At 50.8% G+C, this 114,927-nt stretch carries 104 protein-coding genes and 1 pseudogene; 65 read left to right on the top strand and 40 right to left on the bottom strand.

What is annotated here, in order from left to right:
• Nucleotides 1–122: 122 nt before the first annotated feature.
• The 13 genes from rnb to puuA form a co-directional block, all read right to left on the bottom strand.
• Nucleotides 123–2,057 carry an exoribonuclease II gene (gene rnb, locus E0D98_RS00520; protein ID WP_000484982.1) on the bottom strand — a complete coding sequence of 645 codons (1,935 nt, stop codon included), beginning with the start codon at nt 2,055–2,057 and terminating at the stop codon, nt 123–125.
• A 67-nt stretch (nt 2,058–2,124) separates the two neighbouring features.
• Nucleotides 2,125–3,252 (bottom strand): CMD domain-containing protein, encoded by a 1,128-nt coding sequence (locus tag E0D98_RS00515; RefSeq protein ID WP_050877148.1) that lies wholly within the window; start codon nt 3,250–3,252, stop codon nt 2,125–2,127.
• A 144-nt stretch (nt 3,253–3,396) separates the two neighbouring features.
• Entirely contained in the window at nt 3,397–4,185 is a 789-nt protein-coding gene (fabI, locus tag E0D98_RS00510) for an enoyl-ACP reductase FabI (RefSeq protein ID WP_000506490.1), read from the bottom strand.
• A 369-nt stretch (nt 4,186–4,554) separates the two neighbouring features.
• The gene (locus tag E0D98_RS00505) at nt 4,555–4,908 is read right to left on the bottom strand and encodes a DUF559 domain-containing protein (protein WP_000968850.1); all 354 of its coding nucleotides are present in this window, start codon (nt 4,906–4,908) and stop codon (nt 4,555–4,557) included.
• Nucleotides 4,909–4,975: 67 nt separating this feature from the next.
• Complete coding sequence (gene sapF / locus E0D98_RS00500; protein ID WP_001460831.1) at nt 4,976–5,782, bottom strand: peptide ABC transporter ATP-binding protein SapF; 807 nt, start codon at nt 5,780–5,782, stop codon at nt 4,976–4,978.
• 1 nt (nt 5,783) lies between these two features.
• A complete protein-coding gene (sapD, locus tag E0D98_RS00495; protein WP_001128858.1) occupies nt 5,784–6,776 on the bottom strand; it encodes a peptide ABC transporter ATP-binding protein SapD in 993 nt (330 codons plus the stop codon).
• Nucleotides 6,776–7,666, bottom strand: coding sequence for a peptide ABC transporter permease SapC (gene sapC / locus E0D98_RS00490; RefSeq protein ID WP_001146163.1), 891 nt, complete (start codon nt 7,664–7,666; stop codon nt 6,776–6,778). The genes sapD and sapC overlap by 1 nt, the downstream gene beginning before the upstream one ends.
• Nucleotides 7,653–8,618, bottom strand: coding sequence for a putrescine export ABC transporter permease SapB (gene sapB / locus E0D98_RS00485; RefSeq protein ID WP_000583277.1), 966 nt, complete (start codon nt 8,616–8,618; stop codon nt 7,653–7,655). Before sapB ends, sapC begins: the two co-directional genes overlap by 14 nt.
• Entirely contained in the window at nt 8,615–10,258 is a 1,644-nt protein-coding gene (gene sapA, locus E0D98_RS00480; RefSeq protein WP_001250213.1) for an ABC transporter substrate-binding protein SapA, read from the bottom strand. The genes sapB and sapA overlap by 4 nt, the downstream gene beginning before the upstream one ends.
• 312 nt (nt 10,259–10,570) lie before the next feature.
• A complete protein-coding gene (locus E0D98_RS00475) occupies nt 10,571–10,816 on the bottom strand; it encodes a DUF2543 family protein (protein ID WP_001015099.1) in 246 nt (81 codons plus the stop codon).
• Between the two features lie 133 nt (nt 10,817–10,949).
• Nucleotides 10,950–12,335, bottom strand: coding sequence for a putrescine/proton symporter PuuP (puuP, locus tag E0D98_RS00470; RefSeq protein ID WP_000996861.1), 1,386 nt, complete (start codon nt 12,333–12,335; stop codon nt 10,950–10,952).
• Nucleotides 12,325–12,489: a hypothetical protein gene (locus E0D98_RS00465; protein WP_122985272.1), complete on the bottom strand. Its 165-nt coding sequence runs from the start codon at nt 12,487–12,489 to the stop codon at nt 12,325–12,327. The genes puuP and E0D98_RS00465 overlap by 11 nt, the downstream gene beginning before the upstream one ends.
• 148 nt (nt 12,490–12,637) lie before the next feature.
• The gene (gene puuA / locus E0D98_RS00460; protein ID WP_001296746.1) at nt 12,638–14,056 is read right to left on the bottom strand and encodes a glutamate-putrescine ligase; all 1,419 of its coding nucleotides are present in this window, start codon (nt 14,054–14,056) and stop codon (nt 12,638–12,640) included.
• A 211-nt stretch (nt 14,057–14,267) separates the two neighbouring features.
• Between puuA and puuD the strand changes: the two genes are divergently transcribed.
• The 5 genes from puuD (at nt 14,268) to puuE (ending at nt 19,838) form a co-directional block, all read left to right on the top strand.
• Nucleotides 14,268–15,032, top strand: a complete 765-nt coding sequence (gene puuD, locus E0D98_RS00455; RefSeq protein WP_001307158.1) for a gamma-glutamyl-gamma-aminobutyrate hydrolase — start codon at nt 14,268–14,270, stop codon at nt 15,030–15,032.
• 26 nt (nt 15,033–15,058) lie between these two features.
• Nucleotides 15,059–15,616: an HTH-type transcriptional regulator PuuR gene (gene puuR, locus E0D98_RS00450; RefSeq protein ID WP_001278727.1), complete on the top strand. Its 558-nt coding sequence runs from the start codon at nt 15,059–15,061 to the stop codon at nt 15,614–15,616.
• A gap of 149 nt (nt 15,617–15,765) precedes the next feature.
• Nucleotides 15,766–17,253: an aldehyde dehydrogenase PuuC gene (puuC, locus tag E0D98_RS00445; protein ID WP_001009140.1), complete on the top strand. Its 1,488-nt coding sequence runs from the start codon at nt 15,766–15,768 to the stop codon at nt 17,251–17,253.
• A gap of 1 nt (nt 17,254) precedes the next feature.
• Nucleotides 17,255–18,535, top strand: a complete 1,281-nt coding sequence (puuB, locus tag E0D98_RS00440; protein ID WP_000134826.1) for a gamma-glutamylputrescine oxidase — start codon at nt 17,255–17,257, stop codon at nt 18,533–18,535.
• A 37-nt stretch (nt 18,536–18,572) separates the two neighbouring features.
• On the top strand, nt 18,573–19,838 hold the full coding sequence (puuE, locus tag E0D98_RS00435) for a 4-aminobutyrate transaminase (RefSeq protein ID WP_000069226.1): 1,266 nt from the start codon (nt 18,573–18,575) through the stop codon (nt 19,836–19,838).
• 119 nt (nt 19,839–19,957) lie between these two features.
• Here puuE and pspF read toward each other — a convergent pair whose 3' ends face one another.
• Nucleotides 19,958–20,935: a phage shock protein operon transcriptional activator gene (gene pspF, locus E0D98_RS00430; protein WP_001326311.1), complete on the bottom strand. Its 978-nt coding sequence runs from the start codon at nt 20,933–20,935 to the stop codon at nt 19,958–19,960.
• A gap of 166 nt (nt 20,936–21,101) precedes the next feature.
• Between pspF and pspA the strand changes: the two genes are divergently transcribed.
• The 16 genes from pspA (at nt 21,102) to ompG (ending at nt 35,876) form a co-directional block, all read left to right on the top strand.
• A complete protein-coding gene (pspA, locus tag E0D98_RS00425) occupies nt 21,102–21,770 on the top strand; it encodes a phage shock protein PspA (protein ID WP_000511025.1) in 669 nt (222 codons plus the stop codon).
• A 53-nt stretch (nt 21,771–21,823) separates the two neighbouring features.
• The gene (gene pspB / locus E0D98_RS00420; protein WP_001274963.1) at nt 21,824–22,048 is read left to right on the top strand and encodes an envelope stress response membrane protein PspB; all 225 of its coding nucleotides are present in this window, start codon (nt 21,824–21,826) and stop codon (nt 22,046–22,048) included.
• Nucleotides 22,048–22,407, top strand: coding sequence for an envelope stress response membrane protein PspC (gene pspC, locus E0D98_RS00415; RefSeq protein WP_000907382.1), 360 nt, complete (start codon nt 22,048–22,050; stop codon nt 22,405–22,407). The genes pspB and pspC overlap by 1 nt, the downstream gene beginning before the upstream one ends.
• 8 nt (nt 22,408–22,415) lie before the next feature.
• Nucleotides 22,416–22,637 (top strand): phage shock protein PspD, encoded by a 222-nt coding sequence (gene pspD, locus E0D98_RS00410; RefSeq protein WP_001295585.1) that lies wholly within the window; start codon nt 22,416–22,418, stop codon nt 22,635–22,637.
• A 74-nt stretch (nt 22,638–22,711) separates the two neighbouring features.
• Complete coding sequence (gene pspE, locus E0D98_RS00405) at nt 22,712–23,026, top strand: thiosulfate sulfurtransferase PspE (RefSeq protein WP_000473109.1); 315 nt, start codon at nt 22,712–22,714, stop codon at nt 23,024–23,026.
• 211 nt (nt 23,027–23,237) lie between these two features.
• Nucleotides 23,238–24,917 carry a glucosylglycerate phosphorylase gene (ycjM, locus tag E0D98_RS00400; protein ID WP_000810500.1) on the top strand — a complete coding sequence of 560 codons (1,680 nt, stop codon included), beginning with the start codon at nt 23,238–23,240 and terminating at the stop codon, nt 24,915–24,917.
• Nucleotides 24,918–24,930: 13 nt separating this feature from the next.
• Nucleotides 24,931–26,223, top strand: a complete 1,293-nt coding sequence (locus E0D98_RS00395) for an ABC transporter substrate-binding protein (RefSeq protein ID WP_000597458.1) — start codon at nt 24,931–24,933, stop codon at nt 26,221–26,223.
• Nucleotides 26,224–26,243: 20 nt separating this feature from the next.
• Nucleotides 26,244–27,125: a sugar ABC transporter permease gene (locus E0D98_RS00390; RefSeq protein ID WP_001080790.1), complete on the top strand. Its 882-nt coding sequence runs from the start codon at nt 26,244–26,246 to the stop codon at nt 27,123–27,125.
• Nucleotides 27,112–27,954 (top strand): carbohydrate ABC transporter permease, encoded by an 843-nt coding sequence (locus E0D98_RS00385; RefSeq protein ID WP_000224659.1) that lies wholly within the window; start codon nt 27,112–27,114, stop codon nt 27,952–27,954. Before E0D98_RS00390 ends, E0D98_RS00385 begins: the two co-directional genes overlap by 14 nt.
• A 30-nt stretch (nt 27,955–27,984) precedes the next feature.
• A complete protein-coding gene (locus E0D98_RS00380) occupies nt 27,985–29,037 on the top strand; it encodes a zinc-binding alcohol dehydrogenase (protein WP_000737347.1) in 1,053 nt (350 codons plus the stop codon).
• 19 nt (nt 29,038–29,056) lie between these two features.
• Entirely contained in the window at nt 29,057–29,845 is a 789-nt protein-coding gene (locus E0D98_RS00375; protein ID WP_001315450.1) for a sugar phosphate isomerase/epimerase, read from the top strand.
• A 9-nt stretch (nt 29,846–29,854) separates the two neighbouring features.
• Complete coding sequence (locus tag E0D98_RS00370) at nt 29,855–30,910, top strand: Gfo/Idh/MocA family oxidoreductase (RefSeq protein WP_000833563.1); 1,056 nt, start codon at nt 29,855–29,857, stop codon at nt 30,908–30,910.
• A complete protein-coding gene (gene ycjT / locus E0D98_RS00365; RefSeq protein ID WP_000198014.1) occupies nt 30,907–33,174 on the top strand; it encodes a kojibiose phosphorylase in 2,268 nt (755 codons plus the stop codon). Before E0D98_RS00370 ends, ycjT begins: the two co-directional genes overlap by 4 nt.
• Nucleotides 33,171–33,830, top strand: coding sequence for a beta-phosphoglucomutase (gene pgmB, locus E0D98_RS00360; RefSeq protein WP_000775787.1), 660 nt, complete (start codon nt 33,171–33,173; stop codon nt 33,828–33,830). Before ycjT ends, pgmB begins: the two co-directional genes overlap by 4 nt.
• A 13-nt stretch (nt 33,831–33,843) precedes the next feature.
• Nucleotides 33,844–34,926, top strand: coding sequence for an ABC transporter ATP-binding protein (locus E0D98_RS00355; protein WP_047086934.1), 1,083 nt, complete (start codon nt 33,844–33,846; stop codon nt 34,924–34,926).
• 44 nt (nt 34,927–34,970) lie between these two features.
• Nucleotides 34,971–35,876, top strand: a complete 906-nt coding sequence (ompG, locus tag E0D98_RS00350) for a monomeric porin OmpG (protein WP_000735236.1) — start codon at nt 34,971–34,973, stop codon at nt 35,874–35,876.
• Between the two features lie 110 nt (nt 35,877–35,986).
• Here ompG and E0D98_RS00345 read toward each other — a convergent pair whose 3' ends face one another.
• Entirely contained in the window at nt 35,987–36,985 is a 999-nt protein-coding gene (locus tag E0D98_RS00345; protein WP_000075377.1) for a LacI family DNA-binding transcriptional regulator, read from the bottom strand.
• A 154-nt stretch (nt 36,986–37,139) separates the two neighbouring features.
• Between E0D98_RS00345 and E0D98_RS00340 the strand changes: the two genes are divergently transcribed.
• The 3 genes from E0D98_RS00340 to tyrR all read left to right on the top strand — a co-directional run bounded on the left by E0D98_RS00340 (nt 37,140) and on the right by tyrR (nt 41,284).
• Nucleotides 37,140–38,537, top strand: coding sequence for a YcjX family protein (locus E0D98_RS00340; RefSeq protein WP_000825784.1), 1,398 nt, complete (start codon nt 37,140–37,142; stop codon nt 38,535–38,537).
• Nucleotides 38,534–39,595: a YcjF family protein gene (locus E0D98_RS00335; RefSeq protein ID WP_000138717.1), complete on the top strand. Its 1,062-nt coding sequence runs from the start codon at nt 38,534–38,536 to the stop codon at nt 39,593–39,595. The genes E0D98_RS00340 and E0D98_RS00335 overlap by 4 nt, the downstream gene beginning before the upstream one ends.
• A 147-nt stretch (nt 39,596–39,742) precedes the next feature.
• Nucleotides 39,743–41,284 (top strand): transcriptional regulator TyrR, encoded by a 1,542-nt coding sequence (gene tyrR / locus E0D98_RS00330; protein WP_001296763.1) that lies wholly within the window; start codon nt 39,743–39,745, stop codon nt 41,282–41,284.
• A gap of 43 nt (nt 41,285–41,327) precedes the next feature.
• On the opposite strand, the gene tpx is transcribed toward tyrR, so the two are convergent.
• Nucleotides 41,328–41,834 carry a thiol peroxidase gene (gene tpx, locus E0D98_RS00325; protein WP_000084387.1) on the bottom strand — a complete coding sequence of 169 codons (507 nt, stop codon included), beginning with the start codon at nt 41,832–41,834 and terminating at the stop codon, nt 41,328–41,330.
• A 118-nt stretch (nt 41,835–41,952) separates the two neighbouring features.
• On the opposite strand from tpx, the gene ycjG reads away from it, so the two are divergent.
• A complete protein-coding gene (gene ycjG, locus E0D98_RS00320) occupies nt 41,953–42,918 on the top strand; it encodes an L-Ala-D/L-Glu epimerase (protein WP_001296738.1) in 966 nt (321 codons plus the stop codon).
• Here the strand turns inward: ycjG and mpaA are convergent.
• The 3 genes and pseudogenes from mpaA to E0D98_RS00300 all read right to left on the bottom strand — a co-directional run bounded on the left by mpaA (nt 42,893) and on the right by E0D98_RS00300 (nt 44,876).
• Nucleotides 42,893–43,621 (bottom strand): murein tripeptide amidase MpaA, encoded by a 729-nt coding sequence (gene mpaA, locus E0D98_RS00315; protein ID WP_000217817.1) that lies wholly within the window; start codon nt 43,619–43,621, stop codon nt 42,893–42,895. The two genes, ycjG and mpaA, sit on opposite strands and share 26 nt — an antisense overlap.
• A 126-nt stretch (nt 43,622–43,747) precedes the next feature.
• Nucleotides 43,748–43,885: pseudogene (locus tag E0D98_RS00310) on the bottom strand (NAD-dependent dehydratase); the annotation flags it as partial.
• 70 nt (nt 43,886–43,955) lie between these two features.
• The gene (locus E0D98_RS00300; protein WP_001296755.1) at nt 43,956–44,876 is read right to left on the bottom strand and encodes an alpha/beta hydrolase; all 921 of its coding nucleotides are present in this window, start codon (nt 44,874–44,876) and stop codon (nt 43,956–43,958) included.
• A 137-nt stretch (nt 44,877–45,013) separates the two neighbouring features.
• On the opposite strand from E0D98_RS00300, the gene pgrR reads away from it, so the two are divergent.
• Complete coding sequence (gene pgrR, locus E0D98_RS00295) at nt 45,014–45,913, top strand: DNA-binding transcriptional regulator PgrR (RefSeq protein ID WP_000817693.1); 900 nt, start codon at nt 45,014–45,016, stop codon at nt 45,911–45,913.
• Between the two features lie 335 nt (nt 45,914–46,248).
• On the top strand, nt 46,249–47,862 hold the full coding sequence (gene mppA / locus E0D98_RS00290) for a murein tripeptide ABC transporter substrate-binding protein MppA (protein WP_000683008.1): 1,614 nt from the start codon (nt 46,249–46,251) through the stop codon (nt 47,860–47,862).
• Between the two features lie 50 nt (nt 47,863–47,912).
• Here the strand turns inward: mppA and ynaI are convergent, their stop codons facing one another.
• Complete coding sequence (gene ynaI / locus E0D98_RS00285; RefSeq protein WP_000559894.1) at nt 47,913–48,944, bottom strand: low conductance mechanosensitive channel YnaI; 1,032 nt, start codon at nt 48,942–48,944, stop codon at nt 47,913–47,915.
• A 243-nt stretch (nt 48,945–49,187) separates the two neighbouring features.
• On the opposite strand from ynaI, the gene E0D98_RS00280 reads away from it, so the two are divergent.
• Nucleotides 49,188–49,445 carry a DUF2534 family protein gene (locus tag E0D98_RS00280; protein ID WP_000605090.1) on the top strand — a complete coding sequence of 86 codons (258 nt, stop codon included), beginning with the start codon at nt 49,188–49,190 and terminating at the stop codon, nt 49,443–49,445.
• A 49-nt stretch (nt 49,446–49,494) separates the two neighbouring features.
• Here E0D98_RS00280 and uspE read toward each other — a convergent pair whose 3' ends face one another.
• The 6 genes from uspE to abgA all read right to left on the bottom strand — a co-directional run bounded on the left by uspE (nt 49,495) and on the right by abgA (nt 56,388).
• On the bottom strand, nt 49,495–50,445 hold the full coding sequence (gene uspE, locus E0D98_RS00275) for a universal stress protein UspE (RefSeq protein WP_001262123.1): 951 nt from the start codon (nt 50,443–50,445) through the stop codon (nt 49,495–49,497).
• A gap of 151 nt (nt 50,446–50,596) precedes the next feature.
• Nucleotides 50,597–51,349 (bottom strand): fumarate/nitrate reduction transcriptional regulator Fnr, encoded by a 753-nt coding sequence (fnr, locus tag E0D98_RS00270; protein WP_000611911.1) that lies wholly within the window; start codon nt 51,347–51,349, stop codon nt 50,597–50,599.
• 194 nt (nt 51,350–51,543) lie between these two features.
• Nucleotides 51,544–52,059 carry a methylated-DNA--[protein]-cysteine S-methyltransferase gene (gene ogt, locus E0D98_RS00265; RefSeq protein WP_000945007.1) on the bottom strand — a complete coding sequence of 172 codons (516 nt, stop codon included), beginning with the start codon at nt 52,057–52,059 and terminating at the stop codon, nt 51,544–51,546.
• 10 nt (nt 52,060–52,069) lie between these two features.
• Nucleotides 52,070–53,596: a p-aminobenzoyl-glutamate transporter gene (abgT, locus tag E0D98_RS00260; protein WP_000062967.1), complete on the bottom strand. Its 1,527-nt coding sequence runs from the start codon at nt 53,594–53,596 to the stop codon at nt 52,070–52,072.
• Nucleotides 53,597–53,632: 36 nt separating this feature from the next.
• The gene (gene abgB / locus E0D98_RS00255) at nt 53,633–55,078 is read right to left on the bottom strand and encodes a p-aminobenzoyl-glutamate hydrolase subunit AbgB (protein WP_001156446.1); all 1,446 of its coding nucleotides are present in this window, start codon (nt 55,076–55,078) and stop codon (nt 53,633–53,635) included.
• Entirely contained in the window at nt 55,078–56,388 is a 1,311-nt protein-coding gene (gene abgA / locus E0D98_RS00250; RefSeq protein WP_000444949.1) for a p-aminobenzoyl-glutamate hydrolase subunit AbgA, read from the bottom strand. Before abgA ends, abgB begins: the two co-directional genes overlap by 1 nt.
• Before the next feature lie 175 nt (nt 56,389–56,563).
• Between abgA and E0D98_RS00245 the strand changes: the two genes are divergently transcribed.
• Nucleotides 56,564–57,472, top strand: coding sequence for a LysR family transcriptional regulator (locus E0D98_RS00245; protein WP_047086933.1), 909 nt, complete (start codon nt 56,564–56,566; stop codon nt 57,470–57,472).
• Nucleotides 57,473–57,801: 329 nt separating this feature from the next.
• The gene (smrA, locus tag E0D98_RS00240; RefSeq protein WP_001046821.1) at nt 57,802–58,365 is read left to right on the top strand and encodes a DNA endonuclease SmrA; all 564 of its coding nucleotides are present in this window, start codon (nt 57,802–57,804) and stop codon (nt 58,363–58,365) included.
• Between the two features lie 20 nt (nt 58,366–58,385).
• Here smrA and dgcM read toward each other — a convergent pair whose 3' ends face one another.
• Nucleotides 58,386–59,618: a diguanylate cyclase DgcM gene (gene dgcM, locus E0D98_RS00235; RefSeq protein ID WP_001307164.1), complete on the bottom strand. Its 1,233-nt coding sequence runs from the start codon at nt 59,616–59,618 to the stop codon at nt 58,386–58,388.
• 193 nt (nt 59,619–59,811) lie between these two features.
• Between dgcM and ydaN the strand changes: the two genes are divergently transcribed.
• The 4 genes from ydaN to dbpA all read left to right on the top strand — a co-directional run bounded on the left by ydaN (nt 59,812) and on the right by dbpA (nt 62,707).
• The gene (gene ydaN, locus E0D98_RS27785) at nt 59,812–59,859 is read left to right on the top strand and encodes a protein YnaN (protein WP_211180494.1); all 48 of its coding nucleotides are present in this window, start codon (nt 59,812–59,814) and stop codon (nt 59,857–59,859) included.
• 13 nt (nt 59,860–59,872) lie between these two features.
• Nucleotides 59,873–60,856 carry a zinc transporter ZntB gene (zntB, locus tag E0D98_RS00230; protein ID WP_000387388.1) on the top strand — a complete coding sequence of 328 codons (984 nt, stop codon included), beginning with the start codon at nt 59,873–59,875 and terminating at the stop codon, nt 60,854–60,856.
• A 274-nt stretch (nt 60,857–61,130) separates the two neighbouring features.
• A complete protein-coding gene (gene ynaL / locus E0D98_RS28380) occupies nt 61,131–61,304 on the top strand; it encodes a protein YnaL (protein ID WP_001296046.1) in 174 nt (57 codons plus the stop codon).
• Between the two features lie 29 nt (nt 61,305–61,333).
• Nucleotides 61,334–62,707, top strand: coding sequence for an ATP-dependent RNA helicase DbpA (dbpA, locus tag E0D98_RS00225; RefSeq protein ID WP_000123739.1), 1,374 nt, complete (start codon nt 61,334–61,336; stop codon nt 62,705–62,707).
• A 128-nt stretch (nt 62,708–62,835) separates the two neighbouring features.
• Here dbpA and ttcA read toward each other — a convergent pair whose 3' ends face one another.
• The 4 genes from ttcA to nifJ all read right to left on the bottom strand — a co-directional run bounded on the left by ttcA (nt 62,836) and on the right by nifJ (nt 69,546).
• Nucleotides 62,836–63,771: a tRNA 2-thiocytidine(32) synthetase TtcA gene (gene ttcA / locus E0D98_RS00220; RefSeq protein ID WP_000081418.1), complete on the bottom strand. Its 936-nt coding sequence runs from the start codon at nt 63,769–63,771 to the stop codon at nt 62,836–62,838.
• A gap of 175 nt (nt 63,772–63,946) precedes the next feature.
• Complete coding sequence (gene uspF, locus E0D98_RS00215) at nt 63,947–64,381, bottom strand: universal stress protein UspF (protein ID WP_001082294.1); 435 nt, start codon at nt 64,379–64,381, stop codon at nt 63,947–63,949.
• 140 nt (nt 64,382–64,521) lie between these two features.
• Complete coding sequence (ompN, locus tag E0D98_RS00210; RefSeq protein WP_000837909.1) at nt 64,522–65,655, bottom strand: porin OmpN; 1,134 nt, start codon at nt 65,653–65,655, stop codon at nt 64,522–64,524.
• A gap of 366 nt (nt 65,656–66,021) precedes the next feature.
• A complete protein-coding gene (gene nifJ / locus E0D98_RS00205) occupies nt 66,022–69,546 on the bottom strand; it encodes a pyruvate:ferredoxin (flavodoxin) oxidoreductase (RefSeq protein WP_131890454.1) in 3,525 nt (1,174 codons plus the stop codon).
• 273 nt (nt 69,547–69,819) lie between these two features.
• Between nifJ and E0D98_RS00200 the strand changes: the two genes are divergently transcribed.
• Entirely contained in the window at nt 69,820–70,086 is a 267-nt protein-coding gene (locus E0D98_RS00200; protein WP_001295715.1) for a DUF333 domain-containing protein, read from the top strand.
• Here E0D98_RS00200 and hslJ read toward each other — a convergent pair.
• Complete coding sequence (hslJ, locus tag E0D98_RS00195; RefSeq protein ID WP_001299385.1) at nt 70,083–70,505, bottom strand: heat shock protein HslJ; 423 nt, start codon at nt 70,503–70,505, stop codon at nt 70,083–70,085. The two genes, E0D98_RS00200 and hslJ, sit on opposite strands and share 4 nt — an antisense overlap.
• 110 nt (nt 70,506–70,615) lie before the next feature.
• A complete protein-coding gene (gene ldhA / locus E0D98_RS00190; protein ID WP_000762229.1) occupies nt 70,616–71,605 on the bottom strand; it encodes a D-lactate dehydrogenase in 990 nt (329 codons plus the stop codon).
• A 207-nt stretch (nt 71,606–71,812) separates the two neighbouring features.
• Here ldhA and E0D98_RS00185 point away from each other — a divergent pair, with 207 nt between their 5' ends.
• Genes E0D98_RS00185 through E0D98_RS00175 form a run of 3 tightly spaced genes read left to right on the top strand, consistent with a single transcriptional unit; the run spans nt 71,813 to nt 74,968 of the window.
• Entirely contained in the window at nt 71,813–74,452 is a 2,640-nt protein-coding gene (locus E0D98_RS00185; RefSeq protein ID WP_050877151.1) for a YdbH family protein, read from the top strand.
• The gene (locus E0D98_RS00180) at nt 74,449–74,634 is read left to right on the top strand and encodes a YnbE family lipoprotein (RefSeq protein WP_000698141.1); all 186 of its coding nucleotides are present in this window, start codon (nt 74,449–74,451) and stop codon (nt 74,632–74,634) included. Before E0D98_RS00185 ends, E0D98_RS00180 begins: the two co-directional genes overlap by 4 nt.
• A 4-nt stretch (nt 74,635–74,638) precedes the next feature.
• Nucleotides 74,639–74,968, top strand: coding sequence for a YdbL family protein (locus E0D98_RS00175; protein WP_001325798.1), 330 nt, complete (start codon nt 74,639–74,641; stop codon nt 74,966–74,968).
• Nucleotides 74,969–75,139: 171 nt separating this feature from the next.
• Here the strand turns inward: E0D98_RS00175 and feaR are convergent, their stop codons facing one another.
• A complete protein-coding gene (gene feaR / locus E0D98_RS00170) occupies nt 75,140–76,045 on the bottom strand; it encodes a transcriptional regulator FeaR (protein ID WP_001067519.1) in 906 nt (301 codons plus the stop codon).
• 235 nt (nt 76,046–76,280) lie between these two features.
• On the opposite strand from feaR, the gene feaB reads away from it, so the two are divergent.
• A complete protein-coding gene (gene feaB / locus E0D98_RS00165; RefSeq protein ID WP_000138615.1) occupies nt 76,281–77,780 on the top strand; it encodes a phenylacetaldehyde dehydrogenase in 1,500 nt (499 codons plus the stop codon).
• Between the two features lie 57 nt (nt 77,781–77,837).
• Here feaB and tynA read toward each other — a convergent pair whose 3' ends face one another.
• Nucleotides 77,838–80,111 (bottom strand): primary-amine oxidase, encoded by a 2,274-nt coding sequence (gene tynA, locus E0D98_RS00160; protein ID WP_000535440.1) that lies wholly within the window; start codon nt 80,109–80,111, stop codon nt 77,838–77,840.
• A 247-nt stretch (nt 80,112–80,358) separates the two neighbouring features.
• Nucleotides 80,359–82,404, bottom strand: coding sequence for a phenylacetic acid degradation bifunctional protein PaaZ (paaZ, locus tag E0D98_RS00155; protein ID WP_001186491.1), 2,046 nt, complete (start codon nt 82,402–82,404; stop codon nt 80,359–80,361).
• 284 nt (nt 82,405–82,688) lie between these two features.
• Here paaZ and paaA point away from each other — a divergent pair, with 284 nt between their 5' ends.
• The 19 genes from paaA (at nt 82,689) to E0D98_RS00060 (ending at nt 102,036) form a co-directional block, all read left to right on the top strand.
• Entirely contained in the window at nt 82,689–83,618 is a 930-nt protein-coding gene (paaA, locus tag E0D98_RS00150; RefSeq protein ID WP_000191067.1) for a 1,2-phenylacetyl-CoA epoxidase subunit PaaA, read from the top strand.
• 11 nt (nt 83,619–83,629) lie between these two features.
• On the top strand, nt 83,630–83,917 hold the full coding sequence (gene paaB / locus E0D98_RS00145; RefSeq protein ID WP_047086932.1) for a 1,2-phenylacetyl-CoA epoxidase subunit PaaB: 288 nt from the start codon (nt 83,630–83,632) through the stop codon (nt 83,915–83,917).
• An 8-nt stretch (nt 83,918–83,925) separates the two neighbouring features.
• Entirely contained in the window at nt 83,926–84,672 is a 747-nt protein-coding gene (paaC, locus tag E0D98_RS00140) for a 1,2-phenylacetyl-CoA epoxidase subunit PaaC (protein ID WP_001072831.1), read from the top strand.
• Nucleotides 84,673–84,686: 14 nt separating this feature from the next.
• Complete coding sequence (gene paaD, locus E0D98_RS00135; RefSeq protein ID WP_001189197.1) at nt 84,687–85,184, top strand: 1,2-phenylacetyl-CoA epoxidase subunit PaaD; 498 nt, start codon at nt 84,687–84,689, stop codon at nt 85,182–85,184.
• Between the two features lie 7 nt (nt 85,185–85,191).
• Complete coding sequence (gene paaE / locus E0D98_RS00130) at nt 85,192–86,262, top strand: 1,2-phenylacetyl-CoA epoxidase subunit PaaE (protein ID WP_000206364.1); 1,071 nt, start codon at nt 85,192–85,194, stop codon at nt 86,260–86,262.
• Complete coding sequence (gene paaF, locus E0D98_RS00125; RefSeq protein ID WP_001292341.1) at nt 86,259–87,026, top strand: 2,3-dehydroadipyl-CoA hydratase PaaF; 768 nt, start codon at nt 86,259–86,261, stop codon at nt 87,024–87,026. The genes paaE and paaF overlap by 4 nt, the downstream gene beginning before the upstream one ends.
• On the top strand, nt 87,026–87,814 hold the full coding sequence (paaG, locus tag E0D98_RS00120; RefSeq protein ID WP_000969780.1) for a 2-(1,2-epoxy-1,2-dihydrophenyl)acetyl-CoA isomerase PaaG: 789 nt from the start codon (nt 87,026–87,028) through the stop codon (nt 87,812–87,814). The genes paaF and paaG overlap by 1 nt, the downstream gene beginning before the upstream one ends.
• 1 nt (nt 87,815) lies before the next feature.
• Nucleotides 87,816–89,243, top strand: coding sequence for a 3-hydroxyacyl-CoA dehydrogenase PaaH (paaH, locus tag E0D98_RS00115; RefSeq protein ID WP_000973371.1), 1,428 nt, complete (start codon nt 87,816–87,818; stop codon nt 89,241–89,243).
• A complete protein-coding gene (paaI, locus tag E0D98_RS00110; protein WP_000018413.1) occupies nt 89,233–89,655 on the top strand; it encodes a hydroxyphenylacetyl-CoA thioesterase PaaI in 423 nt (140 codons plus the stop codon). The genes paaH and paaI overlap by 11 nt, the downstream gene beginning before the upstream one ends.
• Nucleotides 89,655–90,860, top strand: coding sequence for a bifunctional 3-oxoadipyl-CoA/3-oxo-5,6-dehydrosuberyl-CoA thiolase (paaJ, locus tag E0D98_RS00105; protein WP_001206190.1), 1,206 nt, complete (start codon nt 89,655–89,657; stop codon nt 90,858–90,860). The genes paaI and paaJ overlap by 1 nt, the downstream gene beginning before the upstream one ends.
• 26 nt (nt 90,861–90,886) lie before the next feature.
• Nucleotides 90,887–92,200: a phenylacetate--CoA ligase PaaK gene (paaK, locus tag E0D98_RS00100; RefSeq protein WP_000632286.1), complete on the top strand. Its 1,314-nt coding sequence runs from the start codon at nt 90,887–90,889 to the stop codon at nt 92,198–92,200.
• 100 nt (nt 92,201–92,300) lie between these two features.
• The gene (gene paaX / locus E0D98_RS00095; protein ID WP_000039892.1) at nt 92,301–93,251 is read left to right on the top strand and encodes a phenylacetic acid degradation operon negative regulatory protein PaaX; all 951 of its coding nucleotides are present in this window, start codon (nt 92,301–92,303) and stop codon (nt 93,249–93,251) included.
• Nucleotides 93,233–93,823, top strand: a complete 591-nt coding sequence (paaY, locus tag E0D98_RS00090; protein ID WP_001123457.1) for a phenylacetic acid degradation protein PaaY — start codon at nt 93,233–93,235, stop codon at nt 93,821–93,823. Before paaX ends, paaY begins: the two co-directional genes overlap by 19 nt.
• A 231-nt stretch (nt 93,824–94,054) precedes the next feature.
• Entirely contained in the window at nt 94,055–94,915 is an 861-nt protein-coding gene (pdxI, locus tag E0D98_RS00085; RefSeq protein WP_000097794.1) for a pyridoxine 4-dehydrogenase, read from the top strand.
• A 63-nt stretch (nt 94,916–94,978) separates the two neighbouring features.
• Nucleotides 94,979–97,285, top strand: a complete 2,307-nt coding sequence (locus tag E0D98_RS00080) for a DUF2773 domain-containing bactofilin (protein ID WP_000471500.1) — start codon at nt 94,979–94,981, stop codon at nt 97,283–97,285.
• Nucleotides 97,286–97,455: 170 nt separating this feature from the next.
• Nucleotides 97,456–98,061 (top strand): CDP-alcohol phosphatidyltransferase family protein, encoded by a 606-nt coding sequence (locus tag E0D98_RS00075; RefSeq protein WP_000177535.1) that lies wholly within the window; start codon nt 97,456–97,458, stop codon nt 98,059–98,061.
• Nucleotides 98,061–98,957, top strand: coding sequence for a phosphatidate cytidylyltransferase (locus E0D98_RS00070; RefSeq protein ID WP_131890451.1), 897 nt, complete (start codon nt 98,061–98,063; stop codon nt 98,955–98,957). Before E0D98_RS00075 ends, E0D98_RS00070 begins: the two co-directional genes overlap by 1 nt.
• 15 nt (nt 98,958–98,972) lie before the next feature.
• On the top strand, nt 98,973–100,730 hold the full coding sequence (locus tag E0D98_RS00065; protein ID WP_000431899.1) for a bifunctional alpha/beta hydrolase/class I SAM-dependent methyltransferase: 1,758 nt from the start codon (nt 98,973–98,975) through the stop codon (nt 100,728–100,730).
• A complete protein-coding gene (locus tag E0D98_RS00060; RefSeq protein WP_000627367.1) occupies nt 100,720–102,036 on the top strand; it encodes a phosphatase PAP2/dual specificity phosphatase family protein in 1,317 nt (438 codons plus the stop codon). Before E0D98_RS00065 ends, E0D98_RS00060 begins: the two co-directional genes overlap by 11 nt.
• Before the next feature lie 50 nt (nt 102,037–102,086).
• On the opposite strand, the gene azoR is transcribed toward E0D98_RS00060, so the two are convergent.
• Nucleotides 102,087–102,692 carry an FMN-dependent NADH-azoreductase gene (azoR, locus tag E0D98_RS00055; protein ID WP_000048948.1) on the bottom strand — a complete coding sequence of 202 codons (606 nt, stop codon included), beginning with the start codon at nt 102,690–102,692 and terminating at the stop codon, nt 102,087–102,089.
• A gap of 200 nt (nt 102,693–102,892) precedes the next feature.
• Between azoR and hrpA the strand changes: the two genes are divergently transcribed.
• The 3 genes from hrpA to aldA all read left to right on the top strand — a co-directional run bounded on the left by hrpA (nt 102,893) and on the right by aldA (nt 109,503).
• Complete coding sequence (gene hrpA / locus E0D98_RS00050) at nt 102,893–106,795, top strand: ATP-dependent RNA helicase HrpA (protein ID WP_000139570.1); 3,903 nt, start codon at nt 102,893–102,895, stop codon at nt 106,793–106,795.
• A 271-nt stretch (nt 106,796–107,066) separates the two neighbouring features.
• Entirely contained in the window at nt 107,067–107,867 is an 801-nt protein-coding gene (gene ydcF / locus E0D98_RS00045) for a DUF218 domain-containing protein YdcF (RefSeq protein ID WP_001027931.1), read from the top strand.
• A 196-nt stretch (nt 107,868–108,063) separates the two neighbouring features.
• Nucleotides 108,064–109,503 (top strand): aldehyde dehydrogenase, encoded by a 1,440-nt coding sequence (gene aldA, locus E0D98_RS00040; protein ID WP_000115948.1) that lies wholly within the window; start codon nt 108,064–108,066, stop codon nt 109,501–109,503.
• A 41-nt stretch (nt 109,504–109,544) separates the two neighbouring features.
• On the opposite strand, the gene gap is transcribed toward aldA, so the two are convergent.
• Nucleotides 109,545–110,546 (bottom strand): type I glyceraldehyde-3-phosphate dehydrogenase, encoded by a 1,002-nt coding sequence (gene gap / locus E0D98_RS00035; protein ID WP_000048682.1) that lies wholly within the window; start codon nt 110,544–110,546, stop codon nt 109,545–109,547.
• A 188-nt stretch (nt 110,547–110,734) separates the two neighbouring features.
• Between gap and cybB the strand changes: the two genes are divergently transcribed.
• From cybB to yncP, 3 genes are all read left to right on the top strand, one after another.
• Entirely contained in the window at nt 110,735–111,265 is a 531-nt protein-coding gene (cybB, locus tag E0D98_RS00030) for a cytochrome b561 (RefSeq protein ID WP_001307188.1), read from the top strand.
• A 244-nt stretch (nt 111,266–111,509) separates the two neighbouring features.
• Nucleotides 111,510–111,683, top strand: a complete 174-nt coding sequence (locus E0D98_RS00025; protein WP_000731833.1) for a periplasmic protein — start codon at nt 111,510–111,512, stop codon at nt 111,681–111,683.
• A gap of 25 nt (nt 111,684–111,708) precedes the next feature.
• Nucleotides 111,709–111,777, top strand: a complete 69-nt coding sequence (gene yncP, locus E0D98_RS27780) for a hypothetical protein (RefSeq protein WP_212591405.1) — start codon at nt 111,709–111,711, stop codon at nt 111,775–111,777.
• Here yncP and hokB read toward each other — a convergent pair.
• Nucleotides 111,755–111,904: a type I toxin-antitoxin system toxin HokB gene (gene hokB, locus E0D98_RS00020; protein ID WP_001320773.1), complete on the bottom strand. Its 150-nt coding sequence runs from the start codon at nt 111,902–111,904 to the stop codon at nt 111,755–111,757. The genes yncP and hokB overlap by 23 nt on opposite strands.
• A gap of 398 nt (nt 111,905–112,302) precedes the next feature.
• Between hokB and trg the strand changes: the two genes are divergently transcribed.
• Entirely contained in the window at nt 112,303–113,943 is a 1,641-nt protein-coding gene (trg, locus tag E0D98_RS00010) for a methyl-accepting chemotaxis protein Trg (protein ID WP_001098531.1), read from the top strand.
• Nucleotides 113,944–113,980: 37 nt separating this feature from the next.
• Here the strand turns inward: trg and E0D98_RS00005 are convergent, their stop codons facing one another.
• Nucleotides 113,981–114,904, bottom strand: a complete 924-nt coding sequence (locus E0D98_RS00005; protein ID WP_000414564.1) for a LysR substrate-binding domain-containing protein — start codon at nt 114,902–114,904, stop codon at nt 113,981–113,983.
• Between the last annotated feature and the right edge of the window lie 23 nt (nt 114,905–114,927).

Here is a 114,927-nt window from a genome sequence, read left to right as displayed (position 1 = left end):
ATCCAGTTTTGGAAAAACGCCAGTTTTCAAACGAAAGTCAGTTAAAAAATCTGCCTGGATATAACGAAGGTAGAGCGGGGAAATAAACGGCCCATCCATGAGGAATGGGCCGTGAAAGGAGATTACGCGACCGGGCGCGCAATAATGCTGCGGGTTTCCATGCGGACTTCGGCAATGGTGACGTCAATAACGTCAGTTACTTTGTAAACCGTTTCACCTTTAATTTGTACAGTGCCGTTTTCCTGGCTGCAAACCAGTTCATCGCGCATAGCGTGTAAGAAAGGTGCCGGAATAAAGGCGATAGCGCCGTTATCAACCAAACGCACACGCATGCCGCCACGGCTGATATCGACAATTTCCGCCGCGAAACGGGTGTCGGTCCCGGCTTTGTCTTTCAGGAAGCGTGCGTATAACCAGTCGCCAACATCACGTTCTGCCATCCGGTTGAGACGGCGACGCTCGGCCATTTGGACAGTGATTTCATCCTGTGGGCGCGTCGCAGTTTCGCCTTTGATAACCGCTTTCAGCAGACGGTGGTTGATCATGTCGCCATATTTACGGATCGGCGAAGTCCAGGTGGCGTATGCTTCCAGACCGAGGCCAAAGTGAGGACCGGGTTCAGTGCTAATTTCAGCAAATGACTGGAAGCGACGAATGCGGCTGTCGAGGAAACCAGTTGGTTGCGCATCCAGTTCACGACGCAGTTTGCAGAAACCGTCCAGCGTGAGCACTTCTTCGGCATCGACATGCAGACCGTGCGTTTTCAGCAACGCTGCCAGCGCGTCGGCATTCGCCGGATCAAAGCCCATATGCACGTTATAGATGCCAAAACCGAGCTTATCGCGCAGTACGCGGGCCGCACAAATGTTAGCGGCAATCATCGCTTCTTCGACGATACGGTTGGCAATGCGACGAGGCTCGGCGACGATATCCAGCACTTCACCTTTTTCACCGAGAATAAAGCGGTAATCCGGGCGATCTTTAAACACCAGTGCGTGGTTATGACGCCACTCGCCGCGGCGTTGGCAAATTTGCGCTAGCAAACGGACTTGTTCGGCAATTGCTTCACTTTCAGGCTGCCAGTCACCGGTATTTTCCAGCCAGTCAGAAACCTGGTCATACACCAGCTTTGCTTTGGATTCGATGGTGGCGGCAAAGAATTCGATATTATCTTCAATGGTGCCATCAGCGGAGAGCGTCATGCGGCATGCCAGTACCGGGCGGACTTCATTGGCGCGCAGTGAGCAGAGATCGTCAGAAAGCTCGCGAGGCAGCATAGGGATGTTGAAGCCAGGCAGATAGTTGGTGAATGCGCGAATTTTCGCGGCTTTGTCCAGCTTGCTGCCTTCAGCAATCCACGCGGTTGGATCGGCAATCGCCACAATCAGCTGAAGTTTGTCATCCGGCAACGCCTTAGCGAAAAGGGCGTCATCCATATCTTCTGTGCTGGCACTGTCGATGGTGACAAAATCCAGCGCGGTCAGATCTTCACGAACCAGACCTTCATCGAGCATTTCGGTAGCGACGCCGTCTGGTGCTTCTTTTTCCAGATTATGGCGCGCAAGGGTAACCCACCACGGTACAAAGTGGTCGTCACCAAAAGTGATGTATTGTGTCAGTTCAGCATAGAAAGAACGATCGCCTTTCAGCGGATGACGGCGCATTTCGGCAACCGCCCAGTCGCCTTCTTTAAACTCGTGGTTCAGGCCACGGGCTGCGCGGCAAGGAATGGCGTCTTTTAAGAGTGGATGATCAGGAACGATGGCCAGACGGTCATTTTTGCCCTGAACTTTACCCACGAAACGAGTCAGGAACGGTTCAACCAGTTCTTCTGGCTCTGCGGATTCACGTTCTTTTTCACTGTGGATCACCGCGATAATTCGGTCGCCATGCATGACTTTTTTCATCTGCGGCGGCGGAATGAAATAACTTTTTTGCGCGTCGACTTCCAGGAAGCCAAAGCCTTTTTCTGTGGCTTTTACCACCCCTTCAGCGCGTGGCGTCTGGGAATGCAGTTGCTGTTTAAGCTGCGCTAGCAGCGGGTTGTCCTGAAACATAATTGTCTATTTTGGTGGCCATTAGAGCGGCTGACAGTTTTACGCGAATCTGTCTGACGCGGCAAGGTTAATATGTCTCACCCAACGCGATTTTTAAGCGATTTATCCAGCCACACAGCCCGCTCCATACCAGCAGATTAATAATCTGCGTTGATGATTTTTCGTGTTCGAGTAAAGGGCTGAACTGGGCGGCGCTAAAGCGATCGGGTGCTCGGGTCAGCCATTGTATCGCCTGAACGGTAGCGTGCTCAACAGAATGACGGTCAGCCCATTGGTTAATTTCATTTTCGCCCTTGCGCAGAAGGGGGCTGATTTTTTTATATTCATTTGATGAATCCATACAGGCGGCAAAACAAGCAGGACTGCCATTTATCCGCGCGCATAACAACGCCGCAAGCTTATTATCCGGCTGTGTATTAACCCGTGTACTGTTTAACAACCTTTCGAGAAGGGAAAGTGAAATAGGGTGGAGAGAGAGTGTTTCGGCCAGTTGGCAAAGTTCTGCTGTTGAACTTTTTGTGTACTCTTCAGGTAGTTTTTCCACCTCATAGCTGCTTCGCCAGCGTATTGATTCATCAGCAAACAGTGACGCGTCGGCGTAGTTTTGTATTTCCAGACCGGGTGACCAGCGTACCGGGTGCCCGAGATAAGCCTGAAATGTCGCAATGGTCCGCGCCTGAAAGCCAATAAAACCAATGATTTGGTTAATGATCACACAGTCCCCGGCAGTAAGACCGACGTCATTCAGATGCTGGCGCGATCGGTTGTCGATAATAGAAGGCGAGCTAGCCAGTTGGCGGGCATATTGCGTGATTTGTGCCAACCTATGATTGCTTTCCCTGGAGGAATCAGGCCCGGGGAGCGGCGTAAGTCGCGCCGAATAGTAGTTACATAACCGCTGGACGCCGCAAACCTGAGCAACCGTCAGGGCCGTAGACAAGCGTTCATAAGCGGTGAAGGTCTGTGAACGGGTCACGGTAAGCTGGTCAGGGAACAATTCCACTGCAAGAACGCGCGCAGGGACCAGCCATGAAAGGAAGGGAGCCAGCGTTTCTTCATCAAGGATCACGTCGAGCAGAAAGGGATCGCTGACCTTTGCGGCTTCCGGGACCAGAGGCAGAACGTCATACTCCGCAGTACTGGATTGCGTTTCATGATACCAGTGGCTTTTGCCGGTGATGTGGCGTTGTTCCATGGGCGCTCCTTGGTCGTAAAGGAAATCGTTATCCTGACGCAAGGCGGGAAGGGGAGAAAGACGGATCGGCGATAACAAATATCAGAAAGGTATAACAGAGATAACGGGCGGCAGAACGCCGCCCAATATTTACCAACAGAATGATTATTTCAATTCGAGTTCGTTCATTGCAGCGATGCTGAAACCGCCGTCAACGTGGACCACTTCACCGGAGATACCGGCAGAGAGATCGGAGCACAGGAATGCCGCGGAGTTACCCACATCTTCAATAGTAACGGTACGGCGAATCGGGGTAACGGCTTCGCAATGAGCCAGCATTTTGCGGAAGTCTTTGATACCGGAGGCCGCCAGAGTACGGATCGGACCAGCAGAGATGGCGTTAACACGCACACCTTCCGGACCCATCGCGTTCGCCATATAGCGCACGTTCGCTTCCAGAGACGCTTTTGCCAGACCCATAACGTTGTAGTTCGGGATAGCGCGCTCAGCGCCAAGGTAGGAAAGGGTCAGCAGGGCAGAACCCGGATTCAGCATGGAGCGGCAAGCTTTTGCCATTGCAACGAAGCTGTAGGAGCTGATGTCGTGGGCAATTTTGAAGCCTTCACGGGTAACGGCGTTAACATAGTCACCATCCAGCTGATCGCCAGGTGCAAAACCAATAGAGTGTACGAAACCGTCAAATTTCGGCCAAACTTTCCCCAGTTCAGCGAACATGGTGTCGATGCTGGCATCTTCTGCAACATCGCACTGCAGAACGATGTCAGAACCCAATTGAGCGGCAAATTCTTCTACGCGGCCTTTCAGTTTGTCGTTCTGGTAGGTGAATGCCAGTTCAGCTCCTTCGCGGTGCATCGCCTGAGCGATACCGTAGGCGATGGATAGTTTGCTGGCAACACCGGTTACCAGAATGCGCTTACCGGAAAGAAAACCCATAGCTTTAATCCTTATTGTTGATGCTTGTTGTGCCTGAAAATCAGGCGATTCGTCGTTTTAGTAAACAGTACGAACAGATAAACGGTTATTATAATCAACCTGGCTGTGAGTGGCTATAGCTGCCAGGTCCGACCGGAGCAGGGTGCGGGCAGGGTGGGCGCTTTTCCCCACACCCTAATCCTCTCCCCAGAGGGGCGAGGGGACCGTATTGTGCAAATATTGTCACCCCAGCAACAAACAGGCTTATACAGCCCCCTAACCCTTTCAGGGCGATGGCTGGGACGGTTCAGACCTTGCCGAATATTCTCCAGCACTGTCTCCATGTTTTCACCACAACAGCTATTCGGCTCGGTCGGCCCCCTCGCCCTTTCAGGGTGAGGGTGACCGGCGGTTCAGTTCCTGCAGAATAATCTCCAGCACCGCCTCCTCATTACAATCAATCTCGTTATGCCAGAAACGCAGCACGGTCCAGCTCTGCGACTCAAGCCAGCTAGTGCGCCTGGTATCATAGGCAACTGCCAAATCATGCTGCCCACCATCCAGCTCAACGACTACGCGCGCCGAGCAGCAAGCAAAATCGAGAATGTAGCTCCCCACCGGATGTTGACGGCGAAATTTGAAATCACCAAAACGTCGGCTGCGAAGATATCGCCAGAGCTTTCGTTCCTGCAAAGTGAGATTGCGTCTTAAATCACGCGCATTTGATTTTATTTTATCCATCACCTCATTCTGACAAGATTTAATCTCTTGTCAGAATGAGGTGGATAATCTGGAAGGAGGATTCAGAAAATTAGCGATCTTTACGCCACGCATCCGCTGTCAATGCTTCGCCAAAGTGCCCGGCAATCAGCCGTTTGGTGAGTTCATGCAGCGGCGATGCCAGCACATCCGCGGTGCTGCCTCGTTCGACAATCTCGCCCTGATGCATCACCAGCACCTGGTCGCTAATGTGCTTCATCATTCCGATATGCTGGGTAACATAAATATACGAAATGCCCTGTTTTTCCTGTAATTCCAGCATCAGATTAATCAACTGCGAACGCATCGACATATCCAGTGAAGCGAGGGCTTCATCGGCAATAATGACTTTTGGGCGCAATATCAGCGCGCGCGCCAGACCCAGACGCTGTTTTTGTCCGGGTGCCAACATATGCGGATAGTAACTGACGTGATCCGGTAGCAGCCCAACCATACGCATCGTTTCAATAATCTGTTTGCGACGCTGTTCCGGTTCCAGGTCGGTGTTCAGGCGCAGTGGAAAATCCAGAATTTGCGAGATACGTTGACGGGGATTCAACGAGGTCGAAGGATCCTGAAAAATCATGCGAATACGCTGACTGCGGAAGGAATAATCGCCAAAATGCAGTGGATGATCGTCAATCAATAACTCGCCGCTGGTAGGCTCTATCATTCCCGCCAGCATTTTTGCCAGCGTGGATTTACCCGAACCATTCTCGCCAATAATCGCCAGTGTCTGGCCTTCACGTAGCGTAAAGCTCAAGGGTTTTACCGCTTCTACGGTCTGACGACGAAACCAGCCGGTCCGGTAGCGGAACGTTTTACTTAAATTACGCACTTCAAGCAGCGTTTCGATCATCTCACTCTTTCTCCATGTTCAGCGGGAAATGACAGGCATAGAGATGATTTTTCGCCCCCGTCAAACGTGGCGTCACAATGCATTCTCGTTGTGCATACGGGCAACGTGGCCCCAGACGACAACCAATCGGTAACTGTTCCAGCAGTGGGATAGCGCCGGGCAGCGTATTGAGGCGACTTTTATGCGGCATCGCGCTGCCGAAGTCTGGTATCGCGCGGATCAGCGCCTGGGTATAAGGATGATGTGGCATCGTCACCAACTCCTTACTCGGCGCGGTTTCCACTGTTTGACCGCAGTAAAGCACGTTAATTTTATCCGCCCATTGGCTAAGCATTTGTAAGTCATGGCTGATAAGCAAAATAGTGGTATTGCTGTTTTGGTTGAGACGCGTCAGCAGGCGAAAGATTTGCGCCTGGGTTGTTGGCTCCATTGAGTTGGTCGGTTCGTCAGCAATCAGCAGACGCGGTTGATTCGCCAGTGCAATGGCTATCATCACTTTCTGACATTCACCTTCGGTCAACTCATAGGGAAAACTGCGCATCGCATCTTTGTGATCTTTAATCCCCACGCGGTGCAGCAGTTCAATGGCACGGCGTTTGCGCCAGCCAAAACGCTGCCACCAACGGCCTTTATAGGTCCAGGCTGGGATGTTTTGCATCAACTGGCGACCCACACGTTCTGAAGGGTCAAGACACGACTGCGGTTCCTGGAAAATCATCGACACGTTATGGCCAACCAGTTTGCGCCGTTCGCGTGCGGAGAGACGCAGCAAATCGATATCATCAAAACGCATACGGTCAGCAGTAACACGCCAGTTATCTTTATTCACCCCACAAATCGCTTTCGCAATCAAACTCTTGCCGGAACCGGATTCACCAACAAGACCGCGGATTTCACCTTCGGTTAAGGTCATACTTACCCGGTCGACGGCTTTAACCCACTCATCACCGGTTTTAAATTCAATGGTCAGGTTACGAATATCGAGTAATGGCATTATTCCACCCCCGCAATAATCGCACGACGAACGCCATCGCCAAGGAGGTTAACCAACAACACGCTAATCATAATTGCCGCACCTGGCAGCATGACAGTCCACGGGGCGACATAAATCAGTTCCAGCGCATCACCGAGCATCGCTCCCCATTCAGGCGAGGGGAGTTGTGCGCCGAGATCGAGAAAGCCCAGCGCGGCGATATCGAGAATTGCCATCGACAGTGCGCGGGTGATCTCGGTGACCAGCCCGGCGGTGATGTTTGGCATCACAGCAAACCAGAGAATATTCAGCGTTGATGCGCCATCCAGACGGGCGGCGATAACGTACTCTTTTTCCAGTTCGTCATGCACCATGCTGTAAATCGAACGTACCATACGCGGCAGCAATGCCAGCCAGACAGCAAACATAGCGTGGGACAAACTCGGTCCGGCAAACGCTACAACGATAATTGCCAACAGCAGCGAAGGGATCGCCAGTAAGGTATCCAGAATATGGTTAAGCACCGCTGAGCGGAGGCCGTGTGTCGCCCCGGCGAAGGTGCCCAGTACCAGGCCACAGATCGTCGCGGCAAGCGTCACCACAAATGCGCCACCCACGGTTGGCGCAGCTCCGCTCAGTAAACGGCTTAAAACATCGCGTCCGAGGTCGTCAGTCCCCAGGAAGAAAGAAACTTCGCCATAGCGCGACCATGACGGCGGCAATAATTGATAACCGAGAAATTGCTGGTCGATGCCGTAAGGCGCAAACCAGCCGCCAAAAATACACAGTACAGCCAGCCCCGCGCAGCCGTACAGGCCGACCATCGCAGAGGCGTCACTATAAAATTTGCGCCAGGCGGTACGCAGCGTGCCCGGCGGGCGCTTTTCGCTGTATACGCTATCGTAAGGCATACCATTCCTTATGTTTCAGAGGGTTAGCCATGGCACCCAAAATATCAGAAATCACGTTAACAATAATGACCAGTGATCCACACACCATCACTCCGGCGGAAATGGCTGCGTAATCCTGCTGGCGGATGGCGTTAATTAACCAGCGCCCTAAACCCGGCCAGCTAAAAACCATTTCGGTGATCATCGCCAGCGTCAGCATGGTGGAAAACTGTAAGCCCAGGCGAGGAATAACCGGCGGTAACGCGTTATGCAGAACGTGGCGACGCAAAATAGTAAAGCGCGACAAACCGCGGGTCGCCGCCGCTTTTACATAGTTCTGGTCATACACTTCGATAGTGCTGATACGCATCAGGCGGATCACTTCAGTTGTTGGCGCAACCGACAGGGTGATCACGGGCAATATCATATGGCGGATTGCGCTCATGATCATTTCATCCCGCCATGGTGAGTCCGAAAGCCAGGCATCAATCAACGCAAAACCGGTAATCGGTTTCACTTCGTAGAGCAGATCGAAACGCCCTGAAACGGGCAACCAACCTAGCGTGAGTGAACAAAACAGCGTCAACAGAAGCGCCAGCCAGAACACCGGGATTGAAAAGCCCAGTAAGGCGATGGCGTTGATCAAGTTATCCTGCCACTTATGGCGCGTAATCCCGGCAATCATCCCCACGGGGATGCCAACAATCAGCGCAAAACCGAAGGCGAGGATGCACAGTTCCATCGTCGCCGGGAAGACCTCTTTTAACTGTTCGGCAATCGGTTGACCGTTAATGCTGGAAACACCAAAATCCCAATGGATCAGGCCGTTAAACCAGAACACCCAGGCATTCCACAGTGACGCGCCTTGTAACGGCGCATGAGGGGTGAAATAGCTCAAGCTGAAGCCAACGAAGGTCAGCAGGAACAAGGTGACAATCAATAACAAAATGCGGCGTAAGGTGAAGATAATCATGGTTTTTTCACCTCATCCTGTTTCTCGCGATACACCCCAGCAAAGGAGGCGTTACCAAACGGGCTAAGTACCAGACCTTTGATATCGTACCGATAGGCCTGCAAACGCAATGACGACGCCAGCGGCAAAATGGGCAATTCCTGCGCCAGAATACTCTGCGCTTCGTCATAGGCTTCAATACGCGCCGCCAGCTGCTGCGAGGAGAGCGCCTTACGCAACACGCTGTCGAATTTCGGATCGCACCAGTGGGCGAGGTTGGTCTGTGAATGAATTGCCGCGCAGCTCAGTAAAGGACGGAAGAAACTGTCCGGGTCGTTACTGTCCGTCGCCCAACCGGATAACGTCAGATCATGGCTCATATCCATCAACCGCGCCTCCTGAAAGCGACCTTCTACCGGCACAATCACCACTTTTACGCCAACCTGCGCCATATCCGCCTGAATCAGTTCGGCAGTTTTCAGTGGACTGGGGTTCCACGCCTGCGAACGTGTGGGCACCCACAGTTTCAGCGTTAAGTTTTCCAGCCCCAACGCCTTCAACTGTTCGCGCGATTTCGCCGGATTGTATTCAGTAATTTTAGCCTCGTTGTCATAGGCCCACGAGGCGCGCGGTAAAATAGAGGCCGCCGTTTCAGCCGTACCATAATAGATGGATTGCATCAGGCGCTGGTTATTAATCGCCAGTGCCAGTGCATGGCGGACAGCGGGATTATTTAGCGGCGGTTTGGCGGTGTTAAATGCCAGATAGGCGACGTTCATCCCAGGACGCAGCGTTAAACGCAAGCGCGGGTCGTCACGCAAAATGGATAGCTGGCTGGCAGCAGGCCAGGCCAGAACGTCGCATTCCCCGGTCAGGAGTTTCGACAGACGTCCGGTGCCGCCGGAGCCTAAATCCACCACTACCTGCGGCATTAACGGTTTACCGCGCCAGAAGTCATCATGACGTTGTAGGCGAATAAATTGCCCGGCGCGGTATTCCGACAACTGATACGGACCGGTGCCGACCGGTTGACGGTCGAGTTGCTCCTGGCGATCTTCTTTCTCTAACTTCCGGGCATATTCTGCCGACATGACCGAAGCATAATGGGTTGCGAGGTGCCACAAAAAAGAAGCATCCGGCTGGGCGAGTCGGAACTCAACGGTATGATTATCCAGTTTGCGGACGCTTTTCACGTTATCGGCAAATTGCAGGCTGTCGAAGTAGGGGAAGTTGCTGCCGTTGACGTTATGCCACGGGTTGTTGCGGTCAAAAATTCGCTGGAAGGTAAACACCACATCGTCGGCATTCATTTTACGAGTGGGAGTAAACCAGTCGGTTTTTTGAAACGGAACATCGCGACGCAGGTGGAAGCGATAGGTCGCGCCGTTGTCGAGTACTTCCCAGCTTTCGGCAAGTTCCGGCATCAGGCGATAGGTATAGGGATCGACATCCAGCAGTCGATCATAAAACTGGGCGGCAAGGGTATCGACAATTAACCCACTGCTCGCTTTGGATGGGTTAAAGGTGTTGACTTGCCCGCTGACGCAATAGACAAAACCGCTGTCGCGGATATCAGCATGCGGGGGGGATTCAGGCGCGGCGATTGCCTGACCACTCACAAGTCCAGCAATCACCAAAAGAGACGATAATACCTGGCGCATAATATTAAGGGATTTTATGTAAAGAGGCTATCTTACTAATATTTAATGACATTTGCCATTACCGTTTGTGTTCAGGGGTCGTAATGAGGGCCGTGTGGTTGGTCGTTGAACAGGTGGCGTCGCCATCTGTTCAACATTCGTACCCGTGATTTCTCTATAACTATAACTCACAGAACAACTTAGCGAGGAGCAGAGCGGTACGATCGTGAGAAACCCATTAAAGCACGCTGCAGTGCGTGTCATTGTTAGCCGGATGCGGCGTGAACGCTTTATCCGGACAACGATACTGACCGATCGTCTGCAATTAAATAATTACTCATTACCCCATTGATTCAAAAACTCTGCGATCTCATCAATGCGTACGGGATTAATCCCCGCTTCAGCAGCCATTTCATGTTGGGCTTCTTCGCTGATCTCTTCATTGTTCATCAAACGGGTGAGCAGTAACTGGAAGTAGTGGGCCAGCGGTGTGCGTTCAGCGTCTGCGACAGGCTCTGCGCATTCGGTCGCGTACTCATCGGCAATATCAAAATATTTTAGCGGGATATCGTGGTTCATTATTTGCCCCTGGGGTTAATGCGCTAAGCATAAGGGCGGATGATAGCACTCGTGATCCGGGTCATACATCTTTTTATAGTTAATGGCGCGGCGCATTACCCTCAGGCAGGATAATGCGGCGCGCATCCGACTATTACGTTTCGCTCACTGGCGTTCTGTCACCTTCGTACAGCGGCACTTTGCGATAGCGGCGGATCAGATACCACAAATATGCGCCGCCTAACGAAGCCCATACCAGACCCAGCGTCAGCGAGGTGGCTTCGAGGTTAATCCACAGCACGCCCACCGTCAGCGCGCCAACCAGCGGCATTAATAAATAGTGGAAGTGTTCCTTCCAGCTTTTATTCATTCCTTTGCGCCGCCAGAAGTGGTTGAACACCGACAGGTTAACGAAGGTAAACGCTACCAACGCGCCGAAGTTAATTAACGCTGTGGCGGTAACTAAATCGAAGAACAGCGCCGACATCGCGACAATCCCGACCATAATGACGTTCAGTGCCGGAGTCCGCCATTTCGGATGCACATAGCCAAACACGCGCTCCGGAAACACATTGTCGCGCCCCATCACATACAGCAGACGTGACACGCTGGCATGTGAGGCCAGGCCAGACGCTAACGTGTTCACAAACGTGGTGCAAAGGAAAATCGACTGGAACAGCTTACCGCCGACGTACAGCGCAATTTCAGGCAGTGCGGCGTCCGGGTCTTTAAAGCGGCTGATATCGGGAAAGAACAGCTGCATAAAGAACGACGCCGCGATAAAGATAACGCCGCCGTATACCGCCGTCAGGAAGATGGCTTTCGGGATCACGCGTGCGGCGTCCGGCGTCTCTTCCGAAAGCGTGGTCACCGCATCGAAACCGAGGAACGAGAAACAGACAATCGTCGCACCGGTAATAATCGGGATCAGGTGCGCGTTCTCGCTGATAAACGGCTGAAGTGACCAGACGGTGCCAACGCCTTCTCCTTTATGCAGTCCCTGAACCACCAGGAAGATAAACACCACCATGATGGAGATTTGCACCAGTACAAACAGGGTATTGAAGTTAGCGACCAGGTTGACGCTCTTCAGATTCGCGGCGGTTAAAATGGCGACGAAGGTTACCACCCACACCCACGGCGGCACTTCCGGGAAGAGGGCGGAGAGATAGATTTTCGCCAACAAAACGTTGATCATTGGCAAAAAGAGATAATCCAGCAGTGATGACCAGCCGACCATAAATCCGACGTGCGGATTAATCGACTTTTGCGCGTAGGTATAGGCCGAACCGGCCTCCGGAAACTGGCGAACCAGTTTGCCGTAGCTGATAGCGGTAAACAGCACGCCCGCCAGCGCCAGCAAATAGGACGCCGGAACGTGACCGTCGCTAATGCCGGAGACAATACCAAAAGTATCAAATACGGTCATCGGCGTGAGATAGGCCAGACCCATCATTACCACCTGCCACAATTTCAGTGATTTTCGCAGACGGGTTTTGCCGGGTTGCGCAGCAATATTCAGTGGTGAATTAATAGCCATAATTGCTGCCTCCCCTGCGTAATAAGGTTTGCGGTCGTGTCAACCTGAAATCAAACCTGTTTAGCAAGGGAAGCAAAGGGGGCGGAGTCCAGTCAGTAGCAGGAGGGGCGCATACGCAGCCACCCTCGCCATGCGGGGATTTAATCATCGGCATCATCTCATTTCCTCGTCACAGTCTTAATCGTTAACGGAAGCCCGTTGCCGCCTGCGCTCCATAACGCGACATCCGGGAAATGTCTGGATTACCAGCAAATGTCAGGCCTGGCTCCGCTCAGGCCGATGAAACAACCCCGCATGGGGAATTACGCGTTTTTCAACATCCACTCAATTTCTGTTTCTGTGATGAGGCGCTCAAACTGCAACAGCTCATCATTTTTACAGGCGTGATACACATGGCAAAACCGTTCGCCTAAATAGCGGCGCAGGTGATCATTCTCGATAAACTCACCCAGGGCATCGCTCTGGCGAATCGGGAAGGGTAAGCCTTCCTGTTCCAGCCCGTTGCCTTCGACTTCTTCCTGCAACGGCAGCTCGTTATCAAGGCCATGCAAAATACCGGCAAAAATCGCTGCCATCACCAGATATGGGTTGGCATCGGCACCCGCCACGCGATATTCCACGCGGTGATTATGACGGTCGCCGCACGGAATACGCAGGGCGACGGTGCGGTTGTTATGGCCCCACGACGCCTGCGTCGGCACATACATTCCCGGCTGGAAGCGGCGATACGAGTTCACGTTTGGTGCCAGCAACGCCATTGATGACGGCATCAGGTCAATCATCCCGGCGAGCATCTTTTTCAGCAGCGGCGAATCTTCGCCTTCCGCGTCAGAAAGCACGTTCTCGCCACGGTTATTTTGCATACTGATATGGATATGCATTCCGCTGCCCGCGTGCTCTTCATACGGCTTCGCCATAAAAGTGGCGTGCATCTTATGCTTTTCTGCCATCAGACGCACCAGGCGTTTTAGCGCCAGCGCATCATCGCAGGCTTCCAGCACGTTATCGGTATGGTAAAGGTTGATTTCAAACTGACCCGGCGAGGCTTCGGCGACCGCACCGTCGGCGGGAATTAACTGTAACTGCGCCAGTTCATCAATATCATTGAGCACATCGGCGAAGTGGTTGAGGTTATCAACGGAGTAAACCTGGCTTTGTGTATTGCGGTCATCGGTGCCGGGCGCGCAGGGCGGTTGCAGATACCCTTCAGCGTCGCGCTGACGATCCAGTAAATAGAACTCCAGCTCTACCGCTACAACCGGGAACAATCCGCGCTGGCGTAGCTGCTGCCACAGGCGGTTAAGAACGTTCCGCGGCTCAACGTCAAAGGGAGCGCCATCTTCATCGACCATGGTCAGGAGCATCTGACCGATAAACTCTGGATCGGCGGCAGAAGGGGTTAAGGAACCGAGAACAGGAACACAAGTACGATCCGGCTCGCCCATTTCCTGACCCAGACCCGCTTCTTCTACTACGTTGCCCAGAATATCCATTGCAAACACCGAGGCCGGGAAATAACACCCTTTCTCCAACTTCTTCAGGCTTGAAACAGGGATACGTTTTCCACGGAAGCAACCATTCAAATCAGTAAGTAAAACATCAACATATTGCGTATTCGGGTAGCGCTCCAGGTAGCGTTTCACTTCCTGCGTAAAGGCGCTACCCCGCCTCTCTTCTGACTGCTGAACAAAGTTCTCTACTTCAACGATATTGGTTTCCATGATTCTTCGCCTTTGGTTTGTTTTCCGCTCGTTATCAAAGCGTAAAATATAATGACCACCATTCGAATCTGTATGCAAACTAAATGTTTGTCAAATGTTAAATTGAGTTTGCAAAAATGAAAACCCACTGCTAGATTGAAAAAATATTGAACATAAAGGTCATTTAAACCGCAGTAATGGCGATAATTTAGTCCACTTTGTGAGATTGAGCATGGAAAATATAATGAACAATCCGGTTATCGGTGTCGTAATGTGCAGGAACAGGCTTAAGGGTCATGCGACCCAGACTCTGCAAGAAAAGTACCTGAATGCCATCATCCACGCAGGCGGCTTGCCAATTGCGCTACCACATGCGCTGGCGGAACCGTCGTTACTTGAACAACTTTTGCCGAAACTCGATGGCATTTATCTTCCTGGTAGTCCCAGCAATGTGCAGCCGCACCTATATGGTGAAAACGGCGATGAGCCTGACGCCGATCCCGGGCGTGATCTTCTGAGCATGGCGTTAATTAATGCCGCACTCGAAAGGCGCATCCCCATTTTCGCCATCTGCCGGGGTTTACAGGAACTGGTGGTGGCAACCGGTGGTTCGTTGCATCGCAAGCTGTGCGAACAGCCTGAATTGCTGGAACATCGGGAAGATCCCGAACTGCCGGTGGAGCAGCAATATGCGCCGTCGCATGAAGTTCAGGTTGAAGAGGGGGGATTACTGTCGGCGTTGTTACCTGAATGTAGCAACTTTTGGGTAAACTCTCTGCATGGACAAGGGGCGAAGGTCGTTAGCCCACGGTTGCGTGTTGAAGCTCGCTCGCCGGATGGCTTAGTTGAGGCGGTTAGCGTCATCAATCATCCTTTTGCGCTGGGCGTACAGTGGCACCCGGAATGGAACAGTAGCGAGTACGCGCTTTCGCGTATATTGTTCGAGGGCTTTATCACCGCTTGTCAGCACCATATCGCTGAAAAACAGCGACTCTGACCACTACAGTTTAAGGAAATGCAAATATGAGTGATGAGGGACTGGCGCCAGGAAAACGCTTGTCGGAAATCCGCCAGCAGCAGGGGCTTTCACAACGTCGTGCCGCCGAACTCTCCGGGCTGACTCACAGTGCTATCAGTACGATAGAACAAGATAAAGTCAGCCCTGCCATCAGTACGCTGCAAAAGCTGCTGAAGGTGTATGGTCTGTCACTCTCGGAATTCTTTTCCGAGCCGGAAAAACCTGATGAGCCGCAGGTCGTCATTAATCAGGACGATTTAATTGAGATGGGCAGTCAGGGTGTGTCAATGAAGCTGGTTCATAACGGTAACCCGAATCGCACGCTGGCGATGATCTTTGAAACGTACCAGCCGGGCACAACCACTGGGGAAAGAATTAAGCATCAGGGTGAGGAAATAGGCACTGTACTGGAAGGTGAAATTGTTCTGACGATTAATGGTCAGGATTACCACCTCGTCGCGGGGCAAAGTTATGCCATTAATACCGGCATCCCGCACAGTTTCAGTAATACGTCGGCAGGTATTTGCCGAATTATCAGCGCCCATACGCCCACCACGTTTTAATCTTTTTGTTCTGTAAGCCGGGTAAGCGCAATGCGCCCGGCAATCCATAAAGAATGTCGCCAGAAATAAACGGGCATACGGCCTGGGGATCTCTGCGCCCCGACGTTCACAAACTGCATATATCTGATAGACGTGAAACAGGAGTCATAATGAATTTTCATCATCTGGCTTACTGGCAGGATAAAGCGTTAAGTCTCGCCATTGAAACCCGCTTATTTATTAACGGTGAATATACTGCTGCGGCGGAAAATGAAACCTTTGAAACCGTTGATCCGGTCACCCAGGCACCGCTGGCCAAAATTGCCCGCGGCAAGAGCGTCGATATCGACCGTGCGGTGAGCGCAGCACGCGGCGTATTTGAACGCGGCGACTGGTCACTCTCTTCTCCGGCTAAACGTAAAGCTGTACTGAATAAACTCGCCGATTTAATGGAAGCCCACGCCGAAGAGCTGGCACTGCTGGAAACTCTCGACACCGGCAAACCGATTCGTCACAGTCTGCGTGATGATATTCCCGGCGCGGCGCGCGCCATTCGCTGGTACGCCGAAGCGATCGACAAAGTGTATGGCGAAGTGGCGACCACCAGTAGCCATGAGCTGGCGATGATCGTGCGTGAACCGGTCGGCGTAATTGCCGCCATCGTGCCGTGGAACTTCCCGCTGCTGCTGACTTGCTGGAAACTCGGCCCGGCGCTGGCGGCGGGAAACAGCGTGATTCTAAAACCGTCTGAAAAATCACCGCTCAGTGCGATTCGTCTCGCGGGGCTGGCGAAAGAAGCAGGTCTGCCGGATGGCGTACTGAACGTAGTAACGGGTTTTGGTCATGAAGCGGGGCAGGCGCTGTCGCGTCATAACGATATCGACGCCATTGCCTTTACCGGTTCAACCCGTACCGGGAAACAGCTGCTGAAAGATGCGGGCGACAGCAACATGAAACGCGTCTGGCTGGAAGCGGGCGGCAAAAGCGCCAACCTCGTTTTCGCCGATTGTCCGGATCTGCAAAAAGCGGCAAGCGCCACCGCCGCAGGCATCTTCTACAACCAGGGCCAGGTGTGCATCGCCGGAACGCGTTTGTTGCTGGAAGAGAGCATCGCCGATGAATTCTTAGCCCTGTTAAAACAGCAGGCGCAAAACTGGCAGCCGGGCCATCCACTTGATCCCGCAACCACCATGGGCACCTTAATCGACTGCGCCCACGCCGACTCGGTCCATAGCTTTATTCGGGAAGGCGAAAGCAAAGGGCAACTGCTGCTGGATGGTCGTAACGCTGAGCTGGCTGCCGCCATCGGCCCGACCATCTTTGTGGATGTAGACCCGAATGCGTCCTTAAGCCGCGAAGAGATTTTCGGTCCGGTGCTGGTGGTCACGCGTTTCACATCAGAAGACCAGGCGCTACAGCTTGCCAACGACAGCCAGTACGGCCTTGGCGCGGCGGTATGGACGCGCGACCTCTCCCGCGCGCACCGCATGAGCCGCCGCCTGAAGGCTGGTTCCGTCTTCGTCAATAACTACAACGACGGCGATATGACCGTGCCGTTTGGCGGCTATAAGCAGAGCGGCAACGGTCGCGACAAATCCCTGCATGCCCTTGAAAAATTCACCGAACTGAAAACCATCTGGATAAGCCTGGAGGCCTGAAATGACCGAACATACCAGCAGTTACTACGCCGCCAGTGCGAATAAATACGCGCCATTCGACACGCTGAATGAGTCGATTTCCTGCGACGTTTGCGTGGTCGGCGGCGGCTATACCGGGCTCTCTTCCGCGCTGCATCTGGCGGAAGCGGGCTTTGACGTGGTGGTTCTTGAAGCCTCACGCATCGGCTTCGGCGCAAGCGGACGCAATGGCGGGCAGCTTGTGAACTCCTACAGCCGCGACATCGACGTGATCGAAAAAAACTACGGCATGGACACCGCCCGTATGCTCGGCAGCATGATGTTCGAGGGTGGCGAGATCATCCGCGAACGTATCAAACGTTATCAGATTGACTGCGACTATCGTCCCGGCGGTCTGTTTGTGGCGATGAATGATAAACAACTCGCCACACTCGAAGAGCAGAAAGAGAACTGGGAACGCTACGGCAATAAACAGCTGGAGCTGCTGGACGCCAACGCTATTCGCCGCGAGGTCGCCAGCGATCGCTACACTGGTGCGCTGCTGGATCACAGCGGTGGGCATATTCATCCGCTAAACCTCGCCATTGGCGAAGCGGACGCCATCCGCCTCAACGGCGGGCGCGTGTATGAACTTTCTGCCGTGACGCAGATCCAGCACACCACGCCAGCCGTTGTGCGAACTGCCAAAGGTCAGGTGACGGCGAAGTATGTGATTGTCGCCGGGAATGCGTATCTGGGCGATAAAGTAGAGCCGGAACTGGCGAAACGCAGCATGCCGTGCGGCACGCAGGTGATCACCACCGAACGGCTGTCGGAAGATTTAGCCCGTTCGCTGATCCCGAAAAACTACTGTGTGGAAGACTGTAACTATCTGCTTGATTACTACCGTCTTACCGCCGACAACCGCCTGCTGTACGGCGGCGGCGTGGTCTACGGCGCGCGCGACCCGGATGACGTTGAGCGCCTTGTGGTGCCGAAACTGCTGAAAACCTTCCCGCAGCTGAAGGGCGTGAAAATTGATTACCGCTGGACGGGCAACTTCCTGCTGACCTTGTCGCGCATGCCGCAGTTCGGTCGCCTTGATACCAACATCTATTACATGCAGGGCTACAGCGGCCACGGCGTCACCTGTACCCATCTTGCCGGGCGTCTGATTGCCGAACTGCTGCGCGGCGACGCCGAACGTTTCGATGCCTTCGCCAATCTGCCGCATTACCCGTTCCCCGGCGGGCGCACGCTGCGCGTGCCATTTACCGCGATGGGCGCGGCTTATTACAGCCTGCGCGATCGTCTGGGCGTTTAATTTCCGATTAACAGTGAAGAGTCAAAAGGTGTGAAACATGAGCAACAATGAATTCCATCAGCGTCGTCTTTCTGCTACCCCACGCGGGGTTGGCGTGATGTGTAACTTCTTCGCCCAGTCGGCAGAAAACGCTACGCTGAAGGACGTAGAGGGCAACGAATACATCGATTTCGCCGCAGGCATTGCGGTGCTGAATACCGGGCATCGCCACCCTGATCTGGTCGCGGCGGTGGAGCAGCAATTGCAACAGTTTACCCACACGGCGTATCAGATTGTGCCGTACGAAAGCTACGTCACGCTGGCGGAGAAAATTAACGCCCTTGCCCCAGTGAGCGGGCAGGCTAAAACCGCATTCTTCACTACCGGTGCGGAAGCGGTGGAAAACGCGGTGAAAATTGCTCGCGCCCATACCGGACGACCTGGCGTGATTGCGTTTAGCGGTGGCTTCCACGGTCGTACATATATGACCATGGCGCTGACCGGAAAAGTTGCGCCGTACAAAATCGGCTTCGGCCCGTTCCCTGGTTCGGTGTATCACGTACCTTATCCGTCAGATTTACACGGCATTTCAACACAGGACTCCCTCGACGCCATCGAACGCTTGTTTAAATCAGACATCGAAGCGAAGCAGGTCGCGGCCATTATTTTCGAACCGGTGCAGGGCGAGGGCGGTTTCAACGTTGCGCCAAAAGAGCTGGTTGCCGCCATTCGCCGCCTGTGCGACGAGCACGGTATTGTGATGATTGCCGATGAAGTGCAAAGCGGCTTTGCGCGTACCGGTAAACTGTTTGCCATGGATCATTACGCCGATAAGCCGGACTTAATGACGATGGCGAAAAGCCTCGCGGGCGGGATGCCGCTTTCGGGCGTGGTCGGTAACGCGAATATTATGGACGCGCCCGCGCCGGGCGGGTTGGGTGGCACCTACGCCGGGAACCCGCTGGCGGTGGCTGCCGCGCACGCGGTGCTCAATATTATCGACAAAGAATCACTCTGCGAACGCGCGAATCAACTGGGCCAGCGTCTCAAAAACACGTTGATTGATGCCAAAGAAAGCGTTCCGGCCATTGCTGCGGTACGCGGCCTGGGGTCGATGATTGCGGCAGAGTTTAACGATCCGCAAACGGGCGAGCCGTCAGCGGCGATTGCACAGAAAATCCAGCAACGCGCGCTGGCGCAGGGGCTGCTCCTGCTGACCTGTGGCGCATACGGCAACGTGATTCGCTTCCTGTATCCGCTGACCATACCGGATGCGCAATTCGATGCGGCAATGAAAATTTTGCAGGATGCGCTGAGCGATTAATAGCCCAACGCAATAATGTCTGATGCGCTGCGCTTATCAGGCCTGCAAACGACGTATTGATTATGTATGCCGAATAAAGCATTCACGCCGCATCCGGCAAGTTGTATTGCTCAACTTCGCTAAATCTGGTGCTTTTTCAACAACGCGCGGAACTGATGATAAGTTAACCCCAGTAATTCAGCCGCGCGCTTCTGGTTATATTTCCCTTGTTGCAAACTGAGTTGCAGCAACTCTTTTTCCTGCTGCATCTGAAACTCACGTAAATCCAGCGGCAGTGTTGGAAGCGAGGTGGTTTCTGAAACGGCGATAGTGTCTTCAGGCGGACGCCGTTTAAAGGGATCAATAATGATGTCATCAAGCGGATAATCGCTGGTGCCGTGGCGATACACTGAACGTTCCACCACGTTTTTCAATTCACGAATATTTCCCGGCCAACGATAATTCAGCAATGTTTCTCTGGCGCGCTCCGTAAACCCCGGGAACAGAGGCAGCTTGATTTCCCGACACATCTGGATGGCAAAGTGTTCTGCCATCAACATTATGTCGCTTTCGCGCTCGCGCAGTGGTGGCAGTTGTACAACATCAAAAGCCAGTCGGTCGAGCAGGTCAGCGCGAAAAGTGCCTTCATTGACCATCGCCGGGAGATCGGCATTCGTCGCGCATACCAACCGCACATTCACCTGCAATGGCTGGCTGCCGCCAACGCGCTCCAGTTCACCGTACTCAATCACGCGCAATAATTTCTCCTGCACCATCATCGGTGCCGTAGCGAGTTCATCAAGAAATAGCGTACCGCCGTCGGCACGTTCAAATCTCCCAGGATGACGTTTTTGCGCACCGGTAAACGCCCCCGCTTCGTGACCAAACAGTTCGGAATCCAGCAGATTTTCATTTAACGCCGCGCAGTTAAGGGAAATAAACGGCCCTTGCCAACGGGAGGAGAGATAATGCAGGCGGCTGGCAATCAGCTCTTTACCGGTGCCGCGTTCGCCGATGATGAGCACCGGTTTGTCCAGCGGTGCGAGATGCGAAACCTGTTCCAGCACTTCGAGAAAGCTGTTCGCCTCACCAAGTAAATTATCTTTGTATTCTGCCATGATGAAATTCGCCACTTGTTAGTGTAATTCGCTAACTCATCCTGGCATGTTGCTGTTGATTCTTCAATCAGATCTTTATAAATCAAAAAGATAAAAAATTGGCACGCAAATTGTATTAACAGTTCAGCAGGACAATCCTGAACGCAGAAATCAAGAGGACAACATTATGGGTATTTTTTCTCGCTTTGCCGACATCGTGAATGCCAACATCAACGCTCTGTTAGAGAAAGCGGAAGATCCACAGAAACTGGTTCGTCTGATGATCCAGGAGATGGAAGATACACTGGTTGAAGTACGTTCTACTTCGGCGCGCGCGTTGGCAGAAAAGAAACAGCTGACTCGCCGTATTGAACAAGCGTCGGCGCGTGAAGTTGAATGGCAGGAAAAAGCCGAACTGGCGCTGCTGAAAGAGAGAGAGGATCTGGCACGTGCAGCGTTAATTGAAAAACAGAAACTGACCGATCTGATTAAGAGCCTGGAACATGAAGTGACGCTGGTGGACGACACGCTGGCACGCATGAAGAAAGAGATCGGTGAGCTGGAAAACAAATTGAGCGAAACACGCGCTCGCCAGCAGGCATTGATGTTACGTCATCAGGCGGCAAACTCGTCGCGCGATGTGCGTCGTCAGCTGGACAGTGGCAAACTGGATGAAGCAATGGCTCGTTTCGAATCTTTCGAACGTCGTATTGACCAGATGGAAGCGGAAGCAGAAAGCCACAGCTTCGGTAAACAAAAATCGCTGGACGATCAGTTTGCCGAACTGAAAGCCGATGATGCAATCAGCGAACAACTGGCACAATTAAAAGCCAAAATGAAGCAAGACAATCAATAATAACATCCAGGCGGCGTCCGAACGCGCCGCCGCTCATCGTCTAAGGAGTACTTATGAGCGCGCTATTTCTGGCTATTCCGTTAACCATTTTTGTGCTGTTTGTTTTACCGATCTGGTTATGGCTGCATTACAGCAATCGTTCTGGTCGCAGTGAATTGTCGCAAAGTGAGCAGCAGCGATTAGCGCAACTGGCTGATGAAGCAAAACGGATGCGCGAACGTATTCAGGCGCTGGAATCTATTCTTGATGCAGAACATCCGAACTGGAGGGATCGCTAATGGCGGGCATTAATCTCAATAAAAAATTATGGCGTATTCCACAGCAGGGCATGGTCCGCGGCGTCTGCGCCGGGATTGCCAACTATTTTGATGTACCGGCAAAACTGGTGCGTATCCTGGTGGTGCTGTCGATTTTCTTCGGTCTGGCGCTGTTTACCCTGGTTGCTTACATCATTTTGTCATTTGCGCTTGATCCAATGCCGGACAACATGGCCTTTGGTGAGCAGCTACCTTCCAGCAGCGAATTGCTGGATGAAGTCGACCGTGAACTGGCGGCAAGTGAAACGCGTTTACGCGAGATGGAACGTTATGTCACTTCCGATACTTTCACGTTACGTAGCCGTTTCCGTCAACTGTGAGGAAAGTTATGAATACTCGCTGGCAACAGGCCGGGCAAAAGGTAAAGCCTGGTTTCAAATTAGCAGGCAAGCTGGTACTTCTTACCGCACTGCGCTATGGCCCGGCGGGTGTAGCGGGCTGGGCGATAAAATCAGTTGCTCGCCGACCGCTGAAAATGTTGCTGGCTGTGGCGCTGGAACCGCTGTTAAGTCGGGCTGCTAATAAACTGGCACAGCGTTATAAAAGGTGAGGGGAGTTTCGCAAAAATTGTTAAATCTCAGGCGTATAATGGATGGCAATTTTCATCCATAGAAGGACGCTTACATGTTTAAAAAAGGCTTACTTGCTCTGGCACTGGTGTTTTCACTGCCCGTTTTCGCCGCTGAACACTGGATCGATGTTCGTGTTCCAGAGCAGTATCAGCAAGAGCACGTTCAGGGGGCCATCAATATTCCCCTGAAGGAAGTGAAAGAGCGCATTGCCACCGCCGTTCCGGATAAAAACGACACCGTGAAAGTGTATTGCAATGCCGGACGCCAGTCAGGGCAAGCAAAAGAGATCCTTAGCGAGATGGGATATACCCACGTTGAGAACGCCGGTGGCCTGAAAGACATCGCAATGCCGAAGGTCAAAGGTTAAAAGAATTCACCATGAGCGGCGCTTATGCGCCGTTTTTTTTCTGTCACACCTTATTTACATCCCCATAGATTATTTGCGTCAGCTCACAAATACGCTTTTTCCCTGGTAAAAAATGATTTCCTGCGTGACTAAAACCCTTGTGCTCAATTGACAGTTTATTTTCTGCGGAGTAGTCTCTCGTTTCATGGGACCGCTACCACGGAAAGGCAACATGAAACAGAAAATTACGGATTACCTGGACGAAATCTACGGTGGAACATTTACCGCAACTCATTTACAGAAACTTGTAACGCGTCTTGAGAGTGCGAAACGATTAATTACACAGCGACGTAAAAAACACTGGGATGAAAGTGATGTCGTGTTAATTACCTATGCCGATCAATTTCACAGCAATGATTTAAAACCATTACCCACATTTAATCAGTTTTACCATCAATGGCTGCAAAGCATTTTTTCACATGTTCATTTGTTGCCGTTTTATCCATGGTCATCTGATGATGGCTTTTCGGTAATTGATTATCATCAGGTCGCCAGTGAAGCGGGGGAGTGGCAGGATATTCAGCAACTCGGTGAATGCAGTCATTTAATGTTTGATTTTGTCTGCAACCATATGTCGGCAAAAAGTGAATGGTTTAAAAACTATTTACAACAGCATCCAGGTTTTGAAGATTTTTTTATTGCCGTTGACCCGCAAACCGATCTCAGCGCCGTCACTCGCCCGCGTGCGTTACCGTTATTAACGCCATTCCAGATGCGCGATCATTCAACGCGCCATTTATGGACCACCTTTAGTGACGATCAAATTGACCTGAATTACCGTAGCCCTGAAGTGTTGCTGGCGATGGTGGATGTTTTACTCTGTTACCTTGCGAAAGGTGCTGAGTATGTCCGCCTGGATGCCGTTGGCTTTATGTGGAAAGAGCCGGGAACAAGCTGCATCCATCTGGAAAAAACACATCTGATTATCAAACTGTTACGGTCGATTATTGATAACGTTGCGCCAGGTACAGTGATCATTACCGAGACCAATGTTCCGCATAAAGACAACATTGCTTACTTTGGCGCAGGCGATGACGAAGCACATATGGTGTACCAGTTCTCGCTGCCGCCACTGGTGCTGCATGCGGTGCAAAAACAGAACGTTGAGGCGCTTTGTGCGTGGGCGCAAAACCTGACACTACCTTCCAGCAACACCACCTGGTTTAACTTCCTCGCCTCTCACGATGGCATCGGGCTAAACCCGCTACGGGGCTTGTTGCCTGAAAGCGAAATATTAGAGCTGGTCGAGGCGTTACAGCAGGAAGGTGCATTAGTAAACTGGAAAAATAATCCCGACGGTACACGCAGTCCGTATGAAATAAATGTGACCTATATGGATGCGTTAAGCCGCCGTGAGAGTAGCGATGAAGAACGTTGCGCCAGGTTTATTCTCGCCCATGCGATTTTGTTAAGTTTCCCCGGTGTGCCAGCGATATATATTCAAAGTATTCTTGGCTCGCGTAATGATTACGCAGGTGTCGAAAAACTCGGATATAACCGTGCGATTAACCGTAAAAAATATCACAGTAAAGAGATAACCCGAGAACTGAACGATGAAGCTACATTAAGGCATGCGGTATATCATGAGTTGTCGCGTTTAATTACACTTCGTCGCAGCCATAACGAGTTTCATCCGGATAATAATTTTACCATCGATACGATTAATTCATCCGTAATGCGTATTCAAAGAAGTAACGCTGATGGTAATTGTCTGACTGGATTGTTTAATGTCAGTAAAAATATTCAGCATGTAAATATTACTAATCTGCATGGTCGGGATCTGATTAGTGAAGTTGATATATTGGGTAATGAAATAACGCTGCGCCCCTGGCAGGTTATGTGGATTAAATAAAAAGGAACATCTCATGATTAAATCAAAAATCGTGCTGTTATCAGCACTGGTTTCCTGCGCCCTGATTTCAGGCTGTAAAGAAGAAAATAAAACGAATGTATCCATCGAATTTATGCATTCTTCGGTGGAGCAGGAGCGCCAGGCCGTTATCAGTAAATTGATTGCCCGTTTTGAAAAAGAAAACCCTGGCATCACCGTTAAGCAAGTGCCCGTGGAAGAAGATGCCTATAACACTAAAGTCATTACTCTTTCACGTAGCGGTTCGCTGCCGGAAGTGATAGAAACCAGCCATGACTACGCCAAAGTGATGGACAAAGAGCAGCTTATCGATCGCAAAGCGGTTGCCACAGTCATCAGCAACGTTGGTGAAGGCGCGTTTTACGATGGCGTACTGCGTATTGTGCGTACCGAAGATGGTAGCGCATGGACCGGTGTTCCTGTCAGCGCCTGGATTGGCGGTATCTGGTATCGCAAAGATGTGCTGGCAAAAGCGGGGCTTGAGGAGCCGAAAAACTGGCAACAGCTGCTGGACGTTGCACAGAAACTGAATGACCCGGCGAATAAAAAATACGGCATTGCGCTGCCTACAGCAGAAAGCGTGTTGACGGAACAATCCTTCTCCCAGTTTGCGTTATCCAACCAGGCTAACGTCTTTAACGCCGAAGGCAAAATCACCCTTGATACACCAGAGATGATGCAGGCACTGACCTATTACCGCGACCTTGCTGCCAACACTATGCCGGGTTCTAACGACATCATGGAAGTGAAAGACGCCTTTATGAACGGCACCGCGCCGATGGCGATTTACTCCACCTATATCCTTCCGGCTGTGATTAAAGAAGGCGACCCGAAAAACGTCGGTTTCGTGGTGCCAACCGAGAAAAACTCTGCGGTCTACGGCATGTTGACCTCGCTGACCATTACCGCCGGGCAAAAGACCGAAGAGACGGAAGCAGCAGAAAAATTTGTCACCTTTATGGAGCAGGCAGACAACATTGCCGACTGGGTGATGATGTCGCCAGGTGCTGCGCTGCCGGTGAATAAAGCGGTTGTCACTACCGCCACCTGGAAAGACAACGACGTTATTAAGGCGCTGGGTGAACTACCGAATCAGCTAATCGGTGAACTGCCAAATATTCAGGTCTTTGGTGCAGTAGGGGATAAAAACTTTACCCGCATGGGTGATGTGACGGGGTCTGGCGTGGTGAGCTCCATGGTGCATAACGTCACCGTGGGTAAAGCCGATCTCCCTGGCACGCTGCAAGCGAGCCAGAAAAAGCTGGATGAACTGATCGAACAGCACTAAACCCAGGACAGGAATCCGCAATGAACAGGCTTTTTTCAGGTCGTTCCGATATGCCCTTTGCGCTGCTGCTTCTCGCGCCCAGCTTATTACTGCTGGGTGGTCTGGTGGCCTGGCCAATGGTGTCGAATATCGAAATCAGTTTTTTACGTCTGCCGCTCAATCCCAACATCGAGTCAACCTTTGTTGGGGTGAGTAACTATGTGCGTATCCTCTCCGATCCCGGCTTCTGGCACTCGCTGTGGATGACGGTCTGGTATACCGCGCTGGTGGTGGCGGGCAGCACCGTGCTCGGGCTGGCAGTGGCGATGTTTTTCAACCGCGAGTTCCGTCTGCGCAAAACCGCGCGTTCGCTGGTGATCCTCTCCTACGTAACGCCGTCCATTTCGCTGGTGTTTGCCTGGAAATACATGTTCAACAACGGCTACGGCATTGTGAACTACCTCGGCGTCGATCTTCTGCATCTCTATGAGCAGGCACCGCTGTGGTTCGATAATCCGGGCAGTAGCTTTGTGCTGGTGGTGCTGTTCGCCATCTGGCGCTACTTCCCGTATGCCTTTATCTCGTTTCTGGCGATTTTGCAGACCATCGACAAATCGCTGTACGAAGCGGCAGAGATGGATGGCGCTAATGCCTGGCAACGGTTTCGTATCGTCACGCTGCCCGCGATTATGCCGGTCCTGGCGACGGTGGTGACCCTGCGCACCATCTGGATGTTCTACATGTTCGCGGATGTTTATTTGCTGACGACCAAGGTCGATATTCTCGGTGTATATCTCTACAAAACCGCCTTTGCCTTTAATGATTTAGGAAAAGCGGCGGCGATCTCGGTGGTGCTCTTCATCATTATTTTCGCTGTCATTCTGCTGACCAGGAAACGGGTGAACCTCAATGGCAACAAATAAACGCACACTCAGTCGCATCGGTTTTTACTGCGGGCTGGCGCTGTTTCTCATCATCACGCTGTTTCCATTTTTTGTGATGCTGATGACCTCGTTCAAGGGCGCGAAAGAGGCGATCTCACTGCATCCTACGCTGCTGCCGCAGCAGTGGACGCTGGAGCATTACGTCGACATTTTTAACCCGATGATTTTCCCGTTTGTCGACTACTTCCGTAACAGTCTGGTGGTGTCGGTGGTTTCATCCGTGGTGGCGGTATTCCTCGGCATTCTTGGGGCTTACGCGCTTTCCCGCCTGCGCTTTAAAGGTCGGATGACCATCAATGCCAGCTTTTACACGGTGTATATGTTCTCTGGCATTTTGCTGGTGGTGCCGCTGTTCAAAATCATCACCGCGCTGGGCATTTACGACACCGAGATGGCGCTGATCATCACCATGGTGACGCAAACTCTGCCCACCGCCGTGTTTATGCTGAAAAGCTACTTCGACACCATCCCCGATGAGATCGAAGAAGCGGCGATGATGGATGGCCTCAACCGTCTGCAAATTATCTTCCGCATCACCGTGCCGTTGGCGATGTCCGGGCTGATATCCGTGTTCGTCTACTGCTTTATGGTGGCGTGGAACGACTATCTGTTTGCGTCGATTTTCCTCTCCAGCGCCAGCAATTTCACCTTACCGGTGGGCCTGAACGCGCTGTTCAGTACGCCAGATTACATCTGGGGACGGATGATGGCGGCCTCACTGGTGACCGCATTGCCGGTGGTGATTATGTATGCGCTTTCGGAACGTTTTATTAAGAGTGGTTTGACCGCCGGTGGCGTGAAGGGCTAAAGCGGCCAGTTTCTTTACAAGGAGTTTTAAATGAAAAAGTTAGTAGCCACAGCACCGCGTGTTGCTGCGCTGGTTGAGTATGAAGATCGGGCGATTTTAGCCAATGAAGTGAAAATCCGCGTGCGTTTCGGCGCACCGAAACACGGAACGGAAGTGGTCGACTTCCGCGCCGCCAGCCCGTTTATCGATGAAGACTTTAACGGTGAATGGCAGATGTTCACTCCGCGTCCGGCAGATGCGCCGCGCGGCATTGAGTTTGGCAAATTCCAGCTTGGCAACATGGTGGTTGGCGACATTATCGAGTGCGGCAGCGACGTAACCGACTACGCGGTGGGCGACAGCGTATGCGGCTACGGCCCACTCTCCGAGACGGTCATCATTAACGCGGTGAATAACTACAAGCTGCGCAAAATGCCGCAAGGCAGCTCCTGGAAAAACGCCGTCTGTTACGACCCGGCGCAGTTTGCCATGAGCGGCGTGCGCGATGCCAACGTGCGCGTGGGTGATTTTGTGGTGGTGGTAGGGCTTGGCGCGATTGGTCAAATAGCCATCCAACTGGCGAAACGCGCTGGCGCATCGGTGGTAATTGGCGTCGATCCTATCGCCCATCGCTGTGATATTGCCCGTCGCCACGGTGCGGATTTCTGCCTTAACCCCATCGGCACTGACGTAGGTAAAGAGATCAAAACGCTGACCGGCAAGCAGGGTGCCGATGTGATTATCGAAACCAGCGGTTACGCCGACGCGCTGCAATCGGCGCTCCGCGGCCTGGCTTATGGCGGCACCATCTCGTATGTTGCGTTTGCCAAACCGTTTGCCGAAGGTTTTAACCTCGGACGCGAAGCCCATTTCAATAACGCCAAAATTGTCTTCTCCCGCGCGTGCAGCGAACCGAACCCGGATTATCCGCGCTGGAGCCGCAAGCGTATCGAAGAAACCTGTTGGGAACTGCTGATGAACGGTTATCTCAATTGTGAAGATCTAATCGACCCGGTGGTGACCTTTGCCAATAGCCCGGAAAGCTACATGCAGTATGTCGACCAGCATCCGGAACAGAGCATCAAAATGGGCGTTACGTTTTAATTCAAAGGAATGAAAAAAAATGAAAATAGGCACACAGAATCAGGCGTTCTTTCCGGAAAATATTCTGGAGAAATTTCGTTATATCAAAGAGATGGGTTTCGATGGTTTTGAGATCGACGGCAAACTGCTGGTCAACAATCTCGAAGAAGTCAAAGCGGCGATCAAAGAAACTGGTTTACCGGTGACCACCACCTGCGGTGGCTATGACGGCTGGATTGGTGACTTTATCGAAGAGCGTCGTCTTAATGGCTTAAAGCAGATCGAACGCATTCTCGAAGCGCTGGCAGAAGTGGGGGGTAAAGGCATCGTCGTTCCGGCAGCGTGGGGCATGTTTACCTTCCGCTTACCGCCGATGACCTCGCCGCGTAGCCTGGACGGCGACCGCAAAATGGTGAGTGATTCCCTGCGCGTACTGGAACAGGTCGCCGCGCGTACCGGAACCGTGGTGTATCTCGAACCGTTAAACCGCTATCAGGATCATATGATCAACACCCTCGCCGATGCTCGTCGTTACATCGTCGAAAACAATCTTAAACATGTGCAGATTATCGGCGATTTCTATCACATGAACATCGAAGAAGATAACCTGGCGCAGGCGCTGCACGACAACCGTGACCTGCTCGGTCATGTGCATATTGCCGATAACCATCGTTACCAGCCGGGCAGTGGCACCCTCGATTTCCACGCGCTGTTTGAACAGCTGCGCGCCGATAACTATCAGGGTTATGTGGTGTATGAAGGGCGTATCCGGGCAGAAGATCCTGCCCAGGCGTACCGTGATTCGTTGGCCTGGTTGCGTACCTGCTAAGAGGTCTTTGTGAAAAGTGCAATGACAAGCTCTCCGCTGCGGGTCGCGATAATAGGCGCAGGCCAGGTGGCGGATAAGGTTCATGCTTCGTACTACTGCACCCGCAACGATCTGGAACTGGTGGCTGTCTGTGATAGCCGCCTTTCCCAGGCGCAGGCGCTGGCAGATAAATACGGTAATGCATCCGTGTGGGACGATCCGCAGGCCATGCTGCTGGCGGTGAAACCTGATGTGGTTAGCGTCTGCTCACCTAACCGTTTTCATTACGAACATACCCTGATGGCACTGGAAGCGGGCTGCCATGTGATGTGCGAAAAACCGCCCGCCATGACGCCAGAACAGGCGCGGGAAATGTGCGATACCGCGCGCAAACAGGGCAAGGTGCTGGCCTACGACTTTCACCATCGTTTTGCGCTCGATACGCAACAGCTGCGTGAACAGGTGACCAACGGCGTTTTGGGAGAGATTTACGTTACCACCGCCCGCGCCCTGCGTCGCTGCGGCGTTCCCGGCTGGGGTGTCTTTACCAATAAAGAACTGCAGGGTGGTGGCCCGCTGATCGACATCGGCATTCATATGCTGGATGCTGCGATGTATGTGCTGGGCTTTCCGGCGGTGAAAAGCGTGAATGCGCATAGCTTTCAAAAGATCGGCACGCAAAAGAGCTGTGGTCAATTTGGCGAGTGGGATCCGGCAACTTATAGCGTCGAAGATTCGCTGTTTGGCACCATTGAATTTCATAACGGCGGCATTCTGTGGCTGGAAACGTCATTTGCACTCAACATCCGCGAACAGTCGATTATGAACGTCAGCTTTTGTGGTGATAAAGCCGGTGCGACGCTGTTTCCAGCACATATCTACACCGATAACAACGGTGAATTAATGACGCTGATGCAACGGGAACTGGCAGACGACAACCGCCATTTGCGCAGCATGGAAGCCTTTATCAATCACGTACAGGGCAAGCCCGTGATGATAGCCGACGCCGAGCAGGGGTACATCATCCAGCAACTGGTGGCGGCGTTGTATCAATCCGCAGAAACAGGGACGCGTGTGGAATTATGACCAGGCCAGTAACGTTATCAGAACCCCATTTCAGCCAGCATACCCTGAACAAGTATGCATCGCTGATGGCGCAGGGGAACGGCTATCTTGGGCTTCGCGCCAGCCATGAAGAAGATTACACGCGCCAGACGCGAGGGATGTATCTGGCGGGGCTGTATCATCGGGCGGGAAAAGGTGAAATCAACGAACTGGTGAACCTGCCTGATATCTTGGGGATGGAGATTGCCATAAATGGTGAGGTTTTCTCGTTATCCCGCGAAGCCTGGCAGCGTGAACTTGACTTTGCCAGTGGAGAATTACGCCGTAGCGTTGTCTGGCGTACCAGCAACGGCACAGGTTACACCATCGCCAGCCGTCGCTTTGTTTCGGCAGACCAACTGCCGCTCATTGTGCTGGAAATCACTATTACGCCACTGGACGCCGACGCGTCAGTGCTGATTTCAACAGGTATCGACGCCACGCAAACCAACCACGGTCGCCAACATCTCGACGAAACCCAGGTGCGGGTGTTTGGTCAGCATCTGATGCAGGGGATCTACACCACCCAGGATGGACGCAGTGATGTGGCCATCAGCTGTTGCTGTATGGTGAGCGGTGATGTGCAGCAATGCTATACCGCCAAAGAGCGCCGTTTGCAGCAACATACCAGTGCGCAGCTTCATGCAGGTGAGACAGTGACGTTGCAAAAACTGGTGTGGATCGACTGGCGGGATGACAGGCAAGCCGTTTTAGACGAGTGGGGCAGCGCGTCGCTTCGCCAGCTTGAAATGTGCGCGCAGCAGAGTTACGACCAACTTCTTGCAGTATCAACAGAAAACTGGCGTCAATGGTGGCAGAAACGTCGTATCACGGTAAATGGCGGCGAAGCGCACGATCAGCAAGCGTTAGATTATGCGCTTTATCATCTGCGCATCATGACGCCTGCCCACGACGAGCGCAGCAGCATTGCGGCAAAAGGCTTAACCGGCGAAGGCTACAAAGGCCACGTTTTCTGGGATACAGAAGTATTTTTGTTACCGTTTCATCTGTTTAGCGATCCGACGGTTGCCCGAAGTTTACTGCGTTATCGCTGGCACAACTTGCCAGGCGCGCAGGAGAAAGCGCGACGCAACGGCTGGCAGGGCGCGCTATTTCCGTGGGAAAGCGCGCGCAGCGGCGAAGAAGAGACGCCGGAATTTGCCGCCATTAACATTCGCACCGGGCTGCGGCAAAAAGTGGCCTCGGCGCAGGCGGAACATCATCTGGTGGCCGATATCGCCTGGGCGGTTATTCAATACTGGCAGACCACGGGGGATGAAAGTTTCATTGCGCATGAAGGCATGGCGCTACTTCTGGAAACTGCAAAGTTCTGGATTAGCCGCGCGGTGAGGGTTAACGACCGTCTGGAAATTCATGATGTTATTGGGCCTGACGAATATACCGAACATGTCAATAATAACGCCTTCACCAGCTATATGGCGTATTACAACGTCCAGCAGGCGCTGAGTATTGCCCGCCAGTTTGGCTGTAGCGACGACGCGTTTATTCATCGCGCCGAAATGTTCCTCAAAGAACTGTGGCTACCAGAAACTCAGCCCGACGGCGTTTTGCCGCAGGATGATTCGTTTATGGCGAAACCAGCGATTAATCTGGCGAAATACAAAGCGGCGGCGGGGAAGCAAACCATTTTGCTGGATTATTCACGCGCAGAAGTGAACGAAATGCAGATCCTCAAGCAGGCAGATGTGGTGATGCTCAATTACATGCTGCCGGAGCAGTTCTCAGCGGCATCGTGTCTCGCCAATCTGCAATTTTATGAACCGCGTACCATTCACGACTCGTCATTAAGTAAAGCAATCCACGGCATTGTTGCCGCACGTTGTGGCCTGTTGGCGCAGGGATATCACTTCTGGCGGGAGGGGACTGAAATCGATCTTGGTGCTGATCCGCATAGTTGTGATGATGGTATCCATGCTGCCGCAACTGGCGCTATCTGGCTGGGGGCGATTCAGGGTTTTGCCGGGGTGAGCGTGCGTGACGGTGAATTGCATCTCAATCCGGCGTTACCTGAGCAGTGGCAACAGTTGTCTTTCCCTCTGTTCTGGCAGGGCTGCGAATTACAGGTCACGCTCGACGCGCAGCGTATTGCGATTCGAACTTCTGCGCCCGTTTCACTGCGTTTGAACGGTCAGCTTATATCCGTGGCTGAAGAATCTGTTTTCTGTTTGGGTGATTTTATTTTGCCCTTCAATGGGACCGCTACCACACATCAGGAGGATGAATGAAACTGCAAGGGGTAATTTTCGATCTGGATGGTGTAATCACCGATACCGCGCATCTGCATTTCCAGGCGTGGCAGCAGATTGCCGCTGAAATTGGCATCAGCATTGATGCGCAGTTTAACGAATCCCTAAAAGGGATCAGCCGCGATGAGTCTCTGCGGCGCATTCTGCAACACGGGGGCAAAGAGGGCGACTTTAACTCGCAGGAGAGGGCGCAACTGGCGTATCGCAAAAATCTGCTCTATGTCCACTCACTGCGCGAGTTGACGGTCAACGCTGTTCTACCCGGCATTCGCTCTTTGCTGGCAGCTCTCCGTGCACAGCAGATCCCGGTTGGGCTGGCTTCTGTCTCCCTGAATGCGCCGACGATTTTAGCGGCGCTGGAGCTGCGCGAGTTTTTCACCTTCTACGCGGATGCTTCCCAACTTAAAAACTCGAAACCGGACCCGGAAATCTTTCTCGCCGCCTGTGCAGGGCTGGGCGTGCCGCCGCAGGCATGTATCGGCATTGAAGATGCGCAGGCGGGCATTGACGCCATTAACGCCAGCGGTATGCGCTCGGTGGGGATCGGCGCGGGCTTAACCGGGGCGCAATTACTGTTGCCTTCAACGGAATCACTCACCTGGCCGCGGTTATCGGCCTTCTGGCAAAACGTATAGCAAAGGAATCAACATGGCTCAGCTTTCGTTACAACATATTCAAAAAATCTACGATAACCAGGTGCATGTGGTGAAGGACTTCAACCTGGAAATTGCCGATAAAGAGTTCATCGTGTTTGTCGGCCCGTCGGGCTGCGGTAAGTCGACCACCCTGCGCATGATTGCCGGGCTTGAGGAGATCAGCGGCGGCGATCTGTTGATCGACGGCAAACGAATGAATGACGTTCCAGCCAAAGCACGCAATATAGCGATGGTGTTCCAGAACTACGCGTTGTATCCGCATATGACGGTTTACGACAACATGGCGTTTGGCCTGAAGATGCAAAAAATCGCCAAAGAGGTGATTGATGAGCGGGTGAACTGGGCGGCGCAAATTCTCGGCCTGCGTGAGTACCTGAAACGCAAGCCGGGCGCGCTTTCCGGCGGGCAACGCCAGCGTGTGGCGCTCGGGCGGGCGATTGTGCGCGAAGCGGGCGTGTTTTTAATGGATGAACCGCTCTCTAACCTTGATGCCAAGCTGCGCGTGCAAATGCGCGCAGAGATCAGCAAGCTGCACCAGAAGCTGAATACCACCATGATCTACGTGACCCACGATCAGACCGAAGCGATGACCATGGCGACGCGGATTGTGATTATGAAGGATGGGATTGTTCAGCAAGTTGGTGCGCCGAAAACGGTTTATAACCAACCAGCGAATATGTTTGTTGCCGGATTTATTGGATCACCGGCGATGAATTTTATTCGTGGCACGATCGATGGCGATAAATTCGTTACGGAAACGCTTAAATTAACCATTCCCGAAGAGAAATTAGCGGTTCTGAAAACACAGGGAAGTTTGCATAAGCCCATCGTGATGGGAATACGTCCGGAAGATATTCATCCGGACGCGCAAGAGGAAAATAACATTTCCGCCAAAATTAGCGTGGCAGAATTAACCGGTGCGGAATTTATGCTCTACACCACGGTTGGGGGGCACGAGTTAGTGGTCCGTGCTGGTGCGTTAAATGATTATCATGCAGGAGAAAATATCACTATTCATTTTGATATGACGAAATGTCATTTCTTTGATGCAGAAACGGAAATAGCATTTCGCTAAATACAGGGGGAAGGCATTCCCCCAGGATAATACAAGGAACAATAATGAAAAAGTTATTACCCTGTACCGCACTGGTGATGTGTGCGGGAATGGCCTGCGCACAGGCCGAGGAAAAGAACGACTGGCACTTTAATATCGGCGCGATGTACGAAATAGAAAACGTCGAGGGTTATGGCGAAGATATGGATGGGCTGGCGGAGCCTTCAGTCTATTTTAATGCCGCCAACGGGCCGTGGAGAATTGCTCTGGCCTATTATCAGGAAGGGCCGGTAGATTATAGCGCGGGTAAACGTGGAACGTGGTTTGATCGCCCGGAGCTGGAGGTGCATTATCAGTTCCTCGAAAACGATGATTTCAGTTTCGGCCTGACCGGTGGTTTCCGTAATTATGGTTATCACTACGTTGATGAACCGGGTAAAGACACGGCGAATATGCAGCGCTGGAAAATCGCGCCAGACTGGGATGTGAAACTGACGGACGATTTACGTTTCAACGGTTGGTTATCGATGTATAAATTTGCCAACGATCTGAACACGACCGGTTACGCTGATACCCGAGTCGAAACGGAAACAGGCCTGCAATATACCTTCAACGAAACGGTTGCCTTGCGAGTGAACTATTATCTCGAGCGCGGCTTTAATATGGACGACAGCCGCAATAACGGTGAGTTTTCTACGCAAGAAATTCGCGCCTATTTGCCGCTGACGCTCGGCAACCACTCGGTGACGCCGTATACGCGCATTGGGCTGGATCGCTGGAGTAACTGGGACTGGCAGGATGATATTGAACGTGAAGGCCATGATTTTAACCGTGTAGGTTTATTTTACGGTTATGATTTCCAGAACGGGCTTTCCGTTTCGCTGGAATACGCGTTTGAGTGGCAGGATCACGACGAAGGCGACAGCGATAAATTCCATTATGCAGGTGTCGGCGTAAATTACTCGTTCTGATAATGGGCTAAATTGCCGGATGCGGCACGAGTACTTTATCCGAACTATAAATGTAGGCCGGATAAGATGCGCTAGCATCGCATCCGGCATTCAGGCAAGGTAGCTGGTATTTATTTCAGCGTCATATGCGTGGCAACGGTAATATTCTGTGGTGACGGTTTTCCAGAAATTAAGCGGAATAATAACTCACAGCTTTGTTGACCTAACTCCTGTGTTGGGATATCAATACCGCCTGGCGCAGGCGTTAAAATAAACGACAGCGTTTCATTACTATAACCCACCACCGCTAACTGCTGCGGAATAGCAATATTTTTCTCTGCCGCCGCACGATAAATGCTCATTAATTTCAGGCTGTCAGTGGCAAACACTGCCTCAGGCAACGGTGACTGGCTTAATAATTCCCGCGCGGCTTGCAGTGCTGTTTCATGGGTATAACCGCCGTCAACAATCCATTCATCACGCACTGCAATATTATGCGCAGCCAGGCTCTGCTTATAACCATTTACCCGATCCACTGAAACATGGACATCAAGCGGAGCATGCAGGCAGGCAATATTTTGATGCCCACTTTCAATTAATGCATCGGTCAACGCAATGCTGTCGCCAAAATTATCGGTATCGACAGAATAAACATGGGCATATTGACCTTCAACTTTGCCAATCACCACGACAGGAATATCGTATTTATCAAGTTGGGCAAAAAATGACTCATCCGCTGGCGAACTTAGCATAATAATGCCTTTAATCATTTTCTGCTTAATTTTGCTTTCACATTTTTGTAAGTCTTCTGCCGGATTGTGCGACGTCTGCAAGATCACGTCGAAACCTTCCTCTTCAGCTTTGGCGGTGATGGCATGCAAAACTTCAGAGAAAAACGGATTACCCGCCGTAGTTTTGGTCGAACGGGTAGAAATCACCATAATGGCATCAAAACCCGAAGAGGTCAGCGCGCGGGCCAGCTTGTTTGGCTGATACTGTAATTCTTCAATGGCCCGTAACACTTTTTCGCGCGCTTCCGGGGAGATATTAGTTTGCTTATTCAGCACGCGTGATACGGTGGATTTTGATACGCCTGCAACCCTGGCAATATCATAAATAGTAGGGGACATAGGTCAGGAACTCCGTCCGAACGTGAATGCTGCACATCTTATGGAGTTCGCCCGTCGATGACAACACGGGCAGTTGATAATCAATGGCCTGGCCCCCACATTCATATCCTTACGAATGATTTTTTTCTGGTCTTCAGAGCAGCACAGGACAGCAATGAAGCGACTTAAAAATGAACTTAATGCGCTGGTGAATCGGGGTGTCGACAGACATCTGCGCCTCGCCGTAACCGGACTAAGCCGCAGCGGCAAAACAGCGTTTATCACTGCGATGGTCAATCAGTTGCTCAATATTCACGCCGGAGCACGCTTGCCGCTGTTAAGCGCGGTGCGTGAAGAGCGCCTGCTGGGCGTAAAACGCATTCCTCAGCGTGACTTTGGCATTCCGCGCTTCACATATGATGAAGGACTGGCGCAGTTATATGGCGATCCTCCCGCCTGGCCGACGCCAACGCGCGGCGTCAGTGAAATCCGCCTGGCGCTACGTTTTAAATCGAACGATTCGCTGCTACGCCACTTCAAGGACACCTCCACGCTGTATCTGGAGATTGTGGATTATCCCGGCGAATGGTTGCTCGACCTGCCGATGCTGGCGCAGGACTATTTAAGCTGGTCACGCCAGATGACGGGCTTACTCAATGGTCAGCGCGGCGAATGGTCGGTCAAATGGCGAATGATGTGCGAAGGGCTGGACCCGCTAGCGCCTGCCGACGAAAACCGGCTGGCAGACATTGCCGCCGCGTGGACCGATTATCTCCACCACTGTAAACAGCAGGGGCTGCACTTTATTCAGCCTGGGCGCTTTGTCTTGCCGGGAGATATGGCAGGTGCGCCCGCGCTGCAATTCTTCCCGTGGCCGGATGTCGATGCCTGGGGCGAGTCCAAACTGGCGCAGGCCGATAAGCACACCAATGCCGGAATGCTGCGCGAGCGGTTTAATTATTACTGCGAGAAGGTGGTGAAGGGGTTCTATAAGAATCATTTTCTGCGCTTTGACCGCCAGATTGTGCTGGTTGATTGCCTGCAACCTCTCAACAGTGGGCCACAGGCATTTAATGATATGCGTCTGGCACTGACGCAGCTGATGCAAAGTTTCCACTACGGGCAGCGTACCTTGTTCCGGCGTTTGTTTTCGCCGGTTATCGATAAGCTATTGTTTGCTGCCACTAAAGCGGACCATGTGACCATCGATCAGCACGCCAATATGGTTTCATTACTGCAACAACTGATTCAGGATGCCTGGCAAAATGCGGCGTTTGAAGGGATTAGTATGGATTGCCTGGGGCTGGCCTCGGTGCAGGCGACCACCAGCGGCATTATTGACGTCAACGGCGAGAAAATTCCGGCATTGCGCGGTAACCGGCTCAGCGATGGTGCGCCACTCACCGTTTATCCCGGTGAAGTTCCTGCGCGTTTGCCCGGTCAGGCGTTCTGGGACAAGCAAGGGTTCCAGTTTGAAGCGTTTCGCCCGCAGGTGATGGATGTCGACAAACCGCTGCCGCATATTCGTCTTGATGCCGCGCTTGAATTTTTAATAGGAGATAAATTGCGATGACCGAACCGTTAAAACCACGTATTGATTTCGACGGTCCGCTGGAGGTCGATCAGAATCCAAAATTCAGGGCGCAGCAGACCTTTGACGAAAATCAGGCGCAAAATTTTGCCCCGGCCACGCTCGATGAAGCGCCTGAAGAAGAGGGGCAAGTTGAAGCGGTAATGGATGCAGCGTTACGTCCGAAACGCAGCCTGTGGCGCAAAATGGTGATGGGCGGGCTGGCTCTGTTTGGCGCAAGCGTTGTCGGGCAGGGTGTACAGTGGACAATGAATGCCTGGCAAACTCAGGACTGGGTGGCGCTGGGTGGATGTGCCGCTGGGGCATTGATTATCGGCGCTGGCGTAGGTTCTGTGGTAACAGAGTGGCGGCGCTTATGGCGCTTGCGACAGCGCGCCCATGAACGCGACGAAGCGCGCGATTTGTTGCACAGCCACGGCACGGGCAAAGGCCGCGCATTTTGCGAAAAACTGGCGCAGCAGGCGGGTATTGATCAGTCTCATCCAGCGCTGCAACGCTGGTATGCCTCAATCCATGAAACGCAAAACGACCGTGAAGTGGTCAGTTTGTATGCGCATTTGGTCCAGCCAGTTTTAGATGCCCAGGCGCGGCGCGAAATCAGCCGTTCGGCGGCGGAATCAACGTTGATGATTGCGGTCAGCCCGCTGGCGTTGGTCGATATGGCGTTTATCGCCTGGCGCAATCTGCGTTTAATTAATCGCATCGCCACGCTGTATGGCATTGAACTAGGGTATTACAGCCGTTTGCGTCTGTTTAAGCTGGTATTGCTGAATATCGCTTTTGCCGGAGCCAGCGAACTGGTGCGCGAAGTGGGGATGGACTGGATGTCGCAAGATCTCGCTGCTCGTTTGTCTACCCGCGCAGCTCAGGGAATTGGTGCTGGACTTCTGACGGCACGACTCGGGATTAAAGCTATGGAGCTTTGCCGCCCGCTGCCGTGGATTGACGATGACAAACCTCGCCTCGGGGATTTCCGTCGTCAGCTTATCGGTCAGGTGAAAGAAACGCTGCAAAAAGGCAAAACGCCCAGCGAAAAATAATGCAATATCGGGTGCTGACCGGATATCTTTACGCCGAAGTGCCCGTTTTTCCGTCTTTGTGTCAATGATTGTTGACAGAAACCTTCCTGCTATCCAAATAGTGTCATATCATCATATTAATTGTTCTTTTTTCAGGTGAAGGTTCCCATGCGTCTGGAAGTCTTTTGTGAAGACCGACTCGGTCTGACCCGCGAATTACTCGATCTACTCGTGCTAAGAGGCATTGATTTACGCGGTATTGAGATTGATCCCATTGGGCGAATCTACCTCAATTTTGCTGAACTGGAGTTTGAGAGTTTCAGCAGTCTGATGGCCGAAATACGCCGTATTGCAGGTGTTACCGATGTGCGTACTGTCCCGTGGATGCCTTCCGAACGTGAGCATCTGGCGTTGAGCGCGTTACTGGAGGCGTTGCCCGAACCTGTGCTCTCTGTCGATATGAAAAGCAAAGTGGATATGGCGAACCCGGCGAGCTGTCAGCTTTTTGCGCAAAAATTGGATCGCCTGCGCAACCATACCGCCGCACAATTGATTAACGGCTTTAATTTTTTACGTTGGCTGGAAAGCGAACCGCAAGATTCCCATAACGAGCATGTCGTTATTAATGGGCAGAATTTCCTGATGGAGATTACGCCTGTTTATCTTCAGGATGAAAATGATCAACACGTCCTGACCGGTGCGGTGGTGATGTTGCGATCAACGATTCGTATGGGCCGCCAGTTGCAAAATGTCGCCGCCCAGGACGTCAGCGCCTTCAGTCAAATTGTCGCCGTCAGCCCGAAAATGAAGCATGTTGTCGAACAGGCGCAGAAACTGGCGATGCTAAGCGCGCCGCTGCTGATTACGGGTGACACAGGTACAGGTAAAGATCTCTTTGCCTACGCCTGCCATCAGGCAAGCCCCAGAGCGGGCAAACCTTACCTGGCGCTGAACTGTGCGTCTATACCGGAAGATGCGGTCGAGAGTGAACTGTTTGGTCATGCTCCGGAAGGGAAGAAAGGATTCTTTGAGCAGGCGAACGGTGGTTCGGTGCTGTTGGATGAAATAGGGGAAATGTCACCACGGATGCAGGCGAAATTACTGCGTTTCCTTAATGATGGCACTTTCCGTCGGGTTGGCGAAGACCATGAGGTGCATGTCGATGTGCGGGTGATTTGCGCTACGCAGAAGAATCTGGTCGAACTGGTGCAAAAAGGCATGTTCCGTGAAGATCTCTATTATCGTCTGAACGTGTTGACGCTCAATCTGCCGCCGCTACGTGACTGTCCGCAGGACATCATGCCGTTAACTGAGCTGTTCGTCGCCCGCTTTGCCGACGAGCAGGGCGTGCCGCGTCCGAAACTGGCCGCTGACCTGAATACTGTACTTACGCGTTATGCGTGGCCGGGAAATGTGCGGCAGTTAAAGAACGCTATCTATCGCGCACTGACACAACTGGACGGTTATGAGCTGCGTCCACAGGATATTTTGTTGCCAGATTATGACGCCGCAACGGTAGCCGTGGGCGAAGATGCGATGGAAGGTTCGCTGGACGAAATCACCAGCCGTTTTGAACGCTCGGTATTAACCCAGCTTTATCGCAATTATCCCAGCACGCGCAAACTGGCAAAACGTCTCGGCGTTTCACATACCGCGATTGCCAATAAGTTGCGGGAATATGGTCTGAGTCAGAAGAAGAACGAAGAGTAAGCGCGAATATGCCTGATGGTGCAACACCATCAGGCATATTAAATTATGCTTTCAGTACAGCCAGAGCTGCTTCGTAATCCGGCTCGGTGGTGATTTCATCCACCAGCTGGCTGAAAATCACATTGTCATTTTCGTCAATAACCACAACGGCACGTGCTGCCAGACCTTTCAGTGGGCCATCAGCAATTGCCACACCGTAGGCTTGCAGGAATTCAGCGTTACGGAAAGTGGAGAGGGTGATAACGTTGTTCAGACCTTCTGCGCCGCAGAAACGAGACTGGGCGAACGGCAGATCGGCAGAAATACACAGCACAACGGTGTTGTCGATCTCGGTTGCCAGTTGGTTAAACTTACGTACTGATGCGGCGCAAACTCCGGTATCAATACTCGGGAAAATGTTCAGCACTTTGCGTTTACCCGCAAACTGACCGAGGGTGACGTCAGACAGATCTTTTGCCACGAGAGTAAAAGTCTGCGCTTTGCTACCCGCCTGCGGGATGGAATTGGCGACTGTAACCGGGTTGCCCTGGAAATGAACGGTTTGTGACATGATTATCTTTCCTGTTTACATATAGTTAACGTCACACCTAGTTTATGCTAACTGTCAATAACACAGCAAACGCTATTTGCGCTTAATCCGCAGACCACCGCGACAACAAGGAGTAAAGATGAGAACCGTTAAGGTATTTGAGGAAGCCTGGCCCTTACATACCCCGTTTGTGATTGCCCGGGGAAGTCGCAGTGAAGCGCGCGTGGTGGTGGTTGAACTGGAAGAAGAGGGTATTAAAGGCACCGGCGAATGCACGCCGTATCCGCGTTATGGGGAAAGTGATGCCTCGGTAATGGCGCAAATTATGAGCGTCGTACCGCAATTAGAGAAAGGGCTGACACGGGAGGAGTTGCAAAAAATTCTCCCTGCCGGCGCAGCACGTAATGCGCTGGATTGTGCATTGTGGGATCTGGCGGCGCGAAAACAGCAGCAATCGCTGGCTGATTTGATCGGCATAACGCTTCCTGGGACAGTTATCACTGCACAGACGGTTGTCATCGGTACGCCTGATCAGATGGCCAATAGTGCATCAACACTCTGGCAGGCAGGCGCGAAATTACTGAAAGTGAAGCTGGATAACCATCTTATCAGTGAGCGGATGGTGGCAATTCGCACAGCTGTGCCCGATGCGACGCTGATCGTTGACGCAAATGAATCCTGGCGTGCAGAAGGGTTGGCGGCGCGTTGCCAGCTATTGGCGGATTTAGGCGTTGCGATGCTTGAACAACCGCTTCCTGCGCAGGACGATGCGGCGCTGGAGAATTTTATTCATCCGTTACCGATTTGTGCAGATGAAAGTTGTCATACACGTAGCAATCTGAAGGCGCTGAAAGGGCGCTATGAGATGGTTAACATTAAGCTTGATAAAACCGGTGGTCTGACGGAAGCGCTGGCGCTGGCGACTGAAGCGCGTGCACAAGGTTTCAGTCTGATGCTGGGCTGCATGTTGTGTACCTCTCGTGCCATTAGCGCCGCTTTACCGCTGGTGCCGCAGGTCAGTTTCGCCGATCTTGACGGACCGACCTGGCTGGCGGTAGATGTGGAACCGGCGCTTCAGTTCACGACGGGCGAATTGCATCTTTAGGATGCCAGCGCAGCAAGTTTGCCATCGCAAAGAGATATTTTTCGCTGGCTTCGTCGGAGGAGATGGGCGGAAACTCTGCGGTGATGCAATGCAAGTTGAGATCTGCACACCAACTGCCGAAAGAGCCAGGCGTTTCATAACCGACGCTGGTTACCAGAGGCAATTCAAACGCCTGGGCCAGCCATTCGCCTAATTCGCTGTGTCTGGGATCTTCAATACAGGCCAGTGGATCGTGGAATGAGACCACCCAGGCAGGTTGAATGCGGTGTATAAGCTGGCACAGCGCCTGGGTTTCAGGTTCTGAGCCAGGTTTGTCACCTGTCAGTAATACGACATCACGTTCTTCAGCGGCGCTGTTCCAGCGATAAACCGTTTCACCTTCCTTCCAGTTCGCCGCCGGAAAGTTTCTGTTTAAATCCACACCATTAGCATTGGCCCGTAACCCCAGCTGGCAGCCGTCAGGATTCACACACAGCACCACATGATGGCGGCGCAAAGAAGGTGTCAAAGTCCGCAGAGCACAGGAGAGCGTGACGACCGAAGAGTTTTCATCACCGTGAGTGCCAGCCAGAATCAAACCACTTTCGCGACTGGCTGCAGTGGCCGGAAACCAGATTAACGGCGCGCCCAATAATGAACGTCCGTAATGTTCTGTTCCGGGCGGAAATGCGCCGCGTTCGGCGCGTGGGCGGTTTACGGTCATGATCGTCTCTGGTTCAGGAAGTATTACAGGCAGTGTTGTGCAAATTTTGCGGATTATCAAATCCTTTTCTTCAACGCTATGTCATCGATCTTGTATCACTTTTTTGCCGGAAGTTGTTTGCATTTTATTAGTTGGATAGGGTTTGTGGATTTTTGCTGGCTGACGGGCAAATAAAGTTTGTTTAATGGTTTGCTTATCTGCCAGTTGATTAATCACATGGCGGGCTATCTGACCGCCAGCACCAAGAATCAGTACATTTTTCATGAAAATTATCCCAGATTATTGGCAGCAATATGCCAGGCCATATCACTATTGCGGATTTGAATATGTTTCATTACAGAGTTTCCTCAAAGAACGGAGCTAATACTGAAATTGCTTCAGCCACATAGGCTTTGCCGTCATAAAGATCCATATGGTTTGCGCCTTCAACAATGTGATAGCGTTTATCCTGGCTTGATGCCCGATCGTACAGGTCGTCACTCATCCATTTGCTCCCTGCCTGGCTGCCCGCCACAATCTGCATCGGCTGAGTCAGGTACACTTCCGCCATATGGTAAGCATCATAGGTAATAATCTGGTTAAGGCTGCGCAAAGTAGCGTAACCCGGTGCTGTTGGATACTGCGCGCGAGGGGTGTGGTAATACTCCCAGGCCTGACGCAGTTCTTCGTTCGGCGCATCGGACTCCTTCATTGGTGCCAGTGGCATAATGGCGTATTCTCCGCTGCTAATATCGCTGGTTCTGGCGTTTGAACCCGCTTCAACGTATGGCAGGGCATCAATAGATTTCACATTGTTTTCCCAACCATTACGGAACATCGAACCAATATTGACCGCACTAACGGTACCGATGGCCTTGATGCGGCGATCCTGAATTGCAGCATTGGCTGTATATCCTGCACCGGCACAAATTCCCATCGCACCAATTCGGGTATTGTCGACATAAGAAAGCGTTGTCAGGTAATCAATCACGGCACTGATGTCTTCAGTACGAATGTATGGGTTTTCTAACTGACGCGGCTCGCCGCCACTTTCACCTTGATAAGATGCGTCATAAGCAATAGTGACAAATCCCTTTTCCGCCAGTTTTTTGGCATAGGTTCCGGCCGTTTGTTCTTTAACGCCCCCACCTGGGTGAGATACCACAATTGCCTGATACTGACGGGTTTCATCAAATTTTGGAGGGAAATAGATCACTGCAGACAAAGAGATGGTTGGATTATTGCTGTTAGTGAAGCTGACTTTATTATTCATCATTCCGTTCCTCATGGAGTTGTCGGTTCGTTTTAACGGTTGGTGATATCACTATAGATATTGATCATTAAGTTGATTAGACCCAAAATCATGATTAGACCTATCATTTAAATGATTAATAGATTGCATGGAGATACTGAATGAAGCGTGAAGAAATCGCTGATCTGATGGCGTTTGTCGTCGTTGCAGAGGAGCGTAGCTTCACTCGTGCAGCAGCCCGCCTGAGCATGGCGCAGTCAGCTTTAAGCCAGATAGTGCGTCGTATAGAAGAACGATTGGGATTGCGGCTTCTGACGCGAACCACGCGCAGCGTTGTTCCAACTGAAGCGGGCGAGCATCTTTTGTCTGTTCTTGGCCCTATGTTGCATGACATAGATTCAGCCCTGGCATCCCTGAGCGAGCTGCAGAACCGCCCATCCGGGACAATACGTATTACTACTGTAGAACATGCAGCAAAAACGATATTGTTACCAGCAATGCGCACATTCCTGAAATCGCATCCTGAAATTGATATTCAGCTCACCATTGATTATGGTTTGACCGATGTCGTTTCTGAACGTTTTGATGCAGGCGTCCGTCTGGGTGGGGAGATGGATAAAGATATGATCGCCATTCGAATCGGGCCAGATATACCAATGGCTATTGTTGGCTCACCGGATTATTTTTCTCGCCGAAGTGTTCCAACGTCAGTGTCACAATTAATAGATCATCAGGCAATTAATTTGTATCTTCCCACATCGGGTACAGCAAATCGCTGGAGATTAATACGCGGTGGACGTGAAGTTCGTGTTCGCATGGAAGGTCAGCTTTTACTGAATACGATAGACCTGATCATTGATGCTGCAATTGATGGGCATGGATTGGCGTATCTACCTTATGATCAGGTTGAGCGGGCTATTAAAGAAAAAAAACTGATACGTGTTTTGGATAAATTCACACCAGATTTACCCGGTTATCACCTGTACTATCCACACCGTCGACATGCTGGCTCGGCATTCTCATTATTTATAGATAGGCTGAAGTATAAAGGTGCTGTTTAGCACTACTTGCTGATACATTAATTTAATTTCTCTCTTAACGTATTCTCAGTTCCTTTCAACGTTTTGGTTATTTTTTATTCTTCGTACAATGGCGACAGATGCTGATTATGATACCGAAAACTGGTTTGAACGTGCGAAGCCTGAACGTAGTGTTCGGTGTTCTATGTGCTTTACCGCATTTTGGCGTCGATTATTTACACTAAATCTGATTTAATATATTGATACATAAACATTTTATGCTTCCTGTGTCACTTTTTTGATGGAAGTTGTTTGCATTTCTTTAAGGCGAAACAAATAATTACGCATCAATTTTAATGTCGGTTAGAGGGAAACTTATGAAGCACTCTGTTTCAGTCACGTGTTGTGCGCTGTTGGTCAGCAGCATTTCTCTTTCGTATGCTGCAGAAGTTCCGAGCGGCACAGTACTGGCAGAGAAGCAGGAGCTGGTGCGCCACATTAAAGATGAGCCTGCGTCGCTGGATCCCGCTAAAGCCGTGGGCCTGCCAGAGATTCAGGTCATTCGCGATCTGTTTGAAGGACTGGTGAATCAGAACGAGAAAGGGGAGATTGTCCCCGGCGTTGCGACTCAGTGGAAAAGTAATGACAACCGTATCTGGACTTTTACCCTGCGCGATAACGCAAAATGGGCGGATGGCACACCGGTAACGGCGCAAGATTTTGTCTACAGCTGGCAGCGTCTGGTGGACCCGAAAACGCTATCGCCATTTGCATGGTTTGCCGCGCTGGCGGGAATCAACAACGCACAGGCGATTATTGATGGTAAAGCTACGCCTGACCAGCTTGGCGTCACCGCAGTTGATGCCCATACCTTGAAAATTCAGCTTGATAAACCGTTGCCGTGGTTTGTGAATTTAACCGCTAACTTTGCCTTCTTCCCGGTGCAAAAAGCCAACGTAGAAAGCGGTAAAGAGTGGACGAAACCCGGAAATCTGATCGGCAATGGCGCTTATGTTCTTAAAGATCGCGTAGTCAATGAAAAACTGGTCGTGGTACCGAATACCCATTATTGGGATAACGCCAAAACGGTACTGCAAAAAGTGACCTTCCTGCCAATTAATCAGGAATCCGCAGCCACTAAGCGTTACCTCGCGGGGGATATTGATATCACCGAATCCTTCCCGAAAAATATGTATCAGAAGCTGTTGAAGGATATTCCGGGGCAGGTTTATACGCCGCCGCAGCTCGGGACCTATTATTATGCGTTTAACACGCAAAAAGGGCCGACGGCAGATCAGCGCGTTCGTCTGGCATTAAGTATGACGATAGATCGCCGCCTGATGACCGAAAAAGTATTAGGGACGGGCGAAAAGCCAGCGTGGCATTTTACACCAGATGTTACCGCCGGATTTACGCCGGAACCTTCGCCGTTTGAACAAATGAGTCAGGAAGAACTGAATGCGCAGGCAAAAACTTTGTTGAGCGCAGCTGGTTATGGTCCGCAAAAACCGCTGAAGCTGACGCTTTTGTATAACACTTCAGAAAACCATCAAAAAATTGCGATTGCTGTAGCATCGATGTGGAAAAAGAACCTTGGCGTAGATGTTAAATTGCAAAATCAGGAATGGAAAACCTATATCGATAGCCGTAACACCGGCAATTTTGATGTTATCCGCGCCTCATGGGTGGGGGATTATAATGAACCCTCCACTTTCCTGACATTATTAACGTCAACGCATTCAGGAAATATTTCACGCTTTAACAATCCGGCATATGACAAAGTTCTGGCCCAGGCATCGACGGAAAATACCGTTAAAGCGCGTAATGCCGATTACAACGCGGCAGAAAAAATCCTCATGGAGCAAGCACCGATTGCACCAATTTATCAATATACCAATGGACGATTAATCAAACCGTGGCTGAAAGGTTATCCCATTAATAACCCTGAAGATGTGGCGTACAGTCGGACTATGTATATTGTGAAGCATTGATGTGATGGGAACTGGCGTTACCCTTGTGGATAACGCCAGTGATGTCTGATTTAGCGACCCTGTTCCGGCGGTGTAATGTTATCCATATACAGCGTCTGGCTGGGGAAGGCAAAGTCCGCGCCGTGTGACTGTACAATATCGATAATCTTCAAATAAACGTCTTGCTGTGCAGCAAGCCACTCAGCCCATACCGTGGTTTTGGTAAAGCAATAAACCATAATATTCAATGACGAGTCAGCAAACTGGTTGAAATAAACCAGTAAGGTTTGTCGCTGGTCGATGGCCGGGTGATTTTTCAGCATCTCACGTACGGCTTCGACAATAGCGCCCACTTTTGCCGCATCCTCATAACGTAAACCAATGGTCGTGGTAATGCGCCGGTTGGTCATTCGTCCAGGGTTTTCTACGCTGATTGACGAAAACAGCGAGTTCGGTACGTACAATGGACGATTATCAAAGGTCGTAATTTTGGTAATTCGCCAGCCAATTTCCGCTACTGTACCTTCGATATTTCTGTCCGGTGAACGGATCCAGTCGCCAATACTGAAAGGACGGTCGAAATAGAGCATGATCCCGGAAAAGAAATTACTCAGAATATCTTTACCGGCCATACCGACAGCCAGACCACCAATACCACCAAAGGTCAACAAGCCAGAAAGGCTCATGCCGAAATGTTCGCCATAAAGCAGAACAAGCACTACAATAATGGTGATTTTGATAATTCGCGACATAATCCGCGCACTGGTGATATCGCGACCTTTTTTAATCTGCTGTTTTTCAAACTGATTAATCAGCAAAAATAGCTTAATCGTCAGAATAACCGCAATCAGGGACGTACAGATAAAATCGATAACGCCTGGGGTGATAAATTTGAGTTTATAGTTTTCTATAACATAATTAATGATGCTACCAACAGCACTGATAATTATGGTGTAGATTAAAAATTGCACCGCATGGAATAAAAAACCTTTTCTTTTACGATTTCCGCGGCGAAACCAAAAGCTCATCAGAATCAATGCTGCGCAGCTACCGAAAATAATGACCAGATTAAGCGCATTATTTGTAAACAGTTCAGCGATCATTGTTTTATCAGGCTCCTCCAGATAATTGTCGTCATGCCGGAAACCCCTGGCGGGGCTATTTTACCGCGACAATTCATTCAGATCATCAATAGTCAGGGAAGGAAGTAGCAACATTAGCTAACTAATCAATGCGTTGATTGTAAATCCAGCTAAGAGGTGAGGTTTTCAGAGCAGACAACGGTGAAATGTCATGGTATTGTTACGTTTAGGTAACAAGAAATTTGTCTGCACAAGGATTACATCATGATTATGGCGAAACTGAAGTCAGCGAAAGGGAAGAAATTTCTCTTTGGTTTGTTGGCGGTTTTCATTATTGCGGCGTCGGTTGTGACTCGCGCGACTATCGGCGGCGTTATAGAACAGTACAATATTCCGCTGTCTGAGTGGACGACATCAATGTATGTGATTCAGTCATCGATGATTTTTGTTTATAGCCTGGTCTTTACTGTGTTGCTGGCAATCCCGTTGGGAATTTATTTCCTTGGCGGCGAAGAGCAGTAAGTAAAAAATAGGCCCGATAACTCGGGCCTTGTCAGTTATTGAAGAGTCGTTAATCGTCTTCTTCGTCATCCAGTTCAACGGGTGTCTGATACTGGTCAGGTTTAATGACCAGCAGGTCGCAGCGAAGATGATCAATCACCTGTTCCGCCGTGTTGCCGAGGAATGCTGCTGAAATACCGGTGCGTCCGACCGTGCCCAGAACCACAATTCCCGCCTGTAAATGCTCCGCCAAATCAGGAATCACCTCTTCTGGCAGACCTTTTTCTACGTGCGTCATGTTTTCATTAATGCCGAATTTCTGCCGCAGGGCTTTCATTGCCAGCAAATGTTGCCCACGAATGGCATCGTTATAAACGCTCGGGTCAAATTCCGGCAGTTCAATCGCGATATTAATTGGCGTTACCGGATAAGCGCCAACCAGATGAACTTCGGTATGGTTGACTTGTTCTGCCAGTTCGATCGTCTCTTTGACCAGTTTTTCATTGAGCGCATTATGATACGGCTCTTCACTGGCGAGATTCACCGCCACCAGCGCCTTGCCTCCTTCCGGCCACGGCTGGTCTTTCACCATCCACACCGGGCTTGGGCATTTGCGTAACAGATGCCAGTCCGTTGGCGTAAAAATCACCGCTTCCAGACGGTCATGTTGGTGTGCCATTTTTAGCACCAAATCGTGCCCGCCGCTGATCACTTCCTGAATGATGGCTTCGAAAGGACGGTTATGCCAGACCACTTTAATTTCAATGGGAACGCCAGCATTGAGATAATATTTTGCCTGCTCGTGGATCCAGGCTGTACGCTGGCTGATGACGCCCTGACGCATAGCGGTACGTTCGTCCGGGGAGAGCAGGGTGGTCATTTCGTATGAGAAGTCATAGATCGGCAAAAAGGCTTTAATTTTGCCACCAATCCGTTGATGTAAATAAACAGCTCGCCGCAATGCTGGTTGGTCGTCCTGGTTAGGATCGATAACAACGAGCATGTTCTGATACATAGCCATACAGGGTCTCCTTACAACAACTGTCAACGCAGTTTGTAATTAAAAGATTAACCCATATCTGGTGAATGAAACAGTGATGAACCTTCTGCCAGATCAATAAATCAGAAAAATTTAATGATATGACAGAAGGATAGTGAGTTATGCGGAAAAATCAGGCAACGTTACGCGTATGACCAGCAAGCTGGGCCAGCGCATCGTTATTTTCGATGGTGATGTATTTACCTTTGACTGCCAGCATACCGCTTTTCTGGAAGCGACCCAGCAGACGGCTGATGGTTTCTACCGTCAGGCCCAGATAGTTACCGATATCGCCACGAGTCATCGTCAGGCGGAATTCACGAGGGGAGAAGCCGCGTTGGGCAAAACGACGGGACAGGTTGTAGATGAATGCAGCCAGACGTTCCTCGGCATTTTTCTTCGACAACAGCAAGATCATGTCCTGATCGCCTTTGATTTCACCGCTCATCAGACGCATCATCTGCTGACGCAGATTCGGCATTTTACCGGACAAATCGTCCAGCGTTTCGAACGGGATTTCACATACCATCGAGGTTTCCAGCGCCTGCGCGAAGCTCGGGTGATGGCCGCTGCCGATGGCGTCAAATCCCACCAGGTCGCCTGCTAAATGGAAACCAGTGATTTGCTCGTCGCCTTGCTCAGTGATGGTATAACTTTTAATCGTACCGGAGCGGATGGCATAAAGCGATTTAAGTTCATCACCAGCCTTAAACAGCGTCTGGCCTTTCTGAATAGGCTTCTTCCGCTCAATGATATTATCAAGCTGATCAAGCTCATGTTCGTTGAGTGTGAACGGGATGCAAAGCTGGCTGATGCTGCAATCCTGGCAATGGATAGCACAACCGCCAGACTGAATGCGCCGTATAATTCGCTTTTCCGGGATCATAGGTCTGCTCAAGCCGTAATTGATATTTGTCAATTTTAACATCTTTTTAGGGAGCAAGTAAGTCTAAGCAAACCTTAACAGCAGAGAATTCCGATATTAGATGTAAATATATGTCTATCTATTTGAAAACCCTTAAGTTGTTAAGGGTAACTTTACATAAAAGTGTGAACAAGCTGGCACAAATTGTTTAATGTTTACAGCAAAAGATAACCTTCGTGGCGCAATAACCACTCTTTTCGCTGAACTCCGCCTGCATATCCGGTCATGGTGCCGTTTCGGCCAATAACCCGATGGCAAGGTACGACGATGCTGATGGGATTCGATCCGTTTGCCGCACCAACGGCACGCGCCGCGCCAGGGCGGCCCAATTGTTCAGCCAGTTGGACGTAATGCATTACCTGCCCGCAGGGGATAGTGCGTAGTGTTTTCCAGACTTCGCGCTGAAATGGCGTCCCCCCTGTGGCAGTGGGAAGCGTATCAATAATGCTAAGATTACCGGCAAAATAATCACGAAGCTTGTCGCTTAAACCGCCTGGGTTGGTGGCAGAAATGCGCTCATAGCCTTCTTTGCGATAATGGATGTCCAGCAACTGCACCATGCGTTCGCTGTACTCTTCCCATTCAACCGCCCGCAGGCGAAATTGCTCATCGCAAATCACCCATAGTGGACCCAGTGGTGTGGCAATTTTTTCTTCAAGTAATCTCAGCATCCGTTCTCTCTTAAGACAAACGTGGGTAAATACCCGGACCTATCGGCAGGCCCACAAGATACCACGCCAGCAACATTAGCAGCCATACCACCAAAAAGATAAGCGGATAGGGCAAGACTAACGAATAGTAAGTACCCAGTTTCGCGTCTGGTTTGTAGCGTTGCAGGAATCCAAGAAACAGTGGAACAAAAGGAGATACTGGCGCTAAAGGCAATACGGATGAGTCGGCAATACGAAAGAGGATTTGCGCAAATGCCGGGTGAAAGCCAAGTAGCATAAACATTGGTACGAAAATGGGGGCCAGAATCGACCAGATTGCGGAACCGCTGGCGATAAACATGCATAAGAAAGAGGAAAGCAACGCCAGACCGACAAACGCCGGGATGCCGCTAAGCCCTGAACTTTCCAGTATATCGGTCAGCCCCACGGCGATGAATTTCCCCATGTTGCTCCAGTTAAACATGGCGACAAACTGGGCGAGGGGAAAAACCATCACGATAAATCCCGCCATCTCTTTCATCGGTTCAATCATTAAATGCGGTAAATCCGCCTGACGTCGAATTGTGCGGGTAGCGATGCCATAAGCCAGCGAGACCACAAAGAAAAAAAGAATGATCAGTGGCACGATACCTTTAATAAAGGGTGATGGCATCACGGTGTGATTAATCGGATCGCGCAATATCCCGTTTTCCGGGATCACCATCAGCGCAATCGCAGCAATAAAAAGTAGCGATACGACACCTGCTATGCGTAAACCAAAACGCTGACTTTCGGTCAATGTCTGCAGTTTCTCATCGCTGTTTCCCTGCCATTGACCTAACCGTGGCTCGATGATTTTGTCGGTTATCAGGCCGCCAACAATCGTCAGTACGACTACGGAGCTGGCCATAAAATACCAGTTATCAATTACACTGACGTGCATTTGCGGATTGAACGCAGCCGCCGCTTCCGTGCTGATCCCCGACAGCAACACGTCGGTTGTGACAATCAGTAAATTAGCCGTAAAGCCGCAACCTACGCCTGCAATGGCAGCCAGTAAACCTGCAACTGGATGCCTGCCCACCGCCAGAAAAATCAGCGCACCCATCGGTGGCATGATCACTAACGCCGCATCGGAAGAAATGTGGCTGAAAAAAGCAATAAACAGCACCATATAACTGGCGTAGCGGGCATTAACATGCGATGCCATTTTAACCATTAGCGCTGGCAGTAAGCCGACGCGCTCCGCTAGGCCGGCACCTAAAACCAGCGCCAGGATCGCTCCAAGTGGAGCAAAACCGCTAAAGTTTTTAATCACATTGGGTAAAAACCAGTGTAATCCTTCCACACTGAGCAGGTTTTTCACCACCACCGGCGTACCATCGGTCGGGTTTTTCGCACTGACGCCAAAGGCTGACAAAATTGCCGTCGTCACCATGAGTACGATTATCAAATAGATAAAGAGCAAAAAAGGATGGGGAACCTTGTTACCAATTCTTTCGACCCAGCCATAGAGCTTCCCGGATTGGGAGGACGACGGTATGGATGACATACTCATGGGCATTCCTCGGTTGTTGTGTTTGCGTTGTTGTTGTTATTTTAAAGGTGACGGTGTCACGTTTTTCGGGATAGGGCAGTGATACGGTTGCGTGTCCGTAACTTGCTGATGCTCTTGTTGGCATTCTTGCAATAGCCCTGAATCAATGAAGAGATTGACTGTGGTTGCTGCCATAGTTTTCGCCGCCAGCAGCATTCCTTTATGAGCAATAGATGTTCGCCCCTGGCTAACCAGTTGCCACGTATGTAGCGGTGTACCGACGGCAAAACAGGGGCTGAAACACTGGGCAACAGGCAGTTTCCAACTGACGTCGCCGACATCAGTCGATGCCGCAAGCACGTTATCGGTGGCGGCATATGGAGCGACCTCATTCGCCAGTACCGTTTCACGATGACGTAGTGCAAAAACCTTGCCGTTTTCGCCACCGGTTGCGGCGATATTATTCAGACTGTTTTGCCGATCGTTGGGGGTGAGCGTAGCCTGAATTTGTTTCGCAAAAGCCAGTTCTTCGGAGTTCCATTCCGGGGTACCAAAATGGGATAGGGCATGGTACATGGCATTTTCTAAGGTGCGATTCGGGAGATAACTGGAACAGGCTTTGTCGAAGCGGCATTCAACCGTGGTTTCGGTCATCAATGCCGCACCTTCGGCGATTTTGGCGACCCGATCATAAATATGCTGCACGTCGGTCATTTCGGGGGCGCGGATAAGATAAAGCACTTCTGCCTGCGCCTGGACCACGTTGGGCGAGATCCCGCCGCTATTTGTGATGGCATAGTGTACGCGCGCTTTTTCAATAATATGTTCGTTGAGGAAGTTGGTGCCAGTGGTCATCAACGTTACGGCATCAAGGGCGCTGCGTCCCAAATGAGGGGAATTCGCGGCATGTGCTGCGATCCCTTTAAAGCGCCATGATGCCTGAATGTTTGCCAGCGTGCGGGTATTGAACATACCGGCAAAGGCTTCCGGGTGCCAGGTGAGTGCCGCATCCACATCATCAAATACCCCCTCGCGAACCATGAACGTTTTACCCGAGCCGCCTTCTTCGCCAGGACAACCATAAAAGCGCACCGTGCCGCCTTGCCCATATTGTTCCAGCCATTTCTTGACGGCTATTGCAGCGGCAAAGGCGGCGGTTCCCAGCAAATTGTGTCCGCAACCGTGACCATTTTCACCGGGCGTCACGGATGTAGGTTGCGCGCAACCTGCTTGCTGACTTAAACCTGCCAGGGCGTCATATTCTCCCAGCAGGGCGATAACCGGTTTGCCTTGACCAAACGAAGCAATAAAGGCATTTGGGATATTGCCTACGTTGCGGGTAACGGTGAAGCCTGCAGATTCCAGCGCCGAAGCCAGATGCTCCGCTGACCAGAACTCTTCAAAACGTGTTTCTGGATGATCCCAGATTTGATCGGCAATATCGGTATAACGTTGGCGATCGGCTTCAATCGCATCGTCGATAAAACGATAGATTTCCTGCATCAGATACCTCGCGTCCAGGGAAAATTGAGCGCGGTGCGCGCCAGCGTTTCGACGGCAATAGCGAGAACCTGCTCGTCAAAATCGAATTTTTCGTTGTGATGACCTGCCGCCAGCTGTGTGCCAAACACCACGTAGGAGGCTTGCCCTTGATGTTGCTGCACGCGGGCCATCATTAATGTGGCATCTTCGGAACCCGCTGGCGCTTCAACACGTTCAATGGCCTGATTGACCCCCGCGACCTGAGCCGCCTGACTTTGCAACCATGCGACCCATTGCGGCGAAGGAGAACTGGCGGTAGCTGCACCCATCAGACGAGTTTCAACGCCGACACCATACATGGTTGCTGCGCCCTGAATCGCTTGTTGTGCACGGTCAAAAACATATTGATTAATGACGTCGCTGGCCCCGCGTGTTTCCACTTTCAGCAACGCCGAGGCAGGAACAACGTTACGGCCGCTTCCTGCCTGCATAACGCCCACGTTTACTCTGGAAGCTCCTTCGCTGTGCGGGGCGATTGCATGCAGTGCAAGAGTTGCTTGTGCTGCCGCCAACAAGGCATTGTGACCGTCTTCTGGTTTTGCGCCTGCGTGAGCGGCGGTCCCGGTGAAGTGCGCGTCAAATTTGGTGGTTGCCATAAAATTATCACTGCCGCACACCACGGTGCCCGCAGGTACGCCAGTGCCAATGTGCACGGCAGTAAAATAATCAACATCATCTACGACACCTGCATCGACCATCGCCCGCGCGCCACGCGTACCTTCCTCTGCAGGCTGAAAAATCAGTTTGATGACGCCATGTAGTCCGGACTCGAATTGTTTAAGGGTATGCGCCAGCCCAAGCCCAATGGCGGTATGTCCATCATGACCACAGGCATGCATCATTCCGGCGTTACATGACGCAAAACCGTCGCGGTAGGGGCGATGGCTGACATCCTGCTCTTCACTGAGATCCAGCGCGTCCATATCGACACGGAAAGCCATCACCGGACCGGGGCGACCGGTATCCAGGGTGGCGACGATACCAGTGAAACCACCTTCAAAAACCGCAATCCATTGTGCTAGCGCACCCTGTTGACGAGCGCGCTCGAATTCGCGTTGTAGAGTGAGTTCATCAGGTAGTCCCATCCGGCTACTTTCATTAACTACTTCGCGGCCCAGCGCCAGTGAATAGCCGAGCTGCTGCAATTCTTCCGCAACAAGGGTGGCAGTGCGGAATTCCACCCAGCCAGACTCTGCATAGTGATGAAAATCACGTCGCCAGTGCGATAATTTTGGGGCAAGCGAATTAACAAATTGATTCAAAGACTCCATAACCTTTCCCGTCATCAGTAAAAAGTGTGACCCGGTTCACGTAGCGATAGTTTTTACTTATCACTAACTGATTTTTCACAGTTTTAACCGTTCATAAATTACCCTGACACAATCATCTGCATTAAAGTAGATGCCAGTTTCTTTGGTCTGATAAATAACGGTTATCGGTGGCGTCATGGCTTTTCAGGTAAAAATTCATCAAATTCGTGCTTTTGTTGAAGTGGCTCGTCAGGGCAGCATTCGCGGAGCGAGCCGAATGTTGAATATGTCGCAACCGGCACTGAGTAAATCTATTCAGGAGCTGGAAGAAGGATTAGCGGCGCAACTCTTTTTTCGCCGTAGTAAAGGCGTGACGTTAACTGATGCCGGTGAAAGTTTTTATCAGCACGCCAGTCTTATTCTTGAAGAGCTGCGCGCAGCGCAAGAGGAAATTCGCCAACGACAAGGGCAACTGGCAGGGCAGATTAATATCGGCATGGGGGCCAGTATTTCCCGCAGTCTGATGCCAGCTGTCATATCTCGTTTTCATCAGCAGCATCCGCAGGTAAAAGTACGCATTATGGAAGGGCAACTGGTGTCGATGATTAATGAATTGCGTCAGGGAGAATTGGATTTCACCATCAATACCTATTATCAGGGACCGTACGACCACGAATTTACTTTTGAGAAATTACTGGAAAAGCAATTCGCGATCTTTTGCCGCCCGGGACACCCCGCCATTGGTGCCCGTTCGATCAAACAGTTACTGGATTACAGCTGGACAATGCCGACGCCACACGGCAGTTACTACAAACAGTTGAGTGAATTGCTTGACGATCAGGCGCAAACGCCACAGGTCGGTGTAGTCTGCGAGACGTTCTCAGCCTGTATCAGTCTGGTGGCAAAAAGCGATTTTCTCAGCATACTGCCTGAAGAAATGGGCTGCGATCCCTTGCACGGACAGGGGCAGGTGATGTTGCCGGTTAGCGAAATTTTACCGAAAGCGGCCTATTATTTGATTCAGCGGCGTGATAGTCGCCAGACACCACTGACCGCGTCATTAATCACGCAATTCCGGCGAGAATGCGGCTATCTGCAAAGTTAAAACTGCATAAAAAAATAGAGTCTGTCGACATCCGCCAGACTCTACAGTACACACAGCAGTGCATCCGCGTCTTAAGTCCGGCATTGTCTCCTCTGCGCCGGTGACTGTGTTATAACGGTTTTAACCTTTAGTTGCCAATTTTCTTCAGTGACAGATTTCACGAAAATATAAGTTACATTATTAATATCGTGAATGAATAATCATGCATAAGCATTTTGCTTAAAATATCGGCAATATTTGGAACTTATTACTGGAATTTTGGGTAATACGTTGTTGGACCGACCCGGTCTGGTTATCATATCGCGCTCTTAATTGCGGGAGGATGTAACATGAACCTTGACGACAAATCGCTGTTTCTTGACGCCATGGAAGATGTCCAGCCGCTGAAACGTGCTACCGATGTCCACTGGCATCCAACGCGTAACCAACGTGCGCCGCAGCGTATCGACACGCTGCAGCTTGATAATTTCCTCACCACCGGATTTCTCGACATCATCCCACTAAGTCAGCCGCTGGAGTTTCGGCGGGAAGGGTTGCAACATGGGGTGCTGGATAAGCTGCGCAGTGGTAAATATCCGCAACAGGCGAGCCTGAATCTTTTGCGCCAGCCGGTGGAAGAGTGCCGCAAAATGATGTTCAGTTTCATTCAACAAGCCATGGCTGATGGTTTGCGTAACGTGCTGATTATTCATGGCAAAGGACGGGATGATAAATCGCATGCCAATATTGTCCGCAGCTATGTGGCGCGCTGGCTGACCGAATTTGATGATGTTCAGGCATATTGCACTGCGCTACCGCATCATGGCGGCAGCGGGGCGTGTTACGTCGCACTACGTAAAACGGCGCAGGCGAAGCAAGAAAACTGGGAGCGCCACGCTAAGCGCAGTCGTTGATCTCGAGACGCATCCGCGGCTTATGCCGCCAGCACGCGGTTGCGTCCATCATTTTTCGCCCGATACAAAGCATCATCAACGCGTTTAAACAGTTCATCGATGCTTTCATTTCCTTCGTGATGCGCCACACCAATGCTGACGGTAAAGCGTGGTAAGCCCGAAATACTCACTTTTGCCACGCTTACACGGATAGTTTCAGCCAGCGAAAGCGCGGTATCCAGTGGGGTTCTTGGTAGCAATAAGACAAACTCTTCGCCTCCCCAACGAAACACCAAATCGCCTTTGCGAGCGCAACTTTCAAGGGTGCGGGCGAGGGCGCATAACACCTCATCACCTTTAGAATGCCCATAGAGATCGTTAATGTGTTTAAAACGATCGGTGTCGATGAGCAACAAGCTGTAATCCTGGGCGATGGCGAGGTGCTGCATTTGGCCTGGTTCCGTAATGTGATAAAACTGTCGCCGATTCAGTAATCCGGTCATCGCGTCATGGTGAGCAGCATGTTCCAGCTGCTCCTCCAGCCGTTTTTGCTCAGTAATATCATGCACAATACATAACATGAGCTTGTCGCCATAAATTTCAATCGGCCCGGCATAGGTCTGCACATGACGAGTAGATCCATCCGCCAGTTTATGAACAAAATTCAAAGGTTTATGACCGCCGGGTAAATGCGAAATTTCATGCATGATAGGCATGACGCGACGCCCGAGCATATTAATTTCCCAGGTATGTTTCTGGCACATCGTTTCATGGTTATAACCATAGAAATTGAGCGCGGCGAGGTTAGCATCGACGATTTGGCCATCTCGTGAGGGGTCAATCAACAACATTGGTGCAGAGTTAGTCAGAAAAAAGCGCGCATAAAAACCTTGTTTTTTGCGCTGATAATTTGCCGAGCGACTGGCTTTTAAACCCAGCGTTGCCGGCGCTTCGATACCTTCGAAAATAATCACCGGTTCTGCTTCTGTCAGCTTTCGCAAAACAAGCCGACAGCTTAATGCTGTTTCCTCTTCTTTACGCTGAACAGTGAGGATTTCGATAATATCGTGTTGGTTTTGCAGATCGGAGAGGTATTTCGGCAGTTCTTTTTGTGAGGAGACGGAATAGGGACCGGTTCGTAGCTGACTAAACGTGAGGTCTTGCATCAACAGTCGCGCCGCGCTATTGGCATAAATTAACTGTTCCTCAAAGGGCGAAACGATCCAGACAGGACTGGTGAGTAAGTCCAGGGTATTGAAGTTGTGCGTAATCATTGAGATCCCGTTATTTTTATCAATTTTTGTTGCTATCCGATCGCAAAAAAGCCACGTCATATGATCAGATAATTCTGATAATGATAGACGCTATTTAACACTTCACACGGTTTGTATACGGAAAAGCATTTTGCTTTTTGTATTCAATTTAGACAGAATTTTATTAATCATTTCAGGGTAATGGGGTGATGAGATGTTGCGTAACAGGGCCAGAAGGCTAGACTACAAAATAATGCGTTGATGATGGAGGCACTGTGGAAGCAATTAAGGGATCGGACGTTAATGTCCCGGATGCAGTATTTGCCTGGATGCTGGATGGTAGAGGCGGCGTTAAACCGCTGGAAAATACAGATGTGATTGATGAAGCGCATCCCTGCTGGCTCCACCTTAATTATGTACACCATGATAGCGCCCAATGGCTGGCGACAACACCGCTGCTTCCCAATAACGTACGTGATGCGCTGGCGGGCGAGAGCACGCGGCCCCGAGTCAGCCGTCTCGGTGAAGGCACGCTGATTACATTGCGCTGTATAAACGGCAGCACCGATGAACGCCCCGATCAACTGGTCGCCATGCGTGTATATATGGACGGGCGGTTAATTGTTTCGACCCGACAACGCAAAGTGCTGGCGCTGGACGATGTGGTGAGCGATCTGGAAGAGGGCACGGGTCCGACCGATTGCGGAGGGTGGCTGGTGGATGTGTGCGATGCGTTGACCGATCATTCCAGCGAATTTATCGAGCAGCTGCACGATAAAATTATCGACCTTGAAGATAATCTCCTTGATCAGCAAATTCCACCGCGTGGATTCCTGGCTCTGCTGCGCAAACAATTAATCGTGATGCGTCGCTATATGGCACCGCAACGTGATGTTTATGCTCGTCTTGCCAGTGAACGTTTGCCGTGGATGAGCGATGACCAACGCCGTCGGATGCAGGATATTGCCGATCGCCTTGGGCGCGGTCTTGACGAAATCGACGCCTGTATAGCACGGACTGGCGTGATGGCGGATGAAATCGCTCAGGTGATGCAGGAAAATTTAGCTCGTCGTACCTATACAATGTCATTGATGGCAATGGTCTTTTTACCCAGTACCTTTCTGACAGGGTTATTTGGCGTCAACCTTGGTGGGATCCCTGGCGGCGGGTGGCAATTCGGATTTTCAATTTTTTGTATTCTGTTAGTTGTTCTTATTGGTGGTGTTGCTTTATGGTTGCACCGTAGTAAATGGTTGTAACAAAAGCAATTTTTCCGGCTGTCTGTATACAAAAACGCCGCAAAGTTTGAGCGAAGTCAATAAACTCTCTACCCATTCAGGGCAATATCTCCCTTGCAGGTGAATGCAACGTCAAGCGATGGGCGTTGCGCTCCATATTGTCTTACTTCCTTTTTTGAATTACTGCATAGCACAATTGATTCGTACGACGCCGACTTTGATGAGTCGGCTTTTTTTTGCCTGTTATTTATCAGCGTCTACCCTTTAAGAGTCCACCCAATGACCGGAGGGAAATATGACGACACTTATTTATTTGCAAATTCCTGTCCCTGAACCGATTCCTGGCGATCCTGTTCCAGTGCCCGATCCGATCCCTCGCCCGCAACCCATGCCTGACCCACCACCTGATGAAGAACCGATTAAATTGTCGCATCGTGAGCGTAGATCTGCGAGGATACGCGCCTGCTAACTTTGCGTCGATGACCACGAGAATAGATTGTGACCGCTTTTTCTACCCTGAATGTTTTGCCTCCCGCCCAACTCACGAACCTTAATGAGTTGGGTTATTTAACCATGACGCCGGTGCAGGCCGCCGCGCTTCCGGCGATCCTTGCCGGAAAAGATGTTCGCGTGCAGGCGAAAACCGGCAGCGGCAAAACGGCGGCTTTTGGCCTCGGCTTGTTACAGCAAATTGATGCGTCGCTATTTCAAACCCAGGCTTTAGTGCTGTGTCCTACGCGTGAACTGGCGGATCAGGTGGCAGGTGAATTGCGTCGGCTGGCGCGTTTTCTGCCAAATACCAAAATTTTGACGTTGTGCGGTGGTCAACCGTTCGGTATGCAGCGTGATTCGTTGCAACATGCGCCGCATATTATCGTGGCAACGCCGGGTCGTTTGCTGGATCACTTGCAAAAAGGCACGGTATCACTGGATGCGCTGAATACTTTGGTGATGGATGAGGCCGACCGCATGCTGGATATGGGATTTAGCGATGCCATTGATGATGTCATCCGTTTTGCGCCTGCATCTCGACAGACGCTTCTGTTTTCGGCAACCTGGCCGGAAGCCATCGCCGCAATCAGCGGACGAGTGCAACGCGATCCTTTGGCGATTGAAATTGACTCAACAGATGCTTTGCCACCCATTGAACAACAATTTTATGAGACATCCAGTAAAGGCAAAATTCCTCTGTTGCAACGGTTATTAAGTTTGCATCAGCCATCCTCTTGTGTGGTGTTTTGCAATACCAAAAAAGATTGCCAGGCTGTCTGCGACGCGCTGAATGAAGTAGGGCAAAGTGCATTGTCGTTACACGGCGATCTGGAGCAACGCGATCGCGATCAGACCCTGGTACGTTTTGCTAACGGTAGCGCCCGTGTACTGGTTGCGACTGATGTTGCTGCGCGTGGTCTGGATATTAAATCGCTTGAGCTGGTGGTGAACTTTGAGCTGGCGTGGGACCCTGAAGTTCATGTACATCGCATCGGTCGTACAGCTCGTGCAGGAAATAGCGGTCTGGCGATCAGTTTCTGTGCTCCGGAAGAAGCACAGCGGGCCAATATCATTTCTGACATGTTGCAGATAAAACTTAACTGGCAAACGCCGCCAGCTAATAGTTCCATTTTGCCGCTGGAAGCAGAAATGGCAACGTTGTGTATCGATGGCGGGAAAAAAGCCAAAATGCGCCCGGGTGATGTATTAGGTGCGCTGACAGGAGACATCGGGCTTGATGGCGTAGATATTGGCAAAATCGCCGTGCATCCGGCGCATGTCTATGTCGCGGTCCGTCAGGCTGTTGCTCATAAAGCATGGAAACAGTTACAGGGCGGGAAGATTAAAGGAAAAACGTGCCGGGTGCGGTTATTAAAATAATGAAATGTTGAATTGCCGGGTGCAAGAGTAAACATCTTATGCGGGATTGCCGGATGCGACGCTGGCCGCGTCTTATCCGGCCTCCATAAGAGTAGCCCGATACGCTTGCGCATCGGGCGCTATCCTGGTTATTTCACTTCAACCACATTCAGCCGTAACTCATCCAACTGATTTTCATCTTCTTCTGGCTGCCAACCCGCCGGTTGTAGTGGGATCTCTTCGCGATCAAACGCCAGATCACCCCCGTTAACCACTTCAGAACCGTGGGTAATGCCTTTGAAATCGAACAGGTTGGTATCGCACAGATGCGACGGCACCACATTCTGCATCGCGCTGAACATCGTCTCGATACGCCCTGGATAACGTTTATCCCAGTCACGCAACATGTCAGCAATCACCTGACGTTGCAGGTTAGGCTGTGAACCGCACAGGTTGCACGGAATAATCGGGAACGCTTTTGCATCGGCAAATCGCTGAATATCTTTCTCGCGGCAGTAGGCCAGCGGACGAATAACGATATGTTTGCCATCATCGCTCATCAGTTTCGGAGGCATACCTTTCATCTTGCCGCCGTAGAACATATTTAAGAACAACGTTTGCAGGATATCGTCACGATGGTGACCCAACGCGATCTTCGTCGCCCCCAGTTCCGTTGCGGTACGATAAAGGATACCGCGACGAAGGCGAGAACACAGTGAGCAAGTGGTTTTGCCCTCTGGAATCTTCTCTTTCACGATACCGTAAGTATTCTCTTCAACAATCTTGTACTCAACGCCCAGCTTTTCAAGATACTCGGGCAGAACGTGTTCCGGGAAGCCCGGTTGCTTTTGATCGAGGTTAACAGCCACCAGCGAAAAATTGATTGGCGCGCTTTGCTGCAAATTGCGCAGAATCTCCAGCATGGTATAGCTGTCTTTACCCCCGGAGAGGCAAACCATGATGCGATCGCCTTCTTCAATCATATTGAAGTCAGCAATGGCTTCGCCCACGTTACGACGCAGACGTTTTTGTAATTTGTTCAGGTTGTATTGTTCTTTCTTACTAATTTCTTGATTTTGCGACATTTAAAAGCGACTCAATTCGTTATATGGCATCAGAAGAGTATGCGTCATGCCGGAACGCCCAGCATAAGAAATCTGATATAAAAACTGTGGCGTGTATGGTACGGATTAGAGGGGAAAATGTCAGCACATTTGCGAAATGAATCAAAAAGCCCGCAGCAATGTGCGGGCGTTAGTGTCAGCGCACAACCAGCACGGAGCACTCTGCGTGACGCACTACAGCTGCGGCGTTGGAACCGAGCAGATAAGTGGTGATATCCGGTCGATGGGAAGCAATGATGATCATATGAGCGGGGATCTTCTTCGCCATTTCCAGAATGCGGTCTTTGGGCGAGCCTTCCTCAACATGGACATGCACTCTGTCGGTTGGCAGTTTAAATTTTTTAATGATCTCTTCCAGTTGCGATTTGGCTTCCGCTTTCAGGTCATCCATTGCCGGTAATTCTGCGGAATACGCTAAACCCAGAGAGGCATAGTAGGGCAGTGAAGGTATTACCGTCAGGAAATGAACCTCTGCATCATCAATCTTTGCCTCTGCCTCAACGTGGCTAATCACGCGTTGAGTTAATTCTGAATCGGAAATATCGATAGGGACAAGAATCGTTCTGTTCATAAAACCTCCTGTTTTAGTATCCGCATAAAGTGTAACGCCAGATGACACTTTTTGTGTAATGACGGAGTTCACATTTTTAATTTAGATCAAAGGAGGAAGAATAAGCAGAAAAAGCCCGCCATAACAGCGGGCAGGAGGATTTAGAACTGATAAACCAGACCTAAAGCGACAATATCATCGGTAGAGATGCCATTGGCAGCGTAGAAACTGTCATCTTCATCCAACAGGTTGATTTTATAGTCAACATAAGTGGACATGTTTTTATTGAAATAGTAAGTCGCGCCAACATCGGCGTATTTAACCAGATCTTTATCATCAACACCTGCCGGGTTGTCTGCACCACCGGCAGCGTGCAGGTCACGGCCTTTAGACATCAGGAAAGAGACTGCCGGACGCAGACCAAAATCAAACTGGTACTGTGCAGTGACTTCAAAGTTCTGGGTTTTGTTTGCAACAGCATAATCGCTGTCGCCAAACGGGGTCATATTACGCGTTTCTGAATACATGGTTGCCAGGTAAATATTGTTAGCATCGTATTTTAGCCCAGCAGTCCACGCGTCTGCTTTATCACCACCCGCCGCAGTATGGTTAACCTGATCATTGGTGCGGTCAGAAGAGGTGTATGCCGCACCAGCGCTAAAGCCCATGCCTAAATCATATGTTGTGGAAAGACCCCAGCCGTCACCGTTTTCATGGCGAACATCACGTCCGTTGTTGGTGCCTTCCTGACCATTACTGGCACCTTCGTTGTTACCTTGATACTGCACCGCGAAGTTCAGACCATTTATCAGACCGAAGAAATCAGTATTACGATAAGTCGCGACGCCATTGGCTCGACCAGTCATAAAGTTGTCTGCATTGGTATAAGAGTCACCGCCAAATTCAGGCAGCATATCGGTCCAGCCTTCGATGTCGTACATTACGCCATAATTACGTCCGTAATCGAAAGAACCGTAATCTGCAAATTTCAGCCCGGCAAATGCCAGACGGGTCCATGACTGGTTTTTTGAAGATTCAGTGTTGTTTGCCTGAATATTGTATTCCCATTGACCGTAGCCAGTGAGTTGATCGTTAATTTGGGTTTCGCCTTTAAAACCCAGACGCGCATAGCTCTGGTCGCCATCTTTCGCCGAATTATCAGAAAAATAATGCAGGCCATCAACTTTGCCATACAGATCTAATTTGTTGCCGTCTTTATTATAAACTTCGGCTGCATGTGCAGCACCTGCGGCGAGCAGGGCAGGAATTAAAAGTGCCAGTACTTTGCTTTTCATTGAATAAATCCTTTAGTTATTTTATTTGCCTTTTATCCCCATTTCGGGGAGTGAAAACATCCTAAAGGAGAAGTTCAGTTAGCCGATAAATATCATTTGTTACGCCTTAAGTAAAACCTTAATCAAATAATCCCTCTGAAATGATAATAAGTTTGGTGAATGTATCGAAGATAATACATACAAAATAAAAATTATACTTTTAATTTTCTATACGTTATTCTGCGCGGGTTATATGCCTTTATTGTCACAGATTTTATTTTCTGTTGGGCCATTGCATTGCCACTGATTTTCCAACATATAAAAAGACAAGCCCGAACAGTCGTCCGGGCTTTTTTTTTAGAATTGGATAATCCTTATCCAGAGCATTTAATCGGTGTTGCTTTTTTCCGCTTTTCCGGCCATTTGTGCCAGGAAGTCATAGCGTTTTTGCAAATCAGCTGCAGCATCTTTCCATAACTGTTCTGCCACTTCTGGCTGCTGCGAATTCAGACGACGGAAACGTTGCTCGTGAAGTAACGTTTCTTCCAGTGCTTCTGACGGCGGGCGTGAATCCAGCGCCAGCGGCAGTTTGCCTTCATCGGCACGACGAGGATCGAAGCGATATAGCGGCCAGAAGCCGGTAGCTGTGAGTTGGCGCATCTGGTCATGGCTGAGTGCCAGATCGTAACCATGCTCTTCACACGGGCTATAAGCAATGATCAGCGATGGCCCCGGATACGCTTCCGCTTCCTGAATCGCTTTCACCGTCTGGTTCAGCTGCGCGCCGAGAGAAATCTGCGCCACATAAACATGACCGTACATCATCATACTGACGCCAAGATCTTTACGCGCTTTACGTTTGCCGTGCTCGCCGAACTTAGTTACTGCACCCAGCGGTGTCGCTTTCGACGCCTGACCACCGGTGTTGGAATAGCATTGCGTATCCAGCACCAGAATGTTGACGTTTTCCGTCAAACTCAATACATGATCCAGACCGCCAAAGCCGATATCGTAAGCCCAGCCGTCGCCACCAATCAGCCAGATTGATTTTTCCACCAGTGCATCTGCGTCACGCAGCAGTTCATGTGCTTCGGCAACATCGTTGAGTTGCTGGCGTAAAGCTGCGACCTGTTCTCGACGAACCTCTGGCGTAGCGTCTGATTTCAACGCTGTCAGTAATTCCGCCGGGATTTTATCGGCAAATTGATCCAGCAGACGCAGCACGCGGACACGGTGTTGATCGACCGTCAGGCGGAAACCAAGGCCAAATTCGGCATTATCTTCAAATAGAGAGTTCGCCCATGCCGGCCCACGACCGTTGGCATCGGTGGTATACGGTGTAGAGGGCAGGTTACCGCCATAAATTGAAGAACAGCCGGTGGCGTTAGCGATCAACATCCGGTCGCCATAGAGCTGAGTCAGTAATTTAATATACGGCGTCTCGCCACAACCGGAGCAAGCACCTGAATATTCAAACAGCGGTGTAATCAGCTGCGATGTACGAATATCAATACGTTCCAGTTTGCTACGGTCGATTTCTGGCAGGTTGAGGAAGAAATCGTAATTGATTTTCTCTTCTTCGACATGTTCCAGGCGCGACATCATATTGATGGCTTTAATCTCTGGATTCTGACGGTCTTTCGCCGGGCAAACTTCGACGCACAGGTTACAACCGGTGCAATCTTCCGGAGCCACCTGCAAGACATATTTCTGCCCGCGCATATCACGCGATTTCACATCCAGCGAATGCAGGCTGGCAGGGGCGTTTTCCATCGCTTCAGGCGGTACCACTTTTGCGCGAATAGCTGAGTGTGGGCAAGCGGCGACGCAGTGGTTACATTGGGTACAGAGTTCCTCTTTCCAGATGGGGATCTCTTCGGCGATATTGCGTTTTTCCCAGCGAGTGGTGCCCATCGGCCAGGTGCCGTCTGGCGGCAGCGCCGAAACGGGGAGGGCATCACCAAGCCCTGCGAGCATCGCTGCGGTTACGGTTTTCACGAAATCAGGGGCGGCATCGGAAACCACTGGCGGTCGATTGGCGCTGTGCGGATTTACCGGTTGCAACGGAACTTCTTCTACGGATTCACGCGCCAGCGCCAGAGCCTGCCAGTTGCGTTCCACCAGATCCTGGCCTTTGCTACTGTAACTTTTGGCAATCGCACCCTGCAATTCTGCGAGGGCGCTATCGCCAGGCAGAATTTGCGTCAGATGGAAAAAAGCCATCTGCATGACGGTATTAATACGGGCCGCCAGGCCACATTCGCGGGCGATTTTCGCCGCGTTAATCACATAGAAGCGCGCTTTTTTCTGATTTAGCACGGCCTGAACTTCCTGCGGCAAGCGCGACCACACTTCATCTGCGCTGTACGGCGTGTTGAGCAGGAAAATGCCGCCAGGTTTTAAACGCTCAGCCATCTGATATTTATCGATAAACTGCAACTGGTGGCAGCCAACAAAATCAGCCTGGGAAATGAGATAAGCGGAACGAATCGGCTGTTCGCTCACGCGAAGGTGAGAAACCGTCAGGCCGCCCGCCTTTTTGGAGTCGTAAACAAAATAGCCCTGTGCGTACCACGGCGTGGAATTACCGATAATCTTGATATTGTTTTTGGTCGCGGAAACGCTGCCATCACTACCAAGGCCATAAAACAAGGCTTCCAGTTTCGCCGAGTTTGGCAGGGTGTTTTCCGGCAACGGCAGTGACAGATTGGTCACATCATCGTAAATACCAACCGTAAAGCGCGCTTTCGGTTTAGCCGCGTTGAGCTCGGCAAATACCGCCAGTACACAGTCCGGGCCAAATTCTTTGGATGAAAGACCATAGCGCCCACCAATGACACGGGGCAGAGTTTCGCGCTCGCCATTATTAAAGGCTTCTGCCAGTGCGGTCATTACATCCAGATAGAGCGGTTCTGCCTGGGCACCGGGTTCTTTGGTTCTGTCCAGTACCGCCACGCTGCGTACGGATCCCGGCAGAGCTTGCAGCAAGTGTTTGGCGGAGAAGGGACGGTACAGGCGAACTTTCAGCACGCCAACTTTTTCGCCACGGGTTAGCAATTCATCAACCACTTCTTCACAGGTGCCAATGGCAGAGCCCATCAGGATAATCACCCGTTCCGCTTGCGGATGCCCGTAATATTCAAACGGCTGATACTGACGACCTGTCGCGGCAGAGAAATCATTCATCGCCTGTTCAACATGGTCATAGACCGCGTCGTACCATGGGTTGGTGGCTTCGCGAGACTGGAAATAAGTGTCAGGATTGGCGGACGTACCGCGGATCACCGGATGTTCCGGGTTGAGCGCCCGGGCGCGATGAGCATCAATTTCGGCCTGCGGCATGAGATCAAGAATAGTGTCATTGGCCAGCGGGACAATTTTATTGATTTCGTGGGACGTGCGGAAACCATCAAAGAAATGAATAAATGGCACGCGGCTCTTCAGCGTTGCGATGTGCGAAATGAGAGCAAAATCTTGCGCTTCCTGGACGTTAGCCGCACACAACATCGCGCAACCCGTCTGGCGCACCGCCATAACGTCGGAATGATCGCCAAAAATAGAAAGTGCATGTGTGGCAACGGTACGTGCCGCTACATGCAGGACAAATGGCGTCAGTTCGCCTGCCAGTTTGTACAGCGTCGGGATCATCAGCAGCAAACCCTGCGATGACGTAAACGATGTTGAAAGGGCACCCGTCTGCAAAGCGCCATGCACGGTAGCGATAGCACCCGCTTCCGACTGCATTTCAACTACGCGTGGTGTGTCTCCCCAAACGTTCTTTAAGCCGTTTCCGGCCCAGGCATCAGCCTGTTCTGCCATCGTGGAACTGGGGGTAATAGGGTAGATGGCGATAACTTCACTGGTGCGAAACGCCACCGAAGCAACCGCGCCATTACCGTCAATAGTAATCATATGACACCCTTACATTGCGCAAATGAGGGGCGCACGAAATTGCTGCGCGCCCAGTAGTAATCCTTCAATTTTAGCAAATGGCTTTCTTCTGCATTTTCGCTTTTGTGTCCCCCACATCAGCGTAATGAATGTTTTGATCAAACAGAGGGCAAAAAAATAGCCATAAAAAAGTAAAAATGCGGGGCAACGCGCAGGACAGCTCTCGACGTCGCCCTCTGTGCTGCCTATTATTTATGGCGGTGTCGTTTGGCTTGAAGATCAGAGGAAGAAAAGATGCGAGCAGCGTTTTGGGTAGGGTGTGCCGCTTTATTGTTGTCGGCGTGTAGTAGTGAACCTGTTCAGCAGGCGACTGCGGCGCACGTAGCGCCAGGTTTAAAAGCGTCGATGTCCAGTAGTGGAGAAGCAAATTGTGCAATGATCGGCGGTTCGCTTTCTGTTGCCCGTCAACTGGATGGTACGGCGATTGGGATGTGTGCATTACCCAACGGCAAACGCTGTAGTGAACAGTCACTTGCCGCCGGGAGCTGTGGCAGCTATTAATTCATTAAATCCGCCAGCTTATAAGTTAATGTCTGTTTCGCGGTCGCCAGCGTTAACTGGTTCGCGGTCAGATCCACTTGTGCACCTTCTTTCAGCATTTCGCTAATGGTGTTATCGAGTTCATTAAGCTGCGGGTTAGCGCACATCATACGGGTCATTGCCAGCCCTTTGGCTGTCAGTTCACCATTAGACAGTTTGCCTTCACCGCTAAAGCGGTTACACATGCTGCCGGAAATCATCATTTTTTCACCAAAGCTGATTTCTGGCGGATTTTTATCGTTGGTCACGGGCTTACCGTTTACGCTTTCCAGCACAAAACGATGATGCTGTAACTGTTCTGGCGTTACAGCAATTTTGTCATTACTTACACATCCCGCCATCAGCAGGCTTAGCGCAACGAGCGCGGCTACTTTCTTCATTGTGGTTCTCAATTACAGTTTCTGACTCAGGGCTATTTTAAGAATAGAGGATGAAAGGTCATTGGGGATTATCTGAATCAGCTCCCCTGGAATGCAGGGGAGCGGCAAGATTAAACCAGTTCGTTCGGGCAGGTTTCGCCTTTTTCCAGATTGCTTAAGTTTTGCAGCGTAGTCTGAGAAATACTGGTCAGAGCTTCTGCTGTCAGGAATGCCTGGTGCCCGGTAAATAGCACGTTGTGGCAGGCAGACAGGCGACGGAATACGTCATCCTGAATTACGTCGTTGGATTTATCTTCAAAGAATAGATCGCGTTCGTTCTCATACACGTCCATACCCAACGAACCAATTTTCTGATTTTTCAGCGCTTCAATTGCTGCCTGAGAATCAATCAATGCACCGCGACTGGTATTGACGATCATCACGCCATTTTTCATCTGATCGAAGGCGGCTTCGTTCAACAGATGGTAGTTTTCCGGTGTCAGCGGGCAGTGCAGAGAGATAACGTCTGATTCAGAGAACAGGGTTGGCAGATCGACATACTCCACACCGAGTTCCAGCGCCGCTGCACTTGGATACGGATCGAACGCCAGCAGACGCATACCAAAACCTTTCAGAATGCGCAGCATCGCCACACCGATTTTACCGGTACCGATAACGCCTGCCGTTTTGCCATACATAGTAAAGCCGGTCAGACCTTCCAGAGAGAAGTTAGCGTCACGGGTACGCTGATACGCGCGGTGAATACGGCGGTTCAGCGTCATCATCATACCGATGGCGTGTTCAGCAACGGCCTCTGGATCATAGGCTGGAACACGGACTACTTTCAGCCCCAGTTCTTTTGCCGCGTCAAGGTCGACGTTATTGAAACCGGCACAGCGCAGGGCGATATATTTAACGCCGTGCTTTTTCAGCTCTTCCAGCACCGGGCGGCTGCCGTCATCGTTTACGAAAATACATACCGCTTCGCAGCCATTGGCAGTTTTAGCGGTTTTTTCCGTCAGCAGAAAGTCAAAAAATTCCAGCTCAAAGCCAAAGGACTCGTTCACCTGTTGCAGGTACTTCTTGTCGTACTGTTTTGTGCTATAAACGGCGAGTTTCATAAGACTTTCTCCAGTGATGTTGAATCACATTTAAGCTACTAAAAATATTTTACAAAATTTCAAATATAATTGAAAGCTATGGCGATATTGAAAAATTCATCAACAACTATGCTTAGTGTAGGCGCAACCTTCAACTGAACGGTTAAACATGCCACAATACCCGTATTGAATGCTTAATTTTTCGCTAAATCAGGATATTAACTACCCATGCTGGGTAAATATAAAGCCGTTCTCGCGCTGTTATTACTGATTATTCTTGTGCCGTTGACGCTGCTGATGACGCTCGGGCTGTGGGTTCCCACGCTGGCGGGCATCTGGCTACCGCTCGGGACACGTATTGCATTAGATGAAAGCCCACGCATTACGCGTAAAGGTTTAATCATTCCCGATCTCCGTTATCTGGTGGGAGATTGTCAGCTTGCGCATATCACCAACGCCAGCCTTTCACATCCCAGCCGCTGGTTATTGAACGTCGGCATGGTAGAACTTGATTCTGCTTGTCTGGCGAAATTGCCGCAGACGGAGCAATCGCCAGCTGCTCCAAAAACCCTCGCGCAGTGGCAGTCCATGCTGCCTAACACCTGGATCAATATCGATAAACTGATTTTTTCTCCCTGGCAGGAATGGCAGGGAAAACTCTCTCTCGCATTAACCTCTGATATCCAGCAACTGCGTTATCAGGGCGAAAAAGTTAAATTTCAAGGCCAGCTGAAAGGGCAACAACTTACAGTCAGCGAACTGGATGTCGTCGCGTTTGAAAATCAGCCGCCGGTTAAACTGGTGGGGGAATTTACTATGCCGCTCGTGCCGGATGGACTTCCTGTAAGTGGGCATGCTACTGCGACGTTAAACTTGCCGCAGGAACCGTCACTGGTGGATGCAGAGCTGGACTGGCAGGAAAATAGCGGGCAATTGATTGTGCTGGCACGGGATAACGGCGATCCGTTGCTCGATTTGCCGTGGCAAATTACTCGTCAACAATTGACCGTAAGCGATGGTCGCTGGAGTTGGCCGTATGCAGGTTTTCCTTTGAGTGGCCGACTGGGTGTCAAAGTCGACAACTGGCAGGCAGGGCTTGAGAACGCTCTGATCAGCGGACGACTGAGTGTGCTGACCCAGGGGCAAGCGGGTAAAGGCAACGCGGTGCTAAATTTTGGCCCAGGAAAATTAAGCATGGATAACAGTCAGCTGCCTCTGCAGCTGACCGGTGAAGCGAAACAGGCGGACCTCATTTTATATGCCCGTTTACCTGCGCAGCTAAGTGGAAGTCTGTCTGACCCAACGCTGACCTTTGAGCCAGGCGCGTTACTTCGTTCAAAGGGAAGAGTCATCGATTCGCTGGACATCGATGAAATCCGCTGGCCTTTAGCGGGTGTAAAAGTCACCCAACGTGGTGTTGACGGACGTTTGCAGGCCATTTTGCAGGCGCATGAAAATGAACTGGGCGATTTCGTGCTGCATATGGATGGGCTGGCGAATGATTTTCTCCCTGACGCGGGCCGCTGGCAGTGGCGCTACTGGGGAAAAGGCAGTTTTACACCGATGAATGCCACCTGGGATGTCGCAGGAAAAGGTGAATGGCATGACAGCACGATTACGCTGACCGACCTCTCCACCGGTTTCGACCAGTTACAATACGGTACGATGACGGTAGAAAAGCCGCGATTAATTCTCGACAAGCCCGTCGTCTGGGTACGTGACGCACAGCATCCCTCCTTCAGCGGCGCGCTGTCACTGGACGCCGGGCAAACGCTGTTCACTGGCGGCAGTGTGTTACCGCCATCAACCTTAAAATTTAGCGTCGATGGGCGCGATCCGACGTATTTCCTCTTTAAAGGCGATTTACATGCTGGTGAGATTGGCCCGGTTCGGGTAAATGGTCGCTGGGACGGTATTCGTCTGCGCGGTAACGCCTGGTGGCCAAAACAATCACTGACTGTATTCCAGCCGCTGGTGCCACCCGACTGGAAGATGAACTTACGCGATGGTGAACTGTATGCTCAGGTTGCATTTTCTGCTGCGCCTGAACAAGGATTCCGCGCGGGAGGACACGGCGTGTTGAAAGGCGGTAGTGCCTGGATGCCAGATAATCAGGTTAACGGTGTCGATTTTGTCCTGCCTTTCCGTTTTGCCGATGGAGCCTGGCATCTGGGGACTCGCGGCCCCGTTACGTTGCGAATTGCCGAAGTGATTAATCTGGTGACAGCGAAAAATATTACGGCTGATTTGCAAGGGCGTTATCCGTGGACTGAAGAAGAACCCTTGCTGTTGACTGATGTTAGCGTCGATGTGTTAGGCGGTAACGTACTGATGAAACAATTACGTATGCCGCAACATGACCCGGCGCTGTTGCGGCTGAATAATCTCTCATCCAGCGAACTGGTTAGCGCCGTCAATCCGAAACAATTCGCCATGTCCGGGGCATTTAGTGGTGCATTGCCGTTATGGCTAAACAACGAAAAATGGATAGTGAAAGATGGTTGGCTGGCAAATAGCGGGCCAATGACCTTGCGGCTGGATAAAGACACCGCAGATGCGGTGGTGAAAGACAATATGACTGCGGGTTCAGCAATTAACTGGTTGCGCTATATGGAAATTAGCCGGTCATCGACAAAAATTAACTTAGATAATCTCGGTTTATTAACCATGCAGGCCAACATTACAGGTACCAGTCGCGTTGATGGTAAAAGCGGTACGGTAAAACTTAATTACTATCATGAAGAGAATATTTTTACGCTGTGGCGCAGTTTACGCTTTGGCGATAATCTCCAGGCATGGTTGGAGCAGAACGCACGTCTGCCGGGAAATGACTGTCCGCAAGGAAAAGAGTGTGAGGAAAAACAATGAAAATTTTACTGGCTGCGTTGACGTCATCTTTTATGCTGGCTGCCTGTACGCCGCGTATTGAAGTCGCTGCGCCCAAGGAACCGATCACTATCAATATGAACGTTAAAATTGAGCATGAGATCATCATCAAGGCAGACAAAGATGTCGAAGAGCTGCTTGAAACTCGTAGCGATCTTTTCTGAGGCGATGATGAAGAAAACATTACTTCTTTGTGCGTTTCTTGTTGGGCTGGTAAGCAGCAATGTAATGGCATTGACTCTGGATGAAGCCAGAACTCAGGGGCGGGTAGGTGAAACATTTTATGGTTATCTGGTTGCGCTGAAAACGGATGCTGAAACAGAGAAATTAGTAACCGACATTAATGCCGAACGTAAAGCGAGTTACCAACAACTGGCAAAGCAAAATAATGTGTCTGTAGATGATATCGCGAAACTCGCCGGGCAAAAGCTCGTAGCTCGGGCCAAACCGGGGGAATATGTACAAGGGATAAACGGTAAATGGGTGCGAAAATTTTAATAGCAAAACCGCAATATCGGGATAACGCTACAGGAGAAAGCGATTGATCTATTTTCCTGAAACAAGGTGAATATTCAAAAACTCCTGTCAAATTGCCTTTCGCCCTGAAAAATGCATAGTCAAATATCTGTTTTAACTAATTGGCGTTGCAGTACACACAACGCCAATTAGTTAGCGGAATTTACGTCGATACTCGCCTGGCGTCATCCCAAAGCGTTGCTTAAATACCGTTGAAAAATGACTCTGGTCAGAAAATCCCCAATGAAAGCCGATGCCTGCCAGTTTTTCATCATCTGCGGCATGGCGAATCGCATCTGCACAAAAATCGAGACGACGGTTACGAATATATTGCGCGACTACCAAACCTTTATCGGCAAACATTCGGTACAAACTACGTACTGACATACCTGTCTCTCCGGCTATCCACTCCGGGCGTAATATCTCTTCGCGAATATTATCGTCTATCAACGTAACCACTTTTTGAAACTGACGTTCACGACGAGGTTGAACAGATTCCCGCTGATGAAGTACCGGGCGCAGCAGACACACCATCGCCTGTAGCGCAGCTTCACTTTCTGTTTCAGAAAGTGCCGGATTATTCATGCTCTCCTGTAACAGGCGATGACTGAGTTGCACCATGGGTAAGTCAGCGTCCAGTCTTTCTGCGCAGACAGGTTTTTGATGGGGAAAATATTGTTCCAGCAGAGTGCGTGGCAAAAGTAATGAAATCTGTTTAGAAGACTCCTGCCAGTAAAGCGAACAGGGGCGTGAGGCATCGAGTAACGTAATATCGCCAGCGCCAATCTGCACCTGACGCTCATCCTGCTCCATTATTGCCTGACCACTAAGCTGAAAAACGGTGTAAAACCAGGCATCGTCGCTGCCTTTTACTTCCTGCCAGGTGCGGGATAAATTCACCCCGCTGGTTGTCACGGTACTCAGCTTTAGTCCTTTGGCAAAATGCGTGTCCAGTACACCCGTGTAACGCTCAGTCAGCAGGCGTCCGGTAAAATTTCCGCATACCTGATTGATTTGGGAAAGCCATTGCTGAAACTCATTATCCACTGCGGGGTTCATGGCACGTTTTCGCTCTGTGAAATGTATTTTTATTGTTGCATTTGTGTTGCAGTAAACGAAGCTAATGAGCCTGACTATAGGAAATAAGTCTTCTCAGGCATAGAGACATAAGCGGTTATTGTCACGATTTGCGGAGCTTGTCACAGCTGACAAAGCGAATGTCACAGCGAAAAAAGTGACTTTTCTTGTCGCTGCGTACACTGAAATCACACTGGGTAAATAATAAGGAAAAGTGATGACAGAGCCGCATGTAGCAGTATTAAGCCAGGTCCAACAGTTTCTCGATCGTCAACACGGTCTTTATATTGATGGTCGTCCAGGCCCCGCACAAAGTGAAAAACGATTGGCGATCTTTGATCCGGCCACCGGGCAAGAAATTGCGTCTACTGCTGATGCCAACGAAGCGGATGTAGATAACGCAGTCATGTCTGCCTGGCGGGCCTTTGTCTCGCGTCGCTGGGCCGGGCGATTACCCGCAGAGCGTGAACGTATTCTGCTACGTTTTGCCGATCTGGTGGAACAGCACAGTGAGGAGCTGGCGCAACTGGAAACCCTGGAGCAAGGCAAGTCAATTGCCATTTCCCGTGCTTTTGAAGTGGGCTGTACGCTGAACTGGATGCGTTATACCGCCGGGTTAACGACCAAAATCGCGGGTAAAACGCTGGACTTGTCGATTCCCTTACCCCAGGGGGCGCGTTATCAGGCCTGGACGCGTAAAGAGCCGGTTGGCGTAGTGGCGGGAATTGTGCCATGGAACTTTCCGTTGATGATTGGTATGTGGAAGGTGATGCCAGCACTGGCAGCAGGCTGTTCAATCGTGATTAAGCCTTCGGAAACCACGCCACTGACGATGTTGCGCGTGGCGGAACTGGCCAGCGAGGCTGGTATCCCTGATGGCGTTTTTAATGTCGTCACCGGGTCAGGTGCTGTATGCGGCGCGGCCCTGACGTCACATCCTCATGTTGCGAAAATCAGTTTTACCGGTTCAACCGCGACGGGAAAAGGTATTGCCAGAACTGCTGCTGATCACTTAACGCGTGTAACGCTGGAACTGGGCGGTAAAAACCCGGCAATTGTATTAAAAGATGCTGATCCGCAATGGGTTATTGAAGGCTTGATGACCGGAAGCTTCCTGAATCAAGGGCAAGTATGCGCCGCCAGTTCGCGAATTTATATTGAAGCGCCGTTGTTTGACACGCTGGTTAGTGGATTTGAGCAGGCGGTAAAATCGTTGCAAGTGGGACCGGGGATGTCACCTGTTGCACAGATTAACCCTTTGGTTTCTCGTGCGCACTGCGACAAAGTGTGTTCATTCCTCGACGATGCGCAGGCACAGCAAGCAGAGCTGATTCGCGGGTCGAATGGACCAGCCGGAGAGGGGTATTATGTTGCGCCAACGCTGGTGGTAAATCCCGATGCTAAATTGCGCTTAACTCGTGAAGAGGTGTTTGGTCCGGTGGTAAACCTGGTGCGAGTAGCGGATGGAGAAGAGGCGTTACAACTGGCAAACGACACGGAATATGGCTTAACTGCCAGTGTCTGGACGCAAAATCTCTCCCAGGCTCTGGAATATAGCGATCGCTTACAGGCAGGGACGGTGTGGGTAAACAGCCATACCTTAATTGACGCTAACTTACCGTTTGGTGGGATGAAGCAGTCAGGAACGGGCCGTGATTTTGGCCCCGACTGGCTGGACGGTTGGTGTGAAACTAAGTCGGTGTGTGTACGGTATTAATCTGGTTCGCTCATAAGTAAAAAACGGCACCTGGTGCCGTTTTTTTGTCTGAAACAATCACTTATCTTTCTTCAGCGCCCCTAGCGTTGGCGTTTCGTCAAAGAAGTTCCATGGTTTAAGCAGAGTATGTACCCATTCGGTCGGCATAATCGGCCACTCTTCGGCGCGGGCCACATGTGTGGTGCCGGTGGTCATCCAGACAACGGCGTCGGTGTTGTCCAGCGACTCGTTATCTTTACTGTATTGTCCAAGACCGGTGTCATGAGTAGAACGGTTCGGATATTTGCCTTCCGGGAAACGCTCGCCAGGATGATAACGCGTTACCCAAAGCTGCTTGTCCATAAAGCTTAAACGATGATAGATCCACTCGTCCGGCGCGAACTGGGCACCTTTTGCTACCGGGTGAGTACCACCTGCATAAGGAATAATTTGATAGGAAACTGGATTGCCCATGCGGTTCTCTTTGTTCGGGTTACTCAACAGACGAATCGTGCCCGGATCAAACTTCTGCGCGGCATCCTGTTCATTGCCGATGTTGTACTGATTAACTTGCATGGTACTGGTGCGTGGGCCACCGGCAGTATTCGGTTTTACCACCGGGTCCATCGCCACCAGGCTGTTATTCTCGCCATCTACATCCAGATCGAGGCGGAAATTATAAATATGTTGGTGTGTAGTACCCACGATATTGTGATCGATAAGCGTGCCGTAGCGCGTGTCATCTTTCGCCGTCTCATCGTGCATGGTTTTCGCTTTAACACCTTTCACCGCTTCGATGCCCGTAGCACCGGCATCAATGCCAATAGTGCCGTTTTCATGGAAGATCCAGTCAAAAATGTAGTCATAGTTACCCACTGTACTGATCCAGCGCACCACCAACTCCCGGCGTTCGGTACTGACGTTGGGCTGGCCCATTTCCTGATGCTTATACTCCGGCCCGGCATAACGTTCAAATACCGCGATAGCACGAGGGATCTCCATCGGTACGCCAGTGTAGTCGGCGATGGTTTCATTCAGGAGCACTGCGTTAGAGGGTGCATCTTTGCCACGTGCAATTGGCGAGGTTAGCGTGCCCATACCGTAGTCACCAGAGTCCAGATACGCTTTAAAGTACCAGCCAATATCAGGATCACCGTAAGGCACAATCATGCCGCCGAGAGAACCTTCGTACATGACTTTGCGTTTGGTGCCATTGTCGTTATAAGTCACGGTGGAGATCATAGGTCCGACGCGCGAGTTCATGCTGAGGTGAAAATCCCAGTTCCGCCAGTGAATCATATCGCCAGTAATGGTGTAATTTTTACCTTCAGGCTCAATGATTTGCATAGGCTTAACTGCCGGAGCAACGCGGTCACGGCCATCAAATGGGCGTGCGGTCATTGGCACCGGAACTACCGCACCTTCTTCAATCTTAACGATTTTTTTCTGTTCTAAATCAACGACCGCCACCAGGTTTTCGATGGGATGTGCCCAGTAGTTGCCATCACCGACATCAAGATAGCTGATGACTTTGAGCAACCGGGCATCTTGTTTCAGGCCATCTTTACCATCGAAATAACCTACGGTCAGCGGCGTGGTAATCACTTTCTTCGCATCAGTAATACCGCGCTTCTTCACGGCAGCGGCAAATTCTTCACTGTTGTTAATAATGTTCTGCACACTGGCGAAATCATCCAGCAACACCATACCGTGGGCGTCTTTAATGGGTTGCCAGGAGAGCAGTTTGTTGTTTTGCAGATCCACCACCGCTTCGATGATATGTTTGCCGTCGAGCATAATGACGTCGGCTTTGCGTGGCTGGTCAACCGGTTTGTTTTCCAGCGCAAACGCCCAGACAGCTTCTTTATCTGGCGGTAGCAGGGAGATCTCAGTAAAACGGGTATTGGGTTTGAAGTCCGCGGAAGCTTTAACAATTTCAACGGCCTGTTTAATTTCGTCCGCAGTTAGCGCATTAAGTGGGTGAGGGCGCTTTTCTACCTGAAAGGTTTGATCCAGCCCGGACTGGAAAACATCGTTAATAAAGGTGTCAGAAACCCAGGCTTTATTGTCTTTCATCACTACCGGTACTTGCAGTGCCAGAGACTGACCATTAACAATTGCTGTTTGCGCACCAGGCTTCACTTTCACGTACGCGCCATCTTTAATCAGGGTAAAGATCTGGGCGTAGTCGTCCCACTGCACATCGGCACCAAATTCTTTAAGCGTTTTATCCATTGGCACCATATGCGCTTCACCACCGTGGGCAAATACCGGCGCTTGCCAGGCGAAACTTAAGGCGACTGCCAACGCCAGGGCTGTTTTACGGGCAGAATACAGAGAGGGGCTTCCCATTATTAACCTCGTCAGATGTTGTGTTCTTGTTAGCAACCGCGCTCTGTGGGCGGTTTAGTCAGGTTCACATTATCAGTACTGATGTAAAGGGGATTGCCTGCACCTGCCAGGTTGTTTGGCAGGTGTGCCAGCTTTTCATACAGTGGGTGCCCTGAAAATACAGATACACATCATGCATAACGTGACAACGTCACAAAATTTGGTGAAATAAAAGGGCAACTATTCGCCGTTGCCCTTCATTCACCGATTAATCGACAAAATCACCGTGCTGCCTGGCCACCAGCGTCAGAATTGAATACAGCGCCACCGGGGTTTGATGCTGATTGAATACCTCTACCGCCCATTCCACCACACCTGTTGGTTTTTCTTCTGCGCTACGCTGTTTTTTCAGCGTCTTGCGCTTACAGGTGAGACGCACCTGGATGGTATCGCCTGGCTTTACGGGTTCGATAAAGCGCAAGTTTTCCAGCCCATAATTAGCAATGACCGGACCGACACCGGCATCGACAAACAGACCCGCAGCCGCAGAAAGCACAAAATACCCATGCACCACACGCTCACCGAAAATAGATTCGGCAGCAGCAATCTTATCCATATGCGCATAGAAATGATCGCCGCTGAGGCAAGCAAAGTTAACAATATCGGCCTCTGTCATTGTGCGGCGGGGAGTCAACAGGCTGTCGCCTGGTTGCAGCTCCTCAAAATATTTGCGGAACGGATGAATACGATCTTCTTCGACTTTCGCACCGCGCACCCACTGTTTACTGATAGCGGCAAGCATCGTCGGACTACCCTGAACAGCGGTTCGCTGCATGTAATGTTTCACCGCTCGTAAACCACCTAATTCTTCACCGCCTCCTGCGCGACCAGGCCCACCATGTAACAGTTGTGGCAGTGGGGAGCCATGCCCGGTGGATTCTTTTGCCGATTCCTCATTGAGGATCTGAATTCGCCCATGCGTACGTGCCGCGTCGGTAATAAACTGACGCGCAATTTGCGGATCAGCCGTCACCAGCGTTCCCGCAAGGCTACCGCCGCCTGCACAAGCCAGTTGCAGAGCATGTCGCTGGTTTTGTGCTGGCATCAGCGTTGCGACAGGGCCAAAGGCTTCTGTTGCATGTACCGCCGGTGTTTCATCCGGCTGCGGACAGTACAATAAGGTTGGCGGGAAGAAGGCACCCGCAGCAGATAAATCCGCCTGACCACCGAGGCGAATCTCGCATCCTGCAGCCAGCAATATGTTCACTTTTTCCTGCACATCGGCACGCTGCTCAGCATTTACCAGTGCGCCCATTTTCACGCCTTCCTGAGCAGGATCACCGACCACGACTTTCTGTAATCGCGCAACCAGAACATCACTGACAGCATTAACCAATGCCTGCGGCACAATAATCCGCCGGATTGCCGTACATTTTTGCCCGGCTTTTGTGGTCATCTCACGCACAACTTCACGAATAAACAGCGCAAACTCCGGTTGATCCGGGGTGACATCTTCGCCCAGTACGCAGCAGTTCAGGGAATCAGCTTCCATAGTGAAGGGGATAGATTTGGCGACGATATTTGGCTGAACTCGCAGCATCTGTCCGGTCGCCGCTGACCCCGTGAAAGTCACCACATCCTGGCTGTCCAGATGATCCAAAAGGTCGCCCGCACTACCGCAGATCAGACTAATTGCGCCTTCGGGAACAAGACCACTATCGACAATTGATTTCACCATCGCCTGAGTCAGTTGGGCCGTCGCGGTAGCTGGTTTGATGATGGCTGGCATTCCGCCCAGCCACGTTGGTGCCAGCTTTTCCAGCATTCCCCAGCAGGGGAAGTTAAAGGCGTTAATATGCACTGCCACGCCTGACTTTGAGGTCAGTACATGGCGCGCGGCAAATCCACCTTCTTTCGATAAGGGGATCAATTCATCTTCCGGCCACAGCGTATCGTCAGGCAGCTCCCGGCTACCGAGGCTGGCGTAAGTAAATAACGTCCCAATGCCACCTTCAATATCAACCCAACTGTCTGCCCGCGTTGCGCCTGTTTGCGCAGAAAGAGCATAGAAGCGCTCTTTTTCACTCAGCAGATGTTTAGCGACCGCTTTAAGCATCGCCGCACGTTCGATAAAGGTCATAGCGCGAAGGGCGGGGGCACCTTTTTCAATGGCAAACTGGCGGGCAGCCGCCATATCAAGACCTTCACTGGTCACTTCCCATAACGCCTCGCCGCTAATAGCGTGGTGAATCAAACGGCTACGGCCCCGGCCAGACTGCCAGGTACCGGATAAGAAACTGGCTAACTGCTGCATCGCTACTCTCCAGATGTTTCACATTTCTGTTGCTAATAGTTAAATCGCGAATCATAAAAAGCAAGGGTTCTTTTAACGAAATGTTAACTATGCGATCTGTATAGCAACTGCGGAAAACATTAATGCACTGATAAATAATGATTTATAAAAATAGGGTGCGAAATCCGTCACAGTTCAAGCATACAAAATTTGTGATTTTAGTTAACCATTGTGTAACTTTCACAAAACAATGTGATTCGTGTTTTTAATTAATTCACGAAAACTGGAATCGTAAAGGTGATGACGTGACCCAAGAAGAACGCTTTGAGCAACGGATAGCCCAGGAAACGGCTATCGAGCCACAGGACTGGATGCCCGATGCTTACCGAAAGACACTGATCCGCCAGATTGGGCAGCATGCGCACTCCGAGATTGTTGGTATGTTGCCTGAAGGTAACTGGATCACTCGCGCACCAACCTTGCGGCGTAAAGCCATTCTGTTGGCCAAAGTGCAGGATGAAGCCGGTCATGGTCTGTATCTCTATAGCGCCGCCGAAACACTGGGCTGTGCCAGAGAAGACATCTACCAAAAAATGCTCGACGGACGGATGAAATATTCCTCCATCTTTAATTATCCGACATTGAGTTGGGCTGATATCGGCGTTATCGGCTGGCTGGTGGATGGCGCAGCGATCGTCAATCAGGTGGCGTTATGTCGCACTTCTTATGGCCCGTATGCCAGAGCAATGGTGAAAATCTGCAAAGAAGAGAGTTTTCACCAGCGTCAGGGGTTTGAAGCCTGCATGGCACTCGCGCAGGGCAGCGAAGCTCAAAAGCAGATGTTGCAAGACGCCATTAACCGTTTCTGGTGGCCAGCCTTAATGATGTTCGGGCCAAACGATGATAACTCGCCAAACAGCGCCAGAAGTCTCGCCTGGAAAATCAAACGTTTCACCAACGACGAACTCCGCCAGCGTTTCGTGGATAACACCATTCCACAGGTTGAAATGCTCGGTATGACCGTTCCTGACCCGGATCTGCATTTTGACACTGAAAGCGGTCACTACCGCTTTGGTGAGATCGACTGGCAGGAGTTTAACGAAGTAATTAACGGTCGCGGAATTTGTAATCAGGAGAGGCTCGACGCCAAACGTAAAGCCTGGGAAGAAGGTACCTGGGTACGGGAAGCAGCGCTGGCCCATGCACAAAAACAACTTGCCCGTAAGGTCGCATAAGGAGATTCAAAATGAGTAATGTTTACTGGCCGTTATACGAAGTTTTCGTGCGTGGCAAACAGGGCTTATCACACCGCCATGTTGGCAGTTTACATGCTGCCGATGAGCGGATGGCACTGGAAAATGCCCGTGATACTTACACCCGTCGTAGCGAAGGATGTTCAATTTGGGTGGTGAAGGCGAGTGAAATTGTTGCCTCGCAACCGGAAGAACGCGGTGAATTTTTTGATCCGGCTGAAAGCAAGGTCTATCGCCATCCAACGTTTTACACCATCCCTGATGGCATTGAGCACATGTGAGGTCGGAAATGAATCAGTTAACGGCTTACACCTTGCGCCTGGGCGATAACTGTCTGGTGCTCTCCCAGCGGTTGGGGGAATGGTGCGGTCACGCACCGGAACTGGAAATCGATCTCGCACTGGCAAACATTGGCCTCGATTTATTAGGTCAGGCACGTAACTTCTTATCGTATGCCGCTGAATTAGCGGGAGAAGGTGATGAAGATACCCTGGCCTTCACCCGAGACGAGCGCCAGTTCAGCAACTTATTGTTGGTTGAACAACCAAACGGCAATTTTGCCGACACCATTGCACGCCAGTATTTCATCGATGCATGGCATGTGGCGCTCTTTACCCGTCTGATGGAAAGCCGTGATCCGCAACTGGCGGCGATTTCTGCCAAAGCAATTAAAGAAGCGCGTTATCACCTGCGTTTTAGTCGTGGCTGGCTGGAGCGACTGGGCAATGGTACTGACGTATCAGGGCAAAAGATGCAGCAGGCCATCGACAAGTTGTGGCGTTTTACTGCCGAACTGTTCGATGCCGACGAGATTGATATTGCACTGAGTGAAGAGGGTATTGCGGTTGATCCACGCACTTTACGCGCAGCGTGGGAAGCCGAAGTTTTTGCCGGAATCAACGAAGCCACATTGAACGTACCGCAAGAGCAGGCGTATCGCACTGGCGGTAAAAAAGGACTGCATACCGAACACCTTGGACCCATGCTGGCAGAAATGCAGTATCTCCAGCGTGTCTTGCCCGGTCAGCAATGGTAACAGAGGAGATGGGTATGCAACGTCTGGCCACCATTGCACCGCCACAGGTTCATGAGATATGGGCGCTACTCAGCCAGATCCCGGACCCGGAGATCCCGGTGCTGACCATTACCGATTTAGGCATGGTGCGTAATGTGACACAGATGGGAGAAGGATGGGTGATCGGCTTTACGCCGACTTATTCCGGTTGTCCGGCAACGGAACATTTGATTGGCGCGATACGTGAGGCAATGACAACCCACGGGTTTACCCCCGTTCAGGTTGTGCTGCAACTCGACCCGGCATGGACCACCGACTGGATGACCCCCGATGCCCGTGAGCGTCTGCGACAGTATGGCATTAGCCCGCCCGCCGGACACAGTTGCCATGCCCATTTGCCGCCAGAAGTACGTTGCCCGCGCTGCGCCAGCGTCCATACCACACTTATCAGTGAATTTGGTTCCACGGCCTGCAAAGCATTGTATCGCTGCGATAGTTGCCGCGAACCTTTCGATTATTTCAAATGTATTTGAGGATGCCATGACAACGTTTCATTCCTTAACGGTGGCAAAAGTGGAGCCGGAAACCCGTGATGCGGTGACCATTACCTTTGCGGTGCCCCAGCCTTTGCAGGAGGCGTATCGCTTTCGCCCCGGTCAACATTTGACCTTAAAAGCCAGCTTTGATGGTGAAGAATTACGCCGTTGTTACTCCATTTGCCGCAGCTATCTGCCTGGCGAAATTAGTGTGGCGGTGAAAGCCATTGAAGGCGGACGTTTCTCCCGCTATGCCCGCGAACACATCCGCCAGGGTATGACGCTGGAGGTCATGGTGCCGCAGGGGCATTTCGGCTATCAGCCACAGGCCGAACGCCAGGGCCGCTATCTGGCTATTGCAGCAGGATCAGGTATTACGCCAATGCTGGCGATTATCGCCACCACTTTACAAACCGAGCCTGAAAGTCAGTTCACCCTGATCTACGGTAACCGTACCAGCCAGAGCATGATGTTTCGCCAGGCACTGGCAGACCTGAAAGACAAATATCCTCAGCGTTTACAGTTGTTGTGCATTTTCAGTCAGGAAACCCTCGACAGCGATCTGCTTCACGGGCGTATTGACGGTGAAAAATTACAGTCACTTGGGGCCTCGCTCATTAATTTTCGTCTTTATGATGAGGCATTTATTTGTGGTCCGGCGGCGATGATGGATGAGACGGAAGCCGCCTTAAAAGCACTGGGAATGCCAGATAAAACCATTCATCTGGAGCGGTTTAATACGCCTGGCACGCGCGTCAAACGTAGCGTTAACGTGCAAAGTGACGGACAAAAAGTGACTGTACGTCAGGATGGGCGGGATCGGGAAATCGTGCTTAATGCCGACGATGAAAGCATTCTCGATGCGGCATTGCGCCAGGGGGCTGATCTGCCCTATGCCTGCAAAGGCGGCGTCTGTGCGACCTGCAAATGCAAAGTGCTGCGTGGCAAAGTGGCGATGGAAACCAATTACAGTCTGGAACCGGATGAACTGGCCGCAGGCTATGTGTTGAGTTGCCAGGCACTGCCGCTGACCAGCGATGTGGTGGTTGACTTTGACGCGAAGGGGATGGCATGAGCGAACTGATCGTCAGCCGTCAGCAACAAGTATTGTTGCTGACCCTTAACCGTCCCGCCGCACGTAATGCGCTAAATAATGCCCTTCTGACGCAACTGGTAAATGAACTGGAAGCTGCGGCTACCGATAGCAGCATTTCGGTCTGTGTGATTACCGGTAATGCACGCTTTTTTGCCGCTGGGGCCGATCTCAACGAAATGGCAGAAAAAGATCTCGCGGCCACCTTAAACGATACACGCCCGCAGCTATGGGCGCGATTGCAGGCCTTCAACAAACCTCTCATCGCAGCCGTCAACGGTTACGCGCTTGGTGCGGGTTGCGAACTGGCATTGTTGTGCGATGTGGTGGTTGCCGGAGAGAACGCGCGTTTTGGTTTGCCGGAAATCACTCTCGGCATCATGCCAGGCGCAGGAGGAACGCAACGTTTAATCCGTAGTGTCGGTAAATCGTTAGCCAGCAAAATGGTGCTGAGCGGAGAAAGTATCACCGCTCAGCAAGCACAGCAGGCCGGGCTGGTTAGCGACGTCTTCCCCAGCGATTTAACCCTCGAATACGCCTTACAGCTGGCGTCGAAAATGGCACGTCACTCGCCGCTGGCCTTACAAGCGGCAAAGCAAGCGCTGCGCCAGTCGCAGGAAGTGGCTTTGCAAGCCGGACTTGCCCAGGAGCGACAGTTATTCACCTTGCTGGCGGCAACAGAAGATCGTCATGAAGGCATCTCCGCTTTCTTGCAAAAACGCACGCCCGACTTTAAAGGACGCTAATGATGGAATTCATCCTCAGTCATGTAGAAAAGGGCGTGATGACACTAACGCTCAACCGCCCGGAACGCCTGAACAGTTTTAATGATGAGATGCACGCACAACTGGCAGAGTGCCTGAAACAGGTCGAGCGCGACGACACTATCCGTTGCCTGTTACTTACAGGTGCCGGGCGCGGATTTTGTGCTGGTCAGGATCTTAACGATCGTAACGTTGATCCCACAGGCCCCGCACCGGATTTAGGGATGTCAGTTGAACGTTTCTATAACCCACTGGTACGTCGCCTGGCAAAACTGCCAAAACCGGTGATCTGTGCAGTCAATGGCGTGGCGGCAGGGGCTGGCGCAACACTGGCACTGGGATGCGACATCGTTATTGCTGCCCGTTCAGCAAAATTCGTCATGGCGTTTAGTAAGTTAGGTTTAGTACCCGATTGCGGTGGAACCTGGTTACTGCCACGCGTTGCTGGGCGAGCGCGCGCCATGGGGCTGGCACTGCTGGGGAATCAACTGAGTGCTGAACAGGCGCACGAATGGGGGATGATCTGGCAGGTTGTTGATGATGAAACGCTGGCAGATACCGCGCAACAGCTGGCACGGCATCTGGCGACACAACCGACATTTGGTCTTGGACTTATCAAGCAAGCGATAAATAGCGCTGAAACCAATACGCTCGATACGCAACTGGATCTGGAACGTGACTATCAGCGACTTGCCGGACGGAGCGCAGATTATCGTGAAGGTGTCAGTGCGTTCCTGGCTAAACGCTCACCGCAGTTCACGGGGAAATAGCATGATGATAAATGTGCAAACTGTGGCAGTGATTGGGAGCGGCACCATGGGGGCAGGCATTGCTGAAGTTGCCGCCAGTCATGGACATCAGGTTTTACTGTATGACATTTCTGCTGAAGCGCTGACCCGCGCAATCGACGGGATACACGCGCGGCTAAATTCACGCGTGACGCGGGGAAAACTGACTGCTGAAACCTGTGAACGCACATTGAAACGCCTGATCCCGGTGACCGATATTCACGCGCTGGCAGCAGCGAATCTGGTTATTGAAGCGGCGTCTGAACGTCTGGAAGTTAAAAAAGCGCTCTTTGCACAACTGGCGGAAGTTTGCCCGCCACAAACGCTATTGACCACTAACACTTCGTCAATCTCTATAACCGCGATTGCTGCGGAGGTAAAAAATCCTGAACGTGTTGCGGGGCTGCATTTTTTTAACCCGGCACCGGTGATGAAGTTGGTGGAGGTGGTCAGTGGGCTGGCAACGGCAGCGGAAGTTGTCGAGCAGTTGTGTGAACTGACATTGAGTTGGGGTAAGCAGCCAGTGCGCTGTCATTCGACCCCCGGATTTATCGTTAACCGTGTGGCGCGTCCTTATTATTCCGAGGCCTGGCGGGCACTGGAAGAGCAGGTTGCTGCACCAGAAGTGATTGACGCTGCACTTCGCGATGGCGCTGGTTTCCCGATGGGGCCGCTGGAATTAACCGATCTGATTGGTCAGGACGTCAATTTTGCTGTCACCTGTTCGGTGTTTAACGCTTTCTGGCAGGAGCGTCGTTTTTTACCTTCGCTGGTGCAACAGGAACTGGTGATTGGTGGACGGTTGGGCAAGAAAAGTGGGCTGGGCGTGTACGACTGGCGCGCGGAACGTGAGGCAGTTGTTGGCCTGGAAGCGGTAAGCGACAGTTTTAGCCCAATGAAAGTAGAAAAGAAAAGTGACGGCGTCACGGAAATTGACGATGTTTTATTGATTGAGACACAAGGCGAGACGGCACAGGCGCTGGCAATACGACTGGCACGCCCGGTGGTAGTGGTCGACAAAATGGCGGGCAAGGTGGTGACCATTGCTGCGGCAGCGGTGAACCCGGACTCAGCGACCCGCAAGGCCATTTATTACCTGCAACAGCAGGGCAAAACAGTGCTGCAAATTGCAGATTACCCAGGAATGCTGATTTGGCGAACGGTAGCAATGATCATCAATGAAGCCCTTGATGCGCTGCAAAAAGGCGTGGCCTCTGAACAGGATATCGATACCGCCATGCGTCTTGGGGTGAATTATCCATATGGCCCGCTTGCCTGGGGAGCGCAACTTGGCTGGCAGCGAATATTAAGGCTCCTGGAAAATCTACAACATCACTATGGCGAAGAACGCTATCGCCCATGTTCATTGCTGCGCCAACGAGCGCTTCTGGAGAGCGGTTATGAGTCATAAGGCCTGGCAAAATGCCCATGCAATGTATGAGAACGATGCCTGCGCCAAAGCGCTTGGCATCGACATTATCTCAATGGATGAAGGCTTTGCTGTAGTGACCATGACCGTCACTGCACAAATGCTTAACGGTCATCAAAGTTGCCACGGCGGGCAGCTATTTTCACTGGCTGATACTGCCTTTGCCTACGCCTGCAATAGCCAGGGGCTGGCAGCCGTCGCTTCTGCCTGCACGATTGATTTTTTGCGTCCAGGCTTTGCCGGAGACACCTTAACTGCTACTGCGCAGGTACGTCATCAGGGCAAGCAAACCGGTGTTTACGACATCGAAATTGTTAACCAACAACAAAAAACGGTTGCGCTGTTTCGCGGTAAATCTCACCGCATCGGCGGCACCATTACAGGAGAAGCCTGATGCGTGAAGCCTTTATCTGTGACGGAATTCGTACGCCAATTGGCCGCTATGGTGGGGCATTATCAGGTGTTCGGGCTGACGATCTGGCTGCTATCCCTTTGCGGGAGCTGCTGGTGCGAAACCCGCGTCTCGATGCGGAGTGTATCGATGATGTGATCCTCGGCTGTGCTAATCAGGCGGGAGAAGACAACCGTAACGTAGCCCGGATGGCGACGTTACTGGCGGGGCTGCCGCAGAGTGTTTCCGGCACAACCATTAACCGCTTGTGTGGTTCCGGGCTGGACGCACTGGGGTTCGCCGCACGGGCGATTAAAGCGGGCGATGGCGATTTGCTGATCGCTGGTGGCGTGGAGTCAATGTCTCGGGCACCGTTTGTTATGGGCAAGGCAACCAGTGCATTTTCTCGTCAGGCTGAGATGTTTGATACCACTATTGGCTGGCGATTTGTGAACCCGCTCATGGCTCAACAATTTGGAACTGACAGCATGCCGGAAACGGCAGAGAATGTAGCTGAACTGTTAAAAATATCGCGAGAAGATCAAGATAGTTTTGCGCTACGCAGTCAGCAACGTACGGCAAAAGCGCAATCCTCAGGCATTCTGGCTGAGGAGATTGTTCCGGTTGTGTTGAAAAACAAGAAAGGCGTTGTAACAGAAATACAACATGATGAGCATCTGCGCCCGGAAACGACGCTGGAACAGTTACGTGGGTTAAAAGCACCATTTCGTGCCAATGGGGTGATTACCGCAGGCAATGCCTCCGGGGTGAATGACGGAGCCGCTGCGTTGATTATTGCCAGTGAACAGATGGCAGCAGCGCAAGGACTGACACCGCGGGCGCGAATCGTAGCCATGGCAACCGCCGGGGTGGAACCGCGCCTGATGGGGCTTGGTCCGGTGCCTGCAACTCGCCGGGTGCTGGAACGCGCGGGGCTGAGTATTCACGATATGGACGTGATTGAACTGAACGAAGCGTTCGCGGCCCAGGCGTTGGGTGTACTACGCGAATTGGGGCTGCCTGATGATGCCCCACATGTTAACCCCAACGGAGGCGCTATCGCCTTAGGCCATCCGTTGGGAATGAGTGGTGCCCGCCTGGCACTGGCTGCCAGCCATGAGCTGCATCGGCGTAACGGTCGTTACGCATTGTGCACCATGTGCATCGGTGTCGGTCAGGGCATCGCCATGATTCTGGAGCGTGTTTGAGCATATCAACCTGCGAGTACCCTACAATGATAACCAATACAAAGCTTGACCCGATTGAAACCGCGTCTGTTGATGAGTTACAGGCGTTGCAAACACAACGTCTGAAATGGACGCTCAAACACGCGTATGAAAATGTCCCGATGTATCGGCGCAAATTTGACGCAGCAGGCGTACATCCTGATGATTTCAGGGAACTTTCAGATCTGCGTAAATTTCCCTGTACCACCAAACAGGATCTGCGCGACAACTATCCCTTCGACACCTTTGCCGTGCCGATGGAACAAGTGGTGCGCATTCATGCTTCTTCGGGAACCACAGGTAAACCGACAGTTGTCGGCTATACGCAAAACGATATTGATAACTGGGCCAATATTGTAGCGCGTTCCTTGCGTGCGGCAGGTGGCACGCCCAAAGACAAAATTCATGTTGCCTATGGTTACGGCCTGTTTACTGGTGGGCTGGGCGCGCACTATGGTGCCGAACGTCTGGGCGCTACGGTGATCCCGATGTCTGGTGGGCAGACGGAAAAACAAGCGCAACTGATCCGCGATTTTCAACCAGATATGATCATGGTTACGCCATCTTATTGCCTTAACCTGATTGAAGAGCTGGAGCGGCAGTTGGGCGGTGATGCCAGCGGTTGCTCGCTGCGGGTTGGAGTGTTTGGTGCTGAGCCGTGGACACAGGCCATGCGTAAAGAGATTGAACGGCGTCTGGGGATCACCGCACTGGATATTTATGGCCTGTCAGAAGTGATGGGGCCGGGGGTGGCGATGGAGTGTCTGGAAACTACCGACGGCCCAACCATTTGGGAAGATCATTTCTATCCTGAAATTGTTAATCCTCATGACGGCACACCGCTTGCCGATGGTGAACATGGCGAACTGTTATTCACCACGCTGACCAAAGAAGCATTGCCGGTCATTCGTTACCGCACGCGTGATTTAACCCGACTGTTACCAGGAACGGCGCGGACTATGCGCCGCATGGATCGCATCAGCGGACGCAGCGATGACATGTTGATTATTCGCGGTGTAAATGTCTTTCCGTCACAACTGGAAGAAGAGATTGTCAAATTCGAACATTTATCGCCGCATTACCAACTGGAGGTGAACCGCCGGGGGCATCTTGATTCACTTTCTGTGAAAGTGGAGTTGAAAGAAAGTAGCCTGACATTGACGCATGAGCAGCGTTGCCAGGTATGCCACCAGCTGCGCCATCGGATTAAGTCGATGGTGGGGATCTCTACCGATGTGATGATCGTTAACTGTGGCAGTATCCCGCGTTCAGAAGGCAAGGCGTGTCGGGTGTTTGATCTGCGCAATATTGTTGGTGCCTGACGTATCGTCTGGCCCTGGTGGGGTAAAGCGCCAGGGCCAGAAGTCGATACGACCTGTGCTATGATTCATAAATCACAACAATAACAACAGACTGAAGCGAATGAGTAAACTTGATACTTTTATCCAACATGCTGTAAACGCTGTTCCGGTCAGTGGCACATCTTTGATCTCCTCTCTGTATGGTGATTCGCTTTCCCATCGTGGTGGTGAAATCTGGCTTGGTAGTCTGGCTGCTTTGCTGGAAGGGCTGGGATTTGGTGAGCGTTTCGTCCGCACCGCTTTGTTTCGTCTTAATAAAGAAGGCTGGCTGGATGTTTCCCGCATCGGGCGACGCAGTTTCTATAGCCTCAGTGATAAAGGCTTGCGCCTGACGCGACGGGCAGAAAGTAAAATTTATCGCGCAGAGCAACCTGCATGGGATGGTAAATGGCTCCTGTTGCTCTCGGAAGGTTTAGATAAATCAACGCTGGCTGATGTCAAAAAGCAGTTGATCTGGCAAGGTTTTGGCGCACTGGCACCCAGCCTGATGGCATCGCCGTCGCAAAAACTGGCCGATGTACAGACACTTTTGCATGAAGCGGGTGTGGCGGATAACGTGATTTGTTTTGAAGCGCAAATACCACTGGCGCTTTCTCGTGCAGCACTGCGTGCCAGAGTAGAAGAGTGCTGGCATTTAACTGAACAAAATGCCATGTACGAAACCTTTATTCAGTCATTCCGCCCGTTGGTGCAGCTGTTAAAAGAGGCAGCAGACGAGTTAACCCCGGAGCGTGCATTTCATATTCAGCTTTTACTGATCCATTTTTATCGCCGTGTCGTCCTTAAAGACCCTTTGTTGCCGGAGGAGTTGCTTCCGGCTCACTGGGCAGGGCATACGGCGCGTCAGCTGTGTATCAACATTTATCAGCGCGTAGCGCCTGCTGCTTTAGCGTTCGTTAGTGAAAAAGGTGAAACCTCGGTCGGTGAACTGCCTTCGCCGGGTAGCCTGTATTTTCAACGTTTTGGCGGTTTGAATATTGAACAGGAGGCGTTATGCCAATTTATCAGATAGACGGTCTGACTCCGGTTGTGCCAGAAGAGAGTTTTGTCCATCCGACAGCGGTATTGATCGGCGATGTTATTCTCGGCAAGGGTGTTTACGTTGGGCCAAATGCCAGCCTGCGTGGCGATTTTGGTCGTATCGTGGTGAAAGATGGCGCGAACATTCAGGATAATTGCGTTATGCACGGTTTTCCCGAGCAGGATACTGTCGTGGAAGAAGATGGGCATATTGGTCATAGCGCTATCCTTCACGGCTGCATTATCCGCCGCAATGCATTAGTGGGAATGAACGCGGTAGTGATGGATGGTGCGGTGATTGGCGAGAACAGCATTGTTGGCGCATCCGCATTTGTGAAAGCCAAAGCAGAAATGCCTGCTAATTACCTGATTGTCGGCAGCCCGGCGAAACTGATTCGTGAGCTTAGTGAGCAGGAGCTGGCATGGAAAAAGCAGGGTACGCATGAGTATCAGGTGCTGGTGACACGCTGTAAGCAGACGTTACATCAAGTCGAACCATTGCGGGAAGTTGAACCTGGCAGGAAACGCCTGGTATTTGATGAGAATCTGCGACCGAAACAGTAACGTCCAGATACTGAACGTTCTAATTTTTAGCATGTGATACCTAAACCGCAACGCTGATACAGGTTGCGGTTTTTTTATTGCCGAATGCGGCGCTTTACGCGTTTTGTTTTGGTGTCTTTCAGGACAATAGAGCAACTCATCCAGTAATCTTGTTTACGCCTTCGCATTATTTATCTCTTTTCGTTTCTATACTGATTTTTCTCAATCCGTTTTATTACAGGGCAGGGTGCGATGAGCAGCAATACATTTACTCTCGGTACAAAATCCGTTAACCGTCTTGGTTATGGCGCGATGCAACTGGCAGGTCCTGGGGTTTTTGGTCCCCCAAGAGATCGCCACGTCGCTATAACCGTGCTGCGCGAGGCGCTGGCATTGGGCGTCAATCACATTGATACCAGCGACTTTTATGGTCCGCACGTCACCAATCAGATTATCCGCGAAGCGCTTTATCCTTACTCTGACGACCTGACAATTGTCACTAAAATTGGTGCGCGGCGTGGAGAGGACGCATCCTGGTTGCCCGCATTTTCTCCGGCAGAGCTGCAAAAAGCGGTGCACGATAATCTACGTAATCTCGGGCTGGACGTACTGGATGTGGTTAACTTGCGCATTATGATGGGGGATGGTCATGGCCCAGCGGAAGGATCGATTGAAGCCAGCCTGACCGTGCTGGCAGAGATGCAACAACAAGGCCTGGTAAAACATATTGGCCTAAGCAACGTCACACCGACGCAGGTTGCAGAGGCGCGCAAGATTGCCGAAATCGTCTGTGTGCAGAACGAATACAACATTGCTCATCGTGCTGATGACGCAATGATTGATGCTTTGGCTCGTGACGGCATTGCCTACGTGCCGTTCTTCCCGCTCGGGGGCTTTACACCGCTGCAATCCTCTACGCTGTCGGATGTTGCTGCGAGCCTGGGTGCAACACCCATGCAGGTGGCGCTGGCGTGGCTGTTACAACGTTCACCGAATATTTTGCTGATCCCAGGGACGTCTTCTGTTGCGCATTTACGGGAGAATATGGCTGCTGAAAAATTGCATCTTTCTGAGGAAGTGTTGTCTACGTTGGATGGTATTTCGCGAGAATAACGAATATACAAAAGGGAAAGATGCATTTCCCTTTTGTTTCTTTTTTAATGGCATGGAGTGCATATGTTTAAGGCCAGGATTTGCGGCTGGATAGGTTTACTTCCCCTGTTTATGCTGAGTCTTCCAGTACAGGCGGAACTTCGATGTGTTGCAAATACAGTTGATATTGAACCATTTTTTTCTGCGGCTACCGCTGAAGATAAACAACAAGTTGAACAAGCTATCAACAGTAGCGTGAATCTTGTCCCCTTCGGTTTATCTGCATCGGACTGGAAAGTGCATCGTGGCGATTTAGTGGTAGAAGGTAATATAGAGAGTAATCAAAAATTGATTGTTCTTGGCAATTTGACAGTCAAAGGTAATATTTCCACTTTCTCTCTTTCTAATCCATGGGTTATTCTCGGTAACGTGACGGCAACGAATATAGTTACGGATTCACCACTGTTAATTACCGGTTCGATAAATGCAAGTGGACTGGTATTTATCGACTCATATTACGATAATCCGTCTACGATTAAGGGGAGTATTAATGCGCGTGGGATATTTATCAATGACATAATTGCACCTGTTGTTGCGTCTTCGACAAATAGTGAATTCATGGTCCGTGCGAGTGACAAAAATGACACTGAAAATGTCAAAAAAGCGCTGATGATAATAAATCCTGATGCATATTATTGGGGTCTAATAAATGATGAAGATGCTCTGAAAGAAATTTTTAAGCGAAGCAATATTCGCATGGCAGGGAATGTCTGTAATCAGATGAAAAAAGAAGCGCTGTTTCGCCCTAAGCCTTCTCCTGAGTTAGTGCAGGAATTGCAAATGCTGGATGAAGGCAACGTTGCTGCATTTGAAGGACGAGATATTGCGACATTTGATCTTGCCATAATGCGAACTCTCCCAAGGCTTAAAGGAATTTCAGCTAACCTACGCAAACAACTTATTAATAGCAATGATGAACAAACGATTGAAAGTATGGCGAGATATATGCCTGACAATGAGATTCTGGAGTTGACCGATCAGCAATTGGGTTACCAGCCTGTTGTTCTGGGGTTGCTCGACCGTGAACCGCTCTCTGTTGAAATAATGACGCGAATGAGTCGTCTACCTGATGGTGTCGGTCCGTTGAATCTTGCGCTACGTGAAAATCTCCCTCTGGATATCGTCATGACTCTGGCGAAAAGAGATTGGGATATGATCATTCAGGAGCTTTATAAAGATGCGTGGTTATTGCCTGAATCCATTATTGATGGCTATATCCGCAGTGATGATTCCTCTATTCGTCAGGTCGGTGCTGGAGGACAACTCACCTACAATCAGGCAATGCAGTTGGCGAACGATTCATCAAACAATGTTGTCACAAGCTTAGCGTTCAAGCTGGCAGAGATGAAACACCATGGTCAATTATTGCGGATGACGCCACAAGAGAGTGACAAAGTTGCAGCCTATTTATACCAAAAATTCGAGAATGACGATGATCTAATACGTGTGTTATTTTTAGCATTGCCAGATAACTTACAGTTTAATTTTGTTAAAAGGATGGAGAAAAAATCCCCTGCCTACTTTTGCTGTCGGGATATGCAGGTCATTCACTCTGACGCTGCTCTACAACGGTTATTGACACGTTTCAACGATCCTGAGGGGTGGAGTAATCTGGCGAAAAATCAGTATCTGAGCACGTCGATGAAACAAAAAATTTGGCAACGTGCTTTAACGCATCGGAAAAATAATCCGAAAGCAGATTCAGCTGCGTATGAAACCAGCGCTGATATGATTTTGTCTGAGCTTATCAGCCACGGTGAAGTTGATGATCAGATGCTATTAAATGCCACAGCCCTGATACGTTTGGAAGACTGGGACTTTTTAGAGAGTGCATTAGTTAGTTGGGATAATTTACCCGCTGTTGTCCTCAAGGAATTACAGCAAAATACGCCACGCAATGATATTTGGGCGAAGTTTTTTCTGAGGCAGGAAAACAGCTCCCGTGCGCAGGTTGATGAAGCATTACGCGTCTATTATGCACTCGACCCCGATGCGTTAGCACAACTGGATGTACTGGCAAAACAACCGGATCGTATATGGTGGAGTACACTGGCGAAAAGCAATCTCACATTTTTCAAGTTCGGCGCACTTAACAACCGCCACACACCGCCTGCAGTACTGGCGGCAGAAATTGATCCCGAGTGGTGGATTGTGGCGATGAATAATCCCCGTTTTCCAGTTGATGTATTAAAGGCGAGGCTGAAACGTGATCCTTTGCTGGCGTTAGAGCTTGTTAACCCTGAACTAGATTTAGTCCGCCAGCTGGCGCTTAACGGTAAGACGCGCGCAATACGGGAACAAGCGATGAGAAAACTTGATGAGTTGTATTGATCCACAACGTAATGTTTCTTAACTATTTGATTAATTGGGGATAATCATTCCTGGCAGTGAGTCCCCAATACCTTGATATATTCTGAATTTTTAATGAAGCGGCGTGTTGCGATATCTCCGTCAGGGGAATTGATGCACCATAGCGCAAACCGAATTATCAAGGATTGATAATGACGCTCTACCAGATAAAACCGCTCTTTCAGTCGCTGTTAAGGCCGACGATGTTTTGGCTTTATAAGCACCACGTTACAGCGAATCACATCACTCTTGCTGCACTGGCGCTTTCTCTTCTTACCGGATTGCTGTTAGTGTTGGTGGCACAACCCATCCTCTTTTTGCTATTGCCCATCGTGCTTTTTATCCGTATGGCGCTCAATGCACTGGATGGCATGTTGGCGCGTGAGTGCGATCAGCAAACACGTCTGGGGGCGATTTTGAATGAAACTGGCGATGTTATTTCCGATATTGCGCTCTATTTACCGTTTTTATTTTTACCGGAAAGTAACGCATTACTCGTAATACTCATGTTATTTTGCACCATATTGACTGAGTTTTGCGGTTTACTCGCGCAGACGATTAACGGTATTCGCAGTTTTGCCGGTCCATTTGGCAAAAGCGATCGCGCGTTAATATTTGGTCTGTGGGGGCTTGCCGTTGCCATTTATCCACAGTGGATGCAATGGAATAATCTTTTATGGAGCATTGCTTCAATTCTGCTTATCTGGACTGCGATTAATCGTTGTCGGAGTGTGCTTCTTATGAGCGCTGAAAGATAATGCTGGAAAAATCTCTGGCAACACTTTTCGCGTTGTTAATTTTAGCAACGCTGATAAACCGTTTTCTGCTATGGCGGTTACCGGAGAGAAAAGGGGATGAAGTTACATTACGTATTCGTACCTGGTGGGGTATCGTCATTTGTTTTTCACTGGTGATTTCAGGTCCACGCTGGATGACGTTGACGTTTTTTGCGCTGATAAGTTTTCTGGCATTGAAAGAATATTGTACGCTTATATCCATACATTTTCCGCGTTGGCTATATTGGGTTATTCCTCTTAACTATTTGCTTATCGGTTTTAATTGCTTTGAGCTGTTTCTGTTATTTATACCTTTGGCTGGGTTTCTAATATTAGCCACCGGGCAAGTTTTTGTGGGGGACCCCTCCGGTTTTCTGCATACCGTGAGCGCCATTTTTTGGGGCTGGATAATGACCGTTTTCGCCTTGAGTCATGCCGCCTGGTTATTAATGTTGCCATCCATGAATATCCAGGGCGGGGCGTTACTGGTGTTATTTCTTTTGGCGTTAACCGAGTCAAACGATATTGCACAGTATTTATGGGGGAAATCCTGCGGCAGAAGAAAAGTGGTCCCCAAAGTCAGCCCGGGAAAAGCGCTGGAAGGCCTGGTGGGGGGCGTAATCACCACCATGATTGCGTCACTGATTATTGGACCGTTGCTGACACCGCTAAATACATTACAGGCATTATTAGCGGGTTTGTTAATTGGTATTAGTGGTTTTTGCGGCGATGTAGTGATGTCAGCCATCAAACGAGATATTGGTGTTAAAGATAGTGGAAAACTATTACCAGGACATGGCGGACTCCTTGACAGGATTGACTCATTAATTTTCACCGCTCCGGTATTTTTTTATTTTATTCGCTACTGCTGTTACTGAAGGAAAATAGAGAAAATGGAAAATTCACGCATCTCTGGGGAACATTTTTTTACCACCAGTGATAATACAGCGTTGTTTTATCGGCACTGGCCCGCTTTACAGCCCGGGGCGAAAAAGGTCATCGTCTTATTTCATCGTGGCCATGAACATTCTGGTCGTCTACAACATATCGTTGATGAACTGGCGATGCCAGATACTGCTTTTTATGCCTGGGATGCCCGAGGGCATGGACAAACTTCGGGGCCGCGTGGTTATAGCCCATCTCTTGCGCGTTCAGTGCAGGATGTCGATGAATTTGTTCGTTTTGCTGCCAGCGATAGCCAGGTCGGACTGGATGAGGTGGTAGTGATCGCGCAAAGCGTCGGCGCAGTGCTGGTTGCCACATGGGTTCATGATTATGCGCCTGCAATTCGCGGGCTGGTGCTGGCTTCTCCGGCCTTTAAGGTTAAATTGTATGTACCGCTGGCACGTCCTGCGCTGGCGTTATGGCATCGTCTGCGTGGTCTGTTTTTTATTAATTCCTATGTGAAAGGACGCTATTTGACCCACGATCGGCAACGGGTGGCGAGTTTCAATAATGATCCGCTGATCACACGGGCGATTGCCGTTAATATCTTGCTCGATCTCTACAAAACGTCTGAACGTATTATTAGAGATGCGGCGGCGATTACGCTCCCCACGCAACTTCTGATATCAGGCGATGACTATGTGGTGCATCGCCAACCGCAGATTGATTTTTATCAGAGATTACGTAGCCCTCTGAAAGAGCTGCATCTGCTGCCAGGCTTTTATCACGACACGTTGGGTGAAGAGAACAGGGCGCAGGCATTTGAAAAAATGCAAAGCTTTATTAGTCGTTTATATGCTAACAAGTCACAAAAATTTGATTATCAGCATGAAGACCGCACTGGACCATCAGCGGATCGCTGGCGGCTCCTTTCAGGTGGACCCGTGCCATTATCGCCGGTTGATTTGGCGTATCGCTTTATGCGAAAGGCGATGAAATTGTTCGGGGCGCACTCTGCGGGCCTGCATCTCGGAATGAGCACCGGCTTTGATTCAGGCAGTTCCCTGGATTATGTCTATCAAAATCAACCGCAAGGCAGTAACGCATTCGGGCGCTTAATTGACAAAATCTACCTGAACAGTGTTGGCTGGCGCGGTATTCGCCAGCGTAAAACCCATTTACAAATACTGATTAAACAAGCCGTTGCCGATCTCCACGCCAAAGGTTTAGCCGTCCGCGTGGTTGACATTGCCGCAGGGCATGGGCGCTATGTACTGAATGCGCTGGCAAACGAGCCTGCCGTAAGCGATATTTTGTTACGTGATTACAGTGAGTTAAATGTTGCACAGGGGCAAGCGATGATTGCCCAACGGGGAATGTCTGGGCGGGTGCGTTTTGAACAGGGCGATGCGTTTAACCCGGAGGAACTCAGCGCGTTAACTCCGCGGCCTACGCTGGCGATTGTCTCTGGACTGTATGAGCTGTTTCCCGAAAATGAGCAGGTAAAAAACTCACTCGCAGGTCTTGCCAATGCCATCGAACCGGGCGGCATTCTCATCTACACCGGGCAGCCGTGGCACCCTCAACTGGAGATGATTGCCGGGGTGTTAACCAGTCATAAAGATGGTAAACCGTGGGTAATGCGCGTGCGTTCGCAAGGGGAGATGGATTCACTCGTGCGTGATGCCGGATTTGATAAATGCACACAACGGATTGATGAGTGGGGTATTTTTACGGTTTCGATGGCGGTGCGTCGTGATAACTGAACGTCGGAACGTATTGCTACAAGGCGCTGGCTGGTTATTGTTGCTGGCCCCGTTTTTCTTCTTCACCTATGGATCTCTTAATCAGTTCACCGCGGTTCAGGACCTTAACAGCCATGATATCCCCAGTCAGGTATTCGGTTGGGAAACGGCGATCCCTTTTCTTCCCTGGACTATTGTTCCTTACTGGAGTCTGGATCTTTTATATGGATTTTCGCTGTTCGTTTGTAGCACGACATTCGAACAGCGCCGACTTGTCCACCGGCTTATTCTGGCAACGGTAATGGCCTGCTGCGGTTTTTTGCTCTATCCGCTGAAGTTTAGTTTTATCCGTCCTGAAGTGAGTGGGGTGACGGGATGGCTATTTTCGCAACTTGAACTGTTTGATCTGCCTTATAACCAGTCTCCTTCGCTGCATATTATTCTCTGCTGGCTACTTTGGCGTCACTTTCGTCAGCATCTGGCTGAGAGGTGGCGTAAAGTCTGCGGCGGATGGTTTTTACTCATCGCTATTTCTACTCTGACGACCTGGCAGCATCATTTTATTGATGTCATCACAGGGCTGGCGGTAGGTATGTTGATTGACTGGATGGTGCCCGTCGACCGTCGTTGGAATTATCAGAAACCTGATCAACGTCGAATCAAAATAGCACTGCCCTATGTCGTAGGCGCGGGCTCGTGCATTGTATTGATGGAGCTAATGATGATGATTCAGTTATGGTGGTCAGTCTGGTTATGTTGGCCAGTATTATCGCTACTCATAATTGGCCGTGGGTACGGTGGGCTTGGCGCGATAACAACAGGGAAAGATAGTCAGGGGAAACTACCGCCCGCCGTTTACTGGCTGACATTGCCCTGCCGCATCGGGATGTGGCTGTCTATGCGTTGGTTTTGTCGTCGCCTGGAGCCGGTGAGCAAAATGACTGCTGGTGTTTATTTAGGGGCGTTTCCACGACATATTCCGGCACAGAATGCGGTTCTGGACGTCACCTTTGAATTCCCTCGCGGACGAGCGACAAAAGATCGACTCTATTTCTGTGTACCGATGCTGGATCTGGTGGTTCCGGAAGAGGGGGAGCTCCGACAGGCCGTGGCGATGCTGGAAACATTACGCGAAGAGCAAGGCAGCGTTCTGGTTCATTGCGCGTTGGGATTATCGCGCAGTGCGCTGGTAGTGGCGGCATGGTTGTTATGTTACGGACACTGTAAAACCGTTGATGAAGCGATTAGTTATATTCGAGCCAGACGTTCGCATATTGTGCTTAAGGAAGATCACAAAGCGATGCTGAAATTATGGGAAAACAGGTAAGTGGATTGAGATGTGGACTGAACTACAGTCCACATCAAGATCGTGTCCGGTTATGCAGCAACAATGCTGTCGATGGCCGCTTTCGCGTCAGACTGCGCTTTCGCTGCCATTTCCGGACCGTATGCGATCCCTTCGGCGAAGACAAATTTCACATCGGTAATGCCGATAAAGCCGAGGAACGTGGACAGATACGGCGTCACCAGGTCCGTTGGTCCATCTTTGTGGATCCCACCGCGGCTGGTAATAACGATGGCTTTTTTACCCGTTACCAGACCTTCCGGACCGTTCTCGGTATAGCGGAAAGTAACGCCTGCGCGTGCAACCAGGTCAAAATAGTTTTTCAACTGAGTTGAGATGTTGAAGTTATACATCGGTGCCGCAATAACGATAACGTCGTGGGCTTTCAGCTCGGCAATCAGCTCATCGGAAAGCGCCAGAGCTTCCTGCTGACGCGGAGTCAGCGGCGCATCGCTCGGACGCAGTGCACCAACCAGTTCGCCATCCAGTACCGGAATCGGATTTGCAGCCAGGTCGCGAACGGTGATTTCATCAGCGGAGTGCTTTTCGCGCCATTGTTCAACAAAATAATCGGACAACTGATTAGACTGAGAGTACCCTGCCAGGATGCTGGATTTAAGAACTAATACCTTGCTCATGGTGTTTCCTTATAGATGTTTGAATGGGCGATGCCCCGTTGCTTGCTGACACTTTATTCACAATCCTGCCACAGAGATAGCGCAATAAATCGAAGCCTATGTTCGAATTTATTGAACAACGCATAGAAAGCCGCGATGTGGTACTCTATATCTATCATTTAAAAGAAAATTAATCAGGCAGACTACTGCCCACTAACGTTATGACAGAACAACAAAAATTGACCTTTACGGCCTTGCAGCAGCGGCTGGATTCGCTGATGCTGCGCGACAGACTGCGTTTTTCTCGGCGTCTGCACGGTGTTAAGAAGGTTAAAAATCCTGATGCACAACAGGCCATTTTCCAGGAGATGGCGAAAGAGATTGACCAGGCGGCAGGGAAAGTCCTGCTGCGTGAAGCGGCACGACCGGAAATTACTTATCCTGACAATTTACCGGTTAGTCAGAAAAAACAGGACATTCTCGAAGCGATTCGTGATCACCAGGTGGTGATCGTCGCCGGGGAAACGGGTTCTGGTAAAACGACTCAGTTACCGAAAATCTGTATGGAGCTGGGGCGCGGGATTAAAGGGCTGATCGGCCATACCCAGCCGCGTCGCCTGGCGGCAAGAACGGTGGCGAACCGTATTGCGGAAGAGCTGAAAACGGAGCCGGGCGGTTGCATCGGTTACAAAGTGCGTTTCAGCGATCACGTTAGTGATAACACGATGGTCAAGCTGATGACCGACGGTATCCTGCTGGCGGAGATCCAGCAAGACCGCCTGCTGATGCAGTACGACACCATCATTATTGACGAAGCACACGAACGCAGCCTGAATATCGATTTTCTGCTCGGCTATTTGAAAGAGTTGCTGCCGCGGCGTCCTGACCTAAAAATCATTATCACTTCCGCGACTATCGACCCGGAACGCTTTTCGCGCCACTTTAATAATGCGCCGATTATCGAAGTCTCCGGTCGGACCTATCCGGTGGAAGTGCGCTATCGACCGATTGTTGAAGAAGCCGACGACACCGAGCGCGATCAGTTGCAGGCGATTTTTGACGCCGTAGACGAACTGAGTCAGGAAAGCCCTGGCGACATTCTGATCTTTATGAGTGGTGAGCGGGAAATTCGCGATACCGCCGATGCGCTGAACAAGCTAAATCTGCGTCATACCGAAATCTTGCCGCTTTATGCGCGGCTTTCGAACAGCGAACAGAACCGCGTGTTCCAGTCGCACAGCGGACGGCGCATTGTGCTGGCGACCAACGTCGCGGAAACCTCGCTGACCGTACCGGGGATTAAATACGTTATCGATCCCGGTACAGCACGTATCAGCCGCTACAGCTATCGCACCAAAGTGCAGCGTTTGCCGATTGAACCCATTTCGCAGGCGTCTGCCAATCAGCGTAAAGGCCGCTGTGGGCGTGTGTCCGAAGGGATCTGTATTCGTCTCTATTCCGAAGACGATTTCCTTTCGCGCCCGGAGTTTACCGATCCGGAGATTCTGCGTACCAACCTGGCCTCGGTTATTTTGCAGATGACCGCGCTGGGGCTGGGCGATATCGCTGCGTTCCCGTTTGTCGAAGCACCGGATAAACGCAATATCCAGGATGGCGTGCGTCTGCTCGAAGAACTGGGCGCGATCACCACGGATGAACAGGCCAGCGCCTATAAACTGACGCCGCTCGGTCGCCAGCTCTCGCAGTTGCCTGTCGATCCACGTCTGGCGCGTATGGTGCTGGAAGCGCAAAAACATGGCTGCGTGCGTGAGGCGATGATTATCACGTCCGCGCTTTCCATTCAGGATCCGCGCGAGCGTCCGATGGATAAACAGCAGGCATCGGACGAAAAACATCGTCGCTTCCACGACAAAGAGTCTGACTTCCTCGCGTTTGTGAATCTGTGGAATTATCTTGGCGAGCAGCAAAAGGCGCTTTCTTCCAACGCCTTCCGTCGCCTGTGTCGTACCGATTATCTCAACTATCTGCGCGTGCGCGAATGGCAGGATATCTACACCCAGTTGCGCCAGGTGGTGAAAGAACTTGGCATTCCGGTTAACAGCGAACCGGCGGAGTATCGCGAAATTCACATTGCGTTGCTGACGGGTTTACTTTCCCATATCGGCATGAAAGATGCCGATAAACAAGAATATACCGGCGCACGTAACGCGCGTTTCTCCATCTTTCCCGGTTCTGGTTTATTCAAAAAACCGCCGAAATGGGTAATGGTGGCGGAACTGGTAGAAACCAGCCGCCTGTGGGGGCGCATTGCTGCGCGTATCGACCCGGAATGGGTGGAGCCTGTCGCTCAGCATTTGATTAAACGCACCTACAGCGAACCTCACTGGGAACGGGCGCAGGGCGCGGTGATGGCAACGGAAAAAGTCACTGTTTATGGTTTGCCGATTGTTGCCGCGCGCAAGGTCAACTACAGCCAGATCGATCCGGCGTTATGCCGTGAACTCTTTATTCGCCATGCGCTGGTGGAAGGTGACTGGCAGACGCGTCACGCATTCTTCCGTGAAAACCTGAAACTGCGGGCCGAAGTGGAAGAGCTGGAACACAAATCACGTCGCCGCGATATTCTGGTTGATGACGAAACGTTGTTTGAGTTCTACGACCAGCGCATCAGCCACGATGTGATCTCTGCACGCCACTTCGACAGCTGGTGGAAAAAAGTCAGCCGCGAAACCCCTGATTTGCTCAACTTTGAAAAAAGCATGTTGATCAAAGAGGGCGCAGAAAAAATCAGCAAGCTGGATTACCCGAACTTCTGGCATCAGGGCAATCTCAAGCTGCGTTTGAGCTATCAGTTTGAGCCCGGCGCGGATGCTGACGGTGTGACCGTACATATTCCGCTGCCGTTACTTAACCAGGTTGAGGAAAGCGGGTTTGAATGGCAGATCCCCGGTCTGCGCCGCGAACTGGTGATTGCTCTGATTAAATCGTTGCCGAAACCGGTACGCCGTAATTTTGTACCCGCACCAAACTACGCCGAAGCGTTTTTAGGCCGCGTCACACCGCTGGAGTTACCGTTGCTCGACAGCCTTGAGCGCGAGTTACGGCGGATGACCGGTGTTACCGTTGACCGCGAAGACTGGCACTGGGATCAGGTGCCCGATCACCTGAAAATCACCTTCCGCGTGGTGGACGACAAAAATAAGAAGCTAAAAGAAGGGCGCTCATTACAGGATCTGAAAGATGCGCTGAAAGGCAAAGTGCAGGAAACGCTGTCCGCGGTGGCGGATGACGGTATCGAGCAGAGCGGGCTGCATATCTGGAGCTTTGGGCAACTGCCGGAAAGCTACGAACAGAAGCGCGGCAACTATAAAGTGAAGGCGTGGCCGGCGCTGGTGGATGAACGTGACAGTGTGGCGATCAAACTGTTTGATAACCCGCTGGAGCAAAAACAGGCAATGTGGAACGGTCTTCGCCGTCTACTGCTGCTAAATATTCCCTCGCCGATCAAGTATTTACATGAGAAGTTACCAAACAAAGCCAAGCTTGGACTGTACTTTAACCCGTATGGCAAAGTGCTGGAGCTGATCGACGACTGTATCTCCTGCGGTGTGGATCAACTGATCGACGCCAATGGTGGCCCGGTCTGGACGGAAGAAGGCTTTGCTGCGCTGCATGAGAAAGTGCGTGCCGAACTGAACGACACGGTGGTAGATATTGCGAAGCAGGTCGAGCAAATTCTTACGGCAGTGTTCAATATCAACAAACGTCTGAAAGGGCGGGTGGATATGACCATGGCACTGGGGCTTTCTGACATTAAAGCGCAGATGGGCGGGTTGGTATATCGCGGTTTTGTCACTGGTAACGGCTTCAAACGGCTGGGCGACACGCTGCGATATTTGCAGGCGATTGAAAAACGGCTGGAAAAACTGGCGGTTGATCCACATCGCGACCGTGCTCAGATGCTGAAAGTCGAAAACGTCCAGCAGGCGTGGCAGCAATGGATCAACAAACTGCCGCCTGCACGTCGTGAGGATGAAGACGTGAAAGAGATCCGTTGGATGATAGAAGAGTTGCGCGTTAGTTACTTCGCTCAACAACTTGGTACGCCTTATCCGATTTCAGATAAGCGTATTTTGCAGGCGATGGAGCAGATTAGCGGTTAACCCTGCTATTTGCCTGATAAAGAAAAAACCCGGTAAGCATTTAGCGCCGGGTTTTTTATTAATTCTAAAACGGTAAGGGTAAAAATTCAGGAATTCAGAAAAATACAATTCTCTGCTGCAAGATGAATAATGTTTATCTACAGCATTTCCTTAAAAGATATGTCAGGCTTGCGGAGTGGCGGTTAAGGACATACGACTTCCTCCTTTCAGAGTGCTCCGCTTCTCACTATTATCTCACGCAGTATTCTTAAGGGAACGATAAGGAGGAACCATGAACATTACCCCGTTTCCGACGCTTTCGCCGGCAACTATAGATGCCATAAATGTTATCGGACAGTGGCTGGCGCAGGATGATTTCTCCGGTGAGGTGCCGTATCAGGCCGATTGCGTGATCCTTGCAGGCAATGCGGTTATGCCGACTATCGACGCGGCATGTAAGATTGCTCGCGATCAGCAAATTCCTTTACTGATTAGTGGTGGTATCGGTCACTCGACAACTTTTTTGTATAGCGCCATCGCACAGCATCCGCACTACAACACTATCCGCACCACTGGCAGAGCAGAAGCGACCATCCTGGCGGATATCGCTCATCAGTTCTGGCACATTCCGCATGAAAAAATCTGGATTGAAGACCAGTCAACAAACTGCGGTGAAAACGCACGCTTTAGCATCGCGCTATTGAAACAGGCCGTAGAACGAGTTCATACGGCTATCGTTGTTCAGGACCCCACCATGCAGCGGCGCACGATGGCGACGTTCCGCCGTATGACTGGGGACAATCCCGATGCACCACGCTGGTTAAGTTATCCCGGATTCGTTCCTCAGTTAGGAAATAACGCAGACAGTGTAATCTTTATTAATCAGTTACAAGGATTATGGCCGGTTGAGCGTTATCTCTCACTACTCACTGGCGAGCTGCCGCGTTTACGCGATGATAGCGATGGCTACGGTCCCCGCGGGCGAGATTTTATCGTTCACGTTGATTTTCCGGCAGAAGTCATCCATGCATGGCAAACGCTGAAACATGATGCGGTGCTCATCGAGGCGATGGAAAGTCGCTCGTTACGTTAAAAATTGCCCGTTTGTGAACCACTTGTTTGCAAACGGGCATGACTCCTGACTTTTATTTCTGCCTTTTATTCCTTTTACACTTGTTTTTATGAAGCCCTTCACAGAATTGTCCTTTCACGATGCCGTCTCTCTGATGATTGATGTTAATTAACAATGCATTCACCGAAAATAAACATATAAATCACAGGAGTCGCCCATGTCAGTACCCGTTCAACATCCTATGTATATCGATGGACAGTTTGTTACCTGGCGTGGAGACGCATGGATTGATGTGGTAAACCCTGCTACAGAGGCTGTCATTTCCCGCATACCCGATGGTCAGGCCGAGGATGCCCGTAAGGCAATCGATGCAGCAGAACGTGCACAACCAGAATGGGAAGCGTTGCCTGCTATTGAACGCGCCAGTTGGTTGCGCAAAATCTCCGCCGGGATCCGCGAACGCGCCAGTGAAATCAGTGCGCTGATTGTTGAAGAAGGGGGCAAGATCCAGCAGCTGGCTGAAGTCGAAGTGGCTTTTACTGCCGACTATATCGATTACATGGCGGAGTGGGCACGGCGTTACGAGGGCGAGATTATTCAAAGCGATCGTCCAGGAGAAAATATTCTTTTGTTTAAACGTGCGCTTGGTGTGACTACCGGCATTCTGCCGTGGAACTTCCCGTTCTTCCTCATTGCCCGCAAAATGGCTCCCGCTCTTTTGACCGGTAATACCATCGTCATTAAACCTAGTGAATTTACGCCAAACAATGCGATTGCATTCGCCAAAATCGTCGATGAAATAGGACTTCCGCGCGGCGTGTTTAACCTTGTACTGGGGCGTGGTGAAACCGTTGGGCAAGAACTGGCGGGTAACCCAAAGGTCGCAATGGTCAGTATGACAGGCAGCGTCTCTGCAGGTGAGAAGATCATGGCGACTGCGGCGAAAAACATCACCAAAGTGTGTCTGGAATTGGGGGGTAAAGCACCAGCTATCGTAATGGACGATGCCGATCTTGAACTGGCAGTCAAAGCCATCGTTGATTCACGCGTCATTAATAGTGGGCAAGTGTGTAACTGTGCAGAACGTGTTTATGTACAGAAAGGCATTTATGATCAGTTCGTCAATCGGCTGGGTGAAGCGATGCAGGCGGTTCAATTTGGTAACCCCGCTGAACGCAACGACATTGCGATGGGGCCGTTGATTAACGCCGCGGCGCTGGAAAGGGTTGAGCAAAAAGTGGCGCGCGCAGTAGAAGAAGGGGCGAGAGTGGCGTTGGGTGGCAAAGCGGTAGAGGGGAAAGGATATTATTATCCGCCGACATTGCTGCTGGATGTTCGCCAGGAAATGTCGATTATGCATGAGGAAACCTTTGGCCCGGTTCTGCCGGTGGTCGCATTTGACACGCTGGAAGAGGCTATCTCAATGGCTAATGACAGTGATTACGGCCTGACCTCATCAATCTATACCCAAAATCTGAACGTCGCGATGAAAGCCATTAAAGGGCTGAAGTTTGGTGAAACTTACATCAACCGTGAAAACTTCGAAGCTATGCAAGGCTTCCACGCCGGATGGCGTAAATCCGGTATTGGCGGCGCAGATGGTAAACATGGCCTGCATGAATATCTGCAGACCCAGGTGGTTTATTTACAGTCGTAATGAGTAAAAGAGGCGGAGGTTTTTTCCTCCGCCTGTGCGCGTCAGAGTTTAGCGAATTTTTCGAGGGTGCGAATAAGCTGCGTGACGAAGCCATATTCGTTATCGTACCAGGCGACCGTTTTCACCAGTTGTAAATCGCCCACGGCGGTAATTTCCGTTTGCGTGGCATCAAACACCGAACCGAAATGGCTGCCAATGATATCGGAAGAGACTATTTCTTCATCGGTATAACCAAATGACTCGTTATTGGTGGTTGCTTGTTTAAGTGCGTTATTCACCTCTTCGGCAGTCACTTTTTTTCCGAGAATCGATACCAGTTCAGTGACCGAACCTGTTTTCACCGGCACGCGTTGCGCATGACCTTTCAGTTTGCCGCTCAGTTCCGGGATCACCAGACCAATGGCTTTTGCCGCCCCCGTAGTGTGGGGAATGATATTTTCTGCCGCTGCGCGTGAAGCACGTAAATCTTTACCACGTGGGCCATCCACCAGTGACTGGGTGCCAGTATAGGCATGAATGGTCGTCATCGTGCCGACTTCTATCCCGAAACTGTCATGCAAGGCTTTGGCCATCGGCGCAAGACAGTTAGTGGTGCATGACGCCACGGAAACAATGGTGTCGTTGCCATCCAGAGTGTCGTCATTGACGTTATAAACGATAGTTTTCATTTCACCGGCAGGGGCGGAAATCAACACCTTCTTCGCACCAGCATCAAGATGCGCCTGCGATTTCTCGGCGGAGGTATAAAAGCCAGTACATTCGACAATGATTTCTGCCCCTTTCGCTTTCCACGGAATATTTTTAGCCTCTTTTTCGGCGTAAACCGAGATACTTTTCCCATCAACGATAAGTGAATCTTCCGTAAAATCAACGCTCCAGGGGAACGGACCATAGTTTGAATCATGTTTCAGCAGATAGGCGAGAATTTTTGGGGAAGTGAGATCATTAATAGCGACAACGTCTATGTTGCTTTTGACTTCAAGTAATCGACGCAACACCAGTCGACCGATACGACCAAAACCGTTAATACCAACTTTACTCATGGTTTTCTCCTGTCAGGAACGTTCGGATGAAAATTGATCCTTTCCAGGCTTAGCCCAGGATTGTGGGATGGGCAATCTCCATTCTTACAGTGAAACGTAACGTACTGAAAACGGGTGAACAATATTTAATGAAATTTTGAGAAAAGCCCGTTATGTTAACGGAAAATTATGTTAAAGCAGGAAATGTTATGGAAAATAAATACTCAAGGTTACAAATCAGCATTCACTGGCTGGTCTTTTTGCTGGTTATCGCAGCGTATTGCGCAATGGAGTTTCGTGGTTTCTTCCCACGTAGCGATCGGCCACTCATCAACATGGTTCATGTTTCCTGTGGTATCTCAATTCTCGTGCTGATGGTGGTTCGTCTTTTGTTAAGACTGAAATACCCAACCCCGCCGATTATACCTAAGCCAAAACCGATGATGACGGGACTGGCGCATTTGGGACATTTGGTGATTTATCTCCTGTTTATTGCGCTGCCAGTGATTGGTTTGGTGATGATGTATAACCGGGGCAACCCGTGGTTTGCGTTTGGTTTGACGATGCCTTACGCTTCAGAGGCCAATTTCGAACGGGTTGATAGCTTAAAGTCGTGGCATGAGACGCTGGCGAATCTGGGATATTTTGTCATCGGGTTGCACGCTGCGGCTGCACTGGCACACCACTATTTCTGGAAGGACAACACACTTCTACGCATGATGCCGCGTAAACGTTCCTGAAGGATATTTAAAGAAAACGCCTGTACTAAAACCGACCCGTGGTACAGGCGAAGAATACGGGTCTACATCGGAAGCGCCTATTATATTTATTTGTATGACAAATAAAACCATAATCCTTGCCCATACGTCCATCTGGCTTATTTTTAATCAATTCACCCGATCTTTGATCTCATCAACGGTATCAAAATAAACCAGCGTATAACGTTCAAATCGAACATAAGATTCGATAAACCATGGAGGTTATATGAAAAAACTGGCACTTATTTTGTTTATGGGAACGCTTGTTTCCTTTTATGCCGATGCCGGGCGCAAACCCTGTTCTGGTTCGAAAGGGGGGATCTCACACTGTACGGCAGGCGGCAAATTTGTCTGTAATGATGGTTCTATTAGTGCCTCGAAAAAAACATGCACTAACTGAAGTGTAAAAGGGGTGCCATGAGAAAATGAATCTGCTAGTCAGATGCGCGGGGAAAATCCCCGCGCTTGCCCTTACCTGGACGTGCAGGCCATGAGCGCAGCAACCTCCTTATCACCGTCCCGGAACCGCAGTTCGTAGAGCGTTTGTCGGGTCAGGAGTGTGAATGTCAGAATCGTAATGCAGATAATGAGCAGACACACCACCAGAGGGTTGTGCTTCATAGCCTTTCTCCTTGCCGGATGGCGGGTAAGAGGCTAAGATCTGAATTGCTAGGTTCATTCGTTGGCCTCGGTTGATAGAAATATCGGTCGGGGCCTTCGTCTTTCTGATTCCCGGTTAGCCTGAAAACAGAAAGTCTCAGGCACCCGCAGGCATCCTATGAGGTTTCCTTAGGGACGAAAATAATCACTTCACGAAATTGCGTGCTGTTTTCCAGAATTTTTCGTCATTCGGGTTAGCCAGTTTAGCCATTCGTTACTCTCTTCATTCCAATAGCATTAATTTTCTCTGCAATAATTGTTGTAAAAATGTGACGCAAAGAGGTTTTTGGTCATAAGTAATTACCGTCAAGTGCCGATGACTTTCTATCAGGAGTAAACCTGGACGAGAGACAACGGTAATGAATACAACTCCCTCACATCGATTAGGTTTTTTGCATCACATCAGGCTGGTTCCGTTATTTGCCTGCATTCTTGGCGGTATCTTAGTTCTATTCGCATTAAGTTCTGCTCTGGCTGGCTATTTCCTCTGGCAGGCCGATCGCGATCAGCGTGATGTTACTGCGGAGATTGAGATTCGGACCGGGTTAGCGAACAGTTCAGATTTTTTGCGTTCAGCCCGGATCAATATGATTCAGGCCGGGGCTGCGAGTCGTATTGCGGAAATGGAAGCAATGAAGCGCAATATTGCGCAAGCCGAATCGGAGATTAAACAGTCGCAGCAAGGTTATCGTGCTTATCAGAATCGGCCGGTGAAAACACCTGCTGATGAAGCCCTCGACACTGAATTAAATCAACGCTTTCAGGCTTATATCACGGGTATGCAACCTATGTTGAAATATGCCAAAAATGGCATGTTTGAAGCGATTATCAATCATGAAAGTGAGCAGATCCGACCGCTGGATAATGCTTATACCGATATTTTGAACAAAGCCGTTAAGATACGTAGCACCAGAGCCAACCAACTGGCGGAACTGGCCCATCAGCGCACCCGCCTGGGTGGGATGTTCATGATTGGCGCGTTTGTGCTTGCCCTGGTCATGACGCTGATAACATTTATGGTGCTACGTCGGATCGTCATTCGTCCACTGCAACATGCCGCACAACGGATTGAAAAAATCGCCAGTGGCGATCTGACGATGAATGATGAACCGGCGGGTCGTAATGAAATCGGTCGCTTAAGTCGTCATTTACAGCAAATGCAGCATTCACTGGGGATGACAGTAGGGACTGTTCGACAGGGTGCGGAAGAGATTTATCGTGGCACCAGCGAAATTTCAGCTGGCAATGCGGACCTGTCATCTCGCACCGAAGAACAAGCGGCGGCTATCGAACAAACTGCCGCTAGCATGGAGCAACTCACTGCGACGGTGAAACAGAATGCGGATAACGCGCATCATGCCAGCAAACTGGCGCAAGAGGCTTCTATTAAAGCCAGCGATGGCGGGCAGACGGTTTCCGGTGTAGTAAAAACGATGGGCGCTATCTCTACAAGTTCGAAGAAAATTTCCGAGATCACCGCCGTCATCAACAGTATTGCTTTCCAGACGAATATTCTGGCACTGAATGCTGCCGTTGAAGCCGCGCGAGCGGGTGAGCAAGGCCGTGGATTTGCCGTTGTCGCCAGCGAAGTACGGACACTCGCAAGCCGCAGCGCCCAAGCGGCGAAAGAGATTGAAGGCTTGATCAGTGAATCAGTCAGGTTAATTGACCTGGGGTCGGATGAGGTGGCAACGGCAGGGAAAACCATGAGCACTATTGTTGATGCCGTCGCGAGTGTCACACATATCATGCAGGAAATCGCCGCCGCCTCGGATGAACAAAGTAGAGGCATAACGCAGGTTAGCCAGGCGATTTCTGAAATGGATAAGGTGACGCAACAGAATGCTTCTCTGGTAGAAGAGGCCTCAGCGGCGGCGGTGTCCCTTGAAGAACAGGCGGCACGATTAACTGAGGCGGTGGATGTATTCCGTCTGCACAAACATTCTGTGTCGGCAGAACCTCGCGGAGCGGGTGAACCAGTTAGTTTCGCTACGGTGTGAAAATGTTCAAGGAGGGATCGACAGATCCCTTCACCTTTCAGAACGGCATTGATTTTCGAATAGCGTTAATCATCAACTGGCAACCAGAAGAGAACGTCGCATCTACGCGGGTCAGTATTCCAATCGGTTCGCCTGCACCATGTCCCGGAACAGGCAGGGCCACCAGCGTGGCATGACGCAGGTCGTCTTTTACAGCGCCAGAAGGGACAAACCACACGTAATCGTATTCAACCGTAAGTTGACGAGATAGCGAAGCAGACAGCGTTTCGATACAACCCGAAGGAATTTTACAGCCCTGGCTCTGCACTAATGCATCTGAATGCTGGCGTGGCGCAGTGCCTTCTGGTGATACAACGACCGGCCATTCCAGCACCCGGCTTAGCGTTACGTTCTCCTGAAGTAGCGGGTGATTAGGGCGGACAACCAGCTTCAACGATTCAAGAAACAGCAGTTCGTAATTAAGCCCGGTCATCAGTTCAGGATCTGACATCCGACCAATGCCGATATCGATTTCCCCGGTTTTTAAACCCGCCAGAATCATAGGGTTACTCATTGTCGCAACTTGCAAGGTCGTCTCTTTTTGTTGCTGATGAAACTGACCTATAACCGAAGGTAATATCCCCAGTGCCGCAGTAGGTAGTGCACCAACCCTGACGACATCATTATTAAGACCTTCTTTACGATGAAGCGACTGTCCGGCAGTGTTGATGGCGTCAAGAACTCTGACTGCATGCGTTAAAAATTGTTCGCCGGGTAAGGTAAGTTGCGCCCCCTGACGACCACGCTCAAACAAGCGAGCGCCAGTCAGCTGCTCCAGTTCATTCAATGTCTTAGAGAGCGCAGGTTGACTCAAATTAAGGGTTTCAGCCGCGCGCCCCAAAGTTCCTTGTTGTGCGACAGCTACGAATGTATGAAGGTGGCGCAAACGGATGCGCTGACTAAACAGACTATTTTTTTCCATAAGCGATGTTAAAAACGAAGCGG

The sequence above is a fragment of the Escherichia sp. KCJ4928 genome, from assembly GCF_004352695.1.
Lineage (GTDB): Bacteria > Pseudomonadota > Gammaproteobacteria > Enterobacterales > Enterobacteriaceae > ECMA0423.
Note: the sequence above shows the minus strand (reverse complement) of the source record. Positions and strands in the feature narration are given on the sequence as shown.

Excerpts from the sequence above, each read along its gene's own strand:
- rnb (WP_000484982.1), bottom strand. The coding sequence starts at position 2,057 with ATGTTTCAGGACAACCCGCTGCTAGCGCAGCTTAAACAGCAACTGCAT.
- E0D98_RS00515 (WP_050877148.1), bottom strand. The coding sequence starts at position 3,252 with ATGGAACAACGCCACATCACCGGCAAAAGCCACTGGTATCATGAAACG.
- fabI (WP_000506490.1), bottom strand. The coding sequence starts at position 4,185 with ATGGGTTTTCTTTCCGGTAAGCGCATTCTGGTAACCGGTGTTGCCAGC.
- sapF (WP_001460831.1), bottom strand. The coding sequence starts at position 5,782 with ATGATCGAAACGCTGCTTGAAGTGCGTAATTTAAGTAAAACGTTCCGC.
- sapD (WP_001128858.1), bottom strand. The coding sequence starts at position 6,776 with ATGCCATTACTCGATATTCGTAACCTGACCATTGAATTTAAAACCGGT.
- sapC (WP_001146163.1), bottom strand. The coding sequence starts at position 7,666 with ATGCCTTACGATAGCGTATACAGCGAAAAGCGCCCGCCGGGCACGCTG.
- sapB (WP_000583277.1), bottom strand. The coding sequence starts at position 8,618 with ATGATTATCTTCACCTTACGCCGCATTTTGTTATTGATTGTCACCTTG.
- sapA (WP_001250213.1), bottom strand. The coding sequence starts at position 10,258 with ATGCGCCAGGTATTATCGTCTCTTTTGGTGATTGCTGGACTTGTGAGT.
- E0D98_RS00475 (WP_001015099.1), bottom strand. The coding sequence starts at position 10,816 with ATGAACCACGATATCCCGCTAAAATATTTTGATATTGCCGATGAGTAC.
- puuP (WP_000996861.1), bottom strand. The coding sequence starts at position 12,335 with ATGGCTATTAATTCACCACTGAATATTGCTGCGCAACCCGGCAAAACC.
- E0D98_RS00465 (WP_122985272.1), bottom strand. The coding sequence starts at position 12,489 with ATGCCGATGATTAAATCCCCGCATGGCGAGGGTGGCTGCGTATGCGCC.
- puuA (WP_001296746.1), bottom strand. The coding sequence starts at position 14,056 with ATGGAAACCAATATCGTTGAAGTAGAGAACTTTGTTCAGCAGTCAGAA.
- puuD (WP_001307158.1), top strand. The coding sequence starts at position 14,268 with ATGGAAAATATAATGAACAATCCGGTTATCGGTGTCGTAATGTGCAGG.
- puuR (WP_001278727.1), top strand. The coding sequence starts at position 15,059 with ATGAGTGATGAGGGACTGGCGCCAGGAAAACGCTTGTCGGAAATCCGC.
- puuC (WP_001009140.1), top strand. The coding sequence starts at position 15,766 with ATGAATTTTCATCATCTGGCTTACTGGCAGGATAAAGCGTTAAGTCTC.
- puuB (WP_000134826.1), top strand. The coding sequence starts at position 17,255 with ATGACCGAACATACCAGCAGTTACTACGCCGCCAGTGCGAATAAATAC.
- puuE (WP_000069226.1), top strand. The coding sequence starts at position 18,573 with ATGAGCAACAATGAATTCCATCAGCGTCGTCTTTCTGCTACCCCACGC.
- pspF (WP_001326311.1), bottom strand. The coding sequence starts at position 20,935 with ATGGCAGAATACAAAGATAATTTACTTGGTGAGGCGAACAGCTTTCTC.
- pspA (WP_000511025.1), top strand. The coding sequence starts at position 21,102 with ATGGGTATTTTTTCTCGCTTTGCCGACATCGTGAATGCCAACATCAAC.
- pspB (WP_001274963.1), top strand. The coding sequence starts at position 21,824 with ATGAGCGCGCTATTTCTGGCTATTCCGTTAACCATTTTTGTGCTGTTT.
- pspC (WP_000907382.1), top strand. The coding sequence starts at position 22,048 with ATGGCGGGCATTAATCTCAATAAAAAATTATGGCGTATTCCACAGCAG.
- pspD (WP_001295585.1), top strand. The coding sequence starts at position 22,416 with ATGAATACTCGCTGGCAACAGGCCGGGCAAAAGGTAAAGCCTGGTTTC.
- pspE (WP_000473109.1), top strand. The coding sequence starts at position 22,712 with ATGTTTAAAAAAGGCTTACTTGCTCTGGCACTGGTGTTTTCACTGCCC.
- ycjM (WP_000810500.1), top strand. The coding sequence starts at position 23,238 with ATGAAACAGAAAATTACGGATTACCTGGACGAAATCTACGGTGGAACA.
- E0D98_RS00395 (WP_000597458.1), top strand. The coding sequence starts at position 24,931 with ATGATTAAATCAAAAATCGTGCTGTTATCAGCACTGGTTTCCTGCGCC.
- E0D98_RS00390 (WP_001080790.1), top strand. The coding sequence starts at position 26,244 with ATGAACAGGCTTTTTTCAGGTCGTTCCGATATGCCCTTTGCGCTGCTG.
- E0D98_RS00385 (WP_000224659.1), top strand. The coding sequence starts at position 27,112 with ATGGCAACAAATAAACGCACACTCAGTCGCATCGGTTTTTACTGCGGG.
- E0D98_RS00380 (WP_000737347.1), top strand. The coding sequence starts at position 27,985 with ATGAAAAAGTTAGTAGCCACAGCACCGCGTGTTGCTGCGCTGGTTGAG.
- E0D98_RS00375 (WP_001315450.1), top strand. The coding sequence starts at position 29,057 with ATGAAAATAGGCACACAGAATCAGGCGTTCTTTCCGGAAAATATTCTG.
- ycjT (WP_000198014.1), top strand. The coding sequence starts at position 30,907 with ATGACCAGGCCAGTAACGTTATCAGAACCCCATTTCAGCCAGCATACC.
- pgmB (WP_000775787.1), top strand. The coding sequence starts at position 33,171 with ATGAAACTGCAAGGGGTAATTTTCGATCTGGATGGTGTAATCACCGAT.
- E0D98_RS00355 (WP_047086934.1), top strand. The coding sequence starts at position 33,844 with ATGGCTCAGCTTTCGTTACAACATATTCAAAAAATCTACGATAACCAG.
- ompG (WP_000735236.1), top strand. The coding sequence starts at position 34,971 with ATGAAAAAGTTATTACCCTGTACCGCACTGGTGATGTGTGCGGGAATG.
- E0D98_RS00345 (WP_000075377.1), bottom strand. The coding sequence starts at position 36,985 with ATGTCCCCTACTATTTATGATATTGCCAGGGTTGCAGGCGTATCAAAA.
- E0D98_RS00340 (WP_000825784.1), top strand. The coding sequence starts at position 37,140 with ATGAAGCGACTTAAAAATGAACTTAATGCGCTGGTGAATCGGGGTGTC.
- E0D98_RS00335 (WP_000138717.1), top strand. The coding sequence starts at position 38,534 with ATGACCGAACCGTTAAAACCACGTATTGATTTCGACGGTCCGCTGGAG.
- tyrR (WP_001296763.1), top strand. The coding sequence starts at position 39,743 with ATGCGTCTGGAAGTCTTTTGTGAAGACCGACTCGGTCTGACCCGCGAA.
- tpx (WP_000084387.1), bottom strand. The coding sequence starts at position 41,834 with ATGTCACAAACCGTTCATTTCCAGGGCAACCCGGTTACAGTCGCCAAT.
- ycjG (WP_001296738.1), top strand. The coding sequence starts at position 41,953 with ATGAGAACCGTTAAGGTATTTGAGGAAGCCTGGCCCTTACATACCCCG.
- mpaA (WP_000217817.1), bottom strand. The coding sequence starts at position 43,621 with ATGACCGTAAACCGCCCACGCGCCGAACGCGGCGCATTTCCGCCCGGA.
- E0D98_RS00300 (WP_001296755.1), bottom strand. The coding sequence starts at position 44,876 with ATGATGAATAATAAAGTCAGCTTCACTAACAGCAATAATCCAACCATC.
- pgrR (WP_000817693.1), top strand. The coding sequence starts at position 45,014 with ATGAAGCGTGAAGAAATCGCTGATCTGATGGCGTTTGTCGTCGTTGCA.
- mppA (WP_000683008.1), top strand. The coding sequence starts at position 46,249 with ATGAAGCACTCTGTTTCAGTCACGTGTTGTGCGCTGTTGGTCAGCAGC.
- ynaI (WP_000559894.1), bottom strand. The coding sequence starts at position 48,944 with ATGATCGCTGAACTGTTTACAAATAATGCGCTTAATCTGGTCATTATT.
- E0D98_RS00280 (WP_000605090.1), top strand. The coding sequence starts at position 49,188 with ATGATTATGGCGAAACTGAAGTCAGCGAAAGGGAAGAAATTTCTCTTT.
- uspE (WP_001262123.1), bottom strand. The coding sequence starts at position 50,445 with ATGGCTATGTATCAGAACATGCTCGTTGTTATCGATCCTAACCAGGAC.
- fnr (WP_000611911.1), bottom strand. The coding sequence starts at position 51,349 with ATGATCCCGGAAAAGCGAATTATACGGCGCATTCAGTCTGGCGGTTGT.
- ogt (WP_000945007.1), bottom strand. The coding sequence starts at position 52,059 with ATGCTGAGATTACTTGAAGAAAAAATTGCCACACCACTGGGTCCACTA.
- abgT (WP_000062967.1), bottom strand. The coding sequence starts at position 53,596 with ATGAGTATGTCATCCATACCGTCGTCCTCCCAATCCGGGAAGCTCTAT.
- abgB (WP_001156446.1), bottom strand. The coding sequence starts at position 55,078 with ATGCAGGAAATCTATCGTTTTATCGACGATGCGATTGAAGCCGATCGC.
- abgA (WP_000444949.1), bottom strand. The coding sequence starts at position 56,388 with ATGGAGTCTTTGAATCAATTTGTTAATTCGCTTGCCCCAAAATTATCG.
- E0D98_RS00245 (WP_047086933.1), top strand. The coding sequence starts at position 56,564 with ATGGCTTTTCAGGTAAAAATTCATCAAATTCGTGCTTTTGTTGAAGTG.
- smrA (WP_001046821.1), top strand. The coding sequence starts at position 57,802 with ATGAACCTTGACGACAAATCGCTGTTTCTTGACGCCATGGAAGATGTC.
- dgcM (WP_001307164.1), bottom strand. The coding sequence starts at position 59,618 with ATGATTACGCACAACTTCAATACCCTGGACTTACTCACCAGTCCTGTC.
- ynaL (WP_001296046.1), top strand. The coding sequence starts at position 61,131 with ATGACGACACTTATTTATTTGCAAATTCCTGTCCCTGAACCGATTCCT.
- ttcA (WP_000081418.1), bottom strand. The coding sequence starts at position 63,771 with ATGTCGCAAAATCAAGAAATTAGTAAGAAAGAACAATACAACCTGAAC.
- uspF (WP_001082294.1), bottom strand. The coding sequence starts at position 64,381 with ATGAACAGAACGATTCTTGTCCCTATCGATATTTCCGATTCAGAATTA.
- ompN (WP_000837909.1), bottom strand. The coding sequence starts at position 65,655 with ATGAAAAGCAAAGTACTGGCACTTTTAATTCCTGCCCTGCTCGCCGCA.
- nifJ (WP_131890454.1), bottom strand. The coding sequence starts at position 69,546 with ATGATTACTATTGACGGTAATGGCGCGGTTGCTTCGGTGGCGTTTCGC.
- E0D98_RS00200 (WP_001295715.1), top strand. The coding sequence starts at position 69,820 with ATGCGAGCAGCGTTTTGGGTAGGGTGTGCCGCTTTATTGTTGTCGGCG.
- hslJ (WP_001299385.1), bottom strand. The coding sequence starts at position 70,505 with ATGAAGAAAGTAGCCGCGCTCGTTGCGCTAAGCCTGCTGATGGCGGGA.
- ldhA (WP_000762229.1), bottom strand. The coding sequence starts at position 71,605 with ATGAAACTCGCCGTTTATAGCACAAAACAGTACGACAAGAAGTACCTG.
- E0D98_RS00185 (WP_050877151.1), top strand. The coding sequence starts at position 71,813 with ATGCTGGGTAAATATAAAGCCGTTCTCGCGCTGTTATTACTGATTATT.
- E0D98_RS00180 (WP_000698141.1), top strand. The coding sequence starts at position 74,449 with ATGAAAATTTTACTGGCTGCGTTGACGTCATCTTTTATGCTGGCTGCC.
- E0D98_RS00175 (WP_001325798.1), top strand. The coding sequence starts at position 74,639 with ATGATGAAGAAAACATTACTTCTTTGTGCGTTTCTTGTTGGGCTGGTA.
- feaR (WP_001067519.1), bottom strand. The coding sequence starts at position 76,045 with ATGAACCCCGCAGTGGATAATGAGTTTCAGCAATGGCTTTCCCAAATC.
- feaB (WP_000138615.1), top strand. The coding sequence starts at position 76,281 with ATGACAGAGCCGCATGTAGCAGTATTAAGCCAGGTCCAACAGTTTCTC.
- tynA (WP_000535440.1), bottom strand. The coding sequence starts at position 80,111 with ATGGGAAGCCCCTCTCTGTATTCTGCCCGTAAAACAGCCCTGGCGTTG.
- paaZ (WP_001186491.1), bottom strand. The coding sequence starts at position 82,404 with ATGCAGCAGTTAGCCAGTTTCTTATCCGGTACCTGGCAGTCTGGCCGG.
- paaB (WP_047086932.1), top strand. The coding sequence starts at position 83,630 with ATGAGTAATGTTTACTGGCCGTTATACGAAGTTTTCGTGCGTGGCAAA.
- paaC (WP_001072831.1), top strand. The coding sequence starts at position 83,926 with ATGAATCAGTTAACGGCTTACACCTTGCGCCTGGGCGATAACTGTCTG.
- paaD (WP_001189197.1), top strand. The coding sequence starts at position 84,687 with ATGCAACGTCTGGCCACCATTGCACCGCCACAGGTTCATGAGATATGG.
- paaE (WP_000206364.1), top strand. The coding sequence starts at position 85,192 with ATGACAACGTTTCATTCCTTAACGGTGGCAAAAGTGGAGCCGGAAACC.
- paaF (WP_001292341.1), top strand. The coding sequence starts at position 86,259 with ATGAGCGAACTGATCGTCAGCCGTCAGCAACAAGTATTGTTGCTGACC.
- paaG (WP_000969780.1), top strand. The coding sequence starts at position 87,026 with ATGATGGAATTCATCCTCAGTCATGTAGAAAAGGGCGTGATGACACTA.
- paaH (WP_000973371.1), top strand. The coding sequence starts at position 87,816 with ATGATGATAAATGTGCAAACTGTGGCAGTGATTGGGAGCGGCACCATG.
- paaI (WP_000018413.1), top strand. The coding sequence starts at position 89,233 with ATGAGTCATAAGGCCTGGCAAAATGCCCATGCAATGTATGAGAACGAT.
- paaJ (WP_001206190.1), top strand. The coding sequence starts at position 89,655 with ATGCGTGAAGCCTTTATCTGTGACGGAATTCGTACGCCAATTGGCCGC.
- paaK (WP_000632286.1), top strand. The coding sequence starts at position 90,887 with ATGATAACCAATACAAAGCTTGACCCGATTGAAACCGCGTCTGTTGAT.
- paaX (WP_000039892.1), top strand. The coding sequence starts at position 92,301 with ATGAGTAAACTTGATACTTTTATCCAACATGCTGTAAACGCTGTTCCG.
- paaY (WP_001123457.1), top strand. The coding sequence starts at position 93,233 with ATGCCAATTTATCAGATAGACGGTCTGACTCCGGTTGTGCCAGAAGAG.
- pdxI (WP_000097794.1), top strand. The coding sequence starts at position 94,055 with ATGAGCAGCAATACATTTACTCTCGGTACAAAATCCGTTAACCGTCTT.
- E0D98_RS00080 (WP_000471500.1), top strand. The coding sequence starts at position 94,979 with ATGTTTAAGGCCAGGATTTGCGGCTGGATAGGTTTACTTCCCCTGTTT.
- E0D98_RS00075 (WP_000177535.1), top strand. The coding sequence starts at position 97,456 with ATGACGCTCTACCAGATAAAACCGCTCTTTCAGTCGCTGTTAAGGCCG.
- E0D98_RS00070 (WP_131890451.1), top strand. The coding sequence starts at position 98,061 with ATGCTGGAAAAATCTCTGGCAACACTTTTCGCGTTGTTAATTTTAGCA.
- E0D98_RS00065 (WP_000431899.1), top strand. The coding sequence starts at position 98,973 with ATGGAAAATTCACGCATCTCTGGGGAACATTTTTTTACCACCAGTGAT.
- azoR (WP_000048948.1), bottom strand. The coding sequence starts at position 102,692 with ATGAGCAAGGTATTAGTTCTTAAATCCAGCATCCTGGCAGGGTACTCT.
- hrpA (WP_000139570.1), top strand. The coding sequence starts at position 102,893 with ATGACAGAACAACAAAAATTGACCTTTACGGCCTTGCAGCAGCGGCTG.
- ydcF (WP_001027931.1), top strand. The coding sequence starts at position 107,067 with ATGAACATTACCCCGTTTCCGACGCTTTCGCCGGCAACTATAGATGCC.
- aldA (WP_000115948.1), top strand. The coding sequence starts at position 108,064 with ATGTCAGTACCCGTTCAACATCCTATGTATATCGATGGACAGTTTGTT.
- gap (WP_000048682.1), bottom strand. The coding sequence starts at position 110,546 with ATGAGTAAAGTTGGTATTAACGGTTTTGGTCGTATCGGTCGACTGGTG.
- cybB (WP_001307188.1), top strand. The coding sequence starts at position 110,735 with ATGGAAAATAAATACTCAAGGTTACAAATCAGCATTCACTGGCTGGTC.
- E0D98_RS00025 (WP_000731833.1), top strand. The coding sequence starts at position 111,510 with ATGAAAAAACTGGCACTTATTTTGTTTATGGGAACGCTTGTTTCCTTT.
- hokB (WP_001320773.1), bottom strand. The coding sequence starts at position 111,904 with ATGAAGCACAACCCTCTGGTGGTGTGTCTGCTCATTATCTGCATTACG.
- trg (WP_001098531.1), top strand. The coding sequence starts at position 112,303 with ATGAATACAACTCCCTCACATCGATTAGGTTTTTTGCATCACATCAGG.
- E0D98_RS00005 (WP_000414564.1), bottom strand. The coding sequence starts at position 114,904 with ATGGAAAAAAATAGTCTGTTTAGTCAGCGCATCCGTTTGCGCCACCTT.